Origin of the sequence: Streptomyces sp. NBC_00258 (assembly GCF_036182465.1) — a bacterium.
Classification (GTDB): Bacteria; Actinomycetota; Actinomycetes; order Streptomycetales; family Streptomycetaceae; genus Streptomyces.
This window is the reverse complement of sequence record NZ_CP108081.1, coordinates 1,892,933-2,008,275: the sequence shown is the minus strand read 5'-3', so window position 1 is coordinate 2,008,275 and position 115,343 is coordinate 1,892,933. Positions and strand designations below refer to the sequence as shown.

Annotated in this window: 97 protein-coding genes (2 of these 97 running past the window's edge); 41 read left to right on the top strand and 56 right to left on the bottom strand. The window is 70.3% G+C overall.

All coding sequences use genetic code 11. The features are described from left to right. Positions 1–742, top strand: the 3' portion of a protein-coding gene (locus OG718_RS09305; RefSeq protein ID WP_328843872.1) for a PaaX family transcriptional regulator C-terminal domain-containing protein. Its footprint begins 53 nt before the window's first position; the window shows 742 of its 795 coding nt (coding positions 54–795); its start codon lies off the left edge, out of view; its stop codon occupies positions 740–742. Positions 743–844: 102 nt separating this feature from the next. Here the strand turns inward: OG718_RS09305 and OG718_RS09300 are convergent, their stop codons facing one another. Beyond that, positions 845–1,708 (bottom strand): ANTAR domain-containing protein, encoded by an 864-nt coding sequence (locus tag OG718_RS09300; protein ID WP_143641230.1) that lies wholly within the window; start codon positions 1,706–1,708, stop codon positions 845–847. 133 nt (positions 1,709–1,841) lie between these two features. Between OG718_RS09300 and OG718_RS09295 the strand changes: the two genes are divergently transcribed. Then, positions 1,842–2,213 (top strand): helix-turn-helix transcriptional regulator, encoded by a 372-nt coding sequence (locus OG718_RS09295; protein WP_143641231.1) that lies wholly within the window; start codon positions 1,842–1,844, stop codon positions 2,211–2,213. Between the two features lie 120 nt (positions 2,214–2,333). Then, on the top strand, positions 2,334–3,995 hold the full coding sequence (locus OG718_RS09290; protein WP_143641232.1) for an MFS transporter: 1,662 nt from the start codon (positions 2,334–2,336) through the stop codon (positions 3,993–3,995). Between the two features lie 3 nt (positions 3,996–3,998). Here the strand turns inward: OG718_RS09290 and OG718_RS09285 are convergent, their stop codons facing one another. Further along, on the bottom strand, positions 3,999–6,797 hold the full coding sequence (locus OG718_RS09285) for a SpoIIE family protein phosphatase (RefSeq protein WP_328843871.1): 2,799 nt from the start codon (positions 6,795–6,797) through the stop codon (positions 3,999–4,001). A gap of 270 nt (positions 6,798–7,067) precedes the next feature. Between OG718_RS09285 and OG718_RS09280 the strand changes: the two genes are divergently transcribed. Then, the gene (locus OG718_RS09280; protein ID WP_143641234.1) at positions 7,068–7,310 is read left to right on the top strand and encodes a DUF6296 family protein; all 243 of its coding nucleotides are present in this window, start codon (positions 7,068–7,070) and stop codon (positions 7,308–7,310) included. Positions 7,311–7,338: 28 nt separating this feature from the next. Here the strand turns inward: OG718_RS09280 and OG718_RS09275 are convergent, their stop codons facing one another. Continuing rightward, on the bottom strand, positions 7,339–7,902 hold the full coding sequence (locus tag OG718_RS09275) for a hypothetical protein (RefSeq protein WP_328843870.1): 564 nt from the start codon (positions 7,900–7,902) through the stop codon (positions 7,339–7,341). 154 nt (positions 7,903–8,056) lie between these two features. Between OG718_RS09275 and OG718_RS09270 the strand changes: the two genes are divergently transcribed. Both OG718_RS09270 and OG718_RS09265 read left to right on the top strand, forming a co-directional pair. Further along, on the top strand, positions 8,057–9,262 hold the full coding sequence (locus OG718_RS09270) for a cytochrome P450 family protein (RefSeq protein WP_328843869.1): 1,206 nt from the start codon (positions 8,057–8,059) through the stop codon (positions 9,260–9,262). Positions 9,263–9,822: 560 nt separating this feature from the next. Further along, a complete protein-coding gene (locus OG718_RS09265; protein WP_328847716.1) occupies positions 9,823–11,838 on the top strand; it encodes a DUF1996 domain-containing protein in 2,016 nt (671 codons plus the stop codon). Positions 11,839–12,002: 164 nt separating this feature from the next. On the opposite strand, the gene OG718_RS09260 is transcribed toward OG718_RS09265, so the two are convergent. Next, positions 12,003–12,602 carry a TetR/AcrR family transcriptional regulator gene (locus OG718_RS09260; RefSeq protein ID WP_143641237.1) on the bottom strand — a complete coding sequence of 200 codons (600 nt, stop codon included), beginning with the start codon at positions 12,600–12,602 and terminating at the stop codon, positions 12,003–12,005. Between the two features lie 89 nt (positions 12,603–12,691). Between OG718_RS09260 and OG718_RS09255 the strand changes: the two genes are divergently transcribed. From OG718_RS09255 to OG718_RS09235, 5 genes are all read left to right on the top strand, one after another. Continuing rightward, positions 12,692–13,120 carry a nuclear transport factor 2 family protein gene (locus OG718_RS09255; protein WP_328843868.1) on the top strand — a complete coding sequence of 143 codons (429 nt, stop codon included), beginning with the start codon at positions 12,692–12,694 and terminating at the stop codon, positions 13,118–13,120. Next, positions 13,117–13,968, top strand: a complete 852-nt coding sequence (locus OG718_RS09250; protein WP_328843867.1) for an NmrA family NAD(P)-binding protein — start codon at positions 13,117–13,119, stop codon at positions 13,966–13,968. Before OG718_RS09255 ends, OG718_RS09250 begins: the two co-directional genes overlap by 4 nt. Positions 13,969–14,103: 135 nt before the next feature. Next, positions 14,104–16,650, top strand: coding sequence for a glycoside hydrolase family 127 protein (locus OG718_RS09245; RefSeq protein WP_328843866.1), 2,547 nt, complete (start codon positions 14,104–14,106; stop codon positions 16,648–16,650). A 70-nt stretch (positions 16,651–16,720) separates the two neighbouring features. Further along, positions 16,721–20,146: a glycosylhydrolase-like jelly roll fold domain-containing protein gene (locus tag OG718_RS09240; protein WP_328843865.1), complete on the top strand. Its 3,426-nt coding sequence runs from the start codon at positions 16,721–16,723 to the stop codon at positions 20,144–20,146. A 110-nt stretch (positions 20,147–20,256) separates the two neighbouring features. Continuing rightward, a complete protein-coding gene (locus OG718_RS09235) occupies positions 20,257–23,460 on the top strand; it encodes a family 78 glycoside hydrolase catalytic domain (RefSeq protein ID WP_328843864.1) in 3,204 nt (1,067 codons plus the stop codon). Between the two features lie 63 nt (positions 23,461–23,523). Here the strand turns inward: OG718_RS09235 and OG718_RS09230 are convergent, their stop codons facing one another. Then, a complete protein-coding gene (locus tag OG718_RS09230; RefSeq protein WP_328843863.1) occupies positions 23,524–24,018 on the bottom strand; it encodes a lamin tail domain-containing protein in 495 nt (164 codons plus the stop codon). A gap of 269 nt (positions 24,019–24,287) precedes the next feature. Between OG718_RS09230 and OG718_RS09225 the strand changes: the two genes are divergently transcribed. Further along, the gene (locus tag OG718_RS09225; protein WP_328843862.1) at positions 24,288–24,782 is read left to right on the top strand and encodes a DUF6010 family protein; all 495 of its coding nucleotides are present in this window, start codon (positions 24,288–24,290) and stop codon (positions 24,780–24,782) included. On the opposite strand, the gene OG718_RS09220 is transcribed toward OG718_RS09225, so the two are convergent. Together OG718_RS09220 and OG718_RS09215 are read right to left on the bottom strand one after the other, a co-directional pair. Further along, positions 24,761–26,206, bottom strand: coding sequence for a glyceraldehyde-3-phosphate dehydrogenase (locus OG718_RS09220; RefSeq protein WP_143641243.1), 1,446 nt, complete (start codon positions 26,204–26,206; stop codon positions 24,761–24,763). The two genes, OG718_RS09225 and OG718_RS09220, sit on opposite strands and share 22 nt — an antisense overlap. A gap of 116 nt (positions 26,207–26,322) precedes the next feature. Then, entirely contained in the window at positions 26,323–26,916 is a 594-nt protein-coding gene (locus OG718_RS09215) for a TetR/AcrR family transcriptional regulator (RefSeq protein ID WP_143641244.1), read from the bottom strand. Between the two features lie 225 nt (positions 26,917–27,141). On the opposite strand from OG718_RS09215, the gene OG718_RS09210 reads away from it, so the two are divergent. Genes OG718_RS09210 through OG718_RS09195 form a run of 4 tightly spaced genes read left to right on the top strand, consistent with a single transcriptional unit; the run spans position 27,142 to position 31,982 of the window. Continuing rightward, positions 27,142–27,732 (top strand): (2Fe-2S)-binding protein, encoded by a 591-nt coding sequence (locus OG718_RS09210; RefSeq protein ID WP_143641245.1) that lies wholly within the window; start codon positions 27,142–27,144, stop codon positions 27,730–27,732. Then, positions 27,729–28,721, top strand: a complete 993-nt coding sequence (locus tag OG718_RS09205) for an FAD binding domain-containing protein (protein ID WP_143641246.1) — start codon at positions 27,729–27,731, stop codon at positions 28,719–28,721. The genes OG718_RS09210 and OG718_RS09205 overlap by 4 nt, the downstream gene beginning before the upstream one ends. After that, positions 28,718–30,847 (top strand): xanthine dehydrogenase family protein molybdopterin-binding subunit, encoded by a 2,130-nt coding sequence (locus OG718_RS09200; RefSeq protein ID WP_328843861.1) that lies wholly within the window; start codon positions 28,718–28,720, stop codon positions 30,845–30,847. Before OG718_RS09205 ends, OG718_RS09200 begins: the two co-directional genes overlap by 4 nt. Continuing rightward, a complete protein-coding gene (locus OG718_RS09195; RefSeq protein WP_143641248.1) occupies positions 30,840–31,982 on the top strand; it encodes an XdhC family protein in 1,143 nt (380 codons plus the stop codon). The genes OG718_RS09200 and OG718_RS09195 overlap by 8 nt, the downstream gene beginning before the upstream one ends. 7 nt (positions 31,983–31,989) lie before the next feature. Here the strand turns inward: OG718_RS09195 and OG718_RS09190 are convergent, their stop codons facing one another. Further along, positions 31,990–33,642 carry a PucR family transcriptional regulator gene (locus tag OG718_RS09190; RefSeq protein WP_143641249.1) on the bottom strand — a complete coding sequence of 551 codons (1,653 nt, stop codon included), beginning with the start codon at positions 33,640–33,642 and terminating at the stop codon, positions 31,990–31,992. A gap of 239 nt (positions 33,643–33,881) precedes the next feature. Between OG718_RS09190 and OG718_RS09185 the strand changes: the two genes are divergently transcribed. From OG718_RS09185 to OG718_RS09175, 3 genes are all read left to right on the top strand, one after another. Further along, a complete protein-coding gene (locus OG718_RS09185; RefSeq protein WP_328843860.1) occupies positions 33,882–35,141 on the top strand; it encodes an aspartate aminotransferase family protein in 1,260 nt (419 codons plus the stop codon). 122 nt (positions 35,142–35,263) lie between these two features. After that, positions 35,264–38,119 (top strand): FAD-binding and (Fe-S)-binding domain-containing protein, encoded by a 2,856-nt coding sequence (locus tag OG718_RS09180; protein WP_328847715.1) that lies wholly within the window; start codon positions 35,264–35,266, stop codon positions 38,117–38,119. A gap of 5 nt (positions 38,120–38,124) precedes the next feature. Beyond that, positions 38,125–39,567 carry an NAD-dependent succinate-semialdehyde dehydrogenase gene (locus OG718_RS09175; RefSeq protein WP_143641324.1) on the top strand — a complete coding sequence of 481 codons (1,443 nt, stop codon included), beginning with the start codon at positions 38,125–38,127 and terminating at the stop codon, positions 39,565–39,567. A 66-nt stretch (positions 39,568–39,633) separates the two neighbouring features. Here the strand turns inward: OG718_RS09175 and OG718_RS09170 are convergent, their stop codons facing one another. Then, a complete protein-coding gene (locus tag OG718_RS09170) occupies positions 39,634–40,050 on the bottom strand; it encodes a hypothetical protein (protein ID WP_143641251.1) in 417 nt (138 codons plus the stop codon). A gap of 193 nt (positions 40,051–40,243) precedes the next feature. On the opposite strand from OG718_RS09170, the gene OG718_RS09165 reads away from it, so the two are divergent. Next, positions 40,244–40,729, top strand: coding sequence for a DUF5990 family protein (locus OG718_RS09165; RefSeq protein ID WP_143641252.1), 486 nt, complete (start codon positions 40,244–40,246; stop codon positions 40,727–40,729). Positions 40,730–40,833: 104 nt separating this feature from the next. Next, positions 40,834–41,577, top strand: a complete 744-nt coding sequence (locus OG718_RS09160) for a nuclear transport factor 2 family protein (RefSeq protein ID WP_328843859.1) — start codon at positions 40,834–40,836, stop codon at positions 41,575–41,577. 17 nt (positions 41,578–41,594) lie between these two features. On the opposite strand, the gene OG718_RS09155 is transcribed toward OG718_RS09160, so the two are convergent. Both OG718_RS09155 and OG718_RS09150 read right to left on the bottom strand, forming a co-directional pair. Next, positions 41,595–42,545: a hypothetical protein gene (locus OG718_RS09155; RefSeq protein ID WP_328843858.1), complete on the bottom strand. Its 951-nt coding sequence runs from the start codon at positions 42,543–42,545 to the stop codon at positions 41,595–41,597. Between the two features lie 99 nt (positions 42,546–42,644). Next, complete coding sequence (locus OG718_RS09150; protein WP_260695510.1) at positions 42,645–43,091, bottom strand: hypothetical protein; 447 nt, start codon at positions 43,089–43,091, stop codon at positions 42,645–42,647. Positions 43,092–43,313: 222 nt separating this feature from the next. On the opposite strand from OG718_RS09150, the gene OG718_RS09145 reads away from it, so the two are divergent. From OG718_RS09145 to OG718_RS09135, 3 genes are all read left to right on the top strand, one after another. Next, positions 43,314–44,363 carry a helix-turn-helix transcriptional regulator gene (locus OG718_RS09145; RefSeq protein ID WP_328843857.1) on the top strand — a complete coding sequence of 350 codons (1,050 nt, stop codon included), beginning with the start codon at positions 43,314–43,316 and terminating at the stop codon, positions 44,361–44,363. A 321-nt stretch (positions 44,364–44,684) separates the two neighbouring features. Next, positions 44,685–45,860, top strand: coding sequence for a serine hydrolase domain-containing protein (locus tag OG718_RS09140; protein WP_328847714.1), 1,176 nt, complete (start codon positions 44,685–44,687; stop codon positions 45,858–45,860). 281 nt (positions 45,861–46,141) lie between these two features. Then, positions 46,142–47,776, top strand: coding sequence for a cellulase family glycosylhydrolase (locus tag OG718_RS09135; RefSeq protein ID WP_328843856.1), 1,635 nt, complete (start codon positions 46,142–46,144; stop codon positions 47,774–47,776). A 75-nt stretch (positions 47,777–47,851) separates the two neighbouring features. Here the strand turns inward: OG718_RS09135 and OG718_RS09130 are convergent, their stop codons facing one another. After that, positions 47,852–48,556: a GAF and ANTAR domain-containing protein gene (locus OG718_RS09130; RefSeq protein WP_143641256.1), complete on the bottom strand. Its 705-nt coding sequence runs from the start codon at positions 48,554–48,556 to the stop codon at positions 47,852–47,854. A 110-nt stretch (positions 48,557–48,666) separates the two neighbouring features. Next, the gene (locus OG718_RS09125) at positions 48,667–49,083 is read right to left on the bottom strand and encodes a MerR family transcriptional regulator (protein ID WP_143641257.1); all 417 of its coding nucleotides are present in this window, start codon (positions 49,081–49,083) and stop codon (positions 48,667–48,669) included. A 79-nt stretch (positions 49,084–49,162) separates the two neighbouring features. Here OG718_RS09125 and OG718_RS09120 point away from each other — a divergent pair, with 79 nt between their 5' ends. The 3 genes from OG718_RS09120 to OG718_RS09110 all read left to right on the top strand — a co-directional run bounded on the left by OG718_RS09120 (position 49,163) and on the right by OG718_RS09110 (position 51,257). Beyond that, positions 49,163–50,065 carry an NAD(P)-dependent oxidoreductase gene (locus tag OG718_RS09120; protein WP_306935966.1) on the top strand — a complete coding sequence of 301 codons (903 nt, stop codon included), beginning with the start codon at positions 49,163–49,165 and terminating at the stop codon, positions 50,063–50,065. 61 nt (positions 50,066–50,126) lie between these two features. Further along, complete coding sequence (locus OG718_RS09115; protein WP_143641259.1) at positions 50,127–50,558, top strand: PPOX class F420-dependent oxidoreductase; 432 nt, start codon at positions 50,127–50,129, stop codon at positions 50,556–50,558. A 354-nt stretch (positions 50,559–50,912) separates the two neighbouring features. Next, positions 50,913–51,257 (top strand): hypothetical protein, encoded by a 345-nt coding sequence (locus OG718_RS09110; protein WP_143641260.1) that lies wholly within the window; start codon positions 50,913–50,915, stop codon positions 51,255–51,257. Between the two features lie 91 nt (positions 51,258–51,348). Here the strand turns inward: OG718_RS09110 and OG718_RS09105 are convergent, their stop codons facing one another. After that, entirely contained in the window at positions 51,349–51,804 is a 456-nt protein-coding gene (locus tag OG718_RS09105) for an ATP-binding protein (RefSeq protein WP_143641261.1), read from the bottom strand. 88 nt (positions 51,805–51,892) lie between these two features. Further along, positions 51,893–52,066 (bottom strand): CsbD family protein, encoded by a 174-nt coding sequence (locus OG718_RS09100; protein ID WP_143641262.1) that lies wholly within the window; start codon positions 52,064–52,066, stop codon positions 51,893–51,895. Positions 52,067–52,238: 172 nt separating this feature from the next. On the opposite strand from OG718_RS09100, the gene OG718_RS09095 reads away from it, so the two are divergent. From OG718_RS09095 to OG718_RS09075, 5 genes are all read left to right on the top strand, one after another. Continuing rightward, positions 52,239–53,204, top strand: a complete 966-nt coding sequence (locus tag OG718_RS09095; RefSeq protein ID WP_143641263.1) for a YihY/virulence factor BrkB family protein — start codon at positions 52,239–52,241, stop codon at positions 53,202–53,204. Between the two features lie 309 nt (positions 53,205–53,513). Beyond that, positions 53,514–53,717 (top strand): cold-shock protein, encoded by a 204-nt coding sequence (locus OG718_RS09090; RefSeq protein WP_055614959.1) that lies wholly within the window; start codon positions 53,514–53,516, stop codon positions 53,715–53,717. Between the two features lie 212 nt (positions 53,718–53,929). Further along, positions 53,930–55,459 (top strand): DEAD/DEAH box helicase, encoded by a 1,530-nt coding sequence (locus OG718_RS09085; RefSeq protein ID WP_143641264.1) that lies wholly within the window; start codon positions 53,930–53,932, stop codon positions 55,457–55,459. Between the two features lie 99 nt (positions 55,460–55,558). Then, the gene (locus tag OG718_RS09080) at positions 55,559–55,990 is read left to right on the top strand and encodes a hypothetical protein (protein WP_143641265.1); all 432 of its coding nucleotides are present in this window, start codon (positions 55,559–55,561) and stop codon (positions 55,988–55,990) included. 134 nt (positions 55,991–56,124) lie between these two features. Then, positions 56,125–56,892, top strand: a complete 768-nt coding sequence (locus OG718_RS09075) for a YqjF family protein (protein WP_443054957.1) — start codon at positions 56,125–56,127, stop codon at positions 56,890–56,892. 49 nt (positions 56,893–56,941) lie between these two features. Here the strand turns inward: OG718_RS09075 and OG718_RS09070 are convergent, their stop codons facing one another. The 3 genes from OG718_RS09070 to rutA all read right to left on the bottom strand — a co-directional run bounded on the left by OG718_RS09070 (position 56,942) and on the right by rutA (position 61,681). Next, positions 56,942–59,500 (bottom strand): SpoIIE family protein phosphatase, encoded by a 2,559-nt coding sequence (locus tag OG718_RS09070; RefSeq protein ID WP_328843854.1) that lies wholly within the window; start codon positions 59,498–59,500, stop codon positions 56,942–56,944. Positions 59,501–59,737: 237 nt separating this feature from the next. Continuing rightward, complete coding sequence (locus tag OG718_RS09065; RefSeq protein ID WP_143641268.1) at positions 59,738–60,436, bottom strand: LuxR C-terminal-related transcriptional regulator; 699 nt, start codon at positions 60,434–60,436, stop codon at positions 59,738–59,740. Positions 60,437–60,598: 162 nt separating this feature from the next. Continuing rightward, a complete protein-coding gene (gene rutA, locus OG718_RS09060; RefSeq protein WP_328843853.1) occupies positions 60,599–61,681 on the bottom strand; it encodes a pyrimidine utilization protein A in 1,083 nt (360 codons plus the stop codon). A gap of 210 nt (positions 61,682–61,891) precedes the next feature. Here rutA and OG718_RS09055 point away from each other — a divergent pair, with 210 nt between their 5' ends. Continuing rightward, a complete protein-coding gene (locus OG718_RS09055) occupies positions 61,892–64,840 on the top strand; it encodes a SpoIIE family protein phosphatase (RefSeq protein ID WP_328843852.1) in 2,949 nt (982 codons plus the stop codon). A 69-nt stretch (positions 64,841–64,909) separates the two neighbouring features. Here the strand turns inward: OG718_RS09055 and OG718_RS09050 are convergent, their stop codons facing one another. The 5 genes from OG718_RS09050 to OG718_RS09030 form a co-directional block, all read right to left on the bottom strand. After that, positions 64,910–66,823 (bottom strand): serine/threonine-protein kinase, encoded by a 1,914-nt coding sequence (locus OG718_RS09050; protein ID WP_328843851.1) that lies wholly within the window; start codon positions 66,821–66,823, stop codon positions 64,910–64,912. Between the two features lie 139 nt (positions 66,824–66,962). After that, positions 66,963–69,227, bottom strand: coding sequence for a protein kinase domain-containing protein (locus tag OG718_RS09045; RefSeq protein ID WP_328843850.1), 2,265 nt, complete (start codon positions 69,225–69,227; stop codon positions 66,963–66,965). Between the two features lie 199 nt (positions 69,228–69,426). Further along, the gene (locus OG718_RS09040; RefSeq protein WP_328843849.1) at positions 69,427–70,698 is read right to left on the bottom strand and encodes a sugar ABC transporter permease; all 1,272 of its coding nucleotides are present in this window, start codon (positions 70,696–70,698) and stop codon (positions 69,427–69,429) included. Between the two features lie 5 nt (positions 70,699–70,703). Beyond that, on the bottom strand, positions 70,704–71,486 hold the full coding sequence (locus OG718_RS09035; protein ID WP_143641273.1) for an ATP-binding cassette domain-containing protein: 783 nt from the start codon (positions 71,484–71,486) through the stop codon (positions 70,704–70,706). A gap of 42 nt (positions 71,487–71,528) precedes the next feature. Continuing rightward, positions 71,529–72,617 carry a sugar ABC transporter substrate-binding protein gene (locus tag OG718_RS09030; RefSeq protein ID WP_328843848.1) on the bottom strand — a complete coding sequence of 363 codons (1,089 nt, stop codon included), beginning with the start codon at positions 72,615–72,617 and terminating at the stop codon, positions 71,529–71,531. Positions 72,618–72,995: 378 nt separating this feature from the next. On the opposite strand from OG718_RS09030, the gene OG718_RS09025 reads away from it, so the two are divergent. Both OG718_RS09025 and OG718_RS09020 read left to right on the top strand, forming a co-directional pair. Next, on the top strand, positions 72,996–75,575 hold the full coding sequence (locus OG718_RS09025; RefSeq protein ID WP_143641275.1) for a SpoIIE family protein phosphatase: 2,580 nt from the start codon (positions 72,996–72,998) through the stop codon (positions 75,573–75,575). After that, entirely contained in the window at positions 75,572–76,654 is a 1,083-nt protein-coding gene (locus OG718_RS09020) for a sugar ABC transporter substrate-binding protein (protein ID WP_328843847.1), read from the top strand. The genes OG718_RS09025 and OG718_RS09020 overlap by 4 nt, the downstream gene beginning before the upstream one ends. 121 nt (positions 76,655–76,775) lie before the next feature. Here the strand turns inward: OG718_RS09020 and OG718_RS09015 are convergent, their stop codons facing one another. Further along, positions 76,776–76,946: a hypothetical protein gene (locus tag OG718_RS09015; protein WP_186001343.1), complete on the bottom strand. Its 171-nt coding sequence runs from the start codon at positions 76,944–76,946 to the stop codon at positions 76,776–76,778. A 61-nt stretch (positions 76,947–77,007) separates the two neighbouring features. Next, a complete protein-coding gene (locus tag OG718_RS09010; protein ID WP_143641277.1) occupies positions 77,008–77,364 on the bottom strand; it encodes a PRC-barrel domain-containing protein in 357 nt (118 codons plus the stop codon). A 393-nt stretch (positions 77,365–77,757) separates the two neighbouring features. On the opposite strand from OG718_RS09010, the gene OG718_RS09005 reads away from it, so the two are divergent. After that, positions 77,758–78,108 (top strand): ANTAR domain-containing protein, encoded by a 351-nt coding sequence (locus tag OG718_RS09005; protein ID WP_328843845.1) that lies wholly within the window; start codon positions 77,758–77,760, stop codon positions 78,106–78,108. A gap of 139 nt (positions 78,109–78,247) precedes the next feature. Here the strand turns inward: OG718_RS09005 and OG718_RS09000 are convergent, their stop codons facing one another. After that, the gene (locus tag OG718_RS09000; RefSeq protein ID WP_328843844.1) at positions 78,248–78,898 is read right to left on the bottom strand and encodes a hypothetical protein; all 651 of its coding nucleotides are present in this window, start codon (positions 78,896–78,898) and stop codon (positions 78,248–78,250) included. A 279-nt stretch (positions 78,899–79,177) separates the two neighbouring features. Between OG718_RS09000 and OG718_RS08995 the strand changes: the two genes are divergently transcribed. Then, positions 79,178–79,996 carry a SigB/SigF/SigG family RNA polymerase sigma factor gene (locus OG718_RS08995; RefSeq protein WP_143641279.1) on the top strand — a complete coding sequence of 273 codons (819 nt, stop codon included), beginning with the start codon at positions 79,178–79,180 and terminating at the stop codon, positions 79,994–79,996. Between the two features lie 46 nt (positions 79,997–80,042). Here the strand turns inward: OG718_RS08995 and OG718_RS08990 are convergent, their stop codons facing one another. From OG718_RS08990 to OG718_RS08930, 13 genes are all read right to left on the bottom strand, one after another. Further along, positions 80,043–80,759 (bottom strand): GAF and ANTAR domain-containing protein, encoded by a 717-nt coding sequence (locus OG718_RS08990; protein WP_143641280.1) that lies wholly within the window; start codon positions 80,757–80,759, stop codon positions 80,043–80,045. A 78-nt stretch (positions 80,760–80,837) separates the two neighbouring features. Continuing rightward, complete coding sequence (locus OG718_RS08985) at positions 80,838–81,599, bottom strand: ANTAR domain-containing protein (protein ID WP_143641281.1); 762 nt, start codon at positions 81,597–81,599, stop codon at positions 80,838–80,840. After that, on the bottom strand, positions 81,596–82,264 hold the full coding sequence (locus OG718_RS08980) for a hypothetical protein (RefSeq protein WP_328843843.1): 669 nt from the start codon (positions 82,262–82,264) through the stop codon (positions 81,596–81,598). Before OG718_RS08980 ends, OG718_RS08985 begins: the two co-directional genes overlap by 4 nt. A 273-nt stretch (positions 82,265–82,537) precedes the next feature. After that, a complete protein-coding gene (locus OG718_RS08975; protein ID WP_143641282.1) occupies positions 82,538–83,026 on the bottom strand; it encodes a DUF5994 family protein in 489 nt (162 codons plus the stop codon). Between the two features lie 6 nt (positions 83,027–83,032). Continuing rightward, positions 83,033–83,302 (bottom strand): hypothetical protein, encoded by a 270-nt coding sequence (locus OG718_RS08970; protein WP_143641283.1) that lies wholly within the window; start codon positions 83,300–83,302, stop codon positions 83,033–83,035. Positions 83,303–83,307: 5 nt separating this feature from the next. Beyond that, entirely contained in the window at positions 83,308–83,928 is a 621-nt protein-coding gene (locus tag OG718_RS08965) for a DUF5994 family protein (protein ID WP_328843842.1), read from the bottom strand. A 221-nt stretch (positions 83,929–84,149) separates the two neighbouring features. Then, positions 84,150–84,824, bottom strand: coding sequence for a 4-carboxy-4-hydroxy-2-oxoadipate aldolase/oxaloacetate decarboxylase (locus tag OG718_RS08960; protein WP_328843841.1), 675 nt, complete (start codon positions 84,822–84,824; stop codon positions 84,150–84,152). Positions 84,825–84,862: 38 nt separating this feature from the next. Further along, the gene (locus OG718_RS08955) at positions 84,863–86,095 is read right to left on the bottom strand and encodes an aspartate transaminase (protein WP_328843840.1); all 1,233 of its coding nucleotides are present in this window, start codon (positions 86,093–86,095) and stop codon (positions 84,863–84,865) included. A 1-nt stretch (position 86,096) separates the two neighbouring features. After that, positions 86,097–86,840, bottom strand: coding sequence for an SDR family oxidoreductase (locus OG718_RS08950; protein WP_328843839.1), 744 nt, complete (start codon positions 86,838–86,840; stop codon positions 86,097–86,099). A 74-nt stretch (positions 86,841–86,914) separates the two neighbouring features. After that, the gene (locus OG718_RS08945) at positions 86,915–88,231 is read right to left on the bottom strand and encodes an MFS transporter (RefSeq protein WP_143641288.1); all 1,317 of its coding nucleotides are present in this window, start codon (positions 88,229–88,231) and stop codon (positions 86,915–86,917) included. Beyond that, the gene (locus OG718_RS08940) at positions 88,228–89,274 is read right to left on the bottom strand and encodes a biotin-dependent carboxyltransferase family protein (RefSeq protein ID WP_328843838.1); all 1,047 of its coding nucleotides are present in this window, start codon (positions 89,272–89,274) and stop codon (positions 88,228–88,230) included. The genes OG718_RS08945 and OG718_RS08940 overlap by 4 nt, the downstream gene beginning before the upstream one ends. Further along, the gene (locus OG718_RS08935; RefSeq protein ID WP_143641290.1) at positions 89,267–90,022 is read right to left on the bottom strand and encodes a 5-oxoprolinase subunit B family protein; all 756 of its coding nucleotides are present in this window, start codon (positions 90,020–90,022) and stop codon (positions 89,267–89,269) included. Before OG718_RS08935 ends, OG718_RS08940 begins: the two co-directional genes overlap by 8 nt. Position 90,023: 1 nt before the next feature. Beyond that, positions 90,024–90,806, bottom strand: coding sequence for a LamB/YcsF family protein (locus tag OG718_RS08930; protein WP_143641291.1), 783 nt, complete (start codon positions 90,804–90,806; stop codon positions 90,024–90,026). Between the two features lie 309 nt (positions 90,807–91,115). Between OG718_RS08930 and nac the strand changes: the two genes are divergently transcribed. Beyond that, complete coding sequence (gene nac, locus OG718_RS08925; protein ID WP_328843837.1) at positions 91,116–92,066, top strand: nitrogen assimilation transcriptional regulator NAC; 951 nt, start codon at positions 91,116–91,118, stop codon at positions 92,064–92,066. A 130-nt stretch (positions 92,067–92,196) separates the two neighbouring features. Further along, positions 92,197–93,216, top strand: coding sequence for a 2-hydroxyacid dehydrogenase (locus OG718_RS08920; RefSeq protein ID WP_328843836.1), 1,020 nt, complete (start codon positions 92,197–92,199; stop codon positions 93,214–93,216). A gap of 51 nt (positions 93,217–93,267) precedes the next feature. On the opposite strand, the gene OG718_RS08915 is transcribed toward OG718_RS08920, so the two are convergent. The 12 genes from OG718_RS08915 to OG718_RS08860 all read right to left on the bottom strand — a co-directional run bounded on the left by OG718_RS08915 (position 93,268) and on the right by OG718_RS08860 (position 106,610). Next, the gene (locus OG718_RS08915) at positions 93,268–94,266 is read right to left on the bottom strand and encodes a sugar phosphate isomerase/epimerase family protein (protein WP_328843835.1); all 999 of its coding nucleotides are present in this window, start codon (positions 94,264–94,266) and stop codon (positions 93,268–93,270) included. Positions 94,267–94,293: 27 nt separating this feature from the next. Then, on the bottom strand, positions 94,294–95,490 hold the full coding sequence (locus OG718_RS08910; protein ID WP_143641295.1) for a Gfo/Idh/MocA family protein: 1,197 nt from the start codon (positions 95,488–95,490) through the stop codon (positions 94,294–94,296). 124 nt (positions 95,491–95,614) lie between these two features. After that, entirely contained in the window at positions 95,615–97,111 is a 1,497-nt protein-coding gene (locus OG718_RS08905; protein WP_328843834.1) for a CoA-acylating methylmalonate-semialdehyde dehydrogenase, read from the bottom strand. A 29-nt stretch (positions 97,112–97,140) separates the two neighbouring features. Continuing rightward, complete coding sequence (iolD, locus tag OG718_RS08900) at positions 97,141–99,024, bottom strand: 3D-(3,5/4)-trihydroxycyclohexane-1,2-dione acylhydrolase (decyclizing) (protein ID WP_328843833.1); 1,884 nt, start codon at positions 99,022–99,024, stop codon at positions 97,141–97,143. After that, entirely contained in the window at positions 99,024–99,917 is an 894-nt protein-coding gene (gene iolB / locus OG718_RS08895; protein WP_328843832.1) for a 5-deoxy-glucuronate isomerase, read from the bottom strand. The genes iolD and iolB overlap by 1 nt, the downstream gene beginning before the upstream one ends. Continuing rightward, positions 99,914–100,786, bottom strand: coding sequence for a Cgl0159 family (beta/alpha)8-fold protein (locus tag OG718_RS08890; RefSeq protein WP_328843831.1), 873 nt, complete (start codon positions 100,784–100,786; stop codon positions 99,914–99,916). Before OG718_RS08890 ends, iolB begins: the two co-directional genes overlap by 4 nt. 4 nt (positions 100,787–100,790) lie before the next feature. Continuing rightward, a complete protein-coding gene (gene iolC, locus OG718_RS08885) occupies positions 100,791–101,765 on the bottom strand; it encodes a 5-dehydro-2-deoxygluconokinase (RefSeq protein WP_328843830.1) in 975 nt (324 codons plus the stop codon). A gap of 342 nt (positions 101,766–102,107) precedes the next feature. Beyond that, entirely contained in the window at positions 102,108–102,965 is an 858-nt protein-coding gene (locus OG718_RS08880; RefSeq protein WP_306935913.1) for a sugar phosphate isomerase/epimerase family protein, read from the bottom strand. A 134-nt stretch (positions 102,966–103,099) separates the two neighbouring features. Next, positions 103,100–104,023, bottom strand: coding sequence for an ATP-binding cassette domain-containing protein (locus OG718_RS08875; RefSeq protein ID WP_328843829.1), 924 nt, complete (start codon positions 104,021–104,023; stop codon positions 103,100–103,102). A gap of 5 nt (positions 104,024–104,028) precedes the next feature. Next, entirely contained in the window at positions 104,029–105,102 is a 1,074-nt protein-coding gene (locus OG718_RS08870) for an ABC transporter permease (protein ID WP_328843828.1), read from the bottom strand. Between the two features lie 5 nt (positions 105,103–105,107). Then, on the bottom strand, positions 105,108–106,127 hold the full coding sequence (locus OG718_RS08865; RefSeq protein WP_189843091.1) for a sugar ABC transporter substrate-binding protein: 1,020 nt from the start codon (positions 106,125–106,127) through the stop codon (positions 105,108–105,110). 222 nt (positions 106,128–106,349) lie between these two features. Beyond that, positions 106,350–106,610: a hypothetical protein gene (locus OG718_RS08860; RefSeq protein ID WP_328843827.1), complete on the bottom strand. Its 261-nt coding sequence runs from the start codon at positions 106,608–106,610 to the stop codon at positions 106,350–106,352. Positions 106,611–106,802: 192 nt separating this feature from the next. Between OG718_RS08860 and OG718_RS08855 the strand changes: the two genes are divergently transcribed. Both OG718_RS08855 and OG718_RS08850 read left to right on the top strand, forming a co-directional pair. Beyond that, positions 106,803–107,834, top strand: coding sequence for a LacI family DNA-binding transcriptional regulator (locus OG718_RS08855; protein ID WP_143641572.1), 1,032 nt, complete (start codon positions 106,803–106,805; stop codon positions 107,832–107,834). Positions 107,835–108,167: 333 nt separating this feature from the next. Further along, positions 108,168–109,814 (top strand): ABC-F family ATP-binding cassette domain-containing protein, encoded by a 1,647-nt coding sequence (locus OG718_RS08850; RefSeq protein ID WP_328843826.1) that lies wholly within the window; start codon positions 108,168–108,170, stop codon positions 109,812–109,814. 132 nt (positions 109,815–109,946) lie between these two features. Here OG718_RS08850 and OG718_RS08845 read toward each other — a convergent pair whose 3' ends face one another. The 5 genes from OG718_RS08845 to OG718_RS08825 all read right to left on the bottom strand — a co-directional run. Further along, a complete protein-coding gene (locus tag OG718_RS08845) occupies positions 109,947–110,825 on the bottom strand; it encodes a geranyl diphosphate 2-C-methyltransferase (protein WP_328843825.1) in 879 nt (292 codons plus the stop codon). A 50-nt stretch (positions 110,826–110,875) separates the two neighbouring features. Further along, positions 110,876–111,928: a family 2 encapsulin nanocompartment cargo protein terpene cyclase gene (locus tag OG718_RS08840; protein WP_328843824.1), complete on the bottom strand. Its 1,053-nt coding sequence runs from the start codon at positions 111,926–111,928 to the stop codon at positions 110,876–110,878. Beyond that, a complete protein-coding gene (locus tag OG718_RS08835; protein WP_328843823.1) occupies positions 111,925–113,352 on the bottom strand; it encodes a family 2B encapsulin nanocompartment shell protein in 1,428 nt (475 codons plus the stop codon). The genes OG718_RS08840 and OG718_RS08835 overlap by 4 nt, the downstream gene beginning before the upstream one ends. A gap of 425 nt (positions 113,353–113,777) precedes the next feature. Beyond that, entirely contained in the window at positions 113,778–114,803 is a 1,026-nt protein-coding gene (locus OG718_RS08830) for a zinc-dependent alcohol dehydrogenase (RefSeq protein ID WP_328843822.1), read from the bottom strand. Between the two features lie 98 nt (positions 114,804–114,901). After that, on the bottom strand, positions 114,902–115,343 hold the 3' portion of the coding sequence (locus tag OG718_RS08825) for an IclR family transcriptional regulator (protein WP_143641577.1). It continues 383 nt past the right edge of the window; the window shows 442 of its 825 coding nt (coding positions 384–825); its start codon lies off the right edge, out of view; it ends in the stop codon at positions 114,902–114,904.

Below are 115,343 nucleotides of genomic sequence, written 5' to 3'. Positions count from 1 at the left end.
CGAACTGCGCCCACTGTCCGCGCGGTCGGTCGTCCTGAGCCTTCTGCTCGGCGTGCATCCGCCGGAGCTTCCGGTGCGGGACCTGGTTCGCAGCGTCGAACCCTTCGGCATCGCCGGCTCCACGCTGCGGGCCGCGCTCAGCCGGATGGTGACGGCGGGCGACCTGGACCGAGCCGACGGGGTCTACCGGCTCAGCGAACGGCTCCTGGAGCGACAGCGCCGCCAGGACGACGCGGTCCACCCGAGAACCAGGGCCTGGGACGGTTCGTGGGAAACCGTCGTCGTCACCGCGACCGGCCGCGGCCCCGCCGAACGGGCCGAACTGCGCGCCGAGTTGTCCCGCCTGCGACTGGCGGAACTGCGGGAGGGCGTCTGGCTCCGGCCGGACAACCTGCGACGCCCCTGGCCGACCCACCTCACGGAGTTCACCCAGCGCTTCACCGCACGCCCCGAACAGCCCGACCGAGCCCTGGCCGCGACCCTGTGGCCGCTCGACGACTGGGCCCGCACCGCGGGCGCGCTACTGGCCCGCGTGGCCCGGCCGACCCACCCGGCCGACCGCTTCGCCACCTTCGCGGCCATAGTCCGCCACCTGGTCACCGACCCCGTCCTCCCCGGCGAACTCCTCCCCACGCCCTGGCCGGCACCGCCCCTGCGCGCCGCCTACACCGACTACCAACGAGAGGTGACGCAGGCGCTGCACCGGGAACCGGCATCCACGGAGCATCTCGACGAGAGCTGAGATGCACGGTCGGGACGAGGGCCGCTGACGCGGTCAACGGACTGACGCAGCCCGGCAGTCGGGGTGGAGCAGGCCCAAGGGTGCGGCCCGCGTCATCGCCGTTCACGGCTCTGGTTCAGGGGTGCGCTCCTTGTCCTCGGAGTGGTCGGCGGCGATGTGGCCGGCATCGGTCCTGTCGGTGGGTGGGGGAGCGGCCAGTTCGGCGACCGCCGCTGCCAGTTGTAGTTGCAGTGATTCGGGGAGGGGCCCACCCTGGACGGCGCCCACCATGTCCTGGGCCAGGTGGTGCAGCTTGGTGTTGGTGTTCTGGGAGACCGCCACCAGGACGTTCCAGGCGTTCTCCGGGCTCAGGCCGAAGGAGGCCATCAGGACTCCGCGGGCCAGGTCGATCACCGGCCGGGTCTGCATGGCGCGCTTGAGCTGGACGACTTCCGTGCGCAGGTCCCGCTCGGCATCGCCGGGCAACGCGTCCTCCTCCGTAGGGCGGTGTGTCCGACCGGGGCGCGTGTCCTGGCCGGGAAGGGCCGCGGCCCCAGCGGCGTCACCTGTGGGCGCGTATCCGGGTGTGAACGCGGGCGCGAACAGTGACGACGTCTCAGTGACGGCGAGCAGTCGCTCGACCGCCGGGTCGGCAGCCTGGATCACGACCGTCCTGGCCTCCTTCAGTGCACGCCGACGCAGGCGCAGCAGGACGTTGAGACCGGAGCAGTCGCAGAACCCGACTCCGCTCAGATCGAGATCCACGCCGGTGACCGACTCGGCGAGGGCTCGGCGCAGCATATGCTCCAGCAGTTGTTCGCCGTCGAGGTCGATGTCGCCGGCGATCACGACGGCCGTTCGCGCACCGGCCTGGTGTGCCTCGATCTTCAGGGACGACGGCGGACGCCCCCTCGCCGCGATGACCGATGCCGCGCAGACGGGCTCGTACCCGCTCTCGAACTGCGCGGAAGGTGCAGTGTCTCGCATGGCAGCCGCTCCTGAGGCATTCGGCCGTCTCTACCTCCCCCAGGCTCGGCTTCCGAGCGTCACACGTCAAGTGATACATGAAAATTCTTTCGTCCTTTTGAATGCGTGAATGGTAGGTCTTATGCTGTGGCGCATGGGTGGAGTACCTGAGACACATTCCGGCTGGACGTTCCTCACCAACCACGCCCGCGTACTGGCTGCCATCGCGGATGACCAGAACACCCGTATCCGGGACATCGCCGCGCGCTGCCGGCTCACGGAGCGCGCGGTGCAGAAGATCATCGCCGATCTGGAGCAGGGTGGTTATCTCACCCACACCAGGCAGGGGCGCACGAACGAGTACCACATCGAGCCGGGGACCGGCCTGCGTCACCCGGCCGACGCCGGGCTGTCGGTCGCGGGTCTGCTCTCCGTACTTGCGCAGCACGACGCCGAGCGCGACACCAGATCTCAGCAGCTGCAGTCGGCATCCGTCTCCGAGCAGGGTTCCACCGCCGACGAGTGACGAGTGGCGCCGGCGCCACTCGGACCACGGCAAGATCGACTGGTGGGGCCCGGCGCTCAGGACTACCGTCGGTACAGCGAACGTCGACCTTCACGTCGTCGTACACGCAGGACAAATGCCATGACGGGCGCTCGGACGACACCCTCGGAAACTGCCAAGTCCCCGGAGCGGGGCCGAGGCAGAGGGATCGCACTACTCGTCATCGCCTCCTGCCAGCTGATGGTGGTCCTCGACATCACCATCGTGAACATCGCGCTTCCGCACATCCAGAGCTCGCTCGGCTTCTCGACCGAGAACCTGTCCTGGGTGATCAACGCCTACACGCTGACCTTCGGCGGTCTGCTCCTGCTCGGCGGGCGGTTGGGCGACATCCTCGGCCGTCGCCGGGTCTTCATGTTCGGCGTCCTGCTCTTCGTACTCGCCTCTCTGCTCGGCGGACTCTCCCAGGAATCCTGGCAGTTGCTCGCGGCGCGCTCGCTGCAGGGCGTCGGCGGTGCCATCGCGTCCCCGACGGCCCTCTCCCTGATCACCACGACGTTCGAGGAAGGGCCCGAGCGGAACAGGGCGTTCGGCGTGTTCGCCGCGGTCTCGGCCGGTGGCAGCGCGATCGGCCTGCTGGCGGGCGGACTGCTCGTGGAGTGGCTCGACTGGCGCTGGGTCCTCTTCGTCAACGTGCCCATCGGCCTGCTGATCGTGCTGGCGACGCCCCGCTACATCCGGGAGTCCGAGCGCCATCCGGGCCACTTCGACATCCTCGGCGCGCTCACCTCCACCGTCGGCATGGTGATGCTCGTCTACGGATTCATCCGTGCCTCGGAGGACGGCTGGAGCGACGGACTGACCCTCGCGGCCTTCGCGGCGGCCGTCGTCCTCCTCGCCGCGTTCATCACCGTCGAGCGCCGGTCGAGACAGCCCATCACGCCCCTGTGGATGTTCCGCGACCGCAACCGGGCAGGCGTCTACGCGATCATGCTGAGCCTGGCCGCGGCGATGTTCGGCATGTTCTTCTTCCTGACGCTCTTCGTGCAGAACATCCTGGGCTTCAGCCCGCTGGAGGCCGGTCTCGCCTTCCTGCCGGTGAGCGCGATCATCGCCATCGGCGCGGGATTCGCCTCACAACTGCTGCCCAAGTGGGGGCCCAAGCCGTTCATGACGGTGGGCGCGGTCCTGTCCGCCATCGGGCTCGGCTGGCTGACCCTGACCGGGGTCGACAGCACGTACGCGGGCAGCATCCTCGGCCCCATGCTGGTCTTCGGCTTCGGTATGGGTCTCAACTTCGTGTCCCTGACGCTGATGGCGGTCTCGGGAGTGGAGTCGCAGGACGCGGGAGCGGCCTCCGGGATCCTCAACGCCACCCAGCAGGTGGGCGGTTCGCTCGGTCTGTCGGTGCTGGTGACCGTCTTCGGTACGGCCAGCCGCAACGAGGCCACCGATCAGGTCAGCGACTTCATGGCGGAGGCGACCCCGGCCCAGCGCCTGGAGTTCCGCAGAACCGGGGAACTCCCGCCGCCCTGGAGCGACCAGGTGCTGACCTCGGGCATTTCGGGCGCGTTCATCGTGGCGGCGATCATCGCCGTCGTGGCCGCCCTGATCGCCCTGATCGTGATTCAGGTACGGCCGGACGACCTGGTGCGTCTCCAGGGAAACGGAGCCATGGCGCCCGTGCCGGCCGGAGACGTCCCGGAGGCCGAGGGTGTACCGGAGAGCCCGGGTGACGCGAGCGCGGGCGAACGGGCTTCGGATGCCTCCGAGCCCCGCGAGGATCCTCCGTCGCGCGGCTGAGCCTCAGGGCAGCGGCTGTTCGGTCCAGATGACCTTGCCGGCGGGGGTGTAGCGGGTACCCCAGCGTTCGGCGAGCTGGGCGACGAGGAACAGGCCGCGTCCCCCCTCGTCCGTGCTGGCCGCGTACCGCAGGTGCGGTGAGGTGTTGCTCCCGTCGAAGACCTCGCAGATCAGGCTGCGGTCGTGCAGCATACGGACCTGGATGGGGCCACTGCCGTACCGGATCGCGTTGGTGACCAGCTCGCTGAGCATCAGCTCGGTGGCGAACGCCAGGTCGTCCAGCCCCCACTCCGTCAGCTGCCGGGTGACCGACGCGCGCACCTCGCCGACGGCCGCCGGGTCGGACGGCACCTGCCACTGGGCGATGCGGTCGGCTCCGAGGGCACGGGTGCCGGCGACGATCAGGGCGATGTCGTCGCTGGGCCGGTCGGGCAGGAGGGCGTTGAGAACGCCCTGGCAGGTGTCCTCCGGCGACCGGTTTGCCCCGGCCAGCGCGGTGCGCAGCATCTCAAGGCCGACGTCGATGTCCCGCTCCCGGTCCTCGACGAGACCGTCCGTGTAGAGAACCAGACGGCTGCCCTCCTCCAGCTTGAGTTCGGCAGTCTCGAACGGGAGTCCGCCAAGACCGAGCGGGGGACCGGCGGGCACCTCGGGGAACTCCACGCTGCCGTCGGGGCTGACGACGGCCGGCGGTGGATGGCCCGCCCGGGCGACGCTGCACTGCCGGGACGCAGGGTCGTAGACGGCGTAGAGACAGGTGGCTCCGGTGATCGCGGCACTGCTGTCCGACGCTGCCTCGTCCTGGTCGATGCGGCCGACCAACTCGTCGAGGAGCCCGAGCAGTTCGTCGGGCGGCAGGTCGAGGGCGGAGAAGTTGTGCACGGCGGTCCGCAGCCGCCCCATCGTCGCCGCGGCGTGCAGCCCGTGACCGACGACATCGCCGACGACGAGCGCGACCCGGGCGCCGGACAGCGGCAGTACGTCGAACCAGTCGCCGCCCACCCCGGCCTGCGCGGGCAGGTAGCGGTAGGCGATGTCCAGGGCGCTCTGCTCGGGCAGATTGCGCGGCAGCAGACTGCGCTGCAGCGTCACGGCCATGTTGTGCTCGCGCGTGTAGCGGCGCGCGTTGTCGATGGAGACCGCGGCACGGGCGACCAGTTCCTCCGCGAGGGCCAACTCCTCCTCGTCGAACGGCTCGGGCTTCTCCGAGCGCCAGAAGTTCACCACGCCCATCACCAGGTGTCCCACCCGCACCGGAACGATGATCAGCGAGTGGATCCCGTACTCCACGACCTGCGCTGTGCGCTCCAGATCCTGAGCGAGCCACCCCGGAGCCTCCCGGAGGCTGGGCTCGACCACGGCCTGTCCGGTGCCGATGCTGCGGGCCTGAGGCGTGGACGCGACGAACCTGATCCGCTCGCCCACCGGATAGAGAGGAGCGTCCTTGCGGATACCGCTGAACGCCGTACGGCGCAGATCGGTGCCCGCTTCCGGCTCCTCGCCGTTCAGTACGGCGTCGGCCAGGTCCACGGTGACGTAGTCCGCGAACCGCGGTACCGCGACCTCGGCCAGTTCCTCGGCGGTACGGGTCACGTCCAGGCCCGTACCGATGCCCACCCCGGCGTCGTACAGGAGCTTGAGATGCTCCCGGGCCACTTCGGCCTTGCCGGACAGGGCACGCAGTTCGGTCGAGTCGCGGAGTGTCGCGACGCTGCCGGCCGGGCCGCCCTTGAGGTCCGTGGGCCGCTGGTTGATCGCCAGTAGCCGGTCGCCGACCAGGTGCACCTCGTCCGTCGCGACGCGCCCCGAGGCCAGCAGAGCGGCCGTGTCCGTGTCGAGGCCGAGTTCGAGCACATGCCGTCCCTCGGCGTCCGCGGGAAGATCCAGCAGCCGGTGCGCCTCGTCGTTGGCGAGCAGCAGCCGCCCCTCGCCGCCGGCGATGATCACGCCTTCCCGGACCGCGTGCAGCACCGCGTCGTGGTGCTCGTACATTCGGGTCATCTCGAACGGGCCCAGTCCGTGGGTCTGGTGCAGCAGCCGCCTGCTCACCAGTGCCGTCCCGCCCAGGGCCAGGGCGAGCGCGGCGGCCGCGGCGGTCAGGAGGAGCGGGAGCTGCCGGTCCGCGACACCGCCGACGTTCTCGGTCGTGATGCCCGCCGACACCAGGCCCACGACCTTGCCGTCGTCCGCCTTGACGGGAACCACGGCCTGCACCAGCGGCCCGATGGTTCCCGTGATCTCCTCGGTGAAGGAGCGGCCCTCCAGCGCCGGTTCCAGGGTCCCGACGAACTTCTTGCCGATCCGGTCGGGCTTGGGGTGGGTGTAGCGGACTCCGTCGGTGTTCATCACCACGATGAAGTCCACCTTGGACTGCTCACGGCTCGCCTCGGCCCGTGGCTGAAGCACCGCGGTGGGGTCGGAGGCGCTCAGGGCCTCGCGGGTGCCGGGAGCGTTGGCGAACGTCTCGGCGACGGCCAGGGAACGGTTCGTGGCCTCCTGGGTGCTGTCGTGCCGTACCTGCAGTACCAGGGCCACCACCGCGGCCACGACCAGCAGCAGCACGATCACCACCTGCAGGACGAACACCTGGCCCGCGACACTGCGCCCGCCCAGCGCCGACCGCAGCCCCGCCGCGGTCCCGTGCCCGCCGTCGTGGGCCCCCCGAGGATCGACTGGATGGCGCGGCGTCTGCCGTGCCCGCCGAGCATGCGCTCGGCGAGGCCGGTCACGCCTGCGCCGCGCACGCAGGCCGCTGAGGCGGGGGGTCGACCGAGCCCAGGATCGACCCAAGAGTCGGACCATAAGCCCATGTCTACACTGCCGGGCGCCAGGAGGCGAGAGGGTCACGGTCCGGGACGGGCGACGGCCCGGGTCGGGTGGCCCAGACCAATGGCGGAAGGAGCGGCTCAGGTACGTGGGGCAGCAGGGCTCAGGCCGCAGGGGCGGCGCGAGGTGGCCGCGGCCCGGTGCCGATGATTCCGGGTCGTCCGATGCTGCCGTCGGCGCGATCTCGCCGCATCATGGACAGGGGTCTTTTTATGTGCATTTGTTCCTAAAGCGTGGGAGGTCGTCATGCGCACCCCGGACCGGTACCGGCTGACCTTCACCCATGAGGGATCGGGCATCGGCGCGACCACGGACAAGGTGGTCGTCGAACGGACCGACACCCTGGGACCGGGCGGGAACCCGGTCTACTGCGATCCCACCGGCATTCTCCGCGCCGAGATCAGCCCGGCGGGCGAGGTCCGGATGCTGGCCAGCGGCGGCTACCAGTCGCCCCTTCCACCGTCCGCCGAACCGCTCCGGCAGTCATAGACGAGTTCGGGGGAGCCCCGGACGGGCCCTAGACGAGGAGGAACGCGGCGGCGCCGCTCGCGCCGAGCGAGGCGCCCGCCACCGTCTGCGCGGCGGAGTGGTAGCCGAGCGCGACCCGTGACCAGCACACTCCGGCCACGAGGACGTAGGCGGCGAGCCACCACACGGTGTGCGTGACGGCGAGCATCGCGACGACCCCGGACGAGACGGCGGCGTCCACGCTGATCTTCCACGCCGTGTTCACGGCGAGCAGCGCGACCGTCGTGCCCCACAGTCCGAGCATCGCGGCCAGGATCCCCGTGGGCGCTCCGCCGAGGAGCATGACCAGGGTCCCGAGACCGAGGGAGCCGAGGATCACGAAGAAGATCGGAGCCCGCTGCGTCCGGTCCACCACGTGCCGGTCGCCCCAGGTGCCGCGCCGGCGCTCCCACTGGATGTACGTGGCCGGTACGATCCCCGCGCACAGGGCGCCGAGCAGGCCCCACGGAACGCCGGTCCAGTCACCCGCGGCGGCCGCCCCGATCCCGGTCATTCCGGCGACCAGGACATTGCGGGGCTGAAGGACGTCGGTCACGACGCGGGCGGTTCTCATGAACTCGGCTTCACGGTTTCCCGGGGTGAGTGATCGGGCAGCGGCCCAGCATGTCATGTACGACACCGCGTGACGCGCCTGGCCGAAAGAACCGTCGGTCCTGTGCCGAGTCCCGGTCAGCGTGCTTTTCAACCGATCATCAGGGGGAAACAGCATGTCAGCAGGGCCTGTTGTCGATCTGCGGCAACTCGGTGGGGACTTCATCCGCGATCCCTATCCCGTCTACGCCGAACTGCGTGCGGCCGGGCCCGTGCACCGGGTGCTCGACACCGACGGCGAGGAGGTGTGGCTCGTCGTCGGCTACGACGCGTGCCGTGGCGCGTTCACCGACCCCCGGCTCAGCCGGGACTGGCGCAAGTCCGGGAACATCGGCCGGATAGTCAACCCCGCGCAGGGCCAGTCGGCGCTCGCCCACATGCTGAAGTCGGACCCGCCGGACCACACCCGGCTGCGGCGGCTGGTGACAAGGGAGTTCACCCCGCGCCGTATCGGCGCCCTGGCCCCTCGGATCCAGCAGGTCGCCGACGAGCTGCTGGACGCGATGCTGGCGGGCGGGGAACGGCGGGCGGATCTGGTGGCCTCCTTCGCCTTTCCGCTGCCCATGACCGTCATCTGCGAACTGCTCGGCGTGCCCGAGCTCGACCGGGACGCCTTCCGCGGCTGGTCCGACGAGATGGTCGCCCGTACGAGTCCGGAGGCGGAGGCGCGCGCCTACCAGGAGATGCCGGCGTACCTCGCCGAACTCGTCGCGGCCAAGCGGAACAGGCCCGGCCAGGATCAGCTGAGCGCGATGATCCACACCGTGGACGAGGGCGGTGACCGGCTCTCGCCCGACGAACTCATCGGCATGTGCGTGCTGTTGCTCATCGCAGGCCACGAGAGCACGGTCAATCTGATCGGCAACGGCATGCGGGCCCTGTTCGCGCATCCCGGCCAACTGGCGGACCTGCGCGCCGACTTCGGTCTGCTCGACGGAGCGATCGAGGAAATGCTCCGCTATGACGGCCCGGTGGAGAACTGCATGGACCGGCTGGCGCTGGTGGACGTGGAGATGGGCGGTGTGACCATCCCCGCGGGTTCCACGGTCCTGATCACCATGGCGGACGCCGACCGCGATCCGGAGCGCTTCCAGCACGCCGACCGGTTCGACATCCGCCGGGACTCCCGCGGCCACGTCGCCTTCGGCCACGGCCTCCACCACTGCCTGGGCGCCCCGCTGGCCCGGCTGGAGGGCCGCATCGCGATCCGCGCCCTCCTGGAACGCTGCCCGGACCTGGCACTCGACGCCGACGAGACCAAGCTGCCGTGGCTGCCGGGACTGTTGGTCAGGGGGGCCCGCGAACTTCCCGTGCGCTGGTGACCGTCGGCGTACCACGCCCGTGACCGAAGGCGGGCCGGCCCTCACTGGTTACCTGCAGTAACCGAACTGCTGTTGCCGGACCCAGGCCGCCACCAGTACGTACGCGATGGTGCGCCCTGATGGGCAACATGCCTTCGCGGTGCCCGGGAGGCCCGTCTACCGGGCGCCGCAAGGGGTTTCCGGTTCGGCGCCCGCTCCGCGGCGATGAAGGAGGCGCAGACGCGACGCGCGCTCGCCGCCGCTCTCTGGGGTAAGGTCCTCGTCACTTCGGAGGCGCCCGTATCTCTCCGTCACATTGTCCGGCCGCGTACACCTGCCGGACGACGGGGGCGTACGCGGACGAGGAGCAAGAAGCCGTACGGCGCCCTCGGGTGGGCTGGTTCATGAGAGGTTTCTATGAATCCGCGGGACGTTTGAACACTCGGGGCCTCCCCTCCGTATAGGGCGGGGGATTGCCATGCCGGCTCCGGCAACAGAAGCGTAGGAGTAGATCCTTGGGACGCAACACGCGCAGACGCCCAACAGGCGCACGACGCGCGACCATTGGGGCGGTCGCGCTGATGCTGGGGGGAGGTGGGCTGGTAGCGGCGAACGTCTACGCGACGGCCTCCGAGAGTGGTCAGAGCCAGGCCGGTCAGGTCCTGGCCTCGGGAGCCGCCACGGTCGACTGCCCGGACGTGGGCAGCCAGCTGACGGCGGTGCCGGACGAGGCGAAGGTGGAGGTCGACAAGGAACTCGCCCTCCTGGACAAGCAGATCGCCGAGGCCTACCAGCGGTTGCAGCAGTCGACGCAGGCCATCCAGCAGGACGGCGCCTTCGCCGAGAACTCGATCATGAACCCGCTCAAGGAGAAGCGAGCGGCGACCATCGAGCGGATCGCGATAGCCGTCGACCGGGTGGGAGACCGTCCTCAGGGGCTTGAATCCTTCGCGGCCTGCATACTTCGCGCCTCGGGCAACCAGGGCGAACAGGGTGGCGACGGGCAGAACGGCGACCAGGGCGGCGAAGGCCAGCAGCAGGGCGGCGACAACCAGGACGGTCAGGGCCAGGACGGTCAGAACCAGGGCGAAGGCCAGGACAACGGTCAGGGTCAGGGCGACGAGCAGGGCGGCAACGGCGGCCAGGCCGGCAACGGACCTGTGGCCGCCGACTTCGTGGACATCAAGACGGTCCAGCCCAACGTGCAGAGCGCGCGCAAGCAGGGCAACGCCTCCCGCGGCACGTTCAGCACCGCCTGCGGTGTGAACGCGAACGGCCTGTTCAACTCCGACAACGTGATCGTGGCCCCCGGTGTCACCAACGGCGCCCACCACTTCCACGACTACGTCGGCAACCAGGCCAACAACGCATTCGCGAGCGACCAGGACCTGGCCAACGGCGATACGTCCTGCGAGAACAAGGGCGACAAGTCCTCGTACTTCTGGCCCGTGATCCGTCTGCAGAACGGCGCCCAGGAGCAGGACGCGGGTTCTCCCGGCGGCGGCATCGAGGGCAACGCCGGTGAGATCGTCACGCCCAAGCAGGTGACCATGACCTTCGTGGGCAACCCGCAGAGCAAGGTCACCGAGATGCCGAAGCTGCTGCGCATCATCACCGGTGACGCCAAGGCGTTCGTCAACGGCACCGCCAACGCCAACGCTTCTTGGAGCTGCACCGGGTTCGAGGACCGGCAGCTGAAGGACAAGTACCCGCTCTGTCCCCAGGGCAGTGACGTGGTCCGCACCTTCAAGTTCCAGAGCTGCTGGGACGGCAACAACATCGACAGCGCCAACCACCGCACCCACGTGGCCTTCGCCGACGCCAACGGCACCTGCGCGAACGGCTTCAAGGCCATCCCGCAGCTCGTCCAGCGGATCGTGTACGACGTCGACGCGCCCAGCCTGAACGACGGCGGCCGGACCACCCCGCTGTTCGCGGTCGACTCCTTCCCGGAGCAGCTGCACAAGCCGGTCACCGACCACGGCGACTTCATCAACGTCTTCGACGAGGACCTGATGGGGGAGATGGTGGACTGCATCAACGGAGGCCGGAAGTGCGACGCCGCCGACGGTGCGGGTGGCGGCGCCGGTGAGGAACCGGGCAACTCCCCGTCGCCGACGCCCGAGAACCCGCCCGGCGGGAACAACGGGGACGACGACCCAGCGGACAACGGCAACGGCAACGGTGGCGAGAACACCCCGTCGCCCACGGCCACCGCCCCGTCCGGTGGGAACAACCAGGACGACGAGCCCGCCGACAGCGGTGCTGAGAACACGCAGAAGCCCTCCGCCGACAGCACCCAGGCCCCCAACCCCGCCGACGGTGAGGACAAGGGCAACGGTGAAGCGGTACCGAAGGCCGAATCGTCCCCGTCGGCAGTCCAGAGCGACGCGGCCGCGGCGACGGGCGGCGACGACAACGACCTCGGCGGCGCCGTGCCGGGACCCGAACCGTCGGGCGCCTCGGTGCTCGAACCGCAGGCGACCTCGGGCGGACTCGCCGACACGGGGACGCAGTTGTGGCCGGCCGCGGCCGGAGCGATGCTCCTGCTCGCAGGCTTCGTGCTGCTCCGCCGTATCAACAGCAGGCAGACGTGACGCCGTAGCGCCAGAACGAGGCAGCGCCACATCGCGGTAGCGCAGTAACGCGGTATCGAGGAGCCGGCCGGGGAAACCCGGCCGGCTCCTCGCTTGTCTGCGGGCCCCTCGCGCGGGGCGGCGGACTTCCGAAGCCCTCCGCCCGGGTAGATCACCGCGACCGTCTACCGCGGTCCGGCGTCAGGACCCGTCCCGAGGACCTCGGCGATGAAGCGCGCCAACTGCTTCCGCATCTCTTCCCGGGGCACGCCCTTCTGTCCGGCCAGGTGCTCGACGAGGTCGGCCCGGATCGTGGCGAGCAGTGCGTGGGCGGTGAAGTCGCCGTTGGTGAGGCCGGGAACCTGCTCCAGTGCGGACCGGACCAGGATGTGCCATCGCTCGTAGTGCTCCGCCTGATAAGGGCTGTCGCTGCCGGTCGCCTCCAGTGCCAGGGCGAGATGGCGGTTGTCGAGCTTGAAGCACAGGAGGGTGTCGAGCAGGGCGGGCACGCGCTCCAGCGCCGGAGTGCCGGGCCCCAGCGGCGGTTGACCCTCCTCGACGGCGCTCCTGACCGGTTCGAGTCGCGCCGCGTACAGCGCCCGGATCAGTCCGGTGCGGTCGCCGAAGGCCCGGAAGAGCGTCCCCTTGCCCACGCCGGCCGCCGCCGCGATGTCGGCCATGGTGACGTCCTCGGGGCTCTCGCACTCGGTGAAGAGCGCGTCGGCGGCCGCGAGTACGGCAGCCCGGTTACGGGCTGCGTCCTTGCGTGGTCTGCGCTCGGTCATGCTGCTCCTCCATTTGCAAAGCGGACCCCGGGTCCGTATCGTCAAACAAAGCGGACCGCTGGTCCGTATCGTACTGGACGGAGAAGCGCATGCCCGCGAACACCTCACCCGCAGATCTGTACCGCCACAGCCTGCGGCTGCTGCTGGACAAGAACATCCCCGCCTGGGTCGGCCTGTGGGCCGAGAACGGCATCCTGGAATTTCCCTTCGCGCCCCCGGGCTGGCCCGCTCGGCTGGAGGGCAAGGAGGCCATCGCCGCCTACATGCGCCACTATCCCGACCACATCGACCTGCACGACCTCCTCGATGTTCGGATCCACCAGACCGTCGAGCCCGGCGTCATCGTGGTCGAGATGCGCGGTGTGGGCCGCATCGTGGAGACCGGCGGCCCCTTCGACATGACCTACATCGCCGTCGTGACAGTCCAGGACGGGCTCGTCTCCTCCTACCGCGACTACTGGAACCCGCTCGCCGTTCAGGAACCCGGCGTCGACTTCACCGCGAGCGGCACCCGATGAGCATCACCGGCGTGACTCTGGTCATCGGTGCCAGTGGCACCACCGGCAGCCGTACCGCCGGGCAACTGATCGCCGGCGGCCATCGCGTGAAGGCCGCCACTCGTCGTGCGACCCCGGTGCCGGGCACGGAACCGGTCCGTTTCGACTGGGGTGACCCCGCGACCCACGCCGACGCCCTCGACGGAGTCGACCGCGTCTACCTCATCCCGCCCCCGGGCGACTCCGACCCGGCTTCGGTCATGCTGCCCTTCCTGCGGCAGGCCCGCGCCGCCGGGGTGCGCCGCGCGGTGTTCCTCAGTTCCTCGGCCATACCCGAGGGAGGCCCGGCGGTGGGAATGGTGCATCAGGCCCTGCCCGGCCTCTTCGACGAGTGGGCTGTGCTGCGGCCCTCGTGGTTCATGCAGAACTTCACCGGAACGCACGCCCACGCCGAAAGCATCCGTGCGGACGGCGCCATCCTGACCGCGGCCGGCGCCGGCCGCGTCGGCTTCGTCGACGCCGACGACATCGCCGCCGTCGCCGTCCGTGCCCTCACCGACGACCGCGCCCCCAACGCCGAACTGGTCCTGACCGGTCCGGAGGCGCTCAGTCACGACGACATCGCCGCGATCGTCATGGAGGTCACCGGTCGACCCGTGGTCCACCGCCCGCTGACCCATGAACAACTGCGTGACCGTCTCGCGGCGTTCATTCCGCTGGAGTTCGCCACGCTGCTGGCCGGCCTGGACCGTGCCATCGCCGACGGCGCCGAGGACCGCACCACCGGCACCGTCCAGCTCCTCACCGGCCGCCCGCCGAACGGCTTTCGCGCAGTTGCCGAACGAGAATTGAACGATTCAATCTCCTGAAGGCGTATCAGGCCAACGGCCTTCCCTGCGTGAAACCTTGACGCTCGTGGTGTGCAGACCTACCGTCTCCGGCGGACGTAAAACGATTCAAGTCGAGTACGCGACTTCTGCATCCACCGGAAGGAGCACGGCGCCTTGTCCGCACAGCGCGACATGCCCCGCCCGTCCCGCCGCCAGATCCTTGTCGCCGCGTCCGCCACGGCGGCGGTCGCCCCACTGCCTCACGAGGCCCCCGCCGCCGCGACCGGACCGCGGCCGGCTCTCACCGCCTTCTCCCTGGCCGACGTCCGGCTGCTGGAGAGCCCGTTCCTCGCCAACATGCGGCGCACCTGCGCGTATTTGCGCTTCGTCGACGCCGACAGGCTGCTGCACACCTTCCGGCTGAACGTGGGGCTGCCCTCCGACGCCGAGCCCTGCGGGGGATGGGAGGCGCCGGGGATCCAACTGCGCGGCCACACCACCGGGCATCTGCTCAGCGCGCTGGCGCAGGCGCACGTCAGCACCGGCGACGACGCCTACGCGGCCAAGGCCCGCACCATCGTGTCGGCGCTGGCCCAGTGCCAACAGGCCGCCCCGGACGCCGGTTTCAACCATGGCTACCTGTCGGCGTTCCCCGAGTCCGTCCTCGACCAACTGGAGGCGGGCGGCAAGCCGTGGGCCCCGTACTACACCCTCCACAAGATCATGGCGGGTCTGCTCGACCAGTACGAACTCAGCGGCGACAAGCAGGCGTTGGCCGTCCTGCTGGACATGGCGTCCTGGGTGGACGCCCGCACCGCACCGCTCTCCCGCGAGCGGATGCAGACGGTGCTGAAGGTGGAGTTCGGCGGCATGAACGACGTACTCACCCGCCTCCACCTGGTCACCGGGGACGCGGCACACCTGCGGACCGCCCGACGCTTCGACCACGACGAGCTGTACGCCCCGCTCGCCTCCGGCCGGGACGAACTCGCCGGCCGCCACGCCAACACCGAGATCGCCAAGATCGTGGGAGCGGTACCAAGCTACGAGGCCACGGGCGAGCGACGCTACCTGGACATCGCCGACCACTTCTGGACGACGGTCGTACGGGACCACTCGTACGCCATCGGCGGCAACTCGAACCAGGAACTCTTCGGCCCGCCGGGCGAGATCGTCAGCCGGCTGTCCGAAGTGACCTGCGAGAACTGCAACAGCTACAACATGCTCAAGCTCGGTCGGCAGCTGTTCCTGCACCGGCCCTCCCGCGCCGCGTACATGGACCACTACGAATGGACGCTCTACAACCAGATGCTCGGTGAGCAGGACCCCGGCTCCGAGCACGGATTCGTCACGTACTACACGGGGTTGTGGGCCGGTTCGCGGCGAGAACCCAAGGGCGGCCTCGGTTCCGCGCCCGGCAGCTACAGCGGCGACTACGACAACTTCTCCTGCGACCACGGTTCGGGGCTCGAGACGCACACCAAGTTCGCCGACAGCATCTACTTCCGCACCCGGGGCACCGGCACGCGTGGCCCCTCGCTGTACGTCAACCTGTTCATCCCCTCCGAAGTGCGGTGGCGGGAAGCCGGAGTGACGATTCGTCAGGAAACCCGGTATCCCACGGACGTCCGCACCCGTCTCACCATCACCGGGGGAGACGCACGCTTCACGCTGAGGATGCGTGTCCCCGCCTGGGTGGCCGACACCGGCGGACGGGCCCGGCTCAGGGTCAACCACCGGCACACGCCGGTCCGGCTGAGGCCAGGAACGTACGCCACGATCGAACGGCACTGGCGCACCGGGGACACCGTGGAACTCGTGCTGCCCCGCAAGCCCGTCTGGCAGGCCGCGCCCGACAATCCGCAGGTGAAGTCGCTGTCGTACGGCCCCCTGGTCCTCGCGGGCGAGTTCGGCGACACCCGGCCGGCCACCCTGCCCTCGATCCGGCCGGACACCCTGCGCCCGGCGCCCGGCAGCGCCACGGGGTTCACCGCGGACACCGACGGCCCCCGCGTGTCCCTGAGACCGTTCCACGAAGTGCACCATCAGCGGTACAACGTGTACTGGGCCGTGCCGCCGCTTCCCGCGCGCGAACGGGACATCGTCCGCTACCCCTTCGACGAGGGGAAGGGCACCTCGGCGGCCGACCGGACCGGCACCTTCGCCGACGCGACGATCGAGGACGGTGCCGCCTGGGCCGAGTCCGACGGTCCGCGGTCGGTGTCGCTGGACGGACTGGGCGGCCATGTCGCACTCCCGGTCGGTCTGCCGAGCGGACTCGACGAACTGACCGTCAGCGTACGAGTCCGCGTAGACACCCTGTCCGCCTCGGCCCGCGTCTTCGACCTGGGGTACCACAAGGAGACGTACCTGTTCCTGACGGCGACCACCGGCTCGCGGCGCGCCCGGGCCGCGCTGAAGATCGCCGGGATGGAGGGCGAGGACGTCATCGACGCCCCGGGGCCGCTCCCCGTGGGCCGGTGGGTCCATGTGGCCGTGACACTCGGCGGCGGCACCGGCGTCCTGTACGTCGACGGCGGCGAGGTCGGCCGCAATGCCGCCATGGTGGCGAGCCCGCTCCTGCTCGGCGCGAGTACCCGCAACTACCTGGGGCGCTCCCAGAACGCCACCCATCCGTACCTGCACGGCGCCGTCCGTGACTTCCGGCTGCGCAACCGGGCGCTGACCGCGTCCGAGGTGGCGCGGCTGTCCGCCGGCTGACCCCGGGCCTCCCGGCCTTCCGGCGCGCCCACTTCCGAGCATCCGCATCCGCACCCGCAGGAGTTCACCCATGCCTCAGAACGACCACCAGAACGCTCAGAACGACCTGTCCAGACGCCGTTTCGTGGCCGCGGCCGGTGCCGCGGGCACCGTGTTCGCGGTGGGACTGCCCGATGCCGCCCACGCCGCAGACGAATCCGCCACAGGCCCGATCCTCGGCCCGGGCGGCGAACGCGGTTTTCCCGCACGGCACTTCGCCGATCCCCGCAAGGACAGCAGACCGACCGTCTACTGGTACTGGAACGGACCCGTCACCGCCGAGCTGGTCGACCGTCAGATGGCGGATCTGCGGGACAAGGGCATGTACGAAGTGGTGCTCTTCCCCTTCGACAACGCCGAGATGCAACCGGTGTTCTTCACCGAGGAGTGGTTCGACATCGTCGGACACGTGCTGCGCACCGCGGAGCGCACCGGCATGCGGGTGTGGCTGTTCAACGACGACCACTTCCCCAGCGGCCGGGCGGGCGAGTACGTCGTCAAGGGCGGCAAGGTCGGCACCCGAACGTACGAGCCACGGCCCGACCTGCGCCTGAAGGCGCTGTGGCGCTCGACCACCGTCGTGGAGGGACCCGCCACCGTCGATCTGCGCCGCAGCACCGGAGTCGGCGTGGAGGCCGGGCGCCTGGTCGCCGACGCCGCAGTGCTCGACGGCGCCGCCGTGCTGCGCGGCGGCGACCGGTGGACGGACTACGTCGTCACGGGGAGCGCCAAGGCCGAGCACACCGCGGCCGGTCTCGTGGTACGGGCCTCGGCCGACGGGCTCGACGGGTACGCGGTCGCGTTCGACCAGACCGGAGTGGTCACCGCCCTGCGTCTGGCCCGCGGGGCGGATCCCGTGGAGCTGCTCCGCAGCACCCGGACCGACGGCTTCAACAAGACCAGGTTCCACACCGTGGCCGTCACTGTTCGCGGCACGAAGCTGTCCGTAACCCTCGACGGAAAGGCCAAGGGCACCGTCGACGACGACCGGTACGCGGCCGGCGGGGCGGGCGTGCGGGCCGTGGCCGACCAGCGTTCCCTGTGGGACAGCTTCACCGTCGAGGCAGCCGACGGCACCACGCTCCACACCGCGGCCTTCGACGACCCGTCCGACGCGGGTGACTTCCCCGAGCGGGCCCGCCTCGGCGACGAGGCGACGGCCGTCGCCGCCGCGGCCCGTCCGACCGGTACCTCCGATGCCGCCGACGTGGTCGACCTGACCGGACGGCTCAGCGGCGGTCACACCTGGCAGGTCCCGGCGGGGCGTTGGCAGATCGACCTGTTCGGGGGAGTGCCCCTCGTCGACGACTCCCAGGGCTACAGCCGCAGTTACGTCGACCTGCTCGACGACGAGCCCGTGGACCTGTTCCTGGACATCGTGCCCGGTGAGTACCACCGCCGATTCCGCCGCTACTTCGGAACCATCGTGCCCGGCTTCTGGGACGACGAGCCGTTCTTCGCCTCCGCCGAGGCACACTTCCGACGCCTTCCGTGGTCGCCCACACTCGACAAGGCGCTGCGCGCGGTGGACGTCGCACCCGGCATCGCCTACGCCTGCGCCTTCGACGACCTGGGCCGCGGCGGCCGGATCGCCCGGGGCCGCTACTGGCAGGCCGTGTCCAACCGCTTCGCCCACTACTTCCAGAAGCAGTCCCGCTGGTACGAGCGACGCGGCGTCGCCCTGATCACCAACCCCCTGTACGACGAGACGTCCCCGGCCAAGCGCATCCCGTCCACCGGTGACCTGCACAAGGTCAACCAGTGGGCGCACGTGCCCGGTGGCGACATCATCACCGCCGAGTACGTGGGCGGCGAGCCCACCATGATTCCCCGTAACCCAGTGTCCGTCGCCCATCAAATGGGCCGGGAGCGGGCCCTGCTGGAGATGTTCGGCAACATGGGCTGGCAGGTCGCGCCCGGGTTCGTGCACGCGACCGTCGGCGCGCAGGCCACCCGGGGCGTCAACCTCACGGTCCTGCACGCCCTGTGGACCGACGAGACACGCGTCTACTTCCCGCCGCCGTTCGGCCCTCGCGCCCCTTGGTGGTGGGCCATGCGGCCGCTCGCCGAGTGGATCGGCCGGGTGATGGAGGCAGGGCGCGGCACGTCAGGGGCCCGTACGGCGATCGTGCAGCCGCAGCGCGCGGCCGAGCAGTGGACCGGTACCGACCGGCAGGGCGAGGTGGACGGTGCGCTCGCCGACGCCGCCTACGCGTTGGAGCGCGCCCAGGTCGACTTCGACCTCGTCCACGAGGGCGCGCTCTCGGGCGACCCCGACCTGCTGTGCCGCGCCGAGATCCGCGGTGGCCGGCTGGCCGTGGGCGCGGCTCGCTACGACCTGGTGGTGCTGCCCGTGACGCCCACACTGGACGTGGCCTCCGTGCGCACGCTGGCCGAGTTCGCGCGCGCGGGCGGAACCGTCGTGGCTGTCGGATCACTCACCGCCGAGGAGGCGGACGGCAGGGACCGGTCCCTCGCACGCGCCCTGACGGACCTGTTCGGCGAGGGGGTGCCGGCCGGTTGGTCCGTCGGCCGGGGGCGTGCCCTGCGCGTCGCCGACACCACGGGACTGCGCGCCGCGACCCACGGGGCCGGTGTCGCCGCCGCGGTGCTGGACACCCCGCAGGACGCGGTGCGTGTCCTGCGCGTGCACCGGGACAAGGACACCGCCTTCCTCATCAACAACGAAGGCGGCGATCACGTCGAGGCCGTCGCGACCTTGCCCGCCACCGGCGTTCCCGAGCTCTGGGACCCCGCGACGGGCCGAACCCGCACGGCACCGGTGCATCGCGCCACCAAGCGTGGCATCCAACTGCCCCTGAGCCTGGAGCCGTACCGGACGCTGATCGTGGTGGTGCGTCACGATGCGCGACCCGTCCCGCACTTGACGGCCTCGCCGCTGCCCGTCGTCGCGATCGAGCGGCACGGACGCGGCCTGCGCACGACGGTCGAGGCATCGGCCCCTGGCACCCACCGGCTCACCGGCACCGACGGCACCCACGTCTACCGCGGCACGGTTCGCGTCGACGACCCGTTGGGACCGGTCGGCGTGGACAGCGACTGGACCCTCACCCTGGAGCGCGACGGTGCGACACCGATCACCGCCGCCCTCGGCAGCTGGACCGACCACGACCGTCTGTTCTCCGGCAGCGGCACCTACACCACTGACATCGATGTCGAAGCGGCTCTGCTCGATGGACGCCGGGTGCTGCTCGACCTGGGCGATGTCCGTGAGGTGGCGGCCGTCACCGTCAACGGCACCGAACTCCCGCCCCTGCTCTGGGCGCCGTGGGCCGTCGACGTCACCCGCCTGGTGAGGCCGGGCCGCAACTCCCTCGCCGTCCGCGTCGCCAACACGCTCTCCAACGAACGCAACAAGCCGCTGCCGTCCGGTCTGCTCGGACCGGTGACCCTGCGATTCCGCCGGCACGTCACCGTCGACCTCGCGCGCGTCTGACGAGCACCTCTTTGCCCTTCCCCATCCCGTACGCCTCGGAAAGAGTGCCCATGCCCAGACCTCGCCCCCGAATCGGACGCCGACGGCCCACAACGGTTCTCCTCGCGGGCATGACCGCGTTCGTGACCGTGCTGGCCGGCGCCGTCACCGCCGGAGCCGCCACCGGCACCATCGCCCCGACCCGGCTGCAGACCCAGCACCTGAGCCAGGCCCTGGGCATCGACGACACCACGCCCTGGCTCAGCTGGCAGACCACTGCCCGTGCCGCGAACACCCTCCAGTCCGCCTATCGCGTCCAGGCGGCGAGCTCCCCGGACCTGCTGCGCCGCGGCCGCCCCGACCTGTGGGACTCGGGCAAGGTCCGGTCGCCGCTGCCGGAGACGACGTACGCGGGAAAGGAACTCGGTTCCCGCGCCCGCGTGTACTGGCGGGTCATGCTCTGGTCGTCGCACGGGCAGCGCGACTCGGGCTGGAGCGACCCCGCCGCCTTCGAGACCGGCCTGACCCGGCAGGCGGACTGGAACGCCGACTGGATCACGCATCCGGACTGGCGGCTGAGCGAGCGCACCGTCGAACCCGTCGTCGTCAAAGTCCCCCGCACCACGGCCCGTTACGTACGGCTGGACGTCACCGGGCTGGGCCTGCCCCTTGCGGAGGCCTTTCCCGCGCGCACCTGGCGCGTCCAGCTCGGCGAGATCGACGTCCGTGACTCCGTCACCTCCACCGGCGGACTCGCCCGGGGCGCCGCGGTGACCGCATCGGAGAGCAACACCCTGCGCAAGACATGGGAACCGGCCCTCGCCGTCGACGGCCTGCCCAACAGCGCGTTGCAGACCGCCGCCGGATACGCCAGTGCCGCACACACCGGCGCCGACGTTTCCGACGCGCCGGTGGTCCTCACCCTCGACCTCAAGGCGGTGAAGACGTTCGACGAGGTCGCTCTCCATCCGCGCGCCGACGTGCTCACTGCGGACGGCCGCGTCCCGAACTTCCCGGTGGACTACGCCCTGTCCAGCGCGGACAGCGCGACCGGTCCGTTCACCACACTCGCCGAGGTGGACGGCCAGAAGCCTCCCGAGCCCTACCTGCCGGACGGACTTCCCCTGCTCACCGACGACTTCAAGCTGCCCACGAGGGTGCGCAGCGCCCGGCTCTACATCGCGGGCCTGGGCATCTACGAGGCCACGGTCAACGGCGAGCCGGTGGGTGACGCCGTACTGGAACCCGCCAACACCGACTACGCGGAACGCGTCCAGTACGCGACCTACGACGTCACGGACCGGCTGCGCGCAGGCGCCAACACCGTCGGCGTCGCCCTGGGCAACGGCATGTCGAACGTCGTCAGCACCGCGGACCGCTACCGCAAGCTGTACGGAAACCTGAGCGACCCGAAACTGATGGCCCGGCTGGAAGTGACCCTGGCCGACGGCAGCGTACGTACCGTCACGAGCGGCGACGACTGGCGTGCGGCGCTGGGGCCCACCACCTCCTCCAACTGGTACGGCGGCGAGGACTACGACGCCCGCCGCGAGATCTCCCACTGGGACGAGCCGGACGGCGACCGGCGCCGATGGGCCCGGGCCGTCGCGGTGTCGGCACCCGGCAGCGCGCAGAACCCGGCCCGGCTCAGCGCACGCGAGACCGAACCCGTCAGAGTCGTCGAGACCCTCAAGGGCAAGGAGGTGGCCGGCGCGGAGGACAGCCGTGTCTTCGACCTGGGCCGCAACATCGCAGGATGGCCGGAGATCACTGTCGGCGCACCCGCCGGAACGGCCATCCGTGTGTATCCGGCCGAAAGCCTCAAGGACGGCCACGCGTTCCAGTCCATCAGCAATGTGGGCGCACCCCTGTGGGACAGCTACACCACCCGGGGCGCCCGCAGCGAGACCTGGCATCCGCGCTTCGGCTACCACGGATTCCGCTACCTGGAACTCAAGGGTGTGCCCGACGACGCGAAGGTCACCGTGCGCGGCAAGGTGCTGCGCACCGACAACGCCTCGGCGGGCGACTTCGACAGCTCCGACCCGCTGCTCGACGACGTGCACTCACTGATCCGACGTGCCATCGAGGGCAACATGATGAGTGTCCTCACCGACTGCCCGAGCCGGGAGAAGCTCGGCTGGCTGGAGCAGGACCAGCTGGTCTTCCCCGCGCTCGCGGGCAACTACGACATGCGGTCCTACCTCCGCAAGATCGTCCGGGACATGGCGGACGCGCAGACGGCGGACGGGCTGATCCCCAGCACCGTGCCCGAGTACACCAGCCTGCCCGGCGCCTACCGCAACGACTCCAACTGGGGCGGCGCGTTCGTCCTCGTCCCCTGGCAGCTCTACACGACCTACGGGGACCAGGAGACGCTGAGCACCTACTACCCGCGCATGCGGCAGTACGCCGGCTTCCTCGAACGGCAGGTGTCCGGCGGCATCCTCGATTACGGGCTCGGCGACTGGTTCACACCGGACCGCACCTTCCCGCGGGCGGTCGCGGGCACCTACGGCTACTGGCGTGTCGTCGACGCCCTCAGCCGGATCGCCATCGTGCTGGGCGACCAGGACGCGGCCGACGCGTACCGGACGAAGGCCGATGCCTCCGCCGGCGCACTGGCTGCGAAGTACTACGACCCGGCCACCGGCACGTTCGGTGGCGGCGGTCACGGTGCCGAGGCCCTGGCCCTGGACATGGGGGCGTACCCGGAAGGGGAAAGGGACCGTCTGTTCCGTCACTTCACCACCGCTGTCGAGAACGCCGGCCACCATCTGACACTGGGTGAGATCTCCCTGCCGGCCGCCTTCCGCGTCCTGTCCACCGCCGGCCGCGACGACATCGTCCACAAGATCGCCACGCAGACGACCAGTCCGAGCTACGGCTACCAGGTGCGCGCCGGCAACACCACGCTCGGCGAGTCCTGGGACGGGGGTCCCGGCCAGTCGCAGAACCACTTCATGCTCGGCGCCATCGACTCCTGGTTCACCACAAGGGTCGCGGGCATCGCGCAGACCCCCGACTCGGTCGGCTACCGCGAACTCCTCATCGACCCCGCCGTCGAGGGCGACATGACCTCGGCGGCCGGCTCCTATCGCACCCCGTACGGTGTCGCACGGACCGAATGGAAGCGGGGCGGCGGCCGGTTCCGGCTCACCGTGGACGTACCCGCGGGCAGCACCGCGGAGGTGCACGTCGCCCTCTTCTCCGCAGAAGGCTCCTCCGGACGAGCCGAGGCTCCGGCCGGGGCACGCCTCGTACGCGAGACAGCGAACGAGGCAGTATTTGAGGTCGGTTCGGGCCGCTGGAGGTTCCGCTCGGTCGCCTCGTAGCGGACGGTGTGCCCGTGTCGGTCGGACGCCGGGTCGGCCCGGCGTCCGACCGACCGCGTGCTGTCAGCCGTGATAGCCGATGTAGCCGTTGCCGTCCCGGTCGTTGTTCCTCTTCGTGTAGCTGTGCACATCCGCACGGCTGCCGGAGGGCTTGTAGAGGTAGATGGTGTCGGCGTCGTTGTTCCACATGAAGTTGCAGTTGTCGCGGTAGACGACGTTGTTGGCATCGGAGTCGTTGCCGTTGCCGCCGCGCAACTTCACATAGTCGCCGGGCTGGAGATAGTGGTTCGCGGTGAAGGCGAAACGGTTGCCGGTCTTGTCCTTGACGACATAGCCCTTGAGATTGACGGTCGCCGAGGACGAGTAGTTCTTGATGGTCAGGTATTCCTTGTACGTGTTGCCGGTGGTGCATCTGTTGGAGTCGCTGCCGGGCGCGTCGTACTGGATGCCCCGGACCTTCAACGCAGATGTGTACTCGGCCGCCTGGGCCGGGGCGGCAATGAGAACCGCCAGTGCTCCGGCTGTGAAGGACACGGCTATGACAGGGTGCTTTCGCATGAGAATCCCCCTCCAGATCGCTATGAGGCCTGGAGCCTAGCCATGCCGTGAACGAAGTGTGTCGAGTTGGGAGTTATTGCGTTTTCCGTCATGAAAACGTGATAGCCACGCGAAAGGTGAAGGGTGGGCCGGGCGCCCTGCCTAGGGCGGAAATCCGTTGAAACCTGTCGGTAATGCCCCTGTGGGGTGAATGCCCGCGCTCCTAGCGTGGTGAGCCGTTCCCGCGTACGTCTGGCGGCACATTCGCACTCCAGGAAAAGAGCACAGGCATGCAGTACTTCCTGCCGATCGTCATCGGCGTCCTCTACGCGCTGCTGATGTCCCTCATCCGCGAACCGCACCGACGGCGCTTCAACGCCATCATGGTCGCGGGGGCGGGTGCCGCGTACCTCAGCGGCGGCGGGATGGGCGGCTGGGAGTTCGCGTTCACGGCGGTCATGGCCTGTGTCGCGTACCGCGGTCTCGACTCGTGGACCTTCATCGGCATCGGCTGGCTGCTGCACACCGCGTGGGACGTCGTCCACCACGTCAAGGGGAACCCCATCATCCCCTTCGCCCACGACTCGTCGCTGGGCTGCGCGATCTGCGACCCGGTCATCGCGGTGTGGTGCTTCATGGGAGGCCTGTCACCGCGCGAACTCCTGCGCAAGGTGTGGTCGGGAAAGACCCCGGACCACGACGCGAACGTCCCGGCCGACCCGCACTCTCGTGCAGGGCAGCCGGGACGGTCGGTTCCCCGGGATCAGACCGCCGGGGCCGGGTAGGTCGGGTACTCCACTCCGGAGACGTGCTGAACGACGCGGATGACCTGGCACGAGTAGCCGAACTCGTTGTCGTACCAGAGGTAGAGGATCGCGTTGTCGCCGTCGACCTTGGTGGCGCCGGCGTCGACGATCGAAGCGTGGCGCGAGCCGATGAAGTCGTTGGAGACCGCGTCGGGGGCGCTGGTGAAGTCGATCTGGCGCTTGAGCGGCGAGGTCAGCGACACGTTGCGGAGGTAGTCGAGGACCTCGTCGCGGGTGGTCTCGCGCCCGAGCCGCAGGCTGAGGATCGCGATCGAGACGTCCGGCACGGGCACACGGATCGAGCTGCCCGTGATCGGCGCCTTGAGGTCGGGCAGTGCCTTGGCGACGGCGGAGGCGGCACCCGTCTCGGTGATGACCATGTTGAGCGGCGCGGAGCGGCCGCGGCGGTCGGCCTTGTGGTAGTTGTCCAGCAGGTTCTGGTCGTTGGTGAACGAGTGGACGGTCTCCACGTGGCCGCGCACGACGCCGTACTCGTCCGCCATCGCCTTGAGCGGCGGGACGATCGCGTTGGTGGTGCAGGAGGCGCAGGACAGGATCTGCTCGTCCGGCTTGATCGTGTCGTGGTTGACGCCGTGCACGATGTTCGGGACGTCGCCCTTGCCCGGCGCGGTCAGGACGACCTTGTCGATACCGGGGCGCAGGTGGCCCGACAGGCCCTCGCGGTCGCGCCACTTGCCGGTGTTGTCGATGAGGATGGCGTCCCTGATGCCGTACGCGGTGTAGTCGACCTCCGACGGGTCGCTCGCGTAGATCACCTTGATCTCGTTGCCGTTGGCGATGATCGTGCTGTTCGCCTCGTCGACGGTGATCGTGCCCTGGAACTGGCCGTGGATGGAGTCGCGGCGCAGCAGCGAGGCGCGCTTCACGATGTCCTGCTCGCCACCCCGGCGGACCACGACGGCGCGCAGCCGCAGGCCGTTTCCGGAGCCGGTCTTCTCGATGAGCAGGCGGGCGACGAGGCGGCCGATGCGGCCGAAGCCGTAGAGCACGACGTCGCGCGGCTCACGGCGCTCGATCTTGTTGGCGCCCGTGGCGCCGGCGACGGACTCGGCGGTGAACTCGCGCACGGACAGACCGCGATCGTCGGCCTTGTACGTCGCGGCGAGCATGCCGAGGTCGATCTGCGAAGGTCCGAGATCGAGCTCGGTGAGGGTCTCCAGGAACGGCAGCGTCTCGGTGACCGAGAGCTCCTCGCCGGCTATCTGCCGGGCGAATCGGTGGGTCTTGAGGATGCTGACCACCGACTTGTTCACCAGGGAGCGGCTGTGCAGCAGGACCGTGACGTCCCGCTCCCGGTGCAGCTTCCCGATGAGCGGGATCATCGACTCCGCGATCTCCTCGCGGGTCTTCCAGTTGGTGAACGAGTCGTCATTGACAGTCACAGGTTTATCTTTCGAGCTAGGCGGCGCTCATATGGTAAACCGTCGCCTTTTTGATCATGCCAGCGGCATCGGTCGAGCGGATGGCATGCTCGCTCGCGGTGGCCGGAGGGTGTCGCTCAGCGTCCGGGTGCGCCCGGTCCGGGTGCTCCCACGCGCAGCCCGTCCATGACCAGGTCCAGGAGCCGGGTGGCGCGGGGCCGCCAGTCGCTCTCGGGGTCGATCAGCCAGAGGCCCCCGATGGCGAGGGTGAAGTCGTCCGCGGTGACGCCCGGGCGGATGGTGCCCGCCTCCTCGTTGGCGCGGAGGAGGAGTTCGGCCGCGGCGGACACCGGGGCGTGCCCCGGTTTCGTCGGGGTCCCCGGGCCGCTCGTCGCCTGCCGGATCGCGTCCGCGAGGCCGGCCTTGGCCATGCCGAACTGGGCGAGTCGGTCCATCCACTCGCGCAGTGCCTGCTCGGGTTCCCGCGTCTCGAGCAGCTGGGTCGCGCTGTCGGCGACCTGCTGCATCTCGTGGCGGTAGATCTCCAGGACGAGGGTCTCCCGGTTGGGGAAGTTCCGGTAGAACGTGCCCTGCCCGACGCACGCCTTCTTGGCGATCACGCTGAGCGGGGTGTCCGCGGACTTCGTCAGCTCGACCAGGGCCACTTCCAGGATGCGTTCCCGGTTCCGCTGTGCGTCCGAGCGCTGGGGTGCGTCCTTCTTCGGCTGCACTGGTCCTCCTCGCGGGTCCGTGTCCGAATCCCGACCTTGCTTAACCGGACAACTGTCCGTTACGTTTCCAGTGAGCGGACAACTGTCCGGTTGCGCCCATCCTAGCGGTGGGCGCGGCCGGTGTGGGTGCCCGGTGACCGGTGTCACCAGCATTCCCTCTCCGAATTCTTCTGCCCGCCGGACCGTCCCCCGGACGCGCTCCGGAAACGCGAAAGAAGGCTGATCATGGCCCCAGCCACCCCCACGACGTACAGCGCCATAAGTCTGAACATCAACGGCGAGAAACACACGCTCTCCGTCGACCACCGCACCACCCTGCTCGACGCCCTGCGCGAGCGGCTCGACATGACCGGTACCAAGAAGGGCTGCGACCAGGGGCAGTGCGGCGCCTGCACCGTCCTGCTCGACGGCCGCCGGGCCGTGTCCTGTCTGCAGCTCGCGGTGGCGGCCGAGGGACGGGAGATCACCACCATCGAAGGCATGGCCGCGGGCGATCAACTCCACCCGGTCCAGCAGGCGTTCCTCGACCTGGACGGCTATCAGTGCGGCTACTGCACGCCGGGCCAGATCTGTTCGGCGGTCGCGGTGATCGAAGAACACGCGGCGGGCTGGCCGAGCGCCGTCACCGACGACGTCCGGCCCGAAGCCGGACCACCACCGCTGAGCGCCGACGAGATCCGCGAGCGGATGAGCGGCAACCTGTGCCGCTGTGGGGCGTACGTGTCGATCGTCGAGGCCGTCGCCCGGGCGGCCGATGCGGATACGCGGGACGTGACGTCCGCGGACGTCGCACAGACCGAGGAGGCGGCGGCATGAGGGAGTTCGGATATCAGCGGGTGTTCGACGTCTCCGGCGCGGTCGCGCTGCTCGACGCCGATCCCGAAGCCCGCTTCCTGGGCGGCGGCACCAACCTCGTCGACCTGATGAAGACCGGCGTCGAGCGGCCCGCCCAGCTTGTCGACGTGCGCGAACTCCCGCTGGACACCGTCGAGTCGACCAAGGACGGCGGCCTGCGCATCGGTGCGACCGTCACCAACAGCGACCTCGCCGCGCACCCCGAAGTCCGGCGCCGGTATCCGGCGTTGTCGCAGGCGGTGCTGGCCGGCGCCTCCGGGCAGCTGCGCAACATGGCCACAGTCGGCGGGAACCTGCTCCAGCGCACCCGCTGCGGCTACTTCGCCGACGTGACCAAGCCCTGCAACAAGCGCGTCCCGGGCAGCGGTTGCCCCGCCATCCAGGGCGAGCACCACAACCACGCGATCCTGGGTGCCTCCGACCACTGCGTGGCCACCCACCCCTCCGACATGGGCGTGGCGCTGACCGCCTTCGACGCCGTCGTCTCGTACGAAACGGCCGACGGGCCGGGCGAAGTGCCGCTCAGCTGGCTCTACCTGCCCGTGGGTGACACTCCGCACCGCGAGACGGATCTGCCGCAGGGTGCACTGATCACCCATGTCACGCTGCCGCCCGCACCGGTCGCCGCCAACTCCCGCTACCGCAAGGTGCGCGAGCGGGCCTCGTACGCCTTCGCGATCGGCTCGATCGCCGCCGCGCTCGACGTCCAGGACGGCGTCGTACGCGATGTGCGCCTCGCCTTCGGGGCGGTCGCGTCCCGGCCGTGGCGGGCCCGTGCGGCCGAACGTGTGCTGGCCGGGGCACCGGCCGACGCCGAGACGTTCGCCGCCGCAGCGGACGCCGAACTCGCGGCCGCCCGGCCGCTGCCGCACAACGGATACAAGGTGACCCTGATGCGCAACCTCGTGGTGGCCGAGCTGACCCGACTCGCCGAGGAGGCCACCCGATGACCACCGTCACGACCGGCACCAGGGCGGTGAAGGGAGCCGTCGGCACCGCGCACACCCGCGTCGAGGGCCGCGACAAGGTCACCGGAGCGGCCCGCTACGCCGGAGAGATCCCCTTCGCCGAACTCGCCCACGGCTGGCTGATGTTGTCGACCGTCGCCCGGGGCCGCGTCCGCTCGGTGGACACCGCGCCTGTACTCGGCATGCCGGGCGTGCTCGCGGTCCTGCACCACGAGAACGCCCCGCGGGTCGAGACCGACTACCCGGGCCTGCTCGGGAGCAAGCCGGATCCGACGGCGGCCGTCTTCCAGCACGACCGGGTGCCGCACATGGGCTGGCCGGTCGCCCTGGTCGTCGCCGACACCTCCGAGCAGGCCAGGGAGGCGGCCGAAGCCCTCGTGGTGCATTACGAGGAAGAACCGCACGACGTCGACTTCTCGGCCGGGCACCCGGACGCGTACGCGGCGGAGGGCCATATGCCGGGCGTGACGGCGAAGGGCGACCTGGAGGCCGAACTCGCCTCGTCCGCCGTCGTGGTGGACGAGGAGTACACCACCCCGGAGGAACACCACAACTCGATGGAGCCCCACGCGGCGACGGCCCGCTGGGAAGGCGGCCGGCTCGAGGTCGTCGACTCCAATCAGGGCACGACATGGGTCGCGGGCGAACTGGCGAACCTGTTCTCGCTCGACCCGGCCTCGGTGCGGGTGCGGTCCGAACACGTCGGTGGTGGCTTCGGCAGCAAGGGCGTCCGTGCGCACCAGGTGGCCGCGGTGATGGCCGCGACCGCCCTGCAGCGCCCGGTCCGGGTCGTCATGACCCGCCGTCAGATGTTCTCGCTGGCCGGTTACCGCAGCCCCACCACGCAGCAGGTCAGGCTCGGGGCCGACGCCGACGGGCGGTTGCGCGCGCTGGATCACAGCTCGCTGAGCCTCACCTCGACCGTGCACGAGTTCGTCGAGCCCAGCGCCGGCGTGGCCCGGGTGATGTACGACGCCGACGCCCACCACACGGCCAACCGGGTCGTACGGCTCGACGTGCCGACCCCGACATGGATGCGTGCGCCGGGCGAGGCACCGGGGTCGTTCGCACTGGAGTCGGCGCTCGACGAACTCGCCGAGAAGTGCGGCCTCGACCCGATCGAACTGCGAGCACGCAACGAACCCGAGCTGGGTCCCGTGTCCGGACTGCCGTTCAGCAGCCGCAACCTCCTCGCCTGCTTCCAGGAGGGCGCGGGCAGGTTCGGCTGGGCTGACCGCGACCCGCGCCCCGGACTGCGCCGCGACGGGCGCTGGCTGCTGGGCACCGGCACGGCGGCCGCCTCCTTCGGTGCGATGGCCATGCCGTCCACGGGGGCGATCACGGCGGAGGCGGACGGAACGTTCACCGTGCGGATCAACGCGGCGGACATCGGCACCGGAGCCCGGACCGCACTCACCCTGATCGCGGCCGACGCGCTGGAGGTGACACCGGACCACATCCACGTGCGCCTCGGCGACAGCGACCTCGGACCGGCGATGATCGCGGGCGGCTCGGCGGGCACCCGCTCCTGGGCCTGGGCGATCACCGCCGCGGCCGGCGAACTGCGGGAGCGGCTCGCCCTGGGCGCCGTCATTCCGCCGGAGGGGATCACGGTGCGGTCGGACACGACCGAAGCCATCGGCGCTCTCGCTCCGAAGGAACGCCACTCCTTCGGCGCCCAGTTCGCCGAGGTGGCCGTGGACGTCACCACGGGCGAGGTCCGGGTGCGCCGCATGCTCGGCATCTTCGCGGCGGGCCGGATCGTCAACCCCCTCACCGCCCGCAACCAGTTCGTCGGCGGCATGACCTGGGGCATCTCCATGGCCCTGCACGAGGAAGCGGTCCGGGACCGGGCCACCGGCGGCCACTACGGCGCCGACCTCGCCGGCTACCACGTGGCCGCGCACGCCGACGTACCGCACATCGAGGCGGACTGGGTGGACGACCCCGACCCGGACGACCCCGTCGGGATCAAGGGCATCGGCGAGGTCGGCATCGTGGGCGCGGCGGCCGCCATCGCCAACGCGGTCTGGCACGCGACCGGCGTACGCCACCGGAACCTGCCCATCCGGCCCGACCGCGTCCTCATGGCGGGCGAGCATGCTTGACATCAGTGAGGAGTTGCACGGCTGGGCGGAGGAGGGCCGGGAGTTCGCCGTCGCCACCGTCGTGGCAGTCGGCGGCAGCGCCCCACGCGGCCCCGGCGCCGCCCTCGCGGTCGACAGCGAGGGCACGGTCATCGGCTCGGTGTCCGGCGGCTGCGTGGAAGGAGCGGTGTACGACCTCTGCCAACAGGCGTTGGCAGACGGTGAGGCCGTCCTGGAGCGGTTCGGCTACAGCGACGAGGACGCCTTCGCCGTCGGGCTGACCTGCGGAGGGGTGATCGACATCCTGGTCACGCCGGTGCGCTCGGCAGGGCCCGCCCGGACGGTGTTCGGGTCGGCGCTGTCGGCCGCCGCCCGGGGCGAGCCGACAGCCTTCGCCCGGGTCGCCCGAGGCCCGGCCGAACTCCTGGGCCAGGCGCTGCTCGTACGGCCCGACGGGTCGTACGAGGGCGGGCTCGGCGGTCACCCCGAGCTGGACCGGACGGCGGTGGCCCAGGCCCGGGCCATGCTGGAGGCCGGCCGCACCGGCACCGTCGACGTGTCGGAGGACGGTTCTCACTGTCCGGGCGGCATCACGCTGCTCGTCGAGTCGAACGTCCCGCCGCCCCGCATGATCGTCTTCGGTGCGATCGACTTCGCGTCCGCGCTGGTCCGGGTCGGCAAGTTCCTCGGCTACCGCGTGACGGTCTGCGACGCACGGCCCGTCTTCGCCACCAGGGCCCGCTTTCCCGACGCCGACGACATCGTCGTCGACTGGCCGCACCGGTACCTGCGAGGCACCACGACCGACTCCCGCACTGTCCTGTGCGTGCTCACCCATGACGCCAAGTTCGATGTGCCCCTTCTGAAGGAGGCCCTGCGGATGCAGGTCGCGTTCGTCGGCGCGATGGGCTCGCGCCGCACACACGCCGACCGTGAACGTCGACTGCGTGAAGTGGGACTGACGGAAGGGGAGTTGGCCCGGCTCAGCTCGCCGATCGGCCTCGACCTCGGCGCCCGTACCCCCGAGGAGACGGCCCTGTCCATCGCGGCGGAGATCGTCGCGGCCCGGCGGGGCGGCACGGGCGTCCCGCTGACCGCCTCGGACGCACCGATCCACCGAGAGGGGGGAGAGCGGGGCGCCGCAGTCGCTGCCTGAAGGGGCGTCAGCCCAGCCGGGACACGTCGAGCGCGATGAGGGCCACGTGCAGTTCGGTCCGGTGCTCGCCGGATTCGAGGTCCAGGTCGAGCAGCCGCTCGATGGTGTGCAGCCGTTGGTAGAGCGTCTGCCGGGACAGTTCGCCCCGGCGTGCGGCGGTGGTCTTGTTGCCGGCGGCGTCCAGGTAGTGGCGCAGCGTCGTCAGCAGGCTCGTGCCGTGCCGGCTGTCATGGTCGATGAGCTGGGCCAGCTGCCGCTCGGCGAAGCTCTGGATGCGTGGGTCCTGGCGCAGCGCGTACATGAGGTGCCGCAGTCCGATGTCGGACAACTCGTAGAAGGGCTTGTCCGAGGACTGCGGCAGGGCCGCCTCCGCGACGCGCGTCGCCTCACGGAAGGAACGGGCGGCTCGGGAGAGGTCGGTGACCTCGGAGCCGACGCTCACGACGGCCCCCGCGTCCAGGTTCTGCGCGGTGCGGCCGAGCTGTTCGACCGTGGGCCGCCAGGAACCCGAGGAGCGCAGGGACAGCAGCACGCCCACACGCCCGGGGGCCAGTTCGCCCACGAGGGCGGGCACGGTCACCGTCCGCAGGTCCTCGGCCAGCCGCGTTTCCAGCTCCTCGCCGCCCGGGTGCGTACGGGTGTCGATCAGGACCGCGAGGAAGCGGCACTCCTCGGTGGGCAGACCCAGGGCGGCGGCTCGGGCCCGGGCCTCGTCGGGGGAGCGGTGGCGCTGCTCGGCGATGTCCCGCAGCGTGTTGCGGTGCGCGCTCCGCTCCCAGGTCGTGGCATGGATGAGACGGGCGATCGTCAGGGTCATCGCCGTCCGTTCCAGCACGGCCACGTCCTCGGGGCCGAACGACGGGGTACGGGGGGTACGGGTCGGGGCGGGGAGCATGATGACGCGGCCCCACGGTTCGCCTCGGTACTCCACCGGTGCCACGAGCCAGTCCTCGGGACCGAGCACATCCGTGTGGTCGCAGGGAGGCGTCTCCCGGGAACGCCGCTCCCACCCGGAGAGCGCCTCCTCGACGGTATGGCCCGAGGGTTCGCAGATCACCGCGTGGTGGACGAGGTTCTCCAGCACGACGGTGTGGCCACTCGTCTCCGCCGCCGCCCGGACCACCTCCTCCGGGGAGGCGCCGCGCAGCGTCAGCGCGGTGAACGCCTCGTGGATCTGCTGGGTCCTGCGCATCGCGTGCATCTGGTTGCCGACGATGAGCGCGTGGACGACCTGGGTGACCTCGAGGAAGTTGACGTCCTTGGACAGGGTGACGAGCGGCAGACCGCGACTCCGGCAGGCGTGCACCAGCGCCTCGGGCGGGCGGTGGTACCGGCGGACCAGCTCGATCACGAGGGCGGCCGCACCGATGTCCGCGAGCTCGTCCACGTACCGCCGCACCTGGGCGGGCTGCTCCGGCAGCGGCATACCGGTGGTGAGGACGAGCTCCCCGCCCTTCAGGAACGAAGCGGGATCCGTGAGCTCGGTGATGTGCACCCACTGGACCCGCCGGTCGAGACCGGACTCGCCGGCGACGACCCGGGGCTGCCCCGCGGCCAGCACGGGAAGCCCCAGCACGTCGCCCACGGTGAGGGGCCGGCCCGTCACGGCCTCCGGCTCGCTCCCGTGCGGCGGCCCGGCCGTCCGGTGTTCCTCACTCACGGTGCCTCCATACGTGCCCGGCCACTCTGACAAGCACCCGCCACCTGCGCAAGGCCGGCCCGACGGCCGTTGACCGGGTCGTTGACGACCTGCCCGGCCCCGGGAGGTTGACACAACGTCCAAATGCGGTGCCCGGAGCGGACAGATCAGACGTTGTGGCGGTCCGGCTCCCTGGAAATGCTGAAGACGCCGAGCGAGAAACGACCGAGCGACATCCGACACAGCGCCGGGAGACGAACATGACCACACTGTCGCCGCACCTTCGCCAGGCCACGCCCGTGGTGGCGGTCCGGGGCGAGGGCGTCCACCTGTACGGGGAGGACGGCCGCCGCTATCTCGACTTCACCGCCGGCATCGGCGTCACCAGCACCGGCCACTGTCACCCCAGGGTCGTCGCCGCAGCCCAGGAGCAGGTCGGCACGCTCATCCACGGCCAGTACACGACGGTCATGCACCAGCCGCTGCGGCAGCTGGTCGACAGGCTGGGCGAGGTGCTGCCGGCCGGGCTGGACAGTCTGTTCTTCATGAACTCCGGCAGTGAGGCGGTGGAGGCCGCGCTGCGCCTGGCCCGCCAGGCCACCGGCCGGCCGAACGTCCTGGTCTGCCACGGCGGTTTCCACGGCCGGACCGTGGCCGCCGCCTCCATGACCACCTCCGGCACCCGCTTCCGCTCCGGCTTCTCGCCGCTGATGAGCGGGGTCGTCGTCACTCCCTTCCCCACGACCTTCCGGTACGGCTGGGACGAGGAGACCGCCACCCGCTTCGCCCTCCAGGAGCTCGACTACACGCTCCAGACGATCTCCTCGCCCGACGACACGGCCGCGATCATCGTCGAGCCGGTGCTCGGCGAGGGCGGCTACGTGCCCGCGAACCAGGCCTTCCTCGAAGGACTGCGCGAGCGGGCGGACCGCCACGGCTTCCTGCTGATCCTGGACGAGGTGCAGACGGGAGTGGGCCGCACCGGCCGGTTCTGGGGACACGACCACTTCGGTGTCACCCCGGACATCCTCGTCACCGCCAAGGGGCTGGCCAGCGGCTTCCCGCTCTCGGGCATCGCCGCCTCCGAGGAACTGATGAGGAAGGCCTGGCCGGGCTCGCAGGGCGGCACCTACGGCGCCAACGCCGTCGCCTGCGCCGCGGCCTGCGCCACCCTCGACGTCGTACGCGACGAGAAGCTCGTCGAGAACGCCGAAGCGATGGGAGCCCGGCTGCGGGCCGGCCTGGAGACGGTCGCCGTGAACACCCCCGGCATCGGGGACGTACGAGGGCTCGGCCTGATGCTCGGCACCGAGTTCGTCACCGAGGACGGGCAGCCCGACTCCGCGACGGCCGCACGTGTGCAACGGGCCGCGGTGGACGAGGGGCTGCTCCTGCTGCTGTGCGGAGCCTGGAACCAGGTCGTACGGATGATCCCGGCGCTCGTCGTCGACGACACCGCGATCGACGAGGGACTGCGGGCCTGGACCGCCGCCGTGGAAACCGGAACCTCGACGCCGTGAGCGCTGGTCCGGACCCTCTCACGGGCCACGAGGCGGCGCCGCTGCCGCCTCGCGGGCCCGGCTCGTCGGCGGGCGACGGCACCGAGGTGTTGTCGCGGCTGCTCGCCGGGACCGCCCCCGGGATGCGGGTCGACACCGGCGGCAGGATCGCCGCCTACGCGTACGACGCCTCCAACTACCGGGTGCCGCCACGGGCGGTGGCCTTCCCCCGCTCGGCCGCCGATGTCGCGGCCGTACTGAACGCCTGCCGGGAACTGGGCATCCCCGTCACGGCACGCGGCGGCGGCACCAGCATGGCCGGCAACGCGATCGGCCCGGGCGTCGTCCTGGACCTCTCCCGCCACATGAACCGCGTGCTGGACATCGATCCCGCGACCGGTACCGCCGAGGTCGAGGCCGGAGTCGTGCTCGACGAGTTGCGGACGGCCGCGGGGCGGCACGGGCTCACCTTCGGTCCCGACCCGTCCTCGCACAGCCGGTGCACGCTCGGCGGCATGATCGGCAACGACGCGTGCGGCAACCGGTCCGTACGCCACGGGCGGACCGGCCGTCACATCGAGTCGCTGGAGATCGTCACCGCTGACGGCGTCCATGCGATCGCCGATCACGGCGGGCTGCGCGCGGCCGATCCCGCGGACACTGCGTCCGTCGAGCGCGTCGCCCGACTCGCGGACGAGGTAAGGAAGTTGGTCGCCGATCATCTGGCGCTCATCCGGACCGAACTCGGCCGGATCCCGCGCCAGGTCTCCGGCTACCAGCTCCAGCACCTGCTGCCCGAGCACGGCTTCGACATGGCCCGCGCCCTGGTCGGTACCGAGGGCACCTGCGCGGTCGTCGTCGGCGCGACCGTCCGCCTGGTGGCGACGGCTCCGGCCTCCGCCCTGCTGGCACTCGGCTACGACGACGTCGTGGACGCCGCCGAGGACGTACCGGAGATCCTGCGCTGGTCGCCCACCGCGGTGGAGGGCATGGACGAGGCCATCGTCGCGACCATGCGCGCCCGCCGGGGAACGGACTCCGTCACCGGGCTGCCCGGCGGACGCGCCTGGCTGTACGTCGAACTCGACGGTGACGAGGAGGAGTTGGTCACCGCCCGAGCGGCCGGACTCCTCGACACCCTCAAGGCACGCGGGCGGATGGTCGACGGGCGGCTGGTGGCGAGCCCGGGGGAGAGGCGGTCCCTGTGGCGGGTCCGCGAGGACGGCGCCGGTCTGGCCGCCCGCCTGCTGGACGGCGGGGAGTCCTGGCCCGGCTGGGAGGACGCGGCCGTCGCCCCGGAGGATCTGGCCGACTACCTGCGGGACTTCCGCGCGCTGCTGGGCACACACGAGCTGACCGGCGTGCTGTACGGGCACTTCGGCGCGGGCTGCGTCCATGTCCGCGTCGACTTCGACTTCGCCACGGACACCGGCCGGGCCGCCGCCCGCCGCTTCCTCCAGGAGGCTGCCGCGCTGGTCGTCCGGCACGGCGGGACCCTCTCGGGCGAACACGGCGACGGCCGCGCCCGCGGTGAGCTGCTGGAGGTGATGTACAGCGACCCGATGATCCGGGCGTTCGCCGCCTTCAAGCGAGCCTTCGACCCGGAAGGTCTGCTGAACCCGGGCGTCATCGTGGCACCGGCCGCGCTCGACGCCGACCTGGCCCTGCACGCCCCGCCGGTACCGGACGGCCGCCCGACGCTCTTCACCTTCCCGCACGACGAGGACGGCTTCGCGGGCGCCGCCCGCCGCTGCGTCGGCATCGGCCGCTGCCGCTCCGACGCGTCGGCCGGCGGCGTGATGTGCCCCAGCTACCGCGCCACCGGTGACGAGAACGACTCCACCCGGGGCCGGGCACGGGCACTCCAGGAGATGCTGCGCGGCGAGACCGTCCACGACGGCTGGCGCTCGACGGACGTCCGCGACGCCCTCGACCTGTGTCTGTCCTGCAAGGCCTGCTCCACCGACTGCCCCGTGGGCGTCGACATGGCCACGTACAAGGCGGAGTTCCTGCACCAGCACTATCGGGGACGGATCCGACCCCGCTCCCACTACTCACTGGGGTGGCTGCCGTTCACCTCGGCGCTGGCCACCCGCATCGCGAGGCCGCTGAACGCGCTGCTCCGCGGGCCCGCCGGCAGGCTGCTCGCGCGTGCGGGCGGCGTCACCAGGAAACGTACGATCCCCGCCTTCGCCTCCCGGCGCTCGCTGAGGTCCGCACTGCGCACGTCCGCCACCGACGAGCCGACCGCACTGCTCTTCGTCGACAGCTTCACGCGCGCCTTCCGACCCCAAGTGGCCGGGGCCACCGCACGCGTGCTCGCCGACGCAGGGATACCCAGCGCCGCGCGGGACGGCCTGTGCTGCGGTCTGACCTGGGTCAGCACCGGCCAACTGTCCGTGGCGCGCCGGGTCATGGCCCGTACCGTGGCCCGGCTCGACGGCGGACCCGGCAGCGAGCTGCCGATCGTCGTGGCCGAGCCCAGCTGCGCCGCCGCGCTCAAACGCGACGTGCCCGAACTGCTCGGCACCGAGGCCGCGCGGCGTGTCGCGGCCCGGGTCCACACCCTGACCGGCGCGTTGACCGACCTCGCCGCACCCGACTGGAGCCCGCCACCGCTGCCGGAGTCGGTGCTCCTGCAGACCCACTGCCACGAGTACGCGACCTTCGGCAGCCGCCGCCCCCGCGATCTGCTGACCCGCCTCGGGATACGCGAGGTGACCGAGGCGGAGGGCTGCTGCGGCCTCGCCGGGAACTTCGGCTTCGAGGAACAGCACTACGACACCTCGATGGCCGTCGCCGACCTGTCGCTCCGACCGCGGCTCGACGCGGCGGCCGACGACAGACCGACCGTGGTGGCCGACGGCTTCAGCTGCGCCACCCAGATCGACCACCTCGACCAGCTCGCGGGCGGCCGGGGAACCCGCGCCCTGCATCTCGCGGAACTGCTCGACCCCGCCGCCCCCGCCTCTGCCGACCAGCCTGGAGACACACCGTGAGCATCCTGAACGACGTACCCAAGCAGCTGTTCATCGGCGGCAAGTGGCTGGACTCCGAATCCGGCGCCACGATGCCCGTGGACGACCCGGCGACCGGCGAGATCCTCTGCCAGGTCGCCGACGCCGGGCCCGAGGACGCCCGGCTCGCCGAGGAAGCCGCCGTCGCGGCACAGGAGGAGTGGGCCCGTACGGCGCCCCGCGCACGCAGCGAGATCCTGCGCCGCGCCTACGAGATCATCCTCTCCCGCACCGACGAGCTCGCCCTGCTGATGACCTCCGAGATGGGCAAGCCGCTGGCCGAGGCCCGGGGCGAAGTGGCGTACGCGGCCGAGTTCTTCCGCTGGTTCTCCGAAGAGGCGGTCCGCATCGACGGCGGCGGCTACGGCGTGCTGCCCGACGGCCGCAACCGCATGCTGCTGACGCGCCGCCCCGTCGGTCCCTGTCTGCTGATCACCCCGTGGAACTTCCCGCTGGCCATGGGCACCCGCAAGATCGGGCCCGCGATCGCGGCGGGCTGCACGATGGTGTTCAAGCCCGCCCCGCAGACCCCGCTGACCAGCCTCGCGCTGGCCGGGATCCTCCGGGAGGCGGGTCTGCCGGACGGCGTGCTGAACGTCGTCACCACCTCACGGGCCGACAAGGTCGTCGAGCCGCTCCTGCGGGGCGGTCGCATCCGAAAGCTGTCCTTCACCGGCTCCACGCAGGTCGGGCGGATCCTGCTCGCCCAGTGCGCGGACACCGTCGTACGCGCCTCGATGGAGCTGGGCGGCAACGCACCGTTCATCGTCTTCGACGACGCCGATCTCGACGCCGCCGTGGACGGCGCGATGATCGCCAAGATGCGCAACATGGGCGAGGCGTGCACGGCCGCCAACCGCTTCTTCGTGCACAGCTCCGTGGCGGACGATTTCGCGGTGCGGCTCGCCGAACGCATGGGGGCGCTCGTCGTGGGCCCCGGCACCCAGGAAGGCGTGGACGTGGGCCCGCTGATCGACGACGCGGGCCGCGCCAAGGTCGAGGAACTGGTCGCCGACGCCGTCGGACGAGGCGCCCGGGTGCTGGTCGGCGGCGCCACTCCGGACGGGCCCGGCCGCTTCTACCCGCCGACCGTACTGGCGGGTGTGGACCCGGCCAGCCGGCTGATGGACACGGAGATCTTCGGGCCGGTGGCGGCGATCCTCACCTTCGACGACGAGGACGAGGTGATCCGCGCGGCGAACGACACCCCGTGGGGGCTCGTCGGTTACGTCTTCACCGCGGGCCTCGACCGGTCGCTGCGGGTCAGCGAGCGCCTGGAGGTCGGCATGGTCGGCCTCAACACGGGGCTCGTGTCCAACCCGGCCGCGCCCTTCGGAGGCATCAAGCAGTCGGGGCTGGGCCGGGAGGGAGGCCGGGTGGGGATCGACGAGTTCCTGGAGTACCAGTACCTGGCGATGCCGGTGAAGTGACCCGCCACGCGCCCACCTCGCGCCCGGCCCGCCGCTGCGGCCCGGGCGCGCACCGGTGCGTACGGCTCAGGGGCCCGCGTCCGTTCCGTCCAGCAGCGCCACGACGCGCTCTGCCGTCTTCCGGCCGGCCCGCTGCTTGATCAGGCCCTCCTTCGCGACGGCCCGCACATGGATCCGGGTGGCCCACCCGCTCCCACGAGTCACGTCCACGGTGATCACCACCGGGTTCATGGCGAGGGCTCCGCCGCCGGTCAGCACCCGCAGGGTCACCCGGTCCGTCGTCGCTTCCAGCACGACCGGATGCACACCATGGGCCACGCCGAAGAGCAGCGACCGGACGCGTTCGAGGGCGGTGTCGAAATCCAGGGGCAGCTCACGGTCGAGCTCGCCGACGTCGTTCCTGAGGAACCGGGAGGCGAACTTCCCACCGGGATTGATGCTGCCGAGGGCGTCCGCCAGGAGCCTGTCCTCCGGCTGCTGCATTCCGCCTCCCCCCTTCCGTGCCTGCCCGGGCGAGCAGTGGCCCAAGAGTGCGCCACCCGTCAGGGGTTTTCAACGTCCGTCTTTCGCCGCCGCCCCTGCCCATTCCCGTCACTACTCGGAGGACAGCCCCCCGAGCCCCCGCTCCTCAAACGCCGGAGGGGCTGACATGGCCCCTGGACTGGACAGCGACGCGATGATGGCAGGTATGCGCATCCGAATCGACGCCGTCGACCTGCCCGGCCTTACCGGCCCCGCCTCCACCGACGGCAACGTCCCGGCGTACGACAACATCCATGTCGCCGTCCAACGCCGTGACCGTCCGGCCGAACTTCTCGAACCGCACCCGGGCGACGCAAAGTCGGCGACCTGGACCCTGGAGTGCACCGCGGTCACCACACCGACCGGGACCGACGTCAAAGGCCCCTATGTGCAGGACCGGCTGGGCCGCCGGTTCATCTACCTGTCCTGGGGCACGGTCGACGAGTCCGGCGTCTTCAGCATGTTCCGCCGCGCCAAGCTCATGCTCGACGTCGTCCCCGAAGAGGTACTCGCCGCGGCCGCCCGCGACGGCCTGCTGGTGGCCCGCCTCGGCCTGACCGACGAACAGGGCGGCCCTCTGTGCGCCCGCGTCGAACCCCCGCGCGTCACATGGACCGCCGAACCTGCCGCGGGGGCCTGACCGGCCGCGCACAAGAGATCCTGGCGGGGTGTCGATTCGGCATACCGCTGTTCGTCGGTGGGGTGCGGGAGCCCACAGGGGCCTCGTCAATCTCTGGAGGAAACATGAAGTACATGCTGCTGGTCTGCGGAGACGACACCGCCGACGCCTCCGGCATGGCCCCCGTCGAACCCTGGGTCGAGGAGCAGGGCGTCCAGCGCGGGGTACGACTGCACGGCCACCGCTTGCAGGCGCCCGCCGAGGCGGTCACCGTGCGGGTGCGGAACGGCGAAGTGCTGCGCAGCGACGGGCCGTTCGCGGAGACGAAGGAGTACGTAGCCGGGTTCGACATCCTTGAGTGCGACAGCCTGGAGGAGGCCGTCGAGGTGGCGGCGAAGCACCCCGTGGCGACCATCGGGGCCATGGAGGTGCGCGCGTACTGGGAGGACGAGGACGCCGAAGCGGAGATCCGCCGCCTGGACGCGGAACTGACCGCGGCCGGCCGTGAGCGTGACTTCGACCGGGCGATGGCCTGCTACGCGCCGGACGTCGAGGTGTTCCACCCCGTGAGCGGTCTGGAGCAGCGCGGGATCGAGGCCCTGCGCAAGGCCGAGGAGATGTGGTTCTCGACGCTGGACGGGCCGGTGGAGCGCGAGGTGCTCGAATTCCGCGTACGGGTCGACGAGAGCATCGCGTTCAGCCACGCGCTCGTACGGATGCGTGCCACGCTGGTCGGTGGTGGTTCGCTGGACACCACGGCGCGGGTGACCACCGGTTACCGTGCGGCGGGCGACCGGTGGAAGATCGTCCACCAGCACACGTCCGTTCCCTTCGACGCGGGCATCACGGGGGCCTCCTCGACCGGATGAGGACCGGTCGAGCGCCGTCAGCCGGCCCTCAGCACCCGGTCCGCGTTGGTCACCTGCTTGCGGATGTCCCGCTTGATCGCGGCGAGTTCCCGGGTCTTCGCGCTCATCGCCCGCCGCTGGTAGGCCGCGTCGACCGAGGACCAGACGCCGATGACGTTGGTCTCCCGTTTGCACCGCACGTCCGTTTCGGCCAGGGCGATCTCGGCCCGGGTGGCCTTCGGACCCGTGAAGTCGGGGTCCTTGCCCGGCGCCCGGGTCGGATCGGCGTACTGGTGGCCGTGTCGCTTCATACAGCGCGACCAGGCGCGGAAGACCTGCACCACCCGCGGATCCTTCTGCGAGTCGCTGTAGCTGCCGATGTTGATCGTCCCGACGAGCTCCCGGTTGCCGATCTTCTCCGGATCGCCCGACAGGGCCGCCGTGGCCTCGCCCTGGCATCCGTCCGCCGGAACGGCGCGCCCGCGTTCGTCCTTGCCCGCGGGGGTGCCGTCGTCGTGGAGGCCCGTCAGGAGGAGCATCTCCTCCGGCCCGGGCTTGGGCCCCGCGCTCTTCTCCTTGGAGCGACTCGGTGCCGTGCCGGGGGCCGGGTGGTATCCGTACCGGGCGGCGAGCCGGGCATCCGTGATCCCGTACCGGTGCGCCGTGTTGGCCGGATTCAACGTGCCGGTGTCCGGTGCGGTTTCGGTTGGGACGGGCCAGTGGTGGCCGAAACGCTCCATACAGGACGCGGTGAGCACCGCCCGCGCCCGGAACAGCCGGGCGACCTCCCGGTCGGTGAACAGGTAGGGCTCGATGGGCAGGACCAGCGATCCCACGCCGAGCATCGTCGGCACGCCCGTCACGGGAGGCGGACCGGACGCCTTCGGCCTCGGCTCGGCAGCCTGTCCCTCCGCACAGCCCGCGAGGGCGGCGGAGAGGGCGAACGCGGCTCCGATCCGCAGTGTGCGCTGCCTGGTTCGCGCCCGCATGTCATGTCCCCCTTGTGTGTGCGGCCGTACGGAGGGCCCGTACGAGGTGCTCGTACGGGAGGGCCCGTCCGAAGCTCTCGGACGGGCCCGAGCCCGATGTCAGCCGACGTACCACCAGCTCATCGAGGCGTTGTTGTTCCGCACACCGTTGTTGAGCTGCCGGGCGTTGCCGGGGTAGAAGTCGTCGTAGGGAGCGCTGCCGCTCGCGTTGTAGTTCTCGTTGTAGTAGATCCGCGCCGCGTGGGTCGCGTCGTTGTTCCAGGCGCGGTTCACGTTGTTCTTGACGAGCCGGCCACTGCCCTCGCCGCCCGCGGCGAAGGTGTGCCCCGCGAAGTCGCTGACCCAGCCGTAGTACTTGCTCCAGGAGCTGTTGCTGGACGCGCTGTAGTACAGGTAGATGTTGCCGTCCCAGTCGGCGCGCTGGGCCTGGGCGGGCGCTGACGCGTCGGCCTGGGCGGACGCCGGAGCAGTGGCCAGGACCGTGGTCCCGGCGACGAGAGCTGCCGTGACCGCGAGGGAACCGACCATTCGACGTGCAGTTGTCACGAAGTCCTCCGTTTGCCTACGGGCGGCGACGGAAACCGTCGGCAGCTTCCGTCGCCGTTCCCCCGTGGTACCTGGCCCTGAAACTAGGCCGGTTCCGGGAGCGCACAGGAACAGTTTCGGCCGTCGCCGAAAGACCAGGGCTGGCGGAATCGGAGCTATCGCGCCCCACGTTCATCGGGAAGAGTGAGACGCCTGGGGTAGCAGCCTTTCGGGGGGAAGCTGATGCTGCGTATCCATTTCAGCGCGGAGGACCTCGGCCGGATTCGCCTGGCGGCCGGGCCGGATCCTGCTTGGGAAGCCCTGCTCAGCCTTCATGTGCTCGGCGGTCCGGACATCGATGTCGAGTTGCGGCGATGGCGCACGCACGTCCGGACGTCGATGGACACCGCTGCGCGGCCGCTCCTTCATCTCGTTCCGCCGCGCGGGTACTCGCCCGACTTCCTGACACCGGCCGAGGGGACCACCGACCCCGAAGCAGCCGTCGACACGATCCTGTCCACCTCGAACGTTCGCCTGCGGACGGATGTGGCGACCCTCGGGCAGCAGCGCAGACTGCCCTCCTGGGCTGCCGCGCTCGCCTCGGGCCTGCCCGCGGCCAGACGGGGTCTGGGCACGGCCCTGCGCCGGTACCACCGGCAGGCGCTGCACCCGTACTGGACACAGATCAGCGCCTCGGTGGACGCCGAACGGGTCCTGCGCGCCAAGGCGTTCCTGGCCGGCGGGACCGACCGGCTGCTGAGCGGGCTGCACCCCACGGTGCAATGGCGTGCTCCGGTCCTGCAGATGTCCTATCCGGAGGACCGGGACGTGTACCTCCAGGGCCGCGGGCTGCGGCTCGTGCCCTCGTACTTCTGCCGGGGGAGGCCCATCGCGCTGCGCGACGGCTCGCTCTCCCCGGTGCTGGTGTATCCGGTGAACCGCGGCATCGACTCCTTGAGGCCCGGCGGTGCCGTGGGGAGAGCGAGCGCACTCGACCGGCTCCTCGGCCGCACCCGGGCGGCGACCCTCGCCACCATCGCGGAGGTGGAGAACGCGACCGGCAACGAGATCGCCCGCCGGCTGGCCATCTCGCCCGCGTCGGTCAGCGAACACGCGACCGTGCTGCGTGACGCGGGCCTGATCCACAGCCTGCGCGTCCGCAACACCATGCGGCACACCCTCACGCCTCTGGGCACGGAGCTCCTGGACGGCCGGGCGGCCAGACCGGCCGACGCGGCGGACCAGGGCGACGCGGACGGGGCGGCAGGAGCGCTTGCTCGGTCGACCGGATGACAACTCGGTCTTTCCGATGGGCAACTCGGGCTCTGGGGAGGGCCTGACACCGGTGTCGGAGGCCGCCGGCGCATGGACCAGGGTGGGACAGGCGGTTCGGCGACCGGCCGTCCGGCGACTGGTCGTCCGGCGTGCTGGTACTCGCTGGTCGCTCGCCGAGCCCTGTCGGCTCCCCGCCGCTCCGGCCCATGCCCTGGCCCATGCTCCGGCCGCGCAGCACTGCCCGGCGCCCCGATCGGCTGTTTGGAGCAGGTGCGCGAGCGGTGGGTCGCTCGCGAGCCGATGCTGAGCGTGTCCTGCCCCGTCTGCCCGGGAATGATGATGCCGCTTCAGTGCAACCCTCGACTGCGCCAGTGCCTGGTCACTGTGCTGGTCGCCGTCTCGATCGGCAGCGGAACGCTCCACCCTGCCGCCGCCACCTCCGGGGACGGTTCCCGCGACCACCCGGACCAACTGCAGCGACAACTCGACAGGCTTGTCGCCGCTCCGGGCGGCCCGCCGGGAGTGGTGGTCCTCCTGCAGAACGGTGACAAGCGTCGCGTGCTGCGCGCCGGAGTCGCAGACCTGACGACCGGCCGCCCGATCGGACCCGGCGACCACACCCGGACCGCCAGCGCGAGCAAGGCCTACAGCGGCGCGGTGGCCCTGCATCTCGTCCATCAGGGCGCGCTGGACCTGGACGACACCATCAAGGCGCGACTGCCACGCCTGCCCCGAGCCTGGGCGAAGGTGACGTTGCGACAGTTGCTGCAGCACACCAGCGGTCTGCCCGACTACAGCCGGGATCCGGAGTTCCAGCGCTTGATCGCGGCCGACCCCCGACGTCACTTCGACTCGCGGCGCCTGCTCGACTTCGTCCGTGACGAGCGTCTGTTGTTCCGCCCGGGCTCCCAGTACCGCTACTCGAACTCGGACAACATCGCCGTAGCCCTCATGGCCGAAGCGGTGACGGGCGAACCCTACGAGACGCTGCTCCGCAAGATCGTCTATCGGCCCCTGGGACTGCACGAAACCAGCCTCCCGCAGGGCTACAAGATGGTGCGGCCCTTCATGCATGGCTATGACGTGAGCGAGGTCCCTCCGCTGGACGTCAGCGAGCTGATCGGCGCTTCCGGAGTGTGGGCCTCGGGCGGGATCATCGCCACACCGCGGGACATGAACCGCTTCATCCGCGGCTACGCGAGCGGCGCACTGACCTCCCCGGCCGCGCTGCGCGAACAGCGCCACTGGGTGGACGGCGCCTCCGAACCGGCCGGACCCGGCCGCAACAAGGCGGGGCTCGGCATCTTCCGGTACACCACCCGGTGCGGAGTGGTGCTCGGGCACACCGGGAACACCCCCGGCTACACCCAGCTGATCGCCGCGACGCCGGACGGACGGCGCTCCCTCACCGTCTCGCTCACCACCCAGGTGAACCGGACCACGACCCCGGACCTGCTGCGGAAGCTCCGCACGATGGAGGAATCGGCGGTGTGCTCGCTGCTGCGCATGGGGTGACCGCCGCGACCGACTCGTCGGCCGGGCCACCGGACTCTGTCCCGGTGGTCCGGCCGAATTCGCACCCGCATACCGGCCCTTCGTGTGCCGGAGCCTGCGCCATACCTTGACATGTTCCTGCCGCAGTGCCTCTATGGGAGCGCTCCCACGTTTCTTCTGATGCTCAGGTTTCTTGGCGCTCACTCCCTGGAGTCGCAGTGAGAACAACAAGAAGCACCACCCGAAGCACGACAAGAAGCACCACCCGAAGCACGACGACCAGCACGATACGAAGGAGCCGAGTGGCCGCCCTGCTGACCCGGCTGGTCACCCTCCTCGGGCTAGTCGCTCTCGGCGTCCTCGGTCCGGCGACGGCCCACGCCCAGTCGCCCGGCGCCCTCGCCACCGGCCTCCACATCAGCGACGGCCGCCTGCTCGAAGGCAATGGCAACGACTTCATCATGCGCGGCGTCAACCACGCCCACACCTGGTACCCGGGCGAGACGCAGTCACTGGCCGACGTCAAGGCGCTCGGCGCCAACACCGTCCGCGTCGTCCTCTCCAACGGTCACCGCTGGACCAAGAACAGCGCCGCGGACGTCGCCGGAGTCGTCAGCCAGTGCAAGGCCAACCGGCTCATCTGCGTCCTGGAGGTGCACGACACCACCGGATACGGCGAGGACGCCGCGGCCGGCACGCTGGACCAGGCGGCCGACTACTGGATCGGTCTCAAGGACGTACTGGCCGGCGAAGAGAACTACGTCATCGTCAACATCGGCAACGAGCCCTGGGGCAACACCGACCCGGCCGGCTGGACCGATCCCACGATCGCCGCGATCAAGAAGCTGCGCAACGCCGGATTCGAGCACACGATCATGGTGGACGCGCCCAACTGGGGCCAGGACTGGCAAGGCGTCATGCGGGCCAACGCCCAGTCCGTGTATGACGCCGACCCCACCGGCAACCTGATCTTCTCGATCCACATGTACAGCGTGTACGACACCGCCCAGGAGATCACCGACTATCTGAACGCCTTCGTCAACGCCGGACTCCCCATCCTCATCGGTGAGTTCGGAGGGCCCCCCGACCAATGGGGCGACCCGGACGAGGACACCATGATGGCGGCGGCCCAGCAGCTCAGGCTCGGCTATCTGGCCTGGTCCTGGAGCGGCAACACCGACCCGATCCTCGACCTGTCGATCGGCTTCGACCCCAGCCGGCTCAGCTCCTGGGGCCAGCGCATCTTCAACGGCACCAACGGCATCGCCCAGACCTCCCGGGAAGCGACCGTCTTCGGCGGCGGCAACCCGGGGGACACCCAGGCCCCGACCGCTCCCGGAACCCCGACCGCCTCCGCGGTGACGGCCACGTCCCTCACCCTCGCCTGGACCGCCGCCACGGACAATGTGGGTGTCACCGGCTACGACGTCGTCCGCGTCAGCGGCGGCTCCGAGACCACGGTCGCCGCCTCCACCGCCAACACCGTCGCCGTGACCGGTCTGACCGCCGACACGACGTACACCTTCGCCGTATACGCCCGTGACGCCGCCGGGAACCGTTCGGCCCGCTCGGCCACGGTGAACGTCACCACCGACGAGGGCGGCAGCACACCCGGTGTGGGCTGCTCGGTCGGATACCGGGTCGTCGGCGATTGGCCTGGCGGCTTCCAGGGTGAGATCAGCATCCGCAACACCGGCACGACCACCATCAGCGGCTGGACGCTCGATTTCGCCTTCGCCAACGGCCAGACCGTCACCAACATGTGGGGCGGGACCCCCACCCAGAGCGGCGGCGCGGTGAGTGTCACCCCCGCCTCCTACACCTCCGCCATCCCCGCAGCCGGCTCGGTCACCGTCGGCTTCACCGGCAGCAAGAGCGCCACCAACACCTCCCCGACCGCGTTCAGGCTCAACGGCACCACCTGCGCCACGACATGACCTGTCGTTCGCCCTTACCGGTGGGGGCCGCGAGCCCCTGCCGGCAAGGGCAGGCCCGCTCCCGGCCGAGGGCGGTCAGCCCGGCTTCTCGCCGGTCTCGCAGATCAGGCGGGCGATCTCGCGCAGTTTGATGTTGCGGTCCTGCGATGCCTTCTTGAGTACTTTGAAGGCCGTGTCCTCGGTCAGTCCGTGGCGCTCCATGAGGATGCCCATGGCCTCGCCGATCTCGTGACGGGTCTCCAGGGCGTGGCCGAGCTGCTGATGCGTCCGGGCCGCGGAGAAGGCGACGGCCGCGTGCGAGGCGAGGATCCAGCCGGCACGCTGAGCGGCCTCGTCGAAGGTGCCCGGCTGCCGGGAGTACACGTTGAGGGCGCCGAGATCGTCGTCCTCGGTGAAGAGGAGAAAGCCCATCGCGCTTCCCATGCCCAGCTTGTTCAGCTCGGGGGCGAAGTGGGGCCAGCGATCATGGGGCCGGCGCAGGTCCTGGATCGTGTAGACCTGCTGGCGGTCGGTCACGGCGTCGAAGCAGGGGCCTTCCTGCAGATCCTGCTGGATCCGGTCCGCGCGGCGCACGAGATCACTCGTCGCCGCCAGTGCGTGCACCTCACCCCGCCGTACGGTGAGGATGCCGGCGTGGTCGCATCCGTTGATCAGGACCTTCGCATGCTCCACGATGCGGTCCAAGGTGTCCTGCGCGGAGTCCTGGGCAAGCAGATCCCTCGCCATCTCCGCGAGGGCGACGGCGAACCGCTCCCAGACCTCGTCCGGCTCGTGCGACATGTGCCACCTGCCTACGTCTCGAAGCACCCTTGTCGCTCCTCTGAGAGCCCATAGTGCCACCCGGGTGTCCTCGCCGCGTCGAACAGGCTTGCCTGCCCCGCGGAGCGCGATCACGCAAGGGCCGACTCCGGCGTGGTGGAGCCGTGACCCTGGGAGCCCTGGGGGTCCTGTGACACGCGCCGCTCGGTGGCGTCGATGTAGTCGTGGAGGACCTGGCGGGAGCGGGTGAGCGTGTCGATGTGCTCGTCCAGACCGTGCAGGCGCGTCCGAAGGGTGTCCAGGAGCTCGGGACAGGGTTCGAGCTCAGGGGCCGTGCCGGTGACGCAGGGCTGCAGGTACCCGATCTCCTCGGTCGACAGTCCGGCTTCGAGCAGTCTCCTGATCTGTGCCACGGTCAGAACGGCGTCGTCCGAGTACTCGCGGTAGCCGCTCGTGCCCCGGCCGGGCTCCAGCAGCCCCTGGGCCTCGTAGTAGCGCAGCTGATGCGTGCGGACCCCCGTCCGCCGGCTCAACTCCCCGATCAGCACGCCGATTCCCCCTTGACCTTCATACCGGTGTGAACGTTGACGATTCTGCCATGACCACCAACCCACCTGGGGGGAACACATGACACAGAACCGCGATGCCGACCGCACGCCCGTGACGGTCATCGGCCTGGGGCTGATGGGCCAGGCACTTGCCGCGGCGTTCCTGCGCGACGGGCACCCCACGACCGTGTGGAACCGCACGGCGGCGAAGGCCGAACCACTGATCGCACAGGGCGCGACACTTGCGGACTCGATCGGCGACGCCGTCGAGGCCGGCCCACTCGTGGTCGTCTGCCTCTCGGACTACGACGCCGTGCACAAGCTCCTCGATCCGGTGGGCGAGGCTCTTGACGGCCGGGTCCTGGTGAATCTGACCTCGGGCACCTCGGCGCAGGCCCGTGAGACGGCGGAGTGGGCGGCGCGGAACGGCAGCGCCTACCTCGACGGCGTGATCCTGGCCGCCGCTCCGGGCATCGGCACGGCGGACGCCATCATCCTCTACAGCGGGCCCAGGGAGGCCTTCGACCTCCACGAGCCCGTACTGAGGAGCCTGGCCGAGGCAACGACGTACCTGGGCGGCGACCACACCCTGTCGGCGCTGCACGACATGGCAGTGCTGGGCCTGATGTGGGGCGTCCTGAACGGTTTCCTGCAGGGTGCCGCGCTGCTCGGGGCTGCGGGGGTCGACCCCATGGCGTTCGTCCCGCTCGTGAGGCAGGGGATCGGGATCGTGACCGACTGGCTGCCCGGCTACGCGCAGCAGATCGAAGAGGATACGTACCCCGCCCTCGACGCCACCCTCGACACCCACCGGGCCGCGATGGAGCACCTCGCCCACGAGAGCGAGTCCCGCGGTGTCAACGCCGACCTGCCCAGGTTCATCCAGGCCCTGGCCGACCGGGCCGTGGCCGACGGACGCGGCGGTGACGGCTACGCGGCGATGATCGAGCAGTTCCGCAAGCCCTCAGGAGCGCGATCATGACCCACCGTCGGTCTAACCGGGCCGGGAATAGCCGGACAGCGGTCGCGACTTGGCCCTGGACATGACCGCCACACCATTCGACCCACGCACGCTGCTCGCGGAGAGCCGACTCGGCGTTCTCGCGACGATCAAGTCGGACGGCCGCCCACAGCTGTCGCCCGTCACGCCGTTCTACGACCGGGAGGCCGGTGTTCTCTACGTTTCGATGACCGAGGGACGAGCCAAGACGGCGAATCTGCGCAGGGACCCGCGAGCGGCACTGGAGGTCACCGGCCCCGGCGGCGGGTCCTGGGCGACAGCCGAGGGCTCAGTGACCCTCACCGGGCCGGGAACCGACCCCCACGGCCCCGAGGTCGAGGCGCTGGTGGACTACTACCGGCGCGCCGCGGGTGAGCACCCAGACTGGGACGAGTACCGGTCGGTGATGGTGACCGACCGTAGAGTGCTCATGACGATGACGGTCACCCACGTGTACGGCGCCAGGATCCGCTGAAGGCGCCACGGCGAGTGTCGCCCGGAGAGGGCTCAAGCCGTTCGCTCACCGCAGTGATGCGCCGGGCGTCGCAACGCGGGGCTTGAAACCGAGGGGCGCGGGCTTGAAACCGAGGAGTGTGAGCCCGTAACCGGGACACTCGTCGGTCACGAGTGGCCGGACGAGCGGCTCCGGAGAGTGTTCCGGAGTCGCTCCGGCCGCGTTGTCAGTGCTCTCCGCAACAATGCGGAGCAGCGAGAACGTCATCGTCCCGGCGATGCGCGATCGCACCCGTTCGACGAAAGGCCGCCCGTACATGACGCCCTCCCCCCACCGCCGAGCCGTGCCGCGCGTCCTGGACGGAGACCGCTGACGATGCTCCGAGCCCTCCCGCGCACACCCGCTCAGCTCGGCCCCGGCGGTGCCGAGGTTCTGCGTCTCATCACGGTGCAGCGCGTTCCCGTCTGGCTGACCGTGCACGCCAACGGCCGTCGCCGGTACGGCTACTGGCAAGCCATCGGTTCCGGTGTCGGGCTCGGCGGTTGTCATGCGGCCCTGCCCACCGACGAGTGCGACGCGCTGCAAGCGGCCGGATTGATCGTGCTGGGGGAACCTGTCGTGGACCCGGCGAAGACCACGTACCCCGTGCGCCCCGCGGAGCCGGGCGCACCACCTGCGGCAGGCGCACCACGTCAACCTCGCCAAGCTCTCACGGCGTGAACCGAGGGCCTCTCGCCACGCCGAGGCTGAGGACGACTGAACGCTGAAACAGGGAGGGCGCGCCCGTCAGGAGGAATGCGGTGCCCGGCCCCTACCGGGGCGAGAGCGGTACGACGGCGGTGATGCGCTTCCCTCCGGCGTCGAGCTCCGAGATCGTGATGTCACGGGCGAGATGGCAGACGATCGGCCAGCCGTGGCCCCCGACCCGCATGAACCCCCGCTCGTCGATGTGCCGTGCCGATGTCGGCAGTTCCTCGCTGCGGTCACTCACCGACAGGCGCACGTCCCAGTCGTCCAGCGTCACCTCGAACTGGGTGACACCGCCGCCGTGCAGCATCGCGTTGGTGGTGAGCTCCGAAGCGACGAGCAGGGCGTCGCCGACGGCCTCGTCACCGGCCACGGTGCCGCGCCTGCGGGCTCGTCGTGCGCCCTCGAAGGCGTGCCTGACCGCCTCGCGCACCTCGGCCGGACTGCGCGGTCCCGGTGAACGGGGGCGGTCCGGGGCCGTCACCGTGTCGAAGGGGTGCGTTCGGTGCTCCCCGCACATTCTTCGCTCCTTCGCCTTGAAAAGACCTGAAAGTCGGCGGGCCCGCCGCAAGCGCGCGCGACGGGCCCTGCGGAATTGATGATCACCATCAGTGCCGGAATATGTCCTTCGTCTTTTCCTTGGCCTGGCGGGCGTCACCCTTGGACTGCTCGGCCCGGCCCTCGGCGGTCAGGCGCTCGTTGCCGACGGCGCGGCCGGCAGCCTCCTTGGCCTTGCCCTTGGCCTGCTCCGTCTTGGCTCGTGCCTTCTGGTTCTTGGCCACTGTGGATCACGTCCTCACTGCTCGACGTTGCGCTCTACCATTACGGCTGACCGGGGAAAGCCCGTCCAAACACGGGTGGGTCGAGAATTCGGCGGGCTTCCCCCGAAGGGCCGAATCATTCCTGACCCGGAAAAGGATTCACCGAATTTCACAGAACGAGGAGACGTGAGCGATGGGCACCGCTGGGCACGTCCCGCAGACGCGGGACATGATCGGGGAGGAGCTGTCCGGCGACGAGGCGCTCACCGCACTGCGGCGCTACGGGGGCCGTCGCCTGCTGGTGGACGCGTTCTCCCGCTTCCGCTACGCCGACGGCTTCACCAGTGCACGCTCCCTCGCCTTCCAGGTGGTCCTCGGCATGGTGCCCTTCACCATCGCCCTGGTGGGCGTCGCCACCACCGTCCACACGGAGAGCGTCGGCCGGATCATCGAACTCACCCTCGGCCGGATCGTGCCCGGCGCCAGCGCCGACCTCGTCGAGGACGCCCTGGCCGAGACCGAGCGCAGCGCCGGCTCCGGGATCTGGAGCGCTCTGGCGATGTGGCTGGGCCTGGCCTTCGCCGTACTCAACCTGGCCTCGGCCATGGGCCAGGTCGAAAGGGGCGCCAACCGTATCTACGGGATCGAGCGCGACCGCCCGCTCCTGGCCAAGTACGCCCGGTCCCTGCTGCTCGCCCTCGCCGCCGGCATGCCGATGGTCCTCGGTTTCCTCGTCCTGGTCGCCGGCGACGCGGTGGGGGAGTCGGTGGTCCAGGCCCTCGGCTGGTCGCGCGACAACCTCGACTGGTGGGGGCCGCTCCAGGTGCCGCTGGGCGTGGTGTTCGTCTGGGTCGCCTCGGCGGTGATCTTCCGCTGGGCGCCCCGCAGGGACCAGCCGGGCTACACCTGGCTCGCCTTCGGCTCGGCGGTCCATCTGGTGCTGTGGGTCGCGGCCACCTGGCTGTTGGCGTTCTACGTCGCGAGCAGCGGGTCCTTCGGCGCCGTGTACGGACCACTCACCGCGTTCGTCGCCCTGCTGCTGTGGGCGAACCTCACCGGCATCGCGCTCTTCCTCGGTGTCGCCTTCGCCGCCCAGCTCGAAGCGGCCCGCGCCGGAATCACCGACGCGGTGAAACCGGATCCGGGCCCCGGTCCCTGAACTTGACGGGTCGTCAGCTGCCAGAGTCCTGCGCGGACCTCCCCGCACCGGGCCCCGCGGGACGCCGCGTCCGGTGATCTGTGGCCGAAGGTGCTCCCCGGAGGGCGGGTCAGCCGTTGCCGTATGGGTGTGTCGTGATAGTCTTGATCCAGTTGCAATTGTAGTTCCCGCACACTTCAAGTGGCTCGGATGATTACATATCGCCGGGCGCTTTTGTATTTCCGGCGCTCTTTCCGGACGGGTTCATTGCGGCGACGCAGGGGTTCACACAGTGCGGACCCCCGGGTACTGCCCCGAAGGGGAAATGACATGGCTACTGGAACCGTCAAGTGGTTCAACTCGGAAAAGGGCTTCGGCTTCATCGAGCAGGAGGGCGGCGGCCCCGACGTCTTCGCCCACTACTCGAACATCGCCACCCAGGGCTTTCGTGAGCTCCAGGAGGGCCAGAAGGTGAACTTCGACATCACCCAGGGTCAGAAGGGCCCGCAGGCGGAGAACATCACGCCTGCCTGACGTCGAACCGTACGAGGCAGCTGGGGTCCCACCTTGCGGTGGGGCCCCAGCTTGCTGATTTTTCCAGGAGTCCCTGACCCGGACCTCCTTCTTGTGCCACATCGCTGCGGCCGGTTCATTTTCCGGTCCTGCACCCGGCTCGTTCTTGCAATTCGTTCGGCTTGTCTCCGCCGAGAATTCCTCGATACGTGCCCTATCGAGGAAGGTTCTTCATGAACCGTTCAGCTCGCACGAACGACGGTTTTTCCAAGGGCCGCAAGGACGGCTTCGGCGGTTCCGGCCGGGGCGGCCGTGCCCGCCCGCAGAGCCAGGGGCGACCCGTCACCCGGTCGGGTGGCAACGGACGCAGGCCCGCCGCGGTGCAGGGGGAGTTCACACCACCGACCACCGTCGAACCGGCCCTTCCCCCGGTGGCGACCTTCGGTGAGCTGGGCCTCCCCGCCGAGTTGCTGGACACGCTCACCCGCCTCGGCGTGACCGAGCCGTTCCCGATCCAGGCCGCCACGCTGCCGAACTCCCTCGCGGGCCGTGACGTCCTCGGCCGCGGGCGCACCGGCTCCGGCAAGACGCTCGCCTTCGGCCTGGCACTCCTCGTGCGCCTGGCCGGGCGGCGTGCCGAGCCCCGGAAGCCGCTGGCGATGATCCTCGTTCCCACGCGTGAGCTGGCCCAGCAGGTCACCGATGCGCTGACTCCGTACGCCCGGCCGCTCAAGCTGCGGCTGGCCACCGTCGTCGGCGGTATGTCGATCGGCCGCCAGGCCGGTGCGCTGCGGGCCGGCGCCGAGGTCGTCGTCGCGACCCCGGGCCGCCTCATGGATCTCGTCGAGCGCAAGGACTGCCGCCTGGACCGGGTGGAGATCACCGTCCTGGACGAGGCGGACCAGATGGCGGACATGGGCTTCATGCCCCAGGTCACCGAGTTGCTCGACCAGGTACGGCCCGACGGTCAGCGGATGCTGTTCTCGGCCACTCTGGACCGCAACATCGACCTCCTGGTCCGTCGCTACCTCCACGACCCGGTGGTCCACTCGGTCGACCCGTCGGCGGGCACGGTCACCACGATGGAGCACCACGTGCTGTACGTGCACGGCGCCGACAAGCACGCCACCGCCACGGAGATCGCCGCCCGCGACGGGCGGGTGCTGATGTTCCTGGACACCAAGCACGCCGTGGACCAGTTCACCCGGCACCTGCTGGGCAGCGGGGTGCGGGCCGCGGCGCTGCACGGCGGCAAGTCGCAGCCCCAGCGCACCCGCACGCTGGCCCAGTTCAAGGACGGCCAGGTCACGGTGCTGGTGGCGACCAACGTCGCGGCCCGGGGCATCCACATCGACGACCTCGACCTTGTCGTCAACGTGGACCCGCCCGCCGACCACAAGGACTATCTGCACCGCGGAGGCCGTACGGCCCGTGCCGGGGAGTCCGGCAGCGTCGTCACGCTGGTGCTGCCCAATCAGCGCCGCGACATGACCCGTCTGATGTCCGACGCCCGCATCAGGCCGCAGATCACCCAGGTCCGCTCGGGAGAGGCCGAGCTGAGCCGCATCACCGGTGCTCAGACGCCCTCCGGCATCCCCGTCAACGGAAGTGCGCCGGTCACCGAGCGGCCCCAGCGCGGCGGTACCCCCTTCCGCGGCATGGGCACCCGTCCGGGACGTGCCGGTGGCGAGTCCCGCAGGTCCGCCGAGGCCAGGCAGACGGCCGAGGCCCGCAAGGCCGCCCGGGTCCGTCGCGGCGCCTAGACCAGGCACGAGCCGGCTCCCGAGTGGCGGCGGGCGCGGAGATCCACCATTTTGGCCCCAGATGCGATCATGTTGGCCACATCGGGGAAGTCGAGTCTCATGAGCGATTCAGAGTTTCCGCCCGAAGACCGGCCCGTGGACCTCTACCTCGACCTGCTGCGCGTGCGTATGGCGCCGTCGGACTACGCGGTACTGCTCCGCATGGTCGAACCAGTGCTGGAGGCCATGCAGGAGCAACGAGCCGGGCCGATCGAGTTGAGTCTCGAAGGTGAGGACGGCGCCGGCGTCTCGCAGGAGGTCCGCGACGAGGCGTCCCTCGTCGTGGCCGTCGCCGTCACGGGACGGCTGGACAACCAGATCGTCGAGATCGAGACCGAGGAGATCGGACCCGTCAGGGTCGTCACGGACTCCGGCACCGCGGCCGATCCGGCCAGGTGCCAGGAGATCGCCGACTTCATCGGTGAACGACACCGCCAGGACGAGGAGCTGCGCGGCATCGCGGAGGTGAGCGGCCTGCCCACCGATGTCTGACCCCTGCCGCGGTCCCGGGACCCGTCCGGGGCCGGCGCACGACGGTGGGGCCCGGAACGACGGCACCGGGGCGTACCGGTGCCAGACGCGTCACACAGCACGCGTTCCGGCCGTGCCCCGGACAGGGCCCTGCGATGCTTTCGCTCGTGTCGATCACCTCGTCCGTGCCGGAACCGATCACGCCCGACGCCCCGGTCGCACTCCGTCGTCCCCTGCTCACCCAGCAGTGGCTGGACCTCACCTTCGTCCACTGGGCCGTGGATCCGGCAGCCGTGGCGGGACTGCTGCCGGACGGCACCGTTCCCGACACCGTGGACGGCGTCACCTTCGTCGGGCTGGTCGCGTTCCGGATGCACAAGGTGGGCTGGCTGCGCCTGCCGGGAGTGCCGTACTTCGGCTCCTTCCCGGAGACCAACGTGCGCCTGTACTCGGTGGACGCCCATGGCAGGCGCGGTGTGGTCTTCCGTTCCATGGACGCGTCCCGGCTTTTGCCGGTGGTCATGGGGCGGCTCGCGTTCCGGCTGCCGTACGTGTGGTCCCGTATGTCCGTGCGCACCGGTGAGGACACGGTCGGCTACACCAGTGCGAGGCGGGTGCCGGGACCGCGTGGCGCGTACAGCCGGCTCGTCGTCAGGCCCGGGGAGCGCATAACCGAGCCGACCGGTCTTGAGCACTTCCTGACCGCCCGGTGGGGCATGCACAACCCGTTCTTCGGCGACGTCGGCTTCCTGCCGAACGACCATCCGCGCTGGCCGCTGCACCGGGCGACGCTGGTCGCGTGCGAGGAGAACCTCGTCGCGTCGGCCGGGCTGCCGACGCCGACCGGGGAACCGGTGAGCGTGCTGTACTCCCCGGGGGTCCCCGTGCGTCTCGGGCGCCCGATGCCTCCGCCGCGCGGATGAGCCCAGTACGGCCGGTCCCGCGGGGGAGTGCCGCACAGGGTGCCGTGACTCAGCGGCCGCGCCCGGGCTCCGGGCGGCGTGCCGTGAGCAGCAGCGCTATGTCGTCGGGGCGGTCGGCGACATGCCGGGCCTTGGCGGTGAGGCGGTCGGCGACGGCGGCCAGCGAACGCCCGCCCGGGCGGGCGGCCGGTGAACCGGCCCGGGCCAGGGCCACGCGCAGCGCCGTGATTCCCTCGTCGATGTCGACGCCGGGGCGCTCGACCAGCCCGTCCGTGTAGAGGGCGAGGATGGCGCCGGGCTCCAGCTGCAACTCCGTCACCGGGTACCGGGCGTGCGGATCGACGCCGAGCACGACACCGCCGGGGATGTCCAGGACGTGGGTGCGGCCGTCCGGGTAGCGCAGGATCGGTGGCGGGTGCCCGGCGCGGGCGACCAGGGCCAGACCGGTGAGGGGGTCCAGCCGGATGTAGCAGCAGCTGGCGAACAGGCCGGGATCGAGGTCGATCAGAAGGCGGTTGGTGCCGCTGAGAACCTCGTCGGGCGGATGGTCGCCGAGCGCGAAGGCCCTTACGGCACTGCGTAGTTGACCCATGGTCGCGGCGGCCTGGACGCCGTGTCCCTGGACGTCGCCGATGACCAGGGCGAGACCGTCCCCGGACTCGACGACGTCGTACCAGTCACCTCCCACGTCCATTCCCTGCGTGCCCGGCAGATAGCGTCCGACGGTCTCCACCCGGGGATGGCCCGACAGGCGCCGGGGAAGCAGAGCCTGCTGGAGTCCGCGGGCGAGGGCGGCCTCGGTGTCGTAGCGGTGTGCCTTCTCCATGGCGTGGGCGATCAGCCCGGCGAGGGCGGTGAGCACCGTACGTTCCTCGGTGCTGAAGTCGCGGGGACGGTCGAAGCCCAGAATGCAGGAGCCGACAGGGCGGCCGGAGGCGATGAGGGGGAGGAAGGCGCGGGCGCCTTCCGTCGCGTCGAGCGGGATGCCGGGATAGGCGGCCGTGAGCTGGTGCATCGACTCGAAGAAGAGCGGCTTACCGGTGGTGAGGGTCTCCACGCCGGGCAGCCGGGTGTCGAGACCGACCCCGTCGAAGGGCGCGAGGAATCCCTTGGGGAAGCCCGCCTCCCAGGCCAGATACAGATGCCGGTCCTGCAGCAGATAGATCGCGAGCCGACGGCCGCCGAAGGCCGGCAGCAGTTCCTGCATCACGACCGCGGACACCTGCTGGGCGGTGACCGCCTCGGTCAGCGCGATCGCGAGCACGATCGGGCGGTACAGCGGCGCCATGGAGGTGACCGCTGCCGGGGATCCGTCGGCCAGGGGCGCGTCGGCGGGGATGTCCGCCCCGGGGCGCGGTGCCGGCTCGGGAGACGGGTCCGTCACGCGGTCGGCCGGCACGAGCTTGCAGGTCAGGGTGCCGGGACCCGGATAGACGGAGAGCGAGAACCAGTCACCTCCGTGGGAATCCGCGAGAGGCTTCTCCTCGTCCTGGAGCGGCCGTACGACGTGGCAGTGCACCGGATGCGGTGCCAGCAGGGCCTCCCGCAGATGGTCCTCGTAGGCGGGCCTGTCCATCCATGGCACCGCCTCCCACAGAGGGCGCCCCAGAAGCTCGGCCCGTGGTCGGCCCAGGAGCTCCGCCGCCCGTGGATTCGCATAGACGATCAGGCCCAGCCGGTCGAGGCAGAAAACGCCCTCCGGGAGCAGGTCGGCCGCCTTGTCGGCCGCCGAGCCGACGTCCGGATCGAGGACGATGCCGCGGACCTGGTGTGCGACTCCGGGCGCTACGGACGTGTCGTGCGGCGTCCAGAGCTCCAGCAGCCGACGAGTGCCGTCGACGGCGTGCACGTGCAGTGGCAGTGGCGGCGGTCTTCCCGCGGCCGTCTCACGCAGGGCGGCCAGGAGCTGATGGGAGTCGGCGGCGGCCACGGCGTCCGCGAGAGCCTGTGGGGTGTCGGCGGACTGTCCCGGCGCCACCCCGAGCAGGGCGCGCAGACGGTTGTCGACGGTCACGACGTCCGTTGCCGGATCCCAGGTGAAACGTCCGCTGGGCGCGGCAGGGGGGCCCGCGGCCGGGGGCCGTACACACAGCGGTTCCTCGTCCCAGGCGACCGGAGACCCGTCGCCGTTCTCCAGGCTCCGCAGCGCCGAGCCCAGATCCTCGGCCAGCTGGGCCATTCGGTCGCGGTCGGGCAGCACCGTGGTGGCGTCCGACGTCGAGGGGCGCAGGAGGGTCAGCACGCCGTAGACCGTCGACCCGCCGACCACGGGCACGTACACGGACCCGAACTGGAACGGCAGACCCGCCGCGAACTGGGGGTAGCGGCGCATCGTCTCCGTGGCGTCCGGGAGCACCACCTGGACGCCCAGCCGGTAGGCGTCCGCGACGGGGAACCGACGGTCGACGTGCAGGCGCCACCAGGGGCGGAACAGCGACCCGGGCAGCCCGGAGAGCACGGCAAGACGCAGCAGCCCGGGCGTACTGGACCGCAGGTACACGCCTCCCGCGAAGGCGTCGGCCGCGCCGATCGCCTCCGCCGTGATCCCGGTCAGCAGCGCGGCCAGGCGTGCGGGCGTCCGGGTGTCGTGCTCGGCTCTCCCAGTCATCGGCCCTACCTCGTCCGTGCGCCGCCGAGTGGCTGACACAGCAAGAATGCGCCACGAGAGCCTCCGCCTGCACCCGGGCGGGGAACTCCGTATGAATCGGAAGAGGGTATCGGCGTCTGTTCGGGCCCAGGCGCCCGGAACCGTGACGGTCAGGTGACGGGCGCCTACTGTCCGGCAGATTTCGGGACCAGTACGCGCCCGCCCGCGATCGGACCGGCGGGCTCGGCCCGATCGGTGTCAGGCCGCCGGTCGCACCAGGCCGGTCTCGTAGGCGAAGACCACTGCCTGGACGCGGGCGTGGGCGCCGATCTTGGCGAGGATGTTGCTGACGTGGGTCTTCACGGTGGTCGGCGCGATGGACAGGCGCTTGGCGATCTCGGCGTTGGACCAGCCGGAGGCGACGGCGGTGAGGACGTCCCGTTCCCGCCCGGTGAGGGTGCCCAGGCCGGCTTCCCCGGCGAGGGGGTGGTCGGGGCGCTGCTGGCGGACGGTGTCGATGAGCGTGCGGGTCAGTCCGGGAGTGATGACGGCGTCTCCCGCGGCCACGATGCGGATGGCCGCGGTCAGCTCGTCGGGGGTGGCGTGCTGGAGAAGGAATCCGGCCGCTCCGGCGCGCAGGGCGGCGTAGGCGCTTCTCTCTTGGCTGACGGGTGTCAGGACCAGTACGCGCGGGCCCTGCCCGTCCGTTGCGGTGAGTTCGGAAACCAGCGGGAGGAGGGAGGGGTGGGCGATACGGCGGATGGTCGCGATGCCGTCCGTGCCGGAGACGTTGCTGTCCAACAGGACGACGTCGGGGCGGAGTTCGGCGCTGAGACGAACAGCCTCGGCCCCGGTCGCCGCTTCGCCGGCGACGGTCAGGTCGGGCTCGGCGGCCAGAAGCATCCGCAGGCCGAGCCGCTGCAGGGACTGGTCGTTGACGATGAGTACGGAGGTCATGGCAGGCGTTCTCCATGGGGGAGGGGCGATGGGCGGCGTCCTCGCCGGGGACATGCGCGGAGCCCTAAACGAAACTGTTTCGTTCACCTCGATGTCCTCAGAGTAGTCCTGCCTCTATCGAAACGGCACCGTTTTTGTTGTGGTCTGGCTCACTTCTCGCCCTCAGGCCGCGGCCGGCCTGTTCGAGCGGCACTTCATCAGCGGCTGGACGCGCGTACCGAAGGTCTCTATGCCTTCGAGGAAGTCGTCGAACACGAGCATGATCCCCTTGGTGCCGTCGACCCCGGCGACCTCGTCGAGCATCCTCGCGACGGTCTCGTACGAGCCGACGAGCGTGCCCATGTTGAAGTTCACCGCCCCCTCGGGCAGCGAGATGGTCCGGGCGGTCGAGGAGTCGTCGGCGGCCGTGTCCGTGGCCGATTCGCCCGCCATGTACGCCAGCGCGGAGAGGTCGGCGTTGTCGTGGTAGTCCTGCCACTTCGCCCGGGCCGCCTCGTCGGTCTCGTCCGCGATGACCATGAAGAGGGAGAGCGCCCCGACGTCACGGGAGGTGCCGCGCGCCAGGTCCACGAGCGCGGCCGTGGTGTCCGAGAGCGCGAGTGGAGTGTTCACGCCGCTGCCCAGGATGAAGTTGAAATCGGCGTGCTCCGCGGCGAACTTCATTCCCGTGCTGCTCTGGCCCGCGGCGACGATGTCGATGTGCCCGTTCGCAGGGCGCGGTGACAGCACGCAGTCGTCCATCTCGTAGAACTCGCCCTTGAAGTTGCTGACGCCCTCGCTCCACAGCTCCTTCATCACGGTGACGTACTCGACGGCGCGGGCGTAGCGGTTGCCGAAGTGCTCGTCGCCGGGCCACAGGCCCATCTGCGCGTACTCCCCGGGCGCCCAGCCGGTGACGATGTTGACACCGAAGCGGCCGGGGGCGATCGAGTCGACCGTCACGGCCATGCGCGCGACGATCGCCGGGGGCAGTGCGAGGATCGGTGTGGAGGCGTACAGCTTGATCCGTTCGGTGACGGCGGCCAGGCCGGCCATCAAGGTGAACGACTCCAGGTTGTGGTCCCAGAACTCGGTCTCGCCGCCGAACCCCTTGAGTTTGATCATCGACAGGGCGAAGTCGAACCCGTGCTCCTCGGCCTTCTGCACCACGGCCTTGTTCAGCTCGAAGCTCGGCAGGTACTGCGGCGAACTCTTCGATATGAGCCAGCCGTTGTTGCCGATGGGGATGAAGACGCCGATGTCCATGCCGCTCCTCGTGTGTCGCCGTGATCGGAGGACTGCCCGAGGCGAAGGGGTGTTACACGGGGTGCGGGAGTGCCGGACCGGCCATCGTCACGACAGACAACTCAGGCTGAAACCGCGGGTGTTGAAGACCGGGTAAGGGAGGGCGGAGGCGAAGGTGTGATTCCTGCGAAGGCCCGCATCCGGTGAGGCCAGAACGGTAAAATTTATCGTATGAATGCACGGCTGGCTCTGCTCAGCACGGTGGAACCAGGTGTCGCGGAGAGTGAGATCTTCCGGTTGGCACTCCAGCACGCGGTGGGCGAGCTCGGTGCCCTGGGAGGGATGATCCACCTTCGCGGCCCCATGTCCGCCCTGCGGCTGGTGTCTGCCGCCGGTCTCCCGCCCGCCCTCACCCGGGCCTGGGAGATCATCGACCAGGAGGGCCCGCTGGCCCCCGCCCGTGCTTTGCACCAGGGCAGCGGTGTCTGGGCGCCGCGGGAGCTCACGGCACATTCCGTGGCCGGGGAGGCCGCATGGCCGGGCAGCGGACTGGCGGCCGCCCCGCTGTCCAGCGGGGACCGCAGCATCGGGGCCCTCTCCGTCGTCACGGGCGAGGGGGGCGAGCCCACCCCGGAGCAGTGGGACTTCCTGCGGGCTGTGATCGCCTGGACCGAGGAACGCATGGCCCAGGCGCCCCCGCCGTCCGGGCCCGTGCAGACCGAGTTCAGCGGCGAGCGCCTGCGGCAGGCCCTCAAGGAGGTCAGCGTCGGCTCCTGGGACTGGGACATCCGGACCGGCGACCTCATCTGGGACGAGGCCGCCCTAGAGCTCTACGGAACCAGACCGGCCGACTTCACCGGCAAGATCGAGAACTGGATGAGGACCGTCCACCCCGACGACCTCGCCCCGACACTGGGCGCCGCGCAGCGGGCGATCCGCGACCACACGGTGTACGAGGCGGAGTACCGCGTACGCGGCCTGGACGGTACGTACGGCTGGACCCAGGCCCGCGGCAGGGCGACGTACGACGAACACGGCGAACCCCTCCGGATGATCGGCGTGGGCTGGGAGAGCAACGAGTCCCGGTCCGCCCGTGACGCCCTCAGCCGCGCCCTGCGCCATATGAGCGACGGCTTCCTGGCGTTCGACGACGAGTGGCGGATCACCTTCGCCAACCTTGAGGCGGAACGCACGCTGGGCCTCTCCGAGGAGGAGCTGTTCGGGCGTGTCCTGTGGGAACTGCCCACCGCACAGCAGGTGCCCGGCATGGAGAGCCGCTTCCGCAAGGCCGCGGCCGAGGACAAGCCCGCCAGTTTCGACGTGCACATGCCGGAGGGCGACCGCCGCTACCACCTGCGGCTGGTGCCCGGCCCCGACGGCCGCACCCTCTACTTCACCGACGTCACCGAGAGGCGGCGGCACGAGGAGGAGCGTCAGGCCGCCGAGCGGGTCGCGTCCGAGCGCGCGGCCCAGATAGCGGAGTTGACGGCGGCCCTCGCGAAGGCGACGACGTCGCGGGACGTGGTGGACGCGCTGGCCCCACGGGTGCTGCCGCCGTTCGCCGCCGCCGGACTCCTGGTGCAGACGGTCGAGGGCGAGTTGCTGCACACCGTGGGAGCGGTCGGCTACCCCGACGACTTCCTCGCCACGGTCGACCGCCGCCCGCGGATATCGGGCGACCCGGGCTGGGACGCGATCACGTCCGACACACCGCTCTTCCTGTCCTCCGCGCAGGAACTCGCCGCGCGTTCACCGGGACAGGCCGATCTGCCCGGGCGCGCGGGCAAACAGGCATGGGCGTTCCTGCCGTTGACGGCGTCCGGCGTCACCTTCGGCGTCTGCGTCGTGGCCTTCGACCGCCCGCGCCGCCTCACCGACGACGAGCGCACCCTGCTGACCACGATCAGCGCCCTGGTCGCCCAGGCACTGGAACGGGCGAGGCTCTACGACGCCGAACACACCCGTTCCCGCGAACTCCAGCGCAGCCTGCTCCCTCGGGACCTGCCCACCCCGTCGGCATGCACGGCGGCGGCCCGCTACCTCCCCGCGGGACAGGGCATGGACGTGGGGGGCGACTGGTACGACATCATCCCTCTCTCGGGCGGCCAGGTGGCTCTGGTGGTCGGCGACGTGATGGGCCACGGCCTGCCGGAGGCGGCGACGATGGGCCGCCTGCGCACGGCGGTCCACACCCTCGCCGACCTGGAACTGCCGCCCGACGAGATCATGAGCCATCTGAACGACATCGTCGGCGGCATGGGCGAGGAGTCGTACGTCACCTGCCTGTACGCGCTGTACGACTCGACCACGCAGATCTGCTCCATCACCCGGGCGGGCCATCCACCGCCGGCCGTGGTCCACCCCGACGGCACGGTCCACTTTCCGGAACTGGCCGCCGACCCCCCGCTGGGCGCGGCCGAACCACCTTTCGAGACGGTCGAGTTGGCGGTGCCGGAGGGCAGCCTGCTCGTGCTCTACACCGACGGCCTGGTGGAGTCGTCCACGCGGGAGATCGACGAGGGCATGGCGGACCTGGCCGGGCTGCTGCGCACGGCGCACATCACGGACGTGGCCCCGGACGGGGAGCACGATCGTCTCGAACGTCTCTGTGACAGCCTGACGGCCGGCCTTCTCCCCGCCGAGCACCAGGCGGCCGACGACGCGGCGCTCCTCGTCGCCCGGCTGCACGCCCTGCCCGTCGAGAGGATGGCCTCCTGGTCGCTCCCCGAGGACCCCAGGGCGGCCGGCCAGGCCCGCCGCCACGTCCGTGAGCAGCTCTCCGCTTGGGGCCTCGACAGCCTTACACCCACCACGGAACTCCTGGCCAGCGAACTGGTCGGCAACGTCGTACGCCACGCCAAGGGCCCCGTCAGCCTGCGTCTCCTGCACGACGACGAACTGGTCTGCGAGGTCTTCGACGGCAGCCTGACCATGCCCCGCATCCGCCGGGCGACGGAAACCGACGAGGGAGGCCGCGGCCTGCAACTGATCACGGCTCTCTCCCGACGCTGGGGCACGCGCTACACCGCGACAGGAAAATGCATCTGGACCGAGCAGGCACTCCTCGGCCCGGACAGCCGCAAGGACGAGCCGTCCGACGCCCTGGAGCTGATGTTCCCGCACGTCGGGGAGTTCGACGGAGACCTGGACGCGCTCCCCTTCGGGGACCAGGAGTTGTAGGGACCAGGCCGCTCAGGGACCAGTAACTGCCCGGACGGGGCCGGAGATTCGACTCCCAAGCCCCAACTCCTAGGCCGCGTCGCGCCACACCTTCACGTCCAGGGTGGCGTACGTCGTCCCGGACGAACCCTGGTACGTCACCAGCCCCACGTGTCCTGTCCCGCTGATGACGCACATCTGCTGGCCGACCGACAGGTCCTTGATCCAGATGTAGCTCTTGTAGCCGGTCGCTGCCTTGCACGCCTCCACGCTTCCCGGCCGCCCCGACGGGAGCAGGGCAAGGGAACTGCCGGATGTGGTGCCGGGGGCGAGGACAGCGCCCGAGGAGTACACGGCGTACGTCAGATCCTCGTCCGAGCTGCCGGTGTCAGCCTTGGGGCGCACCGGGGTGTCCGTCAGATACAGGTCGTGGCTCGCGGTCATCCGGATCCCGGAGTACGTCACCGGGGCAGGGGCCTTGGGCGCCGCGGGCTCGCTGGACGCGGCCGGGGGAGCCGGGTTCGGAGCCTGTGTGGGTGTCGCGGGCCCCGAAGGGCCGGACGGCAGCACGGACTTGGTGGGCTTCGGCTTCTTCGACGCCTTGACGGACGGGGAGCCGGACGCCGACGGGGACTTCTCGGCCACCTGGGCCGTCCGCGACGCGGCCACCTCAGCGGCCCCGGTGTCGTCCTTGTCGCCGTCCCTCGGGACGAGCAGCAGCGCGGCGGCCGCTCCACCGGCGACGAGCACGACGGCGGCCGCCGACAGCATCCAGCGCCGGGCCCCGCGGCCCGCGCCGTCCGTGGCGACCGGAGAGGTCTGCGCGGCGGCCGGTTCCTGCGGCTGGGGCCATGGAGGCGGCGTGTACGCACCCGGTGCCGCCGGAGACCCCATCACGAACGGCCCCGGCAGTGCGGCATGGGACTGCGCCGCGTGGGACGGCGAGGTGGGGGAGTAGGCCGCCGCGGGGCCGAAACCCCCGGAGCCGGCGGGGCCGAATCCGCCGCCGGAGCCCGCGGCCCCGAATCCGCCGGAACCGTGAGCGCTCGGAGCCGCCTCCGGCCGGGCCTGGGCCTGTTGGGCTCCTTCGGCCCGAGCTGCCAGCCCCGCCGCCAACTCGCCCGGCAGCCACGCCCCCGATGTGAACCCGGCCTCGTCACCACGATGCGCCTGGATCGTCTGGACGGAGCGAATGACCTCCTCGACGGAAGGCCGCTCGGCGGCGGGCTTGCGCAGACACCTCGCCACCAACTCCCGTATCTCCTCGGGCACCTGGCCGAGGTCGGGCGGCTCGTGCACCACCCGGTAGAGCACCGCGTGCGCGTCCCCGTCCCCGAAGGCGCCGTGGCCCGTCGAGGCGAACACGGCGGTCTGCCCCAGCGCGAAGACGTCGGCCGAGGGGGCGGCCTCGCCGCCGAGCGCCTGTTCCGGGGCCATGTAGGCGACCGTGCCGAGAGCCATGCCGCTCTGCGTCACCGAGGTGGCGTCCGCCGCCCGTGCGACTCCGAAGTCGATGACGCGCGGGCCGTCGTCGGCGAGCAGCACGTTCGACGGCTTGAGGTCCCGGTGCACGATGCCCTCCCGGTGCACCGCCTGCAGTGCCTCCGCGACACCGGCGATCAGCCGCAGCACGGTGTCGACGGGCAGTGCCCCGTGGTCGCGTATCGCGTCGGCGAGGGACGGACCCGGCACATAGGCGGTCGCACACCACGGGACGGAGCCTTCGGTGTCGCTGTCGACGACCGGGGCCGTGTAGAGCCCGTGCACCCGGCTCGCGGCCGCCACCTCGGCCTGGAACCGCTTGCGGAACTCGGCGTTCTCGGCCAGCTCCGGCCGGATCACCTTGACCGCGACGGCCCGCCCGCCCGGCGTGTGGGAGAGATAGACCCGCCCCATGCCGCCGGACCCGAGCCGTGCCACCAGCCGGTAGCCGCCCACGACCCGCGGATCGCCGTCCTCCAGAGGCTGGAAACCTCCCGCGCCGGGCCCACCGTTGCTCAACACGCCCTACTCCACCCCAAGATCTGTTCGGTGGCCCCATTGCATCACGGGTCCCTCGCGTCCCGCCGCACACCCGTTCAAGTGAGCGCCGGATCGAGGACGTACGGCGAAGGGGGTGTCCGGAACTCCGTCCCGGCGGCGTTCAGAGGCGGGGTATCGGGAGGGCGTACACCTTGTTGAAGTGCTGGGCGATCAACGGCCCTTCGCTGCCGCAGGCGAGCTGCCAGTCGTTGATGCCGGTGTCCCGGCCGTCGGTGAAGTTCCAGAGCAGCTCGCCCTTTTGGGCGTCGAGCGCGTAGAAGCCGTCCCTGTTGCGGGCAGCCGTGACGAACACCGAGCCGCCGCCCGCGACGAGGGCGTTGCCCAGATCGAGCCGAGGGGTCCGGCGGAACCAGCGCCGGGTGCCGTCGGCGGCGTCGAACGCCTGGACGCCGTGCGGGTTCCTGGTGGTGCAGTACACCGTGCCGGCCGTGGCGGCGACGGAGGCGAATCCGCCCTTCTCCTCCTTGACCCGCCAGCGCACCGCACCGGACTCCAGGTCCACGGCGATGAGTTCGCTGTCGACGGCGAAGACGGTTCCGCCGAGCACCACCGGGGCCGACCGGGCGTCCGAGTCGGAGTTCATGGGCCGGCGCCACACCACGTTCCCACGGCTCGCGGTGCCACGGGCCGTGAGCCGGTGCAGTCCGTCCATGTAGACGAAGCGGCTGGATGCCATGACGGGCTTCAGATCGAGGCCGATGTCCTCCTCGCTGATGGAGATGACATTGGCCCGGCGCTCTCGGAGATCCGTGTTGAGGACGACGTTCGTGGAGGTGGCCGACCCCTGCGACCCGTCCGGGCGGCTGAACCGCAGACCCGAGATGGTGACCCTCTGGTCGCTGAACCCGCCGAGCAGCGTGTCGAACCGGAAGTCCTCGCCGAAGTCCAGGGAGAACCGCTCGACGCCCGTCGCCGGGTCTACGCCCAGCACGGTCGCGCCGGTGCCGAGAGCGACGACGTCGCCCGAGACGAGGAGTGGCGGGGTGGGTGACTGGCTGACGCCCCGGTAGGTCCACCGGGGGCGGGTGCCGTCGGCGAGGCCGAGGCAGAACAACGCGCCCGACTGCGACTTCAGCAGGGCCGTGTCCTTGTAGAAGGTCGCCGGTGCCTTGACGAGCGCGTCACCCTGGTAGACCCACAGCGGCTTCGGCGCCGGACCCGCCGGTTTCGGAGCCGACTCGGACCCTTCCTTCGGCTCATCGAGCAGTGCGGCGACGCCGGAACCAAGGCCGACGGCGCCGAGCGCGGCGGCCGCGAGGACCGTACGGCGGGAGGGACGGGGCCGGGCCCGTCGCCGCGAGCGGTGAGTGACGGGGTCGGGCGACTTCTCGGGCGGCGGGCTGGGCGTCGGTGCTTTGGGGAAGACGACACGGCTGGGGCTCGGGCGCTCGGTGACGAGCTGCTGAACGGCCACGCGCGGGTCGGTACGGACACCGGCGGCGACGGTGCTGCCGGTGCCGGCGCAGGCGGCCTCCCGCTCGACGACGTCCGCACCCGAACCGGGGCCGAGGTCCAGGTCCATGAGGTCGGCGGCCTGTTGGCTGATCGAGGCGGCCATGGGTTCCGGCAGCCAGCCCTCCCAGTCCAGTGCGTCGGTACCCCCCGGCGCGCACGCCGCCGACACTCGGTCCGGAGTGGGCCGGGCCGTCGGGGACTTGTCGAGACAGAGCTCGATGATCGTGTCCAGCGGGTCCGGAACACCCGTCAGATCCGGCGTGCCGTGCACCACTTGGTACAGCAGGGTGGCCGCCGACGAGCCGTCGAAGGGCGCGTTCCCGGTGGCGGCGAAGGCGAGGACCGAGCCGAGACAGAACACGTCCCCCTCCGGGCCCATCGGGTCGCCCGTGGCGTGCTCGGGGCACATGTACCGCGGGGAGCCGAGCAGCACACCGGACAGGGTGAGTTCGTAGCCGTCGGTGGCGCGGACGATCCCGAAGTCGATGACCCGCGGGCCCTCGGCGGAGAGCAGCACGTTGGACGGTTTGAGATCGCGGTGCACCAGCCCCGCGGAGTGCACGGCGATCAGTGCCTCGGCGAGTCCCGCCCCGAGGGCCAGCACCGACTTCGGCGGCAGCGGCCCGTGTTCCTCGACCGCGTCGGCCAGCGTCGGACCGAGGATGTGCGCGGTGGCGAGCCAGGGGACGGGGCCGTCCGGGTCGGCGTCCACGACGGTGGCCGTGTATCTGCCGCTCACCGCCCGTGCCGCGTCCACCTCGCGGCGGAAACGGATCCGGAAGTCCCTGTTCGCGGCCAGCTCCGGCCTGATGACCTTGACGGCCACGGTCCGCTGCTGATCGTCCCGGGCGAGGAAGACCTCCCCCATCCCGCCGGCGCCGAGCCGCGCGACAGGACGGTACGGTCCCAAGTGCTCCGGATCCGTGGGACGAAGTGGCTCCATTGCCCTCAGCTCGCCTGTTCATCGTCGAATGGACTTGGGGCGAGAGTAGGTGCTGGAGGGACAGTTGGTGTACGCAACCGGGCAACCTATGGCCATTACTTGACGTTTCAGATAGAAACCGCCCGGACGGTCTTCCGGACGGTCGGGACGGATGCGTACGAGAGCGTCAAGCCCGTCCGCGGGCCTGCTGGGAGCGCCGTGACAGCGAGTCGATGAGGACCGCGGCGAAGAGCACCCCGCCCGTGATGATGAACTGGACGGCCGTGGGGGTGTCCGTGATCGCCATGCCCGAGGCGATCGACTGGATGATCAGCATGCCGAGCACCGCGGACCAGGTGGTGCCGCGTCCGCCGAACAGGCTGGTCCCGCCGATGACGGCCGCCGCGATGGCGTTGACCAGCAGGACGCCCGAACCCGAACCCTGGCTCACCGACGTGATGCGCGAGGCCAGGAACAGGCCGCCGATCGCGGCCATGGTGCCCGAGACCGCGAGCACCGCGGTCTGCACCCGCGTCACACTCAGGCTGGCGCGCCGGGCCGCCTCCATGCTGCCGCCCAGCGCGTAGACCTGACGACCGTAGTGCGTGCGGCGGAGAACGATGTCGAGGCCGGCCACCACCACGAGGAAGATCAGGAGCGCGAGCGGCAGCCCCTGGAATCGGTTGAGCAGATACGCGGCGGCGAACGCGACCACCGCGAGCACTCCCGTGCGCACCGCGATTCCCCGGAGCGAGCGGTGCGGCATACCGACGGCCTTGCGCCGCCGCATGTCCTGGTAGGACACGAGGAAGACCACACATGCGGCGACCGCCGCCAGACCGTAGGCCGCGGCGTCGTTGGTGAAGTAGTAGCTGGTCAGCTTGGCGACAAGACCGTTCTCGTCGAGGTTGACCGTGCCGCTGGTCCCGAGGATGTAGAGCATGAGGCCGTTCCAGGTGAGCAGCCCGGCCAGGGTGACGACGAACGCCGGCACCCGGGTCCTGGCCACGGAGAAGCCCTGGACGGTTCCCGCCAGGGTTCCCGCGAGCACCGCGATGACGACGGCGAGCCATTCCGGCACGCCGTGGTTGACGTTCAGCACGGCGAAGGCCGCCGCCGCGAGACCACTGATCGAGCCGACCGACAGATCGAGTTCACCGAGCAGCAGTACGAAGACGATGCCGACCGCGATCAGACCCGTACCGACGATGTCCACGCTGAGGTTCGACAGGTTCCGTGGGGACAGGAAGTTCGAGTTGAGCGACTGGAAGACGATCCAGACCGCGGCGAGGACGAGGACGACGGGGAGCGAGCCCAGTTCGCCGGCGCGCACTTTGCGCCGGAAGACGGCGATCCCCTTCTCCGCGACACGGGGCAACGGCCGCCCGCGCCGCGGCCGACCGGCCCCGGAGCCGGGTGAAGCGGGCTCGGACCGTGTGCCGTCCGCCGTGTTGCGCATCCCTTTCACCACCCTGCCTCCTGGGAGGCCGTCCGGCGGGGCACGTTCTCCGTGGCGCCGGTGATCGAGGAGATGATCTGTTCCTGGGACGCGGTGTTCACGTCGAAGAAGCCGTTGTTGCGGCCCAGCCGCAGGACGGCCGCCCGGTCCGCGAGAGCCTTGATGTCACCCATGTTGTGGCTGATGAGCAGGACGCCCAGACCACGGTCACGCAGCTGGTCGACGAGGTCCAGGACCTCGCTGGTCTGCTCGAATCCCAGTGCCGCGGTCGGTTCGTCCAGGAGCAGGACCCGCGGGTCGCCGAGCAGTGAACGAGCGATGGCGACCGTCTGCCGCTGACCGCTGGACAGCGAGACGACGGGGGCGCGCAGATCGGGGATGCCTCGGGTCAGGCGGTCCAGCAGGCTTCTGGTGCGGCGCTCCATCTCCACCTCGTCGAGGAACCCGAGCCTGCGGATCTCCTGCCCGAGGAACAGATTGCCGACGACGTCGAGGTTTCCGCACAGCGCGAGGTCCTGGTAGACGGCGGCGATGCCGAGGTCCCGGGCGTCGTGGGGACGCCTGATGTGGACCGCCCGGCCCTCCCACTCGATGGAGCCCCTGTCCGCGGGGGAGACCCCGGAGATCACCTTGACCAGGGTGGACTTGCCCGCCCCGTTGTCGCCCAGCAGAGCGACGACCTGTCCGGCGTGGATCTCCAGCTCGATGTCGTCGAGGACCTCGATGACGCCGTAGCGCTTGCATACGCCGTGCAGTGCCAGCAAGGGGGGACTCGGCACGGAAACCATCTCCTTCCCGGGGGTGGGCCGGACCTGGTCGGAACCTGCTCGTCAGGTGAGTCCGGCCTTGTCACAGGCGGCCCCGAGTTGGGGGGTGCAGATCTGCTCGACCGTGTAGACGCCGTCCTTCACCAAGGTGTCCTCGATGGTGTCGACGGTCACGGACACGGGGGTGAGCAGCACAGCCGGAACGGTGTGCCCGCCGATGGGCGTCACCTCGCCCTTCGCGACCCGGTCGAGGCTCTCGTCGCGGGCCGCGGCCACGGCCATCGCGGCGCCGGCGGAAGCCTCGGGTCCGAAGGGCTTGTAGACGGTCATGTACTGATCGCCGCCGACGATGCGTCGCACGGCTCCGAGTTCGGCGTCCTGCCCGGTGACCGGGGGCAGCGGGGTGACCTTGTTCGACTTGAGGGCGGAGATACAGCCGGCGGCGAGGCCGTCGTTGGCGGCGTAGACCCCGTCGATGTTCTCGACGCCCAGGGCGGCGATCGCGGCGGACATGTTCATGTGCGCGGTCTCCGTCCTCCACTGGAGGGTGTCGTACGCCTCGCCGATCTTCACCCGCCCCTGAAGCACGGACAGCGCGCCCTTCTTGAACGACACCGCGTTGGGGTCACTGGGATCGCCGTTCATCATGACGATCTGGTCGTCGGGCGCCCTGTCGCCCATCGCTGTGAGCAGTGCCCTGCCCTGGAGCCTGCCCACCTCCTCGCCGTCGAAGGAGACATAGCCCGCGATCGGGCCCTCGGCGAGGCGGTCGTAGGCGATGACCGGGACGCCCGCCTCGTCCGCCTTCCTGACCGCGGGGCGGAGCGATCTGGCGTCCACGGCCACCAGGACGATGGCGTCGACCCCCTTGGTGAGCATCGAGTCCACCTGTTCCTGCTGGATGGCCACATCGCCCTTGGCGTTGGCGTTCTCGACCGTGCAGTCGTCGCACAGCTCCGTGATCCTCTCCTGGAGCAAGAGGCGGTCCTGCGTCTCCCAGCGGGCAGTGGTGGAGTCCGGCAGCAGTACGCCGATCATCGGCGTGTTCCCGGTGTGGGAGTTGTCCTCGGTGTCCTGTCCGCAGGCCTCAAGGGCAACGGCCGTCGAGATCGCGGTCAAGGCGATGGCCGCGCCCCGGATGCAGGCCTTCATGTGAAAGACCTCCCTTGTCCTTCACCTCGCGTGACGAGGGGCGCTCACGGTTGCCGGCGCCCGGCCCCTCCGACGGTCAGGGGCCCGGATGCGTCGCGGCCTCAAGGGCTGGCGTGTGATCGGCGTGGCAAGGCGAACACGTCTTAACTGTGGCACCGGCCGTGGTGATCTGCGAACGCAGCGGCTCGGCTCCGGCCGACGTTCGCAGCGGTCCGGCTCCGGCCTTCGACAACGGGCGCAGGGCACTGCGCGACGGACCTGCCACTCACGGCGATCAACCAGATCTGTCGGCTTCGCCCCGATATGCGATTCTGGTACATGGGCGCCCGGTCTCAACCCAGCGGCACCTGCCGCATGGACGGGAGGTAGGTCGCGGACATGCATCATGACGGCCGCGCCCTGGCCGGAGTCTCGGAACCGCGGGAGTCCGGGGTCGGCGCCGACGACAACGGTTCACGGTCACCTGTGCCGGAGGCCGCCGAGAGCGACAGGCCCCTGACGTTCGCCGGAGTGGCGTTGGCAGCGGTCTATGTGCCCGATGCCGGGAACGGCGAACTCCGGTTGGTGGAAACGGCCGGACGTGCCATGTCCGAGTACCTGCCGCCGGAGCGTGTGCCCCTGTCCGGTGACGCACCGGCGGCGCACGCCTTCCGCACCGACCGGCCGCTGTGGCTGGATCCGGCGGAACTCGCCCCCCGCTCAGGGGGCGGGCACACCGAAGGCCGGCACACCGAGGGCGGGCCGACGCCACCGCACACCCAGGCGCCGCCGACAGAGGCACCGCTCGCCGCCCTGCCGCTCGGGACGGAGGGCAGGCGGCTGGGCTGTCTCGTCGTCGTGGGAGAGTCCGCGGTCGGCTTCGAGACCGAGCAGCGGCGCTTCCTGGAGCGGTACGCCGACGTGATCGCCCGCATGCTCCGGACCGAGGCCGATCACCCCGAGCCGTCGTCGCTGCTGAGCCCCGCCCTGCGGAGTCTGGGCGTCGGCTCGTTCGTCCTGATGCCGGAGACCGGTCTGATCGAGGCGGACGAGGCGCTGCTGGACCTGGTCGGCATCACCCCCGACGACTTCGACGGCAAGGTGGACACCCTGCTCGCGCACGCCCTACCGGAGGACATGCACGCGCTCATCTCGGTACTGGAGCCGTCCACGCAGGCGTTCGGCCGCCGGGAGCTGGAGTTCCGTATCCGTCGCCCCACCGGTGGAATGCGCTGGCTGAGCCTGACCTGCCGGGTGGTCGCGAGCACCGACGACCGTCCGGAACAGGTGCTGGGCGTGGTCACGGCGACCTCGGTCCTGCGGCAGAGCGCCGACGACGTGTCCAGGATCCAGTGGCTGACGGCCGCACTCGACGACGCGACGACGGTCCGTGACGTCGGCCGGGTGGTGGTCACCGCCCTGCGCGAGCCGCTGGGCGCCGACCGGGTGGCGCTCGCCGAGCTGCGGGACGACCGGCTCATGGTCACCGTTCTGGACCCGCCCCAGCCCGCCGCCTGGCCGGAGACATGGCGTTCCGAGTGGCGTTCGGAGTGGCCCGACGCACCGGTCAGCGCCCTGCCCACGCTTCAGATGGCGCTGCGGGACGGACGGATGAACCTGTGGTCCGCCGGCACGGCCCTCGAACCCGGACTCTCGGGTATCGGTGCCGGAGGTCTGGCCGTGCTGCCGCTTCCAGCCAAGGGCCGGGTCGCCGGCGTGTGCCTGGTCGGCTGGGACGAGCCCCACGACTTCGTCCCCGAGGAGCGGTCCCTGTTCACCGCCACCGCGGCGCTGGTCGGCCAGGCCCTCAACCGCGCGCACGCGCACGACGCCGAGCAGGAGCTCGCGACGATGCTGCAGCGCAGTCTGCTGCCCCGGCGCCTCCCTGAGCTGCCCGGGGGGACGGCTGTCGCCCGCTACCTGCCCGCCAGACGGGGCTTGCAGGTGGGCGGTGACTGGTACGACGTCATCGCCCTCTCCGAGGACCGGGTGGCGCTGGTCATCGGCGACGTCCAGGGACACAGTGCCGGGGCCGCGACGATCATGGGCCAGATGCGTACCGCCGTCAGGGCCTACGCGGTCGAGGGCCACCCGCCCGACGTGGTGGTCTCACGCGCCAACCGGCTCCTCGTCGGTATGGAGACCGACCTGTTCGCCACCTGCTGCTACGTCGAACTGGATCTGGAGGAGGGCAACACCCTGTTCGTCCGGGCCGGCCACCTCTCACCGCTGATACGCCATCCCGACGGCAGGGCCGAGGAGGTGCAGGTCGAGGGCGGGCTCCCGCTGGGCATCCTCGCGGAGGCGGAATTCCCCATGACCGCCGTCGCGTTGACCCCCGGCACGGTGCTCGCCCTGGTCACCGACGGATTGGTCGAGGCCGCCGACCTGCCCCTGGACGAAGGCATGCGGCGGACATGCGACGCCCTCGCCGCCGCCGATCCCTCGGATCCCGGGCGGATGGCCGACGAACTGCTCGGCGGTGTCGACCGCCGCGAGGACGACGTGGCGCTGTTGCTGCTGCGCTACGACGGGATGAGAACCCGGCCGATCCGGGCCGGCTGGGCGGTCTGGCGGCTGCCCGACGCCGTCATGCACGCCCGCCGTTTCACCGCGCGCACGCTGCGCAAGTGGGCCGTCGAGGACGTGGCCGACTCGGTGCTGCTGGTCGTGTCCGAACTGGTCACCAACGCCCTGGTGCACACCCAGGGGCCGGTACGCGTCGATCTGATGCTCCGCGGGGACCGGCTCCGGGTCTGCGTGACCGACTCCTCGCCGCGTGCGCCCGCCAAGCCGGTGACCGTGGACTGGGAGTCGACGGGCGGTCGGGGTCTGCTCCTGGTCGAGGCGATGTCCGAGTCCTTCGGCTCGATGCCGGTGGCCGACGGCAAGCAGGTGTGGAGCGAGATTGTCGTGCCGCGGCGCGAGCCGGCTCCCGCGGACCCGGAACCCGGGACGGAACAAGGGGCTGTGCCATGAGAACCCGTACGCGGCAGGTCGTGGCGGCGCTCGTCGCCGGGCTCATGACGATGTCCCTGGCCTCCTGTGGAGGAGACGAAGCGGCGGACACGGACGGCTTCACCGTCGGTCTGCTGCTGCCGAGCCGGGCGGTGCCCCGCTGGGAGCACTCCGACAAGCCCTTCATCGAGCGGCGCCTCAAGGAGCTGTGTGCCCGCTGCACCATGGAGTACGGCAACGCCGAGAACGACGCGGCGAGGCAGCGGCAACAGATGATGTCCATGATCACCAAGGGGGTCGAGGTCCTGATCCTCGACGCCGCCGACACCAAGGCGCTCCGCTCCTCGATCCAGGAGGCCCGCAAGGCGGATGTGCCGGTCGTCGCCTACGACCGGCTTGCCGAGGGCCCGGTCTCGGGCTACGTCACGGTCGACGGCGAGGAGGTCGGCAGGCTCCAGGGCGAGGCCCTCCTGAAGGCCATGGACGACAGGGCGAACGGCAAGAACGTCGTCATGCTGAACGGCGATCCGACCAGCCCCAACGCGGCGTGGTACAAGCGGGGCGCCCTGTCCGTCATCACGGGCAAGGTGACGATCAGCAGGTCGTACGACACCTTGGGCTGGAGCAAGGACAACGCCCACACCAACATGTCCGCCGCCATCGGGGGCCTCGGCCCCGACCGGATCGACGGCGTCCTGGCGGTCAACGACTCCATCGCCGCGGGCGCCATCGCCGCCTTCAAGAGCGCCGGTGTCGGGAAGCTTCCTCCCATCACCGGCCAGGACGCCGACATCGAGGCCGTGCGGCGCATCATCAGGGGCGAGCAGTACATGACGGTGTACAAGCCCTTCGAGGCCGAGGCCGACGCGGCCGCCACCATGGCCGTCGCCCTGGCGCGCGGCGAGGATCTCGACGACATCGCCACCACGACGACCGACAGCCCCACCACCGAGGGCATCCCGTCCGTCCTGCTCACTCCGCGCGCGGTGACGGTCGACAACATCAAGCAGACACTCGTCAAGGGCGGCGTCTACACCGTCGACCAGATCTGCACCCAGGAACTCCGTCGCGCCTGCGGAAAGGCCGGGCTGACCCGGTAGGGGAACGGGGAACGGGGGGAGCATCGGAGGGCGTGGGAGGAGGGGCCAAGGGATCCGATCCCTTTACCGGAACACCCCGGCCGCGGTCAGCGAACGGGGTCCCGGAACAGCCCGGCTCCGGTCAGCGAACGGGACGCCGCCTGGCGCGCCGGGACCAGACGACGGCGGCAACGATCACATCGGCTGCCAGAAGCATGATGCCGATGACCAGCAAGTAGCCCAGGCCGTCCGCCGCCACGCCGATGATCCCCAGGACGACAGCGGCGAGGACGATCAGCAGGAAGAGCACCATCGCCCGCGCACCTCCCTTCGAGTCCCTTCGAGCAGGCTGCAGTATCAGCGGACCGCCGGTCTCAGCGGCGCGCGAGTTGCCGCTCGCCGTTGGCCCCCGGCTTGTAGGCGATGCCGTAGTAGTGGAAGATCTCTTCCTCCTGCTCGGCGGGCAGAATGTCGTCCGTGCCGATCGAGGGGGCCTTTTTCACCAGGCTCTTGGCATAGGAGACCTTGAGGTAGCCCGGCCCGAGGGTCGTCTCGTCGAGGGGGACGAAGACCAGCCGCTGCCGGGTGGGCAGTCCGGTCCGGACGGTGGCCACGGCCGGTTCGTCGGTGGCGGTGTCCACGTAGACCGCTTCGAGGGCGCCGATCCTGTGCCCCTTCGGATCGACGACGTCCTGGTTGCGCCATTCTCGGATATCGGCTGCCTGGATCATGCCGTTTCCCCTCTGAGCGAGGCGCTCGCCGACGTCGGCTGCTCCACGGAAGATCACGGCCGCGCATCGGCCGAGGCAACGACTCCGGCGTGAACACGCCGGAGTCGCCCTTCCGGGCGGTTGCACGTGAGAGTGCACCACCCGCAACGATTTTACTACGGTCTGTGCGGGTCGAACATTCGTGAGTGCAGCATCGAATGCATCGTGCTCGCGCTGTGCGCCAGAGGAGGAAACCGGCGATCGAGGGCCGGGGCGGCAGCCGTCCATGGCAGAAAGTACCTGCAGGTGTCGCACGGTATCCGCAGGCTTTGGGCAGGACTACGCTGCCGGGTGAGGCCCCAGTCCCCGGCAGCGATGTCCAGTTCCGGTCCTGGGAGGCCCACCGTGCACCAGGTGACCACTCACCGCGAAGTGGAGCGGCTGGTGACGGCTGTCGATCTGGCGAGGGATGCGGCTCTGCTGGCCGAGGTTGTCGAACTGCGCGCCAGGAACGAGCAGTTGGGCCGGGCGCTGGTGACCCGTGCGGTCATCGACCAGGCCCGCGGCATGGTGATGGCGTTGGCGCCGTGTTCCAGCGAGAGGGCCTGGGACCTGCTCGTGGGTGTGTCGCAGCACTGCAACATCAAGCTCCGGGACGTGGCCGCGGCCCTGGTGGCCACGACGGACGACGAGACGCTCCCGGTAGAGATACGGCGGGAGCTCAGCCGGGCGCTGCGGCGCCTGCACGCGGCGGACCGGGGGTGACGGCGTGCGCCCGACGGATGGCACCGGGAGCTGTGAACTCAACTCTCCGGTGCCTTCGTCCCGGCCGGCCGTCGGACGCCTCTGCTGAGTAGCCCTGCCGACGAGTCCCAAACACCCCCACGGTTCCTGCTCCGTTCGGCTACTCGGGCCGTTGGGTCCGGTCGTTGTGGGCGAGGCCGTCCGGATGCGCCGACGTACGTTCGCCGAGGGGAAGAACCAGTACCTGAAAGGCTGTTGGGCCGGGCATCCGGTGGATCTGTCCTGCTTCCTGCCAGCCCCAGGCCGTAAAGGCCGCACGGACCGAGCGGTCGGCCTGCTCCACCAAGGTGACGCCGAGCGAAGCCTCGTGGTCACCGAGCAGGCGTTCCTGCAGCCTGCGGGCGAGCCCGTGGGAGTGCTGGTGGGGGTGCACGACGGTATCGAGGATCGCGAAGACATGTCCGGACGCGGTGAGTTGTTCCAGGTTCTGCGGCAGCGGACCGTGGAACCCCTGCCACCAGGAGCCGTCGCGCGACACCGGGACTCCGAAGGCACACCCCGTCAGGGACCGGGCCTCGGCGACCAGCATGTCGAATCCCGGCAGCTGTACGTCGTCCGCCAGGCGGAGCAGGAACTTCTGCCGGTCGTGGAACTCCTCACCGGGCGAGGCGGCGGACGACTCCACGTACAGATCGGCGAGGTCCTCCCGCAGTCCCTCGGCCTGCCAGCGGTTCAGCCGGCGCAGCCGCACCGTGTCCAGCGTGGACGGCTCGGAAACTTCGGGGTCGTGTGGTTGGGGCGGGGTGCGCATGGGCGCCTCGGTTCCAGACACTGGGAGACGTGTGGGACAGGCATCGTTGCCAACTGGCAGTGCACCGCCGGGGTCTGGGACGCGTACTCACGAGCATAGCCCGGGATCGGCCCTGGACCGGGGCCCGTTGGGAGTTTGAGAGCGGGCTGCCAGGGAACACGTTGGACGTGCTTCAGACCGGAGGCACGCCCGTGGGAGCAGCTGTCGCTGCTCCCCAGTGTGCTGCGGTCCGACGGCTCCCACGGTGAGCGATGCCACCGACCAGGGAGACACGTGCCCATGCCGAACGCACCCACGCAGAACCGGCCGGCCAGACGTGTCTACGACGACGCCCCGGACACCGACGCCGCGTTCCGCCGTATCGCGGCTTTACCGAAGGGCCCGGAGAGGTCGGCGCTGCAGCAGGAAGTGGTGTGCGCCTGGGCGCCGATGGCCGTGCGGCTCGCCCGGCGCTTCCGTCATCGCGGCGAGTCCTTCGAGGACCTCGAGCAGGTCGCCCAACTGGGCCTGGTCAAGGCGGTGTCCCGCTTCGAGCCGACCCTCGGCACCGCCTTTCCGAGCTTCGCCATACCGACGATCCTCGGAGAGGTGAAGCGGCATTTCCGCGACGACCTGTGGATTGTGCATGTGCCGAGGCGCGTACAGGAGCTTCGCAGCCGGGTCCGCTCCGCCGGCAACGAGTGCGCTTCGCTCAACGGTCACGAACCCTCGGTCCACGAGATCGCGGCTCACACCGGCCTCACGGAGGCGGAGGTACGACTGGGTCAGGGAGCCCTGGAGGCATACACCGCCCTGTCCATGGACGCCCTGCCGGGCCACTCCGCGGACAGCTACCCCTTGACCGACACCCTCGGAGGCATGGAGCCCGGCTTCGACCGGGTCGTCGACCGCGAGGCGCTCCGGCCGCTCCTGCAGGCACTGCCCGAACGAGAGCGGCAGATCCTCTACATGAGGTTCTTCTGCGAGATGACCCAGCAGCGCATCGCCCTGCAACTCGGCCTCTCCCAGATGCATGTATCCCGTCTGATCACCCGCATCTGCGCAGGCCTGCGCGAGCAGGTGTGGGCCGAGACCCACGATCTGAGGAGGGCGTCATGACGATGCTTCGGGTGCATGGGCGACGCCGGGGTGCGGGCCCGGATGGTCAGGCGTCCAGACCGACGAGGGGCTCGGAGCCGTTGATGAACGCCCGCGCCACATCGACCAGACGCCGGTTGTGGGAGCGGGCGTAGCCGCGCAGTGCGGAGAAGGCCTGCTCCATGTCGATGTTCTGGCGTTCGGCGAGTTTCCCCTTGGCCTGCTCGATCAGCACCCGGCTGTTCAACGCCGTCTGGAGTTGTTCGTTGAGGACGGTGCTGCGGTGGGTGGTGCGCTGCTGCAGGAGGCTGATGGTGGCGACGTCGGCCAGGGCCTGGGCGATGAGGGTGGCGGCGGGGTCGAAGGGGCCGGGGGTGGCGCGGAACAGGTTCAGCGCGCCTACGACCTCGTCCCGCAGACGCATGGGCAGGGCCTGGACGGCGCCGAATCCGCTGCGGTGGGCCGCCGTGACGAAGCGCGGCCAGCGGTCGACCTCCCGGGTCAGGTCGGGGACGATCACCGGTTGCCCGGTGCGGAAGCACTCCAGGCAGGGTCCCTCGTCGTTCTGGAGCTGGAAGAGTTCCAGCAGGCGTACCTGTTCGTCGGAGGCGGCCATCACGCGCAGTTTGCCGTCCCGGTCCGCGAGGAGCACCCCGGCGGCGCCGGCGCCGAGCATGCCGACGCAGCGGTCGGTGAGCAGACGGAGGAAGTCGATGAGGTCGAAGTCGGCGACCAGGTTGTCCGCCAGCTCGACGAAGGTCTTGGCCAGGAGCTGCTGATTCATCGTGACACCCTTGATTGAGACTAGTCCCGCCGGGAGGGGGCGGGAAGTGCGGCACGTTCGTCGGTCGGCACCGGTGCGTCAGGTTTCCTCGTCGGTCCGGTCGGGTTCCGCGTCGAGGGAGAAGCGGAGCCGGTGGGCCACCACGTCGGCGGCCACGTCGGCGAGCCGGAGCCCTTGCACATAGGCGTGGGCGCGGAGCCGGATGAATGCTTCCTCGATGCCGACGCCGAGTTGGACGGTGAGGATGCCGCTTGCCTGGTCGATCTCCGCCCGGTAGGCGCCCAGGTCCTCGAAGCCCCGGACTTCCGGTGCACCGTCGACCGGTGCGCCCGCCTCGACGATCTGCGTGTCGAGCAGGAGCAGTGTCGCGAGATCGGCGAACGCCAGCGCGTCGGCCAGTTCCTCGGCGTCGAGGACGGTCGGCACGTCGGCGTACAGGTCCAGAACTCCCGGGATGATCGCTCCCATCTGCAGGGGGAGCGCGAAGACCGCGCGTGCTCCGGCTTCCAGAGCCGCATCGGCGAACACGGCCCAGTGCTCCTGGAGTTCACCGGTGAGCAGATCGGGCGTCAAGACGGCGCAACCCCGTACGAAGGCGTCCACGCACGGTCCCTCGCCCAGCGTGAGCTGGAGCTCTTCCAGCTGTGCGCTGATGTCGTCCGTGCTGCACAGCGGATGGCTCGCCGCGGTCCGGGACATCGCCGACAGCCCGGCCCCGCCGACCGGCAGCGCAGCCACGGCCGCGGCGCACACGTCCACCACACCGGCCCGGGCGCCGCGCCGGGCCGCCTGCTCGGCGACCAGCACCTGTATCCGGGTGGACCGGCTGTCGGGCCTCACCCCGGCCACCGCGTCCAGGGATCGTCGGCAAGGCCTTCCAGTTTCGCCGCGGCGCGTTCGCCGAGGGGAAGGACCAGGACCCGGTGCACCGTGGCGCTCGTGGACTTCCAGACCACTCCCGCGTCCAGCCACCCCCAGGAGTGGAGTGCGCTGAGCGTGAGGTGATCGGCCCGGTCCACCAAGGTGGTGCCGAGCGACGCCCGGTGATCGGTCAGCAGTCGCTCCTGCAGCCGGCGTGCCACGTCCTGGTCCCGTGGATGCGGACGGACCAGGGTGTCGACGATCGCGAATACGCTGCCGGACTCGGCGACTTGCTCGATGCCGCGCGGCAGAGCTCCGTCGAATCCCGGCCACCAGAAGCCTTCGCCGCGCACCGGGAATCCGAAGGCGCATCCCACCAGGCCGTCCGTCTCCGCGATCACCATGGCGAACCCCGGCCGACGGATGTCGGATGCTAGACGGTTCAGGAAACTCTGACGGTCGGTCCGGTCGGTCCGGTCGGTCCGGTCGGTCCGGCGGTACGGATCACGGGGTGACGTCTTGCGGGAGGCCACGTAGAGATCCGCCAGCTCCCCGCCCAGGCTCTGCGCCAGCCTGCGATTCGCCCGACGCAACCGCACCGCGTTCGTGGCGGACCACTCGCCGCCTCGGAGGTTCGCGCCCACCCGTCCACTGCCCGGGACCGCGCGGGGATCAGCTGAGGGCATGGGACGGGTCGGATTCGAAGGTCCGCAGCAGGCGTGGTTTCTGCACAGTGGTCAGAACGCCCATGGTTCTCACACTCCTCACGTCGATGCTGCCTCCCGGACCCGAGCGGTCCGGGAGACACACGGCACGGGAAGACCCCGGCCTGCTGTCCGTGGTGCGGCGGCCGGGGTCCTGGGCTGCGGATGGTGCGACTGGCTGAGTACTGAGACTCCTGCCGAAGCCGTCAGCCGTCAGCCGGGAGAACGGGAAGCTACGACGGTCCGGTCGGCCGGGGTGACACCGGCAGCGGCGAGAACATGCCCGGCCGAGGCGGCATTGTCGTCCCGTACGGCCATGGCCATCGCGGCGCGGGCAGGTGCGGGGGCAGCCTGCGGAGGTATCACCAGGAACAGGAAATGGTCCTGGGAGCCCCGGGTGACGATCATCGTCCTGTCCCCGACGGCGGACCAGTCGATACGGACCGTATGCCCCGCGACGACCAGATGGCCCGGGGTCTCGTCCCAGTCGTTGCTGTCGAGGCCGACTCGGGAGATGTTGCCGAGCCGGGCCGTCAGTGCGATGACCAGGCCGGACAGTTGGCTTCCGATGTCGCGGGACCTCGGCCACCACGCGCCGTCGAACGTCCCCGTGCGCTTGGAGGTCGTCTCCAACCGCAGCACCGCGGTGCCGGGAAGCACCGGCTCACTGCTGGTGTCCGCCAGGAGCTGGACGGGGAGCATGATGACTCACTTCCCTTGTGTGCGGGCCCAGGCCCAGGACCGGAGTCGCCCACGGCCACCGTCGCCCTGGGCTCGGCGATCACCGGTTGCGCTCGTTGCGGCGGGACCGGGAACCTGCGGCGGGGCCGATGGCCCGGGTCCCCGGACAGCCGGCAGGGAGCGGCTGAAGCGGAAGGCCGCGATGCGCTCGTCGTGCTGGTTGTTGAGCCGGTGGATCAGGAACGCGCCCAGAGCCACCATCGCCAGGATCACCACTACGGTCAGGAAGGTCTCCATGGCCCTCACACCTCTTTCGCCGGATGCGGCGTCGCAGGAGCGACCTCCGGTGTGCCGAGTACCGGAGCAGTCACCGCCGGGATCCGCGAACCCGCGGGTGGGCCACCGGCCTCATGGCCTCCTTCGGAGTCCCAGACAGCCTCGACGGTCCGGTCGGTCTCCGTCTCCGTGCCCAGGCGCGCCGCCTCCGCCATCAGCTCGCTCGCGGTCGACGTGCGCAGTGGGTCGCTCGCGGCGGCAAGCAGCCAGGCGGCCCAGGCGGGATTCGTCTGCGGAGGGATCACCAGCAGGTCCCAGCGGCCCACGCGATAGGAGAGCAGCAACATCTGGTGCGGGTCCTGCTGGGCCATGAACGAGCCCACCTTCACGACATGCCCCGCGACGGGCACCTTGCGTGGGACGGTCGGCCAGTGTGCGGGATTCACCGTGACCCTGGTGATCCGCCCCCACAGCGAATCCAGTACGGCGGTCAGTGCGGGAAGTTCCGCCCCGAGATCGCGGGAGCGGGGCCACCAGGCGCCGTCCAGCAGAGCCGGTGCGGAACCGCTGGGAGCCAGCGACATCCGCAGAGACGGAGGAGAGGGCGGGTCTTCGAGTGTCGGCGCGTACGAAACGGTCGCAGTCATGGTGCGAACCCTGCTCCGGAGCGGTCGGAACCGGCACCGGCGTAGTCAATCGCCGAAAACGACACGAGCATGAAGGCCGGTGCGCGAAATACTCTCGGTAACCCCAGCCTACTCCTCCGGCAAGCCTCACGGACCGTGCCCGGGCACGGCGGTGGAGCCGGACAGCCGGTCTCGGCGTCGACGTCCGAATCGCGAGGCGTGAGCGGTCGGCCGGCGGGCGGCTACGCGTCGATGACGAGCCCCTTCGCCTCGAGCACGGCGGCGAGGTTGCTGACCTCGATGACGCTCTTTCCGGCGCGGTAAGCCGCGATATAGGCGTCCTCCGCCTCGACCCGCTCCTGGGACCTGCGCACGACGTCCGCCACGTCGTCGCGCCGCACCACCACCACACCGTCGGCGTCGGCGCGCACGACGTCGCCGGGATGGACGATCTCGCCGCCGATCAGCACCGGTTCGGCCATCGGCCCCACGGTCTCCTTGACGGTGCCCTTCATACACACGCTGTACGAGAAGACCGGGAAGCCGAGTTCGCGGAGTTCCCGGGTGTCCCGGACGCCGGTGTCGGTGACGAGGCCGCCCAGGCCCTTGGCGACACACGCGTTGGCCAGTACGTCGCCGAAGGAGCCCGCCTCGGCGTACTCGCCGGCGGAGACCACGATGACGTCACCGGGCCGGGCGTGGGCGATGGCGACCTGCAGCATGATGTTGTCGCGGGGAGCGCAGCGCACGGTGAACGCGGGGCCGCACAGCGACATCGCGGGGTCGACCGGCTTGATCGTCGAGTCGAGGGCGCCCAGGCGGCCCTGTGCCTCGTGGATCGTGGCGGCGGAGTACTTGCTCAGCTGCTCGACCAGGTCCGGGTCGGGCCGGTCGAACTTCGTGTTGACGCGGATCATGACGCTCCTTCGGGTCTTCAGGAGGGACGGGCAGGTCTTCAGAAGTGGCCGGCCGGTGACAGGTCCGCACAGGCGCGGCCGATGCGCTCGCAGGCCTCGGTGAGGACGTCGGTGGAGGTCGCGAAGGAGATCCGGAAGTAGCCGGGTGATCCGTACGCGGCACCGTGGATGACCGCCACCTGCTGCGACTCCAGCAGATAGCGGGCGAAGTCCTCGTCCGAGCCGATCACTTCACCCGCGGGGGTCCGCTTCCCCAGTACGTCCGTGCAGTTGACGAAGGCGTAGAAGCCGCCACTGGGCGGGGTGCAGGACAGACCGGGGATGTCGTCGACCAGCTTCACGGTCACGTCGCGGCGGCCGCGGTAGACGGCCACACACTCGCGTACGAAGTCCTGGTCGCCGGTGAGGGCGGCGGTCGCAGCGGCCTGGCTGATCGACGACGGGCAGGACGAGATCTGCGACTGCAGGGTGTTGACGGCCGCCACCAGCGAGGCGGAGCCGGCGCCGTAGCCGATCCGCCAGCCGGTCATCGCGTAGGCCTTCGAGACCCCGTTGGTGAGGAACACCCGGTCGGTCAGGCGTGGTTCGACGGCGGCGAGGCTGGGGACCTGACCCGGCTCGAACCAGATCTCGTCGTAGATCTCGTCGGTCAGCACCTGGACGTGCGGGTGGGCGAGCAACACGTCGGCCAGGGCGCGGAGTTCGTCGACCGTGTACGCGGCCCCCGTGGGGTTGCCAGGGGCGTTGAGGATCACCCATCGCGTCCGGTTGGTGATCGCCGACTCCAGCCGCTCCGGAGTCAGCTTGAAGCCTTCCGACTCCGGGCAGGGCACGACGACCGGTGTGCCGTCGTTGGCGAGGACCATGTCCGGATACGACACCCAGTACGGAGCGGGGACGATCACCTCGTCGCCCGTGTCCAGCGTGGCCATCAGCGCGAGGAAGATGACCTGCTTCGCGCCTCCGCCGACTGCGATCCGGTCCGCGGAGTAGCGCAGCCCGTGCCGCTGCTCCAGCTTCTGGGCGATGGCGGCCCGCAGTTGGGGCGTGCCGTTGACCGGCGTGTACTTCGTGTCGCCCCGCCGGATCGCCTCGACCGCGGCGGCCTTCACATGATCTGGAGTGTCGAAGTCGGGCTCGCCGACAGTCAGGTCGAGGATGGCGAGTCCCTGTGCCTTCAGTTCACGGACGCGCTGGGCGGCCGCGGTGCTGGGCGAGGGCTTGATGCGCCGAACGCGCAGGGCGGTCGCGGCAGTTGTGGAGGTCGACATGTCAGTCGGTCCGCCTCTCGAAGTTGAGGCCACCGGGCACCTGGAACGTCGGCAGGATCTCGATGTGGCCGATGTTCACGTGGCGCGGCGAGTCGACGGCGAACTCGATGGCGTCCGCGATGTCCTCCGGCTTGAGCGACTCGTAGCCGTCGTAGAACTGCTTCTGGGCCTCCTCCATGTCGCCGAGCAGCCGTCCGAAGATCTCCGTCTCGACCCGGCCGGGGCAGATCTCGGTGACGCGGATGCGGCGGCCGTATCCGTCGACGCGCAGCTGCCGGGAGAGGGTGTGCACGGCCGCCTTGGTGGCGTGGTAGACGGTGTTCCCGCCGAAGTTGTAGACGCCGGCGATGGAGCTGATGTTGACGATGTGCCCGAGGTCGCGCTCGACCATCCCGGGCATGATCAGGCGCACGAGGTGCAGTACGGCCTGGAGGTTGACCGCGATCTGCTCGTCCACGGCGAACTCGTCGGCGGAGAGGATGTTCCCGGTGCGGGAGACCCCGGCGTTGTTGACCAGGACGTCGACCTCGAGGCCCCGCAGGGTCTCGGTGAGGGCGGCGGTGTCGGTGATGTCGACGGCGTGCGGGGTGCAGCCCGTACGCCGGGCGAGGTCTTCGAGCCGCTCGGCGTTCCGGGCGACGGCGTGGACTTCGAGCCCCTGCTTGGTCAGCCGTTCGACGACCACCGCTCCGATTCCGGTCGAGGCTCCTGTCACCAGGGCGGCGTTGTAGTCGGAAAAGGGCATGTGGATGCACTCCTAGAGATCCTGGAGAGAGGTGGGGGGTGAAAGACGGTGGGGGGTGAAGGTGACCTGCCTGGTTACGCGTCGCGCAGCGGCAGGTGCGCCCTGTCCTTGACCCGGGACACGGCGATGAGCGTGCCCAGTGCGGTGACGACCGCGTAGAACGCGGGCATGTTGACGTTGCCCGTCTTGTCGATGAGGTAGGTCATCAGCAGGGGAGCGGTACCGCCGAAGAGGGCGGCCGAGACGTTGTAGCCGAGCCCGTAGGCCGAGTAGCGCACCCGGGTGGGGAAGAGTTCGACGAGCAGGACGTGGATGACGCCGGTGTGACCGGCGAAGATGACCGCCATGACGCAGGCGCCCAGGATGGCGAGCGGGACACTGCCGGTGCCGATGAGCAGGTAACAGGGAATGCCGGCGACGGCCATGGCGACAGCGGCGCCCGCGAGGACCTTCTTGCGGCCGATGCGGTCGGAGAGGCCGCCCATGTACGGGATGGCGATCGAGATGGCCACCAGGCTGGTCGCGGTGACGAGCAGGCCCTGCACCTTGCTGAAGTTGAGCTCGGTGTTCATGAAGGTCGGCATGTAGCTGAACAGGACGTAGTAACCGGAGCCGTTCATGAGGGGGATGAACAGGGCGAGCAGCATCGCCCGGCGGTGCTCCGAGGATGAGAAGGCCTCCTTGAGCGGGTTCTTCGACAGGCCTCCCTCTTCCTTGAGGCGGTTGAAGTTGGGTGTGTCGCTGATCCGCTTGCGGATGTAGATGCCGGTGATGCCGAGCGGCACGGCGAGCAGGAACGGGATGCGCCAGCCCCACGACTCCATACGGTCCTGGCCGAGGCCGCTGGTCATGGCCGCGGCGATCAGTGTGCCGGTGAGCAGGGAGAGGAACGAGGCGATCTGGGCGTAGCTCGTGTAGAGGCCGCGCTTGCCCTCGGGGGCGTGTTCGGCGAGGAAGCTCATCGCGCCGGACGCCTCGCCGCCGACCGAGAAGCCCTGCGCGACACGCAGCAGGATCAGCAGGGCGGGGGCCGCGATGCCGATGCTCGCGTACGTCGGCAGGACGCCGATCGCCGCGGTCGCGACGCTGATCAGCATGATGACGAAGACGAGCATTCGCTGGCGGCCGATGCGGTCGCCGAGGTGGCCGCAGATGATCCCGCCGAGCGGGCGGAAGAAGAACGAGACGGCGTAGCCGAGGAAGACGAACTGGACGGCGGTCGCGTTGTCCGCGTTCGGGAAGAACACGACGGCCAGGGTGCCCGCCATGAAGCCGAAGATTCCGTTGTCGTAGAGCTCGGCGAAGATGCCGACGCACCCGGCGAGGGTGACTTTTCGCGCGGTTTTCGGATCTACGGTGTTCGGCACCGGCTGAGCGGCCACGGTACTCATGACGTTCTCCTGTCTGCTGGCAGGTTACGGGGAGACGGGGACGGTGCGTGCGGGGCTCGGGGGATGCACAGGGCGTCGAAGACGGTGCGCACCCGGTTCTGGAGGGCGTGGACGGCGCTTCGCTGGGAGCGGTGGGCGGCCACCGCCTCGGCGACGGTCCGGCGTCGGAACCGGACGGAGTGGCCCGGTCCGACCTGGCCGAGCGCGGAGAGGCCGGTCGCGGTCACGACGGCCAGCACCGGATAGCCGGCGGTGACGCCGCGGCCGCGGTGCAGGACGAGCAGCTCGTCGCCCGCGGGGACCTCGACGGCTCCCACCGGGACACCGCGCGAGAGCACCTCGCCGGTCGCGACGCGCCGGGGCACGTCACCGGCCATCCGCAGCCCGATGTGGTTGCTCTGCGGGCTCACCGTGAACTCCGACCCGAACAGCCGGTCCGCCGTGTCACCGAACTCGGCGAGGTCGGGGCCGTCGGTCACGTCGATCGTCCAGGGCGACGGGATGCGCGTCATGGGGAGGCGGGGCACCGGTGCCCGCAGCCGGAACAGCGGGATGCGGTACTCGGGGTGGTCGACGGGCGGGCAGTGCTGCCGGAGGCCGAGCTCGTCGCCGTCGCGCAGCCGGTGGCCGAAGCCAAGAATCGTGTCGGGGGCGCAACTGCCTTGCATGGAAGGGGCGTTCACCGAGCCGAGCACTGCCAGATAGACCCGGATGCCGCTCCGGATGCCGCTGATGCCGATCGTCTCGCCGGACCGTACGGAGAGGGGCTCCCACTGCGGCCGTACGACGCCGTCGACGGTCAGGTCGGCGGGCGCGCCGGTCACCGCGACGAGTACGTCGGTCGACGGTGTGCAGCTGAAGTCCAGGGCGGTGATCTCCAGCAGCGGCGCTCCCTCGGCGTTGCCGCAGAGCACGTTGGCGACGCGGGCGGAGTGCTGGTCGAGCGCACCGTTGACCGGCAGGCCGTAGCGGGAGCGCCCGAACCGGCCCAGATCCTGCACGGTCGTCATACCGGCCCGGAGGATGTTCAGGGTGTCAGCCATGCGACACCGCCAGGGAGCGGCCCGCGTGGTCGTCCCACTGCTCGGGCGTGATCGGTACGAAGCGGAAGGTGTCGCCGGGCCGGTACGCGGTCAGCGGGTCGGCGTCGAGGTCCTCCAGGACACGCAGGGGAGTGCGGCCGAGCAGCGGCCAGCCGCCGGGCGACGGCATCGGGCAGATCACGGCCTGCCGCCCGGCCACCGCGACCGAGCCGGGCAGCACCCGTGTGCGGGGCGAGGACAGTCTCGGGACGGGCCGGGGGAACGCCGGGCCGTCCATCATGGGTGCGCCGGCCGGTGCGCCGAGGCAGCGGACGGTGAGGTCCGCGGCGGAGTGCAGCTCCACGACCTCCCGCTCGCTCAGCCCCAACTGGTCGGCGACGACGGGCAGATCGGGGCCGAACTCGCCGCCGTAGACCACCGGGACGACGAAACGCCGTGCCGCGGGCGGCGTCACCGGACCCTCGCCGAGCCGGTCCGCCTCGTGCCGCAGTACGCGCCGTACCGTGTCGTGATCGGTGTCGGCGCAGTCGAACTCGACGAGCAGCGAGTCGTACGTGGGCACAATGCCGTGCACCCCGGCGAGCCGTACCGCGTCGAACGCGTCGGCCAGCGCGTGCACGACCTGCCAGCCGCGCTCGGTGTCCATGCCGACGGCCTTGGCCACGACGGCCGAGTCGCCGCAGTCCACGATCACGACGTTGCCGTGCGAGGTGTCGGCGCTTTCCGCGATGCCCGTGCCGCTGTCCATGTCAGGCGGCCTTGCCTTCGAGTACCTCGGCCAGAGCCGTGATCTCGACGTCGGCGCGGAGCAGGTCCTCGCGCACGCGGTGGGCGAGGGAGATCGCGCCCGGGGTGTCTCCGTGCAGCAGCACGGTGTCGCAGTCGACGGGGATGTCACGCCCGCCGACGCTGCGTATGACGCCCTCGGTCACCATGCGGATCGTCCGCTCGGCGATCTCCTTCTCCTCGTGGATGACCGCGCCGGGCTCGCTCCGCGGCACCAGCGTGCCGTCGTCGCGATAGGCACGGTCGGCGATCCCGACGATGCCGACCCGCAGGCCGCGGGCGCGTGCGGCGTCGGCGAGCTCGCCGTCCTGGGCCAGGACGACCAGCGACGGGTCGAGGGAGGCGACCGCGTCCGCGACGGCCACCGCGTAGTCGTGCCGGGTCGCCACCAGGTTGCCGAGCCGGCCGTGCGGCGCCACGTGCCGTACGCGGGTGCCGTGCGACACGGCGAACGCCTGGAGCGCGCCGACCTGGTAGAGCACGTCGGTGCGGACCTCGTCCGGTGTCAGATCCATCGCGCGGCGGCCGAACCCGACGAGATCGGGAAAGCTGGGATGCGCACCCACGGCCACGCCGCGCCGCACGCAGTGGCGGACCGTGGCGTCCATGATCCGCGGATCGCCCGCGTGGAATCCACAGGCGATGTTCGCCGATGTCAGCACATCGAGCAGGGCCTCGTCATCGCCCATCGTGTAGGCGCCGAACCCCTCGCCGAGGTCGGCCACGAGATCAACCCTGTGCGTCATGACATCCTCCGGACAGAAGAAGAAAAGGCGGCGCCGTATTGTCGTTCCGGCGGTCTTGGGGCGGGGCCCGTGCGCCGCCCGAAAAGAGGAATTAACGGGGCCGTCACATTTACTGCGAGATACGCGATCCATGCGGTCGAGGGATCTGGAAATCGCGTTTCGGTGAACGTAGTCCGAACGTGAGGAGGCGGCAAATACATGTTGTGCGTGACGTAATCACCGTTGGATATGACGTGGCGCACACGCGCCAAGGGTCGTCCGGCGGCACCGCGCCTACCATGAGGCTCCGCCCCCGCTGGAAGGCCGCACATGGACACCAGGCGTCTCTACTCGTTCGTAAAGATCGTGGATGCCGGGAGCATCACGCGTGCGGCGGACATCCTGCACATTGCGCAGCCCGCGCTCAGTCAGCAGCTCTCGGCGCTGGAGGCCCAGTTCAAGCAGCAGCTCCTGATCCGCAGCAAACGAGGCGTCGCTCCTACGGAGGCCGGCCGTGCGCTGTACCGGCACGCGCAGCTCATCCTGCGCCAGATCGACCTTGCCCACGCGGCGGTCGACATCTCCGGGCGGGCCCCCGCGGGCAGCGTGTCGGTGGGCCTCGCCCCGTACAGCATGGGCGCGGCGCTCGCGCTGCCCCTGCTCAGGAGCGTGCGCGAGCGCTACCCCGACATCCTGCTGCACATCAACGAGAACTTCGGCGGAGTGATCAGCGAGGCGATCATGACCGGCCGGATGGACATGGCGTTCATCTACGGGGCCGGACCGCTGCGGGGCGTGCAGTTCGAGCCGCTGCGCACCGAGGACCTGTTCCTGATCGCCGCGCCGGGCGGGTCGGTGCCCTCCGGGGAAGGCGACGTCTCCCTCGAAGAGCTGGCCGGCGTCCCGCTGCTGCTGCCCAGCCGCATCCACACCATCAGACAGGTCGTCGACGCCGCGTTCCACCACGCCTCGCTCGAACCCAGGGTGGTCGGCGAGATCGAGTCCGTCCTGACCCTGATCAGCGCGGTGGGCGCCGACGTCGGGGCGACGGTCCTGCCCTGGTCCGCGGCGCGCGCGACCCTCGACGTACGGAATCTCGTGGTGCGCCGGATCGTCAATCCGGCGATCACGGTGAAACTGTCCCTTTGTACCTCCGACCATCAGCCTCTGTCGGAACCCGCGCACGCCGTGCACGACCTCTTCCATGAATTGATCACGGAATTCGGTGAGGGCGTCGCCTTCGGGGACACGTCTATGGAGTCTTCGAAGTTGTCGGATTGATGCATCCCGATTTTCGATGACGTCACGCAAAATGGCTATTTGTTGCTCCGGAATGTGCTGACTAGCGTCTTCACGAATCGAATCGATGTCAATGATTTCGTGAAACGCGGATCAAGCACGGGAGAAGCAGATGAAGCAGCGTGTGCTCACCACCCGGGCCGCCCTCCCCGGCGGGGGCATCGCCCGCCTGGCGTCCCACGCCGAGGTCGTGGCGTGGCCGGGCGCGAGCAAGCCCGAACCGCGGGATCTGGCGGAACTGGCGAAGGGCGCGAGCGCCATCCTGGCCCTGGGCAACGACCGGGTGGACGCCACCCTGCTGGACGCGGCCGGGCCCACGTTGCGGGTCGTCGCGCTGGCGAGCATGGGATACGACGCGGTCGACCGGGACGCCGCCGCCGAGCGCGGCGTCGTGGTCACCCACACCCCCGGCGTTCTCGCCGAGACCACCGCCGACCTCACGTTCGCGCTCATCCTCATGGCCCGCAGGCGACTCGGCGCCGCCCGCGACTCACTGGCCGCCGGTCAGTGGGGTCTGTTCCGGATGGACGACTACCTGGGCCTGGACGTGCACGGCGCCACGCTCGGCCTGATCGGCTACGGCCAGATCGGACGGGCCGTGGCCCGCCGGTCCCAGGGCTTCGGGATGCGGGTCATCCACCACGACCCGTACGCACCCGACGACGCCCTCTCCACGTCGGTGGACCTGCCCACGCTGCTCGCCGAGGCCGACGTCGTCTCGCTGCACGTCCCCCTCACCCCGCAGACGCGTCACCTCATAGGCGCCGCCGAACTGGCGGCCATGAAGCCCACCGCCACCCTCGTCAGCACCTCGCGCGGCGGCGTCGTGGACGAGGACGCCCTGCTGCGGGCCCTGCGCGACGGGAGCATCCACTCGGCGGGTCTCGACGTCTTCGAGCGTGAACCCATGGGTCAGGAACTCTCCCCGCTGGTCGCCGAGCCCCATGCGGTCACTCTTCCGCACATCGGTTCCGCCACCGAGGCCACACGGGCCGCCATGGTGGACCTCGCCGTGGACAACATCCAGGACGTACTCGCCGGGGGCCCGGCACGCACGCCGATCCCGGGCGGCGCGGCAACCCCGGGACAGGACAAGGCCCCGCGCCCGGTTGGTGGGCGCGGGGCCAGGTGACGCGGGGCGGAATCGGCCCGTGCGGCGGTCGGAACAAGACCCGCGGGTGGGTCAGAGCGCGGCGGCCGCGCTGTGCAGGTTCTTGGCCGCCAGGGCGAGTCCCTCGGTCTGGGAGTAGGCCGCGTCCTCGTGCTCGATGTTCACGGCCATGTCCGGGTCGATCTCCGCGAGGGCCCGCAGGAACTCGGTCCAGTACGGCACGTCGTTGCCGTTGCCGACGGCGACGAACTTCCACGCAGGGTTCTCCGGCCAGGCGTTGCACCAGAACCCGTAGCCGGTGGGCACCTTGCCGGGCGCGTCGGCGGGCACGCGGGTGAACGACGTGTCCAGTACGCCACGGATGTCGGCGCCGGCACAGAGCGTCGCGTCCTTCGCGGCGGCGTGGAACACCAGCGGGCCCAGCCACTTGATGGAGGCGACGATGTCCATGCCCTGCCACATCAGGTGGGAGGGGTCCATCTCCGCGCCGACGTTGGTCGCACCGGTCTCGTCGACGAGCCGCTTCAGGGTGACCGGGGAGAACACCACGTTGTGCGGGTGCATCTCGATGGCGACCCGGACGTCGTTCTCCCGGGCCAGCGCGTCGATCTGCTTCCAGAACTCGACGGCCACGCCCCACTGGTAGTCCAGGACGTCCATGTAGACGCCGTCCCACGGGTTCACGACCCAGGAGGGGTACTTGGCGTCGGGGTCGGAGCCCGGGGTGCCGGACATCGTGACGACGTGCTTCACACCGAGCAGGCCCGCGAGCCGGATGGTGCGGCGCAGATCGTCGGCGTGCTTGGGACCGACGCCCGGGAGCGGGTTGAGCGGGTTGCCGTTGCAGTTGAGCCCGGTCAGCTCCAGCCCACGCTCGGCGAACGTCGCCAGGTACTCCTCGCGCGCCTTGGCCGAGGACAGCAGCAGGTCGATGGGACAGTGCGGGGAGGGGATGAAGCCACCGGTGTTGACCTCCACCGAGGTCAGCCCGTTCTCCTTGAGGATGTCCAGGGCCTCGGGGAGCGTCCGGTCGTGCAGACAGGCGGTGTAGGCGCCGAGCTTGAGAGCCATGTGTCTCTTCCTTCTGTGCGGGAGGGGTCAGGCTGCGGGCGGAACGGTGACGGCGGCACCGCCGATCCGGGACGACTCGACGACGGCCCGGATGATCTCCATGGTCCGCAGTGCGTCGGCGAAGGTGGCACAGGCCGGCCTCGGGTCGGCGGCACCCGCGACCTGGTCGAGGAAGGCACGGGCCTGGTAGGTGAAGTTGTCGGCGTTGCTGGCGCCCACACCGGGCGCCTCCATCGGGACCCCGCCCGCGAAGTACGGCATCTGCGGACCGGCGATGATCTGCCGGGCGCCGCGCGTACGGGCCTCGGGCTGGGCGTCGTCGAAGAGGTACTCGGCGGGCCTGTGCTGGTCGAACGCGGCTCGGCCGCCGAGGCCGAGGACGTCGAAGGCGAGCCCGTTGGGCAGGCCGAAGCCGGTGCGCGTCACCGAGAAGGTGCCCACGAGCCCGGACTCGAAGCGGGCGGTGAAGGACGCGGTGTCCTCGTTCTCGACCTCGCCGAACTCGTCGGAGACCGGCGCGGCGTTGTGCCCGACGACAGCGCCCAGCGGCAGGGGCCGCTTGGGGATCTGCGTCGACAGCGAGGCACCGGAGACCGAGGTGATGGGACCGGCGACGTACTCGGCGACGTCGATGACGTGCGAGCCGACGTCACCGAGCGCACCGGAACCGGGGCCGCCCTTGAACCGCCAGGTCAGCGGCCCCTTCGGGTCGGTCGCGTAGTCGCACCAGTACCGGCCGCTGAACAGCGAGAGATCGCCCAGCTCGGCGCGTCGGACATGCTCGCGGATCGCCGCGATGCCCGGGGAACGCCGGAAGGTGTACCCGACAGCGGTCACGACCTCGGCGGTGCGCTCCAACTCGGCCATCGCACGGGCGTCCTCCAACGACCCGGCCAGCGGCTTCTCGCACAGCACGTGCTTGCCCGCGGCGACCAGCGCCTCCGCGATCGGGCGGTGCAGGGCGTTGCCCACGACGATGCTCACCGCGTCGATCGTCGGGTCCTCGACGACGGCCTCCCAGCTCGGGAGCGCCTTCTCGTACCCGTAACGGCGGGCGGCGTCCTCGCCGAGTTCGGCGTTGGCGTCGGCGATCGCGGCAAGGCGGACCGGCGGCAGGCCGGCACCGAAGACCGTGTTGACGTTGCGGTAGCCGGCCGCATGGCTGCGGCCGGCCATGCCGGCTCCGATCACCGCGACGGAGATGGGTTTGGCGGACGTGGTCATGGCGGGGGCCTTTCGCGTTGGTGGTGCTTGGTGTGGGGGCCTCGGTCGCGTCGTCCCTGACGTCCATGGCCACCTCCTGGCAGTTGTCGTGGGGAAGTCGTGCTCCTGCGGGAAGGGCGAACCGTCAGCTGGAAGTGGGGAAGTCGAAACCGGCGGTCACCTGCTGTGCGGGCTGCGGCCAACGCGTCGTGACGACCTTGGGCCGGGTGTAGAAGCGGACACCCTCGGGGCCGTGGATGGGGGAGTCGCCGATCAGGGAGTCCTTCCACCCGCCGAAGGAGTAGTACGACATTGGCACGGGCACCGGCACGTTGACGCCGATCATCCCGACCTTGACGTTGCGCTGGAAGCGGCGCGCGGCTTCGCCGGAGCCGGTGAACAGGGCGGTGCCGTTGCCGTACGGGTTGGCGTTGATGACGCCGATGGCCTCGTCGAGGGTGTCGACTCGGACGACGGCGAGGACCGGTCCGAACAGCTCTTCCTTGTAGGCGTCCATCTCGGTCGTGACGTGGTCGAGGAGGGACGGCCCGGTGAAGAAGCCGTCCTCGTGGCCTTCGACCTTGAGGCCACGACCATCGACGACCACGGCGGCGCCCTGTCCGTCGGCGACACCGACGGCGTTCTCGACGCGTTCCTGGGCGGCCTTGGTGACCAGCGGGCCCATCTCCGTGCTGGCGGCGTCACCGGGACCGACCTTCACCTCGCGTGCCTTGCGCTCCAGGACTTCGACCAGGGCGTCGGCCGCGTCACCGACCGCGACGGCGACGGACACCGCCATGCAGCGCTCACCGGCGGAGCCGTACGCGCCCGCCGTGATGTGGTTCGCGGCGAACTCCAGGTCGGCGTCGGGCAGGACGACGGCGTGGTTCTTGGCCCCGCCGAGCGCTTGGACGCGCTTGCCGTGTGAAGTGGCCGTCTCGTGGACGTACCTGGCGATCGGCGTCGAACCGACGAAGGAGACGGCCTCGATGCCGGAGTGGGTGAGGATCGCGTCGACCGCGTCCTTGCCGCCGTGCACGACGTTGAAGACGCCGTCGGGCAGCCCCGCCCTCTTGTACAGCTCGGCGACGAAGACCGCGGCGGAGGGGTCGCGCTCGCTGGGCTTGAGGATGAAGGTGTTGCCCGTCGCGATGGCGATCGGATGCATCCAAAGAGGCACCATGGCCGGGAAGTTGAACGGCGTGATGCCCGCGACGACGCCCAGCGGCTGGCGGAAGTTGTGCACGTCCACACCTCGCGAGACCTGGTCGGAGAAGGACCCCTTCAGGACGTCGCCGAGTCCGCACGCGTACTCCACGACCTCCCGGCCGCGCGTGATCTCGCCGCGCGCGTCGTCGACCGTCTTGCCGTGCTCGGCGGAGATGATCCGGCCCAGCTCCTCCTCGTGCTCCACGAGGAGCTGCCGGAAGGCGAACATGACCTGGGTGCGCTGGGTGAGCGACGACTCGGACCAGGTCTCGAAGGCCTTCGCCGCGGCGGTGACGGCGATGTCCACGTCGGCGGCCGAGCCCAGGGCGACCCGGGCCTGCTCCTGGCCGGTGGCCGGGTTGAACACGGGGGCCGTCTGCGGGCTGGTCCCGGCGGCGGAGGAGCCGTTGATCCAGTGCTCGATGGTCTTCACGGTGCGGGTTTCCTTTGCGGGGACGGGACTTACAGGTAGTGGCGCTGGGCCTGCTTGCGGGCGGCGTACGTCTCGTACGCGTCACGGGTGGAGTCCAGGGTGGAGGTCTGGCTCACCGGCACGTCCCACCAGCCGTGGCCGGGCGGGTTCGGCCCGTACAGGTCGGTCTCGACGTGCACGACCGTGGTGCGGGTGGCCGCCTTCGCCTTCTCCATCGCCGCACGGAACTTGTCGACGGAGGTGGCGTGCAGTACGTCCGCACCGAGCGAGGAGGCGTTGGCGGCGAGGTCGACGGGGAGTACGTCGCCGTCGAGCTGTCCCGAATCTCCGTTGCGGTAGCGGTACTTGGTGCCGAACCGCTGCGAGCCGAGTGACTCGGACAGGGCGCCGATGGAGGCGAAGCCGTGGTTCTGGACGAGGACGATGATGACCTTCAGTCCCTCGGAGACCATGGTCACGATCTCCTGAGCCATCATCAGATACGAGCCGTCGCCGACGAGTACGACGACCTCGCGCGACGGGTCGGCCATCCTCGTGCCGACGCCGGCGGCGACCTCGTAGCCCATGCAGGAGTACGCGTACTCGACGTGGTAGGCCTTCGGATCCCGTGCCCGCCACAGCTGTTGCAGGTCGCCGGGCATGGAGCCGGCCGCGTTGATGACGACGTCACGGTTGCCCAGGACGTCATTGAGCGCGCCCAGGATCTGGGTCTGGGCGGGCAGTTCACCGGTGTTGCGGTCGGTCGCGAAGCACTCCTCCTCGATCTCCCGTGTCCGGGCGATGAGTTGGCGTGTGCGGTCGCGGTACTCCGGGGCGACCTCCCAGTCCGTCAGCGCGCCCGCGAGGGCCTGGATGCCGAGCCGGGCGTCGGCCACCAGCGGTTCCGCCGAGTGCTTCACGGCGTCCAGGCGTGCCACGTTGAGGTTGACGAACGTGACGTCCGGGTCGCCGAAGACGGTGTGGCTGGCAGTGGTGAAGTCGGAGTACCGGGTGCCGATCCCGAGGACGACGTCCGCCTCGCGCGCGAGTTCGTTCGCCGCGTACGAGCCGGTCGAACCGATGCCGCCGACCGCGTAGGGGTGGTCCCAGGGCACCGTGCCCTTGCCTGCGTGGGTGTCCGCCACCGGGATGCCGGTGGCCTCGGCGAAGGCCCGCAACTGGGTCTCGGCGCCGGAGTAGACGGCACCGCCGCCGGCCACGATCAGCGGCCTGCGGGCACCGCGCAACAGACGCGCGGCCCGCTCGACGGCGGCCTGCTCCGGTACCGGGCGGCCCACGTGCCAGACCCGGCGCCGGAAGAAGGAGACAGGCCAGTCGTAAGCCTCGGCCTGGACGTCCTGGGGCAGCGAGAGCGTGACGGCGCCGGTCTCGACCGGGTCGGTGAGCACCCGCATCGCCGCGAGAGCGGCGGGGATCAGCTGCTCGGGCCGGGAGATCCGGTCGAAGTACTTGGACACGGCCCTGAAGGCGTCGTTGACCGTGACGTCCCCGCCGCGGGTGTCCTCCAGCTGCTGGAGGACGGGGTCGGCGGCACGGGTCGCGAACATGTCGCTGGGCAGCAGCAGGACAGGGATCCGGTTGGTCGTCGCCAGGGCCGCACCGGTGATCATGTTCGTGGAGCCGGGTCCGGTCGACGCCGAGCAGGCGAAGGTCGCCAGCCGGTCGCGCATCTTCGCGTACGCCACCGACGCGTGCACCATGCCCTGCTCGTTGCGGGCCAAGTAGTAGGGCAGGTCTGCCTCTTGGGTGACGGCGGCCTGCAGTAGCGCCTGGCCCAGACCGGCCACGTTGCCGTGCCCGAAGATGCCCCAGACCCCGGGGATCAGCCGCTGCTCCTGGCCGTCGCGCTCGCTGTACTGGTTCGCCAGGAAGCGCACGAGGGCCTGCGCGGTGGTGAGCCTGATCGTTTCCATCACTCGGTCTCCTTGGCCCCGAACGGCAGCCGGGGGTCGCTCTCCTGGGACTCCCAGGTGCCGCGGACCCACCCGTGGGCGGGGTCGTCGCAGATCAGCCAGGCGCGGTGCTGGCCGGGGCCCGCCATGACGTTGAGGTAGTACAGGTCGTAGCCGGGCGCGGCGATCGACGGGCCGTGCCAGCCGTGCGGGATCAGGACGGTGTCGCCGGAACGGACCTCGGCGAGCACGTCGATCGGCCGCGCCTGTGTGCCGTAGACCCGCTGGTAGGCGAAGCCGCCCTCGCCCGCGACCTGGAAGTAGTAGATCTCCTCCAGCTCGGACTCGACCGGGTTGCCGCTGTCGTCCGTGCGGACCTCGTCGTGCTTGTGCGGCGGGTACGAGGACCAGTTGCCGCCCGGGGTGAGCACCTCGCACACCAGCAGCTGCTCGGCCTCGAACGTGCCCGGCAGGCAGTAGTTGTTGACCTGGCGGGAGCAGTTCCCGGCTCCGCGCAGCTCGACGGGCACGTCCTCCTTGCGCCCGTACCGAGCCGAGTGACCTCCCCGCTCGGTACGGGCGGAGGGCAGCGCGAACAGACCTCCCTGCGCGCTGCTGATCAGGGATTCCGACGCACGCGGGAGATACGCGAAGTCGGTGGCCGAGGCGAACACGCCTGTCCGTCCGGCGAGTTCGAAGGCCTTGCCGTCCGTGGTGACGGTGCAGGAGCCCGTCAGCGGCAGGACCAGGAACTCGGAATCCCCGGTGGACAGGGCGTGCGCCTCGCCCGGCCTCAGGGTCAGGATCCTGAGGCCGGAGTATCCCCAGCCCGCCGACTCGGGCGTGACCACGAGGTCGTACGGACCGTCGGCCGAAGTCCCGTGGGGGAGGTGGTACTTGCTCGTGTCGCTCACAGGAGGCTCACCGCCCGGTCCACCGCACCGGCAACGTCGCCGCCTGCGGGGTAGAGCAGGGAACGGCCCACGACCAGGCCCTGTGCGGTGGGCTGCTTGAGGGCCTTGCCCCAGGAGGCGAAGGCCGCGTCCGGGTCGGTGACCTCACCGCCCAGCAGGAGCGCAGGCAGGGTGGAGGCGGAGAGGACGCGCTCCATGTCCTCCACGACCGGCAGCTTCAGCCAGGTGTAGGCACTGCGGCGGCCGAGCCCCGAGGCGATGGTGACCGACTTGATGACGGCGTCGGTGGAGAGGTCGTTGCGGACCCTGCCGTCCTGCCAGCTGGAGAGGAACGGCTCGACCAGTGCTATGAGTTGACGGTCGTTCAGCTCGTCGACCGCGCGGGCGGTGTTCTCCAGGACGGAGGGCGTCGCCGGGTCCTGGAGGGCGATGCGGGTGAGCATCTTGCCGCCGTCGAAACGCATCGCGGCGATCGTCTCGGCGTCGTAGCCGGTGAAGCGGTCGTCGATCTCGAAGACCGACCCCGCGAGCCCGGCCCGGTTCATCGAGCCGAAGACGCTCTTGCCGTCGAGCACGCCGAGCAGCAGCAGGTCGTCCAGGATGTCCGCGGTGGCCAGCACACCGGTCACGCCGGGCCGCTCCAGGGCGACGCACAGGCGGTCCAGCAGCTTGAAGCGGTCGGCCATGGCGGTGGGATCGTCGCCGACGCCGTTGGCACCGCGCGCGGGATGGTCCGCCGCGATGATCATCGCCTTGCCGTGCCCGCCGAGCGGCGAGGTGGCCCGCACACGTCGCGCGGCGGCCGCCGCGACGGCACCGGGATCACTGACCCGGGCCTCCACGATCCGGCTCACGTTGTCGGACAGCACGTCGTCACACCTCTCGTTCGGTGGAGCTGGAGGCGAGCGAGACCTCGCGGAGCTTGGTGTCGACCTCGGCCTCGGTCGGCATGGCGTCGGAGCAGGACAGCCGGCCCGCGACGATGGCGCCGGCGGCGTTGGCGAAGGCGACCGTGCGGCGGGTGTCCCAGCCGGACAGCAGTCCGTGGCAGAGCGCGCCGCCGAAGGCGTCTCCGGCGCCGAGGCCGTTGACCACGTCCACCGGGACCGGCGGGATCTCGGCGGTCGAGCCGTCCCGGTTCATGGCGAGCACGCCCTTGGGTCCCTGCTTCACCACGGCGAGTTCGACCCCGGCGGCGAGCAGCGCCTTCGCGGCCGCGTACGGCTCGCGCTCACCGGTGGCGACCTCGCACTCGTCGAGGTTGCCCACGGCGACGGTGGTGTGGCGCAGCGCCTCGGCGTAGTACGTACGGGCCGCTGCCGGGTCCTTCCAGAACATCGGCCGCCAGTCGAGGTCGAAGACCGTCGTCCCCGCCTTCGCCCGGTGTGCCAGGGCGGCGAGGGTGGCCGGGCGGCTCGGGTTCTCACTCAGTCCCGTTCCGGTGATCCAGAAGACGCGGGCGTCGCGCACCGCCGCGAGGTCGAGCTCGTCGGAGCGGATGTCCAGGTCGGGAGCCTTCGGCAGGCGGTAGAAGTAGAGCGGGAAGTCGTCCGGCGGGAAGATCTCGCAGAAGGTCACCGGGGTCGGCGCGATGTCCGACGTACCGACGAAGCGGGTGTCGACGCCGTAGCCGTCCAGGGCCGTGCGGACGAAGTCCCCGAACGGGTCGCGGCCGGTCTTGGTGATCACGGCCGCGGAGTGCCCGTAACGGGCGGCGGCGACGGCGACGTTGGTCGGGCTGCCGCCCAGGTACTTGCCGAACGAGGTGACCTCGGCCAGTCCCACGCCTGTCTGGAGCGGATACACATCCACTCCGACGCGGCCCATGGTCAGCACTTCCAACGGCATAACGCGGTTTCCCTTCGCTCCGGAGATCCCCGGGGACGGTGGACTTAAAGCGCTTTAAAAGCGCCTACAGCGGAGAACGATGCCTTCGCTTAAATGTCCTGTCAATAGGTTGTTACTACGAGATTTCGCGGGCCTGATGGCCGCGCCGCGAGGTCGATGAGAAACGACGGTGGCGAGGGCCGGAGGCCGGCGCCGTGCGCCGGTTCATCCGCGGTGTGCAGGCCTGGTGACTCGGTGACTCGGGCCTGATCCGCAGGTCAGGCCCGAGTCGGGAAGAGCCACCACGCGTACGGTGCCGGGGGGCTGGGCCCGTCAGAGCCCATTAGGACCCGTCAGCGCCTGTCAGGACCCGGCGGCCAGGTATCCGTCGATCTTCTCGCGCATGAGCCGCGAGGACTCGTGGGCTCGTTCCTCCCACGCGAACACGCAGGCGGTCAGCGTGCCGTCGAAGTTGTTCGCCTTCAGCTCCCGGAAGAGCTCGCCGAAGTCGACCTCGCCCTGCCCGATGTCCAGGTGCTGGTGGATCCGCGCGGGGGTGCCGGGCGGATTGAGGATGTACCGGTTGCCGGACGACGCCGTGTGGTCGAAGGCGTCGGCGAGGTGCACGTGGGTCAGCAGGTCGCCGGCGTACTGGATGATGCCGGGGGCGTCGTTGCCGATGTGGAAGGTGTGCGGGGCGCAGTACAGGAACGTGACGTTGGGGTGGTTGATGCCCCGGATCAGGTTGACCGCGTCGTAGCCGTTCTCGATGAAGTCGTCCGGGTGCGGTTCCAGGGCGAGGTGAATGCCCTCGCGCTCGAAGACCGGGAGGAGTTCGTCGAGGGTCTTCCAGAACTGCGCCTCGCTGCGGTCGGCTTGCTCCGGGCGGCCGTTGAACTCGGAGATCATGCTGTCCACACCGAGGTCGGCGGCGATCTGGATGGACCGCTTCCAGTACCGTACGGCGGCCTGTCGGTCGTCCTCGTCCGGCCCGGACCAGCGGAACAGGGGCAGCATCGAGGAGATGCCGACGCCCGCTGCGTCCAGGGCCTTGCGGAACTTCCGTACGGTCGCGTCGTCGACACGGGGATGGCGGAAGAACGGGATGAAGTCCTCGCGGGGGGACAGCTCGATCCACTCGTAGCCCAACTCGGCCACCACAGAGGGTAGTTCGAGCAGTGGGGTGCTGCGGATCATGTACGGATCGAGGGCGATCTTCATGAGGAAATGCCTTCGGGTCGGTAGGGGCGGTGGAGCGTTGGATCGGGGCGCCTTGGGCGCGGCGGTCCTCGGTGCGGTGGTCCGCGGTCCAGTGGTCCTCGCGCTGCGGGCGGCAGCCGATGAGTTCGCCGCTGTCAGGTTCTGCCTTCGGCGGAGGCGGAAGCAGAGGTGGTGGTGGGTGTCTTGAGGTCTTCGGCTTCGGGGAGTTCTTCGACGTCGACGCCGCGGACTTGGGCCAGTTCGTGTTTGAGTGCGGCGAGTTCGGCGCCGCCGGCCATGTGGTTGGTGAGTTCTTCGAGGCTGACGTCGGCGCGGGCGGCGGAGAGTTCCATGGTGCCCAGGCGCAGGACGCTGAAGTGGTCGCCGACCATGTAGGCGTGGTGGGGGTTGTGGGTGATGAAGATGACGCCCAGGCCGCGGTCGCGGGCGGCGGCGATGTACTTCAGGACGACGCCGGACTGTTTGACGCCGAGGGCTGCGGTGGGCTCGTCGAGGATGAGGACGCGGGCGCCGAAGTAGACGGCGCGGGCGATGGCCACGGACTGGCGCTGGCCGCCGGAGAGGGTGCCGATGGGCTGGTCGAGGTCGTCGAGGATGATGCCCATGTTGCGCAGTTCCTGGTCCGCGGTTGCCTTCATCTTCGCGATGTCCAGGCGGCGGACGGGCCAGGGGCCTTTGGTCATCTCGGAGCCGAGGAAGAAGTTCCGCCACACCGGCATCAGCGGCACGGTGGCGAGGTCCTGGTAGACGGTGGCGATGCCCTTGTCGAGGGCTTCACGCGGGGTGCTGAGGTGCACCGGTGTGCCGTCGATGAGGAATTCGCCCTCGGTGTGCTGGTGCAGTCCGGAGATGATTTTGATGAGGGTGGACTTGCCGGCGCCGTTGTCGCCCAGCACGCAGGTGACCTGGCTGGGGTATACCGCCAGGTCGACGGTGTGCAGGGCGCGGACGTTGCCGTAGGCCTTGCCCGCGCCCTTCAGCTCGACGATCGGCTCGGCGGCGGTGTCGGGCTTGTCCTTGACCGTGGCGCCGTTGGGGGAGGTGGTGTGGTCGGTCATGGGCTTTACCTCCGGGTGGCCTGGCGGCGGACCCACAGATTGACGAGGGCGGCGAGCAGGAGCATGACGCCGAGGAAGGCCTTGAACCAGTCGGGGTTCCAGTTGGCGTAGACGATGCCCTGGGAGACCATGCCGAAGATGAAGGCGCCGATGACGGGGCCGATGGCGGAGCCGTAGCCGCCGGTGAGCAGGCAGCCGCCGATGACCGCGGCGATGATGTAGAGGAATTCGTTGCCGACGCCCTCGCCGGACTGGACGGTGTTGAACGAGAACAGGATGTGCATGCCGACGAACCAGGCGCCGGCGCCGACGCCCATGAACAGGGCGATCTTGGTGAAGGTGACGGGGACGCCGACCGCGCGGGCGGATTCCTTGTTGCCGCCGGTGGCGAAGATCCAGTTGCCGAACTTGGTGCGCAGCAGCAGCCAGGTCGCGGCGGCGGCGAAAACGAGCCAGTAGAAGACGGTGATCTTGACGTCGACGTCGCCGATGCTGATCTCGGAGGCGAAGACCTTCTTGGCCTGGTCGAAGCCGTCCATGTCGCTGATGGAGTCGGTGGCGACGTTGCCGGTGAAGATCTTCGTGATGGCGAGGTTGGCGCCCTGCAGGATCAGGAACGATCCCAGCGTGATCAGGAACGACGGCAGCCCGGTGCGTACGAGCATGTAGCCGTTGAACGCGCCGATCGCCAGCGACACCACCAACGCGACGACCACGCCGACCCAGACATTCATGGAGAGCTGGAAGCTCCACATGCTGGCCGTCAGGGCCGAGGTGGTCACGGCCACGCCGGCGGAGAGGTCGAACTCCCCGCCGATCATCAACAGGGCCACCGGGAGGGCCATGATGCCCATCACCGACGACTCGTAGAGCACGTTGGCCAGTGAACCGGCCTCGCGGAAGGGGGAGGCGACCGCGAAGAAGAAGACGTACACGGCGATCGCCGCGATGAGCGCGCCGATCTCGGGACGGGCCGCCAGCCTGCGGCTCAGGGAGCGTTCCGAGGTCCGGCCGTCCTTGGGGGCGGGCGGCGGAGCCGGCGACGAGGAGCTCGTCGCCGGTGCCGTTGCCTGGATCATTGGGGTCACCGAGTGCCCTTCTCAGCGAACTTCGCGATGGCTTCGACGTTGGACTTGTCGACGAACGCCGGGCCGGTGAGCACCGGCTCCTGGCCACCGCCACTGAAGTTGCCGTTGGTCTTGTACAGCCACAGCGAGTCGACGGACAGGTAACCCTGCAGATACGGCTGCTGGTCGACGGCGAACTCGACGTCACCGCTCTTGATGGCGCTGACCATCTCCTTGTTCAGGTCGAAGGTCGCCACCTTGGCCTTGCTGCCGGATTCGGACACCGACTGGACGGCGGTCAGCGCGAACGGGGCGCCGAGTGTGACCACGGTGTCGATCGATGTGTCCTGCTTGAGCTTGGCGCTGATCGTCGACTTCACGGACGGCATGTTCGTGCCGTTCACGTACAGGTTCGTGGTCTTGCCCTTGAACGTCTTCTTCACACCGGCACACCGTTGCTCCAGGCCGACGTGGCCCTGGACCTGGATGACGCAGACGTTGTTCTTGGCGCCGGTCTCGTTGAGCTTCTCGCCGAAGGCCTCACCGGCGACCAGCTCGTCCTGGCCGAAGAACTCCAGGAGTCCCTGGTCCTTCCACTGATCCATGCCGGAGTTGAGGCCGACGACCGGGATGCCCGCCTTGCGGGCCTTGGCGATGACGTCCTTCATGGCGTCGGGCTTGGCCAGGGTGACCGCGATGCCGTCGACCTTCTGGTCGATCGCGTTCTGGACGAGGCTGGCCTGCGTCGACGCGTTCTCGTTGTTGGAGTAGATGAGCTTGACGTTGTCCTTGGCCGCGGCGGCCTGGGCGCCCTTGCGGATGATGTCCCAGAAGGTGTCCCCGGGAGGCGCGTGGGTGACCATCGCGATGGTCATGCGGGGAGTGTCGGCCTTGCCGACAGCCGCGTCGCCCGAGTCCTCCTCGGCCTTCTTGCCACCGGAGTCACTGGAACAGCCGGCGAGGACCAGAGCGGCCGCGGCGGCCACAGCCACTGCGGGGACGATTCTGCGGGAGCGGGGAAGGGATGTGCGGTTCATGCTACGTGCACCTCACTGTGCATCTGGGAGGGAAGGTGGAGCCGCGGCAACTGGTTGGGCCGGGGTAGTCGCGAGCGCCTCGGTCAGGGTCGCGGTTGAGAGGGGAGAGCGGGCTGAACCCGGTTCGGCGGGTCTCGGAGGCGCGTGGTGGTGCCTGAGGTCCGACGGCTTCCGGACTCAGTCCCTCGATCCGGTCGACCTGGAGGTCCCCGGACTCGACCTTCACGGCCCTGTCGGGTGGAGAGCGTGCGGAGGCTTCGGAAACGTGGTTCGTAAGGCGTTGCCGCGCCCGGTACCGGCATGCGGGGAGCCGTGGCGGCTGACCGTGCCGCGGCCGAGCGCCTTGTGGGCGTCGACGGCGGCCGGGCGTTTCTCGGGCACCCCGGTGTCATGCACGGCCGGGGCCGTTCGGTAGCCGCCCGGGCGAGTGCGGTCGGCCATGCCGGCGTCGATGACACCGATTCCGATCGACTGCTTCCTCACTGAGGCTCCTCTCCGGCACGCGAGGCGCTGTGGCAGGGGAGTCGGAGAGCGCGATCCGTGGGGTGCCGCGCTCCCGAGCTGACTACGTTGGAACAACAGGACAATTTAAAGCGCTTTAAGTCCTGGTACTATCGGCTCGTTTCGTGAGCGTGTCAAGGGTGTTGCGCGGGGAGATTGCTCAGGGAGGTATCAGTGGATGACGTCGATTCCGCGCGTGACCGGAACGGCACGGGCAAGCGTCCCCGGCTGGAGGACGTGGCCGCCAGGGTGGGGCTTTCGACGGCGTCGGTGTCCCTCGTCCTGCGCGGTGTGTCCGGCCCCAGCGAGCGGACCCGTCAGCGGGTCTTGAAGGCCGCCGCCGACCTCGGCTATCAGGTGGACCGCACCGCGAGCCTGCTGGCCAGCAGACGCACCCGGCTGCTCGGCGTCATGGTCGACGTCCACCGCCCCTTCCACGCCGAACTGGTCGAGCACCTGCACACGGCAGCCGAGGCGGTCGGCTACGACCTCGTCCTCAGCACCCAGACCCGCACCCGCGACGAGCACACCGCCGTCGAGACGCTGCTGGCCTTCCGCAGCGAAGCCATGATCCTCCTCGGCCCGACCGTCCCCGCCGACACCCTCGCAGCCCTTGACCGCAAGTCCCCCGTCATCGCCGTCGGCCGCCGGATCGCCGACGCCGCCCTGGACGTCGTACGCACGGCGGACGACGACGGAGTGGGCCAGATCGTGGACCATCTGGTGGGCCTCGGCCACCGTGCGATCACGTACGTCGACGGCGGCAAGGGCGTCATCGCCACCGACCGGCGCCGCGGCTACCGCACCGCCATGCGCCACCACGGCCTGGACGCGCACATCCGGGTCCTGCACGGTGACCACACGGAGGCGGCGGGCGAGCGCGCGGCCCGCAAGCTCCTCGACGGCGACGCCCTGCCCACCGCTGTCGTCACCTACAACGACCAGTCCGCCATCGGTGTCCTGGCAGCCCTGGCCCGAGCCGGCGTCGCCGTCCCCGGGCAGGTGTCCGTGGCCGGCTACGACGACGACACGCTCTCCCGGCTGAGCTGCTTCAACCTGACCACCGTCAGCCAGAACGCCGAGGAGCAGGCGAGGCACGCGGTCGCCGCCGCCGTCGAACGCCTCGACCATGGCCGCACCGAGCCCCGCGAGGTCGTGCTTCCCCCGCACCTCGTCATACGCGGCACGACGGCCGAGCCCGCCTGACCGACCTCGCCCGACCGACGTCACCTGGGCCGGCTCCGGGGGCAGGACCGCTCCCGCCCGGCGGCCGGACCCGCCCCACGGTGCAGCCGATCATCGTGCGCGAAAACCCGTCGCGATACGTGCAGCGGGTTGTTAGCGTGAATGCATGAGTTACGTTCTCTACCTCTGACCGGGCCCCAGGCTCCGCGCCTCACACCACAGTTGTGAGGCGCCGGGAGCCGTGATGTCGCCTGCGGCCCGCCCCGTTCCGGGCCTGGCCGTCCGTCAGACAAGGCTCGCTCCCACCCCTCGTACCCAGGGGTGACGTGTGCCTCCTTCCGGAGGAAGAACAACGTGACCAGTCTCAACCTGCCTGCCCGCGATCGGGCCCAGCTGACCTGCGTGGACGTCCGCGTCGACCGCGGTGGCCGCACAGTCCTGCACCAGGTCGACATGAAGGTCGCCCCGCGTTCGCGCTGGGGCGTCGTCGGCGAGAACGGACGCGGCAAGTCGACCCTGCTGCACGTACTCGCCGGCACCCTGGCACCCGACGAGGGGACCGTGCACCGTGTCGGCACGCTGGCCCTGGCCGAGCAGGAGATGCCGGCCGAGGACGAGCGGACGGTCGGCGACATCGTCGACGAGCACCTCGCCGACGCTCGGGCCGCTGTCCGGCAACTGGACGCCGCAGCGACGGCCCTCGCCGAGGAGCGGCCCGGCGCCGAACAGGACTACGCCGACGCCCTGGAAGCGGCACAGGCCCTGGATGCCTGGGACGCCGACCGCCGGGTCGATGTCGCCCTCGCGGGGCTCGGCGCCGTCAGCGACCGCACCCGTCTCCTCGCCACCCTCTCCGTCGGACAGCGCTACCGGATCCGGCTGGCCTGTCTGCTGGGGGCCGAGTACGACCTCCTGCTCCTTGACGAGCCGACCAACCACCTCGACCTCGCGGGTCTTGAGTACCTCACCGCCAGGCTGCGCGCCCACTCCGGCGGTGTCGTCGTGGTCAGCCACGATCGAGCGCTCCTGTCGGACGTTGCCACCACGATCCTCGACCTCGATCCCACCCGTGACGGCTGCCCGCGCGTCTACGGCGGCGGGTACACCGGCTACCGCGAAGGCCGCGAGGCCGAACTGGCCCGGTGGGAGGCGGAGTACGAGCTGCAACAGGCCGAACTCACCCGCCTCAAGCAGGCCCTGTCCGATTCGCAGAACCGCCTGAGCACCGGCTGGCGCCCGGACAAGGGCACCGACAAGCACCAGCGAGCCACCCGCGCCGGTGCGTTGGTCCGCTCAGTCCACCGACGCCAGGAGGACCTGGAGCAGCACAAGGTCACCGCCCCCGTCCCGCCCCAGCGATTCCACCTGCCCGACCTGCCCGCCCGGCCGGGTGTCGTCCTGCTGCGCGCGGAGGAGGTGACTGTCGACGGGCGGCTGCACCGGCCGACCGGCCTGTCGCTGACATCCGGCGACCGACTGGCGGTCACCGGGCCGAACGGGGCGGGCAAGTCCACACTCCTGTCCGTCCTGGCCGGTCAACTCGCCCCCACCACAGGCAGGTTGCACCGCTCGCGCAAGCTGCGTCTGCACCTGCTCGGACAGGAGTCACCGCGAGCCACGTACCGACGGGCCCATGACCTCTACCACCAACACACCGCGCGACTGGTCAGCGCCGGTGTCCTCAAGGACGGCGAGGTGACAGGGCTCGGCGCGCTGGGCCTGCTCAGCTCACGTGACGCCAACAAGGCCGTGGCCGAGCTGTCCATGGGACAGCAGCGTCGACTCGACCTCGCCCTGGCCCTCGCCGCCCGCCCGCACGTCCTGCTGCTGGACGAGCCCACCAACCACCTGTCCATCGCCCTGGTCGACGAACTGACCGACGCTCTCCACACCACCGAGGCGGCCATCGTCCTGGCCACCCACGACCGTCAGATGCAACGCGACATCCACACATGGCCACACCTGTCGCTGACCCTCCCCGTTGAGGCTGTTCGCGTGTAGGAGCAGCCGACGGAGTACGCGAACCTGACAGCCCAGTTGTCCTGACACAGGCAACGGCACGGCGCAGACCGGTCCTGGTGACCGGTCTGCGCCGACTCCTCGGTGGTACGTCGGTGGTACCTCGGGGATACGTCAGACGCGGTCGGCCGCGATCAGCAGGTACTGGAAGCTGCCGTTCTTGTACGCGGTCAGGAACGTGTCCTCGATACCCGTGACCAAGTGGTCGGCCTGCTTGCGGAGTTCCCAGTAGGGGAGGGTGTCGGCGGTCAGGTCCTGTACGTGGACGGGCACCAGCCGGTTCCGCGCCATCGCGCGGAAGTACTCCGACCGTGGGTGGATGTCGCAGATGTAGTGGGCGTTGATGAGGGACACCTCACGGGAGGCACGTCCGTAGGCGTCGTTGTAGCAGCCGGTGATGGTCACGTAGCGTCCGCCGCGGCGCAGCAGCCTGGCGTGCTCGGCGAACAGCAGGTCCAGTTCCACGTACATGGTGGACTCGTTGTTCCAGGACGCCGCGTACGCGCCCGACCGGAAGCCGGTGTCCAGCATGTTCCGATGGTGATAGGCGACCTTGTCGTCGATGCCCCGCTTGCGGGCCTGTGCGTTGGCGAACTCGGCCTGCTTGGCGGAGATGGTGACTCCGTCGGCGTGGCAGTCGTACCGCAGGTTCGCCACGACGCTGCCGCCGCCGCGTCCGCAGCCGGCGTCGAAGACGTGGTCGGTGGGGGAGAGGGGGCCGAGGTGGGTGGAGAGGAGCACGGCCTGTTCCTGCTCCAGACGGTGCAGTTCGGCGGTGAGCCGCTCCCGGCGCAGGTCCGGTTCGGTCTCGTCGAGCACGGACCGGTCGGCGGCGCCGATGCCGTAGTGATGGTGGTAGAGGTCGTCGAGCCTGCCGAGTTCGAGGTTGACCGGGTTCTCCTCGGCGTTCCAGTAGTCCGCGACGCGGCTCTGGTACGTGGACTGGGTCGGCACCGGAGCTGTCGTGGTGCGTGCGTGGGGGGCGGTGGTCAACGGTGACTCCTCGTGATGGTGCGTGTGACGATGTGTCAGTTCCGCGCGCTTCACCAGTAGTTGGGCAAGTGGTAGCGGTGGGTGTTGGTGGCGTGCCACTCGTGGTTGCCGGCCACCCAGTCGGACAGTCCCTGTGCGTAGCGCTCGACCAGGGGTGAGGTGGCGGACAGGAGCGCGGACTCCTCCTCGAACGCAGCCATGATCCTGTTGTGGATCTCGACCGCCTTGAGATAGGCGGCCTTCAGCCCGCGCCGTTCGTTCGCGGCGATGACCTGGGGCAGATTCAGGTGGGTCGGATCGCCGGCCAGCTCCTTGGTGAAGGAGTACAGGTCGTTGACGATCGTGGTGGCGTTGCACGCGAGAGCGGTGATCCGCTGGATCTCGGGCCGCGCGTACACGGCCTCGGGCAGTTCGTAGCCGTCCACGGCGTCGACGATCGACAGACAGGGCCGGAAGTTGTTGAACTGCCGCATCACCAGGTACTCCCACACCTTCGGCACGTACCGGGTCTCCGACCAGGCGGCCTCGGCGAGGTAGCCCAGGTGCAGCCGGGCGATGTCGTGCACGAACCTGTCGGTCTGACTGGGGGTGGCGAAGACGGCGTAGTCCCGCAGCGCGAAGTTGTACGAGCGCAGCGGCCCGTCGGCCCGTACGCCGCGACGCCACTCCTCCTCCAGCTCGGGAGTGCCGTGGTAGGGATCGAGTGCCGCCTGGGCCATGATCAGCCGGCCGCCCAGCCCGCGTGGTGAGCCGCCCTTGCCCTCGTCCTCTTCGCAGTAGAGGTTGTCGACGAGGTTCTCGGCGAGCAGCAACTTGCCTGCCGAGGTGAGGCGTTCGAGGTCGGCCGCGCCGGGATGCTGCAGGACGACCGCCCGGCCGAACTGGAACCCCGAGAAGTCCCCCGTCCACGCCGCCGGGAACAGGTCCAGCCCATGCGCCCACTCCTCCAGCCTTCGGTCGACCTCGGCGGACTTGGCCGGGTCGGCGGGGGCGACGGGCCGGTACCGCAGCCCGGGGATCGCCCCGCCCCGCCGGGGCGGGCGGGCGAGGCTCGGCGGACCGGGCAGCCGCGACGGCGAACCGGAAGCCGACGGTGCGCTCATTCCGCGGTCCGCCCCACCTGGACGTTCTCCAGGATCCCCGCGGCGTCGGGTACGAGGATGGCCATCGAGTAGTAGGCGGTGACGAGATAGCTCATGATCGCGGTGGTGTCGATGCCCATGAACCGCACGTTCAGACCGGGCTCGAACTCCTCGGGAATGCCGGTCTGGTGCAGACCGACGACTCCCTGGTCCTTCTCTCCGGTGCGCAGCGCGATGATGCTGCTGGTGTGCTGCGGACTGATCGGGATCTTGCCGCAGGGAAAGAACGGAACACCCCGCCAGGAGGGCACCTCGTGGCCCTCGACGTTCACCGTGCCGGGCACCAGGCCGCGCCGGTTGCACTGCCGGAAGAAGGCGGAGATCGCCTTCGGATGGGCCAGGAACAGCCGGGTCTTGCGGCGCATCGACAGCAGCTCGTCGAGATCGTCGGGCGTGGGCGCCCCGGAGTACGTACTGACGCGCTGGCCGTAGTCCACGTTGTGCAGCAGGCCGAACTCGCGGTTGTTGACCAGCTCCCACTCCTGGCGCTCGCGGATCTCCTCGACGGTCAGGCGCAGTTGCTGCTCGGTCTGGTCCATCGGATGGTTGTAGAGGTCGGCGACCCTGGTGTGGACACGCAGCACGGTCTGGGTGAGGGACAGCTCGTACTCGCGAGGGACGAGGTCGTAGTCGACGAAACCGCCGGCGAGGACCGGCTCGCCCACATGGCCCGCCTGTACGGGGACATCGGCCTCGCCCTTGCGGTTCATGGGTTTGCTCTGCTGCTCCGCGAACGCGGCCAACTGGGCGGCGAGGGACGGGGTGCGGTCCACGAACTGCCTCAGGGTGTCCCAGTTGAGGGCGAGGACCACGCCCGCGGTCTCGGCCCGCACCGAGCTGAGCCACAGAGGGTCGGCCTGGCCGATCGCCTCGTCCCCCATTCCGTCGCCGTCCGTGATGACGCCGGTGACCTCCTCCTCGCCGTACTTTCCGGTGGTGTAACGGGTGAACCGGCCGTGGACGACGAGGTAGGCCTCCGTGACGGGCTGCCCCGCGTCGAAGATGACCTGGCCGGCACGCACCTCCCGCACCCGGAATCGGGACGAGATCTCCTTGAGGGCCTCGGCGTCGGAGTAGCCACGGAGGGCGGGCAGTTCGGTCAGCGTCTGGGGGATGACCTTGATGTCGTCCGCGCCGTTCTGCTCGAACTGCACCCGGCCCCGGCCGACGCGGAGCTGGAGTCGCCGGTTCACCCGGTAGGTGCCGCCCTTGATGTCCACCCACGGCAGCATCTTGAGCAGCCATCGCGAGGTGATGGCCTGCATCTGTGGTTCGGACTTGGTGGTGGTGGCGAGCTGACGCGCCGCCTGGGTGCTGAGGCTGGTGAAGCGTTCTTCGTCGGTGGGCCCGGCGGCGCTTTCGGGCGAGCTTTCCGGGGCAGACACATTTCCTCCCAAGGCATGAGCGGACGTGAGGGGACGCGCACGAACATGGCTGAACAGGGCGGTGTCGGGGGCATCGGGACTCGGGAAGGGCGCGGGCGGCTCAGACCTGACCCGCGGTCAGGGAGGCCGAGTGGTGGGAAACGCCCGGACGGCACCCTCGTAGAGGTCCGGGCAACTTGGCAGCACGCGCTGCATGTCAAAGCCAAACAGCCCCGGCCGCCACTCGGGAACCGCGCGCAAGGGGCGTGTTCACGCCCCGACGACGCCACTCCACGGCTCGAAGCAGCCACTCGGCGAGCACGCACTTCCACGCCGGTCGAGTGCCCCCTCCCACCGGCGCGAAGGGCGCACGAACGCCTCGAAGCCCCTTCCGACGCCCCGCGTCACCGGGGGCCGTGTCCTCGTCACCGTGGGCCTGGTCCTGCTCAGGTCACTCGGGGATCGACGTGGATCTTTGGGCCAGGACCGGCGTGGGCCGGGCGGGTGCCGGCCAGGACGTCACCGACCTGATCCAGGCCGATGGTCGCGGCGACGAGAGGACTGGGGTCGACGGATCCGTCGGCGTAGGCGCGGATGGTGGCGTCGAGGCCGGGGGAGGCGGACAGGATGCCGACCGCCGTGACGTCCTTGAGGGCCAGGGTGCGGGTGTCGATCCGGCTCGGCTCACCGGCCAGTCCCACGTACACGACGCGGCCGGCCGGCTCGACCAACTCCAGGGCCAGGCCCGGCAGATGGACGGCGTTGGAGGCGTCGATCACCGCGTCGAAGGGCAGGTCCGGGACGGAGTCCTCCGTCCATACGTCCGCGAAGCCCAGGGTGTCGGCGAAGGCGAGTGACTCTTCGGTGCGGCCCATCAGATGCACCTCCGCACCGGCGGCCCGGGCGAACATCGCGACCAGCAGCCCAATGGTCCCCGGGCCCAGCACCAGCGCCCGGTCGCCGGGCCGCAGTGCGGCGGCCTCCGCGGCGCGCAAGGCGTTGCCGCCCGGCTCCACCAGGGCGCCGAGCACGGGGCCCACGGAGTCGGGCAGAGCGTGCAACGAGGAGGCCGGTACCGCGAGTTGCTCCGCCAGAGCGCCCGGCCGCTGCCCGCGTATGCCGACCTCCTGCCGTTGCTCGCACACGTGCTGGTGACCCCGGAGGCAACGGCGGCAGAGGCCGCAGCCGAGCATGGTGTCGCCCATGACCCGCCTGCCGATCCAGGCGGGATCGACGCCGTCGCCGACCGCGGCCACGCGACCGGCCCATTCGTGGCCGATCCGCGTCGGGTAGGTGGAGTGACCCTGGTGGAGGTAGGCCATCGCGCCGGTGAAGAACTCGACGTCGGTGCCGCACACGCCGACCCGCTCGACATCGACGACGACCTCGCCGGGCACGGCCACCGGCGCCGGCGCGTCTTGGACCGCGTACTTCCCGGGGCCGGTCAGCACGAAGGCACGCATGAGGTGCATGAGGTCAGCCTCCAGTGCTGGGCGGGCGAGGGGAAGGGGGGAGGAGCGAGGGGCGATGACCGGGGCGGCTCGGACAGCGGGGCCCCGTCGGGCGGTGGTCACCGGTGCGGCTCTCCCAGAGGCCCGAGTGCGGCACGGATCTCGTCGAGGGCGCCGACCAGGGTCTTTAAGGGCGTCCGGTACGCCAGTGCGCTGACGCTCAGAGCGCCGGAGGGGGCCGTCGGCGAGGTCGCGTAGACAGGCAGGGAGAGGCAGTTGACTCCGGTCTCGTTCTCCTGGTCGTCGAGGCCGTAGCCGCGCTCGCGTGTGATCCGCAGGTCGCTGTGCAGGGCGGCGGCCGTGCACAGGGTCCGCGGTGTGCGGCGTACCAGGGGCGTCGAGCCGAACCACGCCTCGACGTCGTCGAGCGTGGCCAACTGGTGGGCGAGCAGCAGCTTTCCGACGGCGGTGGTGTGCGCGGGGTTGCGGCCGCCCACCGTCGAGGTCAGCCGGACCGCTCCGGCGGGCGGGTCGACCTTCGCGCGGTAGACGACCTCGCGG

Excerpts from the sequence above, each read along its gene's own strand:
- OG718_RS09300 (WP_143641230.1), bottom strand. The coding sequence starts at position 1,708 with ATGCGAGACACTGCACCTTCCGCGCAGTTCGAGAGCGGGTACGAGCCC.
- OG718_RS09295 (WP_143641231.1), top strand. The coding sequence starts at position 1,842 with ATGGGTGGAGTACCTGAGACACATTCCGGCTGGACGTTCCTCACCAAC.
- OG718_RS09290 (WP_143641232.1), top strand. The coding sequence starts at position 2,334 with ATGACGGGCGCTCGGACGACACCCTCGGAAACTGCCAAGTCCCCGGAG.
- OG718_RS09285 (WP_328843871.1), bottom strand. The coding sequence starts at position 6,797 with ATGGTCCGACTCTTGGGTCGATCCTGGGCTCGGTCGACCCCCCGCCTC.
- OG718_RS09280 (WP_143641234.1), top strand. The coding sequence starts at position 7,068 with ATGCGCACCCCGGACCGGTACCGGCTGACCTTCACCCATGAGGGATCG.
- OG718_RS09275 (WP_328843870.1), bottom strand. The coding sequence starts at position 7,902 with ATGAGAACCGCCCGCGTCGTGACCGACGTCCTTCAGCCCCGCAATGTC.
- OG718_RS09270 (WP_328843869.1), top strand. The coding sequence starts at position 8,057 with ATGTCAGCAGGGCCTGTTGTCGATCTGCGGCAACTCGGTGGGGACTTC.
- OG718_RS09265 (WP_328847716.1), top strand. The coding sequence starts at position 9,823 with ATGCTGGGGGGAGGTGGGCTGGTAGCGGCGAACGTCTACGCGACGGCC.
- OG718_RS09260 (WP_143641237.1), bottom strand. The coding sequence starts at position 12,602 with ATGACCGAGCGCAGACCACGCAAGGACGCAGCCCGTAACCGGGCTGCC.
- OG718_RS09255 (WP_328843868.1), top strand. The coding sequence starts at position 12,692 with ATGCCCGCGAACACCTCACCCGCAGATCTGTACCGCCACAGCCTGCGG.
- OG718_RS09250 (WP_328843867.1), top strand. The coding sequence starts at position 13,117 with ATGAGCATCACCGGCGTGACTCTGGTCATCGGTGCCAGTGGCACCACC.
- OG718_RS09240 (WP_328843865.1), top strand. The coding sequence starts at position 16,721 with ATGCCTCAGAACGACCACCAGAACGCTCAGAACGACCTGTCCAGACGC.
- OG718_RS09235 (WP_328843864.1), top strand. The coding sequence starts at position 20,257 with ATGACCGCGTTCGTGACCGTGCTGGCCGGCGCCGTCACCGCCGGAGCC.
- OG718_RS09230 (WP_328843863.1), bottom strand. The coding sequence starts at position 24,018 with ATGCGAAAGCACCCTGTCATAGCCGTGTCCTTCACAGCCGGAGCACTG.
- OG718_RS09225 (WP_328843862.1), top strand. The coding sequence starts at position 24,288 with ATGCAGTACTTCCTGCCGATCGTCATCGGCGTCCTCTACGCGCTGCTG.
- OG718_RS09210 (WP_143641245.1), top strand. The coding sequence starts at position 27,142 with ATGGCCCCAGCCACCCCCACGACGTACAGCGCCATAAGTCTGAACATC.
- OG718_RS09205 (WP_143641246.1), top strand. The coding sequence starts at position 27,729 with ATGAGGGAGTTCGGATATCAGCGGGTGTTCGACGTCTCCGGCGCGGTC.
- OG718_RS09200 (WP_328843861.1), top strand. The coding sequence starts at position 28,718 with ATGACCACCGTCACGACCGGCACCAGGGCGGTGAAGGGAGCCGTCGGC.
- OG718_RS09195 (WP_143641248.1), top strand. The coding sequence starts at position 30,840 with ATGCTTGACATCAGTGAGGAGTTGCACGGCTGGGCGGAGGAGGGCCGG.
- OG718_RS09185 (WP_328843860.1), top strand. The coding sequence starts at position 33,882 with ATGACCACACTGTCGCCGCACCTTCGCCAGGCCACGCCCGTGGTGGCG.
- OG718_RS09180 (WP_328847715.1), top strand. The coding sequence starts at position 35,264 with ATGCGGGTCGACACCGGCGGCAGGATCGCCGCCTACGCGTACGACGCC.
- OG718_RS09170 (WP_143641251.1), bottom strand. The coding sequence starts at position 40,050 with ATGCAGCAGCCGGAGGACAGGCTCCTGGCGGACGCCCTCGGCAGCATC.
- OG718_RS09165 (WP_143641252.1), top strand. The coding sequence starts at position 40,244 with ATGATGGCAGGTATGCGCATCCGAATCGACGCCGTCGACCTGCCCGGC.
- OG718_RS09160 (WP_328843859.1), top strand. The coding sequence starts at position 40,834 with ATGAAGTACATGCTGCTGGTCTGCGGAGACGACACCGCCGACGCCTCC.
- OG718_RS09155 (WP_328843858.1), bottom strand. The coding sequence starts at position 42,545 with ATGCGGGCGCGAACCAGGCAGCGCACACTGCGGATCGGAGCCGCGTTC.
- OG718_RS09145 (WP_328843857.1), top strand. The coding sequence starts at position 43,314 with ATGCTGCGTATCCATTTCAGCGCGGAGGACCTCGGCCGGATTCGCCTG.
- OG718_RS09140 (WP_328847714.1), top strand. The coding sequence starts at position 44,685 with ATGCCGCTTCAGTGCAACCCTCGACTGCGCCAGTGCCTGGTCACTGTG.
- OG718_RS09130 (WP_143641256.1), bottom strand. The coding sequence starts at position 48,556 with ATGTCGCACGAGCCGGACGAGGTCTGGGAGCGGTTCGCCGTCGCCCTC.
- OG718_RS09120 (WP_306935966.1), top strand. The coding sequence starts at position 49,163 with ATGACACAGAACCGCGATGCCGACCGCACGCCCGTGACGGTCATCGGC.
- OG718_RS09115 (WP_143641259.1), top strand. The coding sequence starts at position 50,127 with ATGACCGCCACACCATTCGACCCACGCACGCTGCTCGCGGAGAGCCGA.
- OG718_RS09110 (WP_143641260.1), top strand. The coding sequence starts at position 50,913 with ATGCTCCGAGCCCTCCCGCGCACACCCGCTCAGCTCGGCCCCGGCGGT.
- OG718_RS09105 (WP_143641261.1), bottom strand. The coding sequence starts at position 51,804 with ATGTGCGGGGAGCACCGAACGCACCCCTTCGACACGGTGACGGCCCCG.
- OG718_RS09095 (WP_143641263.1), top strand. The coding sequence starts at position 52,239 with ATGGGCACCGCTGGGCACGTCCCGCAGACGCGGGACATGATCGGGGAG.
- OG718_RS09090 (WP_055614959.1), top strand. The coding sequence starts at position 53,514 with ATGGCTACTGGAACCGTCAAGTGGTTCAACTCGGAAAAGGGCTTCGGC.
- OG718_RS09085 (WP_143641264.1), top strand. The coding sequence starts at position 53,930 with ATGAACCGTTCAGCTCGCACGAACGACGGTTTTTCCAAGGGCCGCAAG.
- OG718_RS09080 (WP_143641265.1), top strand. The coding sequence starts at position 55,559 with ATGAGCGATTCAGAGTTTCCGCCCGAAGACCGGCCCGTGGACCTCTAC.
- OG718_RS09075 (WP_443054957.1), top strand. The coding sequence starts at position 56,125 with ATGCTTTCGCTCGTGTCGATCACCTCGTCCGTGCCGGAACCGATCACG.
- OG718_RS09070 (WP_328843854.1), bottom strand. The coding sequence starts at position 59,500 with ATGACTGGGAGAGCCGAGCACGACACCCGGACGCCCGCACGCCTGGCC.
- OG718_RS09065 (WP_143641268.1), bottom strand. The coding sequence starts at position 60,436 with ATGACCTCCGTACTCATCGTCAACGACCAGTCCCTGCAGCGGCTCGGC.
- rutA (WP_328843853.1), bottom strand. The coding sequence starts at position 61,681 with ATGGACATCGGCGTCTTCATCCCCATCGGCAACAACGGCTGGCTCATA.
- OG718_RS09055 (WP_328843852.1), top strand. The coding sequence starts at position 61,892 with ATGAATGCACGGCTGGCTCTGCTCAGCACGGTGGAACCAGGTGTCGCG.
- OG718_RS09040 (WP_328843849.1), bottom strand. The coding sequence starts at position 70,698 with ATGCGCAACACGGCGGACGGCACACGGTCCGAGCCCGCTTCACCCGGC.
- OG718_RS09035 (WP_143641273.1), bottom strand. The coding sequence starts at position 71,486 with ATGGTTTCCGTGCCGAGTCCCCCCTTGCTGGCACTGCACGGCGTATGC.
- OG718_RS09030 (WP_328843848.1), bottom strand. The coding sequence starts at position 72,617 with ATGAAGGCCTGCATCCGGGGCGCGGCCATCGCCTTGACCGCGATCTCG.
- OG718_RS09025 (WP_143641275.1), top strand. The coding sequence starts at position 72,996 with ATGCATCATGACGGCCGCGCCCTGGCCGGAGTCTCGGAACCGCGGGAG.
- OG718_RS09020 (WP_328843847.1), top strand. The coding sequence starts at position 75,572 with ATGAGAACCCGTACGCGGCAGGTCGTGGCGGCGCTCGTCGCCGGGCTC.
- OG718_RS09015 (WP_186001343.1), bottom strand. The coding sequence starts at position 76,946 with ATGGTGCTCTTCCTGCTGATCGTCCTCGCCGCTGTCGTCCTGGGGATC.
- OG718_RS09010 (WP_143641277.1), bottom strand. The coding sequence starts at position 77,364 with ATGATCCAGGCAGCCGATATCCGAGAATGGCGCAACCAGGACGTCGTC.
- OG718_RS09000 (WP_328843844.1), bottom strand. The coding sequence starts at position 78,898 with ATGCGCACCCCGCCCCAACCACACGACCCCGAAGTTTCCGAGCCGTCC.
- OG718_RS08995 (WP_143641279.1), top strand. The coding sequence starts at position 79,178 with ATGCCGAACGCACCCACGCAGAACCGGCCGGCCAGACGTGTCTACGAC.
- OG718_RS08990 (WP_143641280.1), bottom strand. The coding sequence starts at position 80,759 with ATGAATCAGCAGCTCCTGGCCAAGACCTTCGTCGAGCTGGCGGACAAC.
- OG718_RS08975 (WP_143641282.1), bottom strand. The coding sequence starts at position 83,026 with ATGCTCCCCGTCCAGCTCCTGGCGGACACCAGCAGTGAGCCGGTGCTT.
- OG718_RS08970 (WP_143641283.1), bottom strand. The coding sequence starts at position 83,302 with ATGGAGACCTTCCTGACCGTAGTGGTGATCCTGGCGATGGTGGCTCTG.
- OG718_RS08965 (WP_328843842.1), bottom strand. The coding sequence starts at position 83,928 with ATGACTGCGACCGTTTCGTACGCGCCGACACTCGAAGACCCGCCCTCT.
- OG718_RS08960 (WP_328843841.1), bottom strand. The coding sequence starts at position 84,824 with ATGATCCGCGTCAACACGAAGTTCGACCGGCCCGACCCGGACCTGGTC.
- OG718_RS08955 (WP_328843840.1), bottom strand. The coding sequence starts at position 86,095 with ATGTCGACCTCCACAACTGCCGCGACCGCCCTGCGCGTTCGGCGCATC.
- OG718_RS08950 (WP_328843839.1), bottom strand. The coding sequence starts at position 86,840 with ATGCCCTTTTCCGACTACAACGCCGCCCTGGTGACAGGAGCCTCGACC.
- OG718_RS08945 (WP_143641288.1), bottom strand. The coding sequence starts at position 88,231 with ATGAGTACCGTGGCCGCTCAGCCGGTGCCGAACACCGTAGATCCGAAA.
- OG718_RS08940 (WP_328843838.1), bottom strand. The coding sequence starts at position 89,274 with ATGGCTGACACCCTGAACATCCTCCGGGCCGGTATGACGACCGTGCAG.
- OG718_RS08935 (WP_143641290.1), bottom strand. The coding sequence starts at position 90,022 with ATGGACAGCGGCACGGGCATCGCGGAAAGCGCCGACACCTCGCACGGC.
- OG718_RS08930 (WP_143641291.1), bottom strand. The coding sequence starts at position 90,806 with ATGACGCACAGGGTTGATCTCGTGGCCGACCTCGGCGAGGGGTTCGGC.
- nac (WP_328843837.1), top strand. The coding sequence starts at position 91,116 with ATGGACACCAGGCGTCTCTACTCGTTCGTAAAGATCGTGGATGCCGGG.
- OG718_RS08920 (WP_328843836.1), top strand. The coding sequence starts at position 92,197 with ATGAAGCAGCGTGTGCTCACCACCCGGGCCGCCCTCCCCGGCGGGGGC.
- OG718_RS08915 (WP_328843835.1), bottom strand. The coding sequence starts at position 94,266 with ATGGCTCTCAAGCTCGGCGCCTACACCGCCTGTCTGCACGACCGGACG.
- OG718_RS08910 (WP_143641295.1), bottom strand. The coding sequence starts at position 95,490 with ATGACCACGTCCGCCAAACCCATCTCCGTCGCGGTGATCGGAGCCGGC.
- iolD (WP_328843833.1), bottom strand. The coding sequence starts at position 99,024 with ATGGAAACGATCAGGCTCACCACCGCGCAGGCCCTCGTGCGCTTCCTG.
- iolC (WP_328843830.1), bottom strand. The coding sequence starts at position 101,765 with ATGCCGTTGGAAGTGCTGACCATGGGCCGCGTCGGAGTGGATGTGTAT.
- OG718_RS08880 (WP_306935913.1), bottom strand. The coding sequence starts at position 102,965 with ATGAAGATCGCCCTCGATCCGTACATGATCCGCAGCACCCCACTGCTC.
- OG718_RS08875 (WP_328843829.1), bottom strand. The coding sequence starts at position 104,023 with ATGACCGACCACACCACCTCCCCCAACGGCGCCACGGTCAAGGACAAG.
- OG718_RS08870 (WP_328843828.1), bottom strand. The coding sequence starts at position 105,102 with ATGATCCAGGCAACGGCACCGGCGACGAGCTCCTCGTCGCCGGCTCCG.
- OG718_RS08865 (WP_189843091.1), bottom strand. The coding sequence starts at position 106,127 with ATGAACCGCACATCCCTTCCCCGCTCCCGCAGAATCGTCCCCGCAGTG.
- OG718_RS08840 (WP_328843824.1), bottom strand. The coding sequence starts at position 111,928 with ATGAGCGCACCGTCGGCTTCCGGTTCGCCGTCGCGGCTGCCCGGTCCG.
- OG718_RS08830 (WP_328843822.1), bottom strand. The coding sequence starts at position 114,803 with ATGCACCTCATGCGTGCCTTCGTGCTGACCGGCCCCGGGAAGTACGCG.